The sequence below is a fragment of the Saccharopolyspora endophytica genome, assembly GCF_018070075.1.
In the GTDB taxonomy this organism is placed as follows: Bacteria; Actinomycetota; Actinomycetes; order Mycobacteriales; family Pseudonocardiaceae; genus Saccharopolyspora; species Saccharopolyspora endophytica.
In genome coordinates this window covers 684434-768022 of the sequence record NZ_JAGPXE010000002.1, presented here as the reverse complement: position 1 = coordinate 768022, position 83589 = coordinate 684434, and the positions used below count along the sequence as shown (strand labels likewise).

80 protein-coding genes (1 of these 80 running past the window's edge) are annotated in these 83589 nt (G+C 70.1%); 36 read left to right on the top strand and 44 right to left on the bottom strand.

All coding sequences use genetic code 11. The features are described from left to right. Positions 1-526 precede the first annotated feature (526 nt). The 9 genes from tyrS to argC form a co-directional block, all read right to left on the bottom strand. Positions 527-1801, bottom strand: coding sequence for a tyrosine--tRNA ligase (gene tyrS / locus KBO27_RS07610; RefSeq protein ID WP_210969196.1), 1275 nt, complete (start codon positions 1799-1801; stop codon positions 527-529). 33 nt (positions 1802-1834) lie between these two features. Continuing rightward, positions 1835-2458, bottom strand: coding sequence for a DNA-3-methyladenine glycosylase (locus tag KBO27_RS07605; protein WP_210969195.1), 624 nt, complete (start codon positions 2456-2458; stop codon positions 1835-1837). Between the two features lie 34 nt (positions 2459-2492). Beyond that, positions 2493-3914: an argininosuccinate lyase gene (gene argH / locus KBO27_RS07600; protein WP_307870279.1), complete on the bottom strand. Its 1422-nt coding sequence runs from the start codon at positions 3912-3914 to the stop codon at positions 2493-2495. A 103-nt stretch (positions 3915-4017) separates the two neighbouring features. Continuing rightward, positions 4018-4521 carry an arginine repressor gene (locus tag KBO27_RS07595; protein WP_132675190.1) on the bottom strand — a complete coding sequence of 168 codons (504 nt, stop codon included), beginning with the start codon at positions 4519-4521 and terminating at the stop codon, positions 4018-4020. After that, a complete protein-coding gene (gene argF / locus KBO27_RS07590) occupies positions 4518-5441 on the bottom strand; it encodes an ornithine carbamoyltransferase (protein ID WP_210969194.1) in 924 nt (307 codons plus the stop codon). Before argF ends, KBO27_RS07595 begins: the two co-directional genes overlap by 4 nt. Positions 5442-5513: 72 nt before the next feature. Then, positions 5514-6701, bottom strand: coding sequence for an acetylornithine transaminase (locus KBO27_RS07585; protein ID WP_210969193.1), 1188 nt, complete (start codon positions 6699-6701; stop codon positions 5514-5516). Positions 6702-6772: 71 nt separating this feature from the next. Continuing rightward, positions 6773-7681, bottom strand: a complete 909-nt coding sequence (gene argB, locus KBO27_RS07580; protein WP_210969192.1) for an acetylglutamate kinase — start codon at positions 7679-7681, stop codon at positions 6773-6775. Beyond that, positions 7678-8838, bottom strand: a complete 1161-nt coding sequence (argJ, locus tag KBO27_RS07575) for a bifunctional glutamate N-acetyltransferase/amino-acid acetyltransferase ArgJ (RefSeq protein WP_210969191.1) — start codon at positions 8836-8838, stop codon at positions 7678-7680. The genes argB and argJ overlap by 4 nt, the downstream gene beginning before the upstream one ends. 28 nt (positions 8839-8866) lie before the next feature. Then, positions 8867-9895, bottom strand: a complete 1029-nt coding sequence (gene argC / locus KBO27_RS07570; RefSeq protein WP_210969190.1) for an N-acetyl-gamma-glutamyl-phosphate reductase — start codon at positions 9893-9895, stop codon at positions 8867-8869. 243 nt (positions 9896-10138) lie between these two features. Between argC and KBO27_RS07565 the strand changes: the two genes are divergently transcribed. Both KBO27_RS07565 and KBO27_RS07560 read left to right on the top strand, forming a co-directional pair. Then, a complete protein-coding gene (locus KBO27_RS07565; RefSeq protein WP_307870278.1) occupies positions 10139-10828 on the top strand; it encodes a DNA alkylation repair protein in 690 nt (229 codons plus the stop codon). A 181-nt stretch (positions 10829-11009) separates the two neighbouring features. After that, complete coding sequence (locus tag KBO27_RS07560; RefSeq protein WP_246536377.1) at positions 11010-11606, top strand: GNAT family N-acetyltransferase; 597 nt, start codon at positions 11010-11012, stop codon at positions 11604-11606. 57 nt (positions 11607-11663) lie between these two features. Here the strand turns inward: KBO27_RS07560 and pheT are convergent, their stop codons facing one another. The 6 genes from pheT to infC all read right to left on the bottom strand — a co-directional run bounded on the left by pheT (position 11664) and on the right by infC (position 17643). After that, entirely contained in the window at positions 11664-14156 is a 2493-nt protein-coding gene (gene pheT / locus KBO27_RS07555) for a phenylalanine--tRNA ligase subunit beta (RefSeq protein ID WP_210969189.1), read from the bottom strand. Positions 14157-14214: 58 nt separating this feature from the next. After that, positions 14215-15276, bottom strand: a complete 1062-nt coding sequence (gene pheS / locus KBO27_RS07550; RefSeq protein WP_210969188.1) for a phenylalanine--tRNA ligase subunit alpha — start codon at positions 15274-15276, stop codon at positions 14215-14217. Positions 15277-15460: 184 nt separating this feature from the next. Then, a complete protein-coding gene (locus KBO27_RS07545; RefSeq protein WP_210969279.1) occupies positions 15461-16300 on the bottom strand; it encodes a TrmH family RNA methyltransferase in 840 nt (279 codons plus the stop codon). After that, positions 16300-16668, bottom strand: a complete 369-nt coding sequence (gene rplT, locus KBO27_RS07540; RefSeq protein ID WP_093415812.1) for a 50S ribosomal protein L20 — start codon at positions 16666-16668, stop codon at positions 16300-16302. The genes KBO27_RS07545 and rplT overlap by 1 nt, the downstream gene beginning before the upstream one ends. Before the next feature lie 113 nt (positions 16669-16781). Then, the gene (gene rpmI, locus KBO27_RS07535) at positions 16782-16976 is read right to left on the bottom strand and encodes a 50S ribosomal protein L35 (protein WP_093415814.1); all 195 of its coding nucleotides are present in this window, start codon (positions 16974-16976) and stop codon (positions 16782-16784) included. A gap of 91 nt (positions 16977-17067) precedes the next feature. Continuing rightward, a complete protein-coding gene (infC, locus tag KBO27_RS07530; protein ID WP_132625053.1) occupies positions 17068-17643 on the bottom strand; it encodes a translation initiation factor IF-3 in 576 nt (191 codons plus the stop codon). 321 nt (positions 17644-17964) lie between these two features. Here infC and KBO27_RS07525 point away from each other — a divergent pair, with 321 nt between their 5' ends. After that, positions 17965-18294: a DUF1844 domain-containing protein gene (locus tag KBO27_RS07525; protein WP_210969278.1), complete on the top strand. Its 330-nt coding sequence runs from the start codon at positions 17965-17967 to the stop codon at positions 18292-18294. On the opposite strand, the gene KBO27_RS07520 is transcribed toward KBO27_RS07525, so the two are convergent. Further along, entirely contained in the window at positions 18288-19031 is a 744-nt protein-coding gene (locus tag KBO27_RS07520; protein ID WP_210969187.1) for an IclR family transcriptional regulator, read from the bottom strand. The genes KBO27_RS07525 and KBO27_RS07520 overlap by 7 nt on opposite strands. A gap of 178 nt (positions 19032-19209) precedes the next feature. On the opposite strand from KBO27_RS07520, the gene KBO27_RS07515 reads away from it, so the two are divergent. Continuing rightward, a complete protein-coding gene (locus tag KBO27_RS07515) occupies positions 19210-20445 on the top strand; it encodes an amino acid deaminase (protein ID WP_246536550.1) in 1236 nt (411 codons plus the stop codon). 47 nt (positions 20446-20492) lie between these two features. Here KBO27_RS07515 and KBO27_RS07510 read toward each other — a convergent pair whose 3' ends face one another. Next, positions 20493-20879: a RidA family protein gene (locus tag KBO27_RS07510; protein WP_132625049.1), complete on the bottom strand. Its 387-nt coding sequence runs from the start codon at positions 20877-20879 to the stop codon at positions 20493-20495. Positions 20880-21026: 147 nt separating this feature from the next. Here KBO27_RS07510 and KBO27_RS07505 point away from each other — a divergent pair, with 147 nt between their 5' ends. From KBO27_RS07505 to KBO27_RS07475, 7 genes are all read left to right on the top strand, one after another. Further along, positions 21027-22613, top strand: coding sequence for an N-acyl-D-amino-acid deacylase family protein (locus KBO27_RS07505; RefSeq protein WP_210969185.1), 1587 nt, complete (start codon positions 21027-21029; stop codon positions 22611-22613). 58 nt (positions 22614-22671) lie between these two features. Further along, positions 22672-24075 carry a GntP family permease gene (locus tag KBO27_RS07500; RefSeq protein ID WP_210969184.1) on the top strand — a complete coding sequence of 468 codons (1404 nt, stop codon included), beginning with the start codon at positions 22672-22674 and terminating at the stop codon, positions 24073-24075. 207 nt (positions 24076-24282) lie between these two features. Next, positions 24283-25389 (top strand): lactonase family protein, encoded by a 1107-nt coding sequence (locus KBO27_RS07495; RefSeq protein WP_210969183.1) that lies wholly within the window; start codon positions 24283-24285, stop codon positions 25387-25389. Positions 25390-25619: 230 nt separating this feature from the next. After that, on the top strand, positions 25620-26903 hold the full coding sequence (locus KBO27_RS07490; RefSeq protein ID WP_210969182.1) for an extracellular solute-binding protein: 1284 nt from the start codon (positions 25620-25622) through the stop codon (positions 26901-26903). Beyond that, on the top strand, positions 26903-27781 hold the full coding sequence (locus KBO27_RS07485) for a carbohydrate ABC transporter permease (protein ID WP_246536376.1): 879 nt from the start codon (positions 26903-26905) through the stop codon (positions 27779-27781). The genes KBO27_RS07490 and KBO27_RS07485 overlap by 1 nt, the downstream gene beginning before the upstream one ends. Further along, positions 27778-28617 (top strand): carbohydrate ABC transporter permease, encoded by an 840-nt coding sequence (locus tag KBO27_RS07480; protein WP_210969180.1) that lies wholly within the window; start codon positions 27778-27780, stop codon positions 28615-28617. Before KBO27_RS07485 ends, KBO27_RS07480 begins: the two co-directional genes overlap by 4 nt. Then, positions 28614-30080, top strand: coding sequence for a beta-N-acetylhexosaminidase (locus KBO27_RS07475; protein WP_210969179.1), 1467 nt, complete (start codon positions 28614-28616; stop codon positions 30078-30080). The genes KBO27_RS07480 and KBO27_RS07475 overlap by 4 nt, the downstream gene beginning before the upstream one ends. Before the next feature lie 54 nt (positions 30081-30134). On the opposite strand, the gene KBO27_RS07470 is transcribed toward KBO27_RS07475, so the two are convergent. Beyond that, a complete protein-coding gene (locus KBO27_RS07470; protein WP_210969178.1) occupies positions 30135-31583 on the bottom strand; it encodes an alanine/glycine:cation symporter family protein in 1449 nt (482 codons plus the stop codon). Between the two features lie 180 nt (positions 31584-31763). Next, positions 31764-34616: an excinuclease ABC subunit UvrA gene (gene uvrA, locus KBO27_RS07465; protein ID WP_210969177.1), complete on the bottom strand. Its 2853-nt coding sequence runs from the start codon at positions 34614-34616 to the stop codon at positions 31764-31766. Positions 34617-34965: 349 nt separating this feature from the next. On the opposite strand from uvrA, the gene KBO27_RS07460 reads away from it, so the two are divergent. The 3 genes from KBO27_RS07460 to ligD all read left to right on the top strand — a co-directional run bounded on the left by KBO27_RS07460 (position 34966) and on the right by ligD (position 37575). Beyond that, positions 34966-35727 carry a maleylpyruvate isomerase family mycothiol-dependent enzyme gene (locus KBO27_RS07460; protein WP_210969176.1) on the top strand — a complete coding sequence of 254 codons (762 nt, stop codon included), beginning with the start codon at positions 34966-34968 and terminating at the stop codon, positions 35725-35727. A 48-nt stretch (positions 35728-35775) separates the two neighbouring features. Continuing rightward, positions 35776-36453, top strand: a complete 678-nt coding sequence (locus tag KBO27_RS07455; protein ID WP_210969175.1) for an MBL fold metallo-hydrolase — start codon at positions 35776-35778, stop codon at positions 36451-36453. A gap of 123 nt (positions 36454-36576) precedes the next feature. Next, positions 36577-37575 (top strand): non-homologous end-joining DNA ligase, encoded by a 999-nt coding sequence (ligD, locus tag KBO27_RS07450; protein WP_210969174.1) that lies wholly within the window; start codon positions 36577-36579, stop codon positions 37573-37575. A gap of 30 nt (positions 37576-37605) precedes the next feature. On the opposite strand, the gene KBO27_RS07445 is transcribed toward ligD, so the two are convergent. Beyond that, on the bottom strand, positions 37606-37836 hold the full coding sequence (locus KBO27_RS07445) for an HC3 family zinc finger protein (RefSeq protein WP_210969173.1): 231 nt from the start codon (positions 37834-37836) through the stop codon (positions 37606-37608). Between the two features lie 254 nt (positions 37837-38090). On the opposite strand from KBO27_RS07445, the gene KBO27_RS07440 reads away from it, so the two are divergent. Next, positions 38091-38948 (top strand): helix-turn-helix domain-containing protein, encoded by an 858-nt coding sequence (locus tag KBO27_RS07440; RefSeq protein ID WP_132675242.1) that lies wholly within the window; start codon positions 38091-38093, stop codon positions 38946-38948. Positions 38949-38950: 2 nt separating this feature from the next. Continuing rightward, on the top strand, positions 38951-39145 hold the full coding sequence (locus KBO27_RS07435) for a DUF397 domain-containing protein (protein ID WP_132675331.1): 195 nt from the start codon (positions 38951-38953) through the stop codon (positions 39143-39145). A gap of 84 nt (positions 39146-39229) precedes the next feature. Here the strand turns inward: KBO27_RS07435 and bla are convergent, their stop codons facing one another. The 14 genes from bla to KBO27_RS07365 all read right to left on the bottom strand — a co-directional run bounded on the left by bla (position 39230) and on the right by KBO27_RS07365 (position 54413). Beyond that, entirely contained in the window at positions 39230-40135 is a 906-nt protein-coding gene (bla, locus tag KBO27_RS07430; RefSeq protein WP_210969172.1) for a class A beta-lactamase, read from the bottom strand. Between the two features lie 280 nt (positions 40136-40415). Then, complete coding sequence (locus KBO27_RS07425) at positions 40416-41309, bottom strand: serine hydrolase (RefSeq protein ID WP_210969171.1); 894 nt, start codon at positions 41307-41309, stop codon at positions 40416-40418. Further along, positions 41306-42178: a LysR family transcriptional regulator gene (locus KBO27_RS07420; protein WP_210969170.1), complete on the bottom strand. Its 873-nt coding sequence runs from the start codon at positions 42176-42178 to the stop codon at positions 41306-41308. Before KBO27_RS07420 ends, KBO27_RS07425 begins: the two co-directional genes overlap by 4 nt. A gap of 93 nt (positions 42179-42271) precedes the next feature. Then, the gene (locus KBO27_RS07415; RefSeq protein ID WP_210969169.1) at positions 42272-43423 is read right to left on the bottom strand and encodes a L,D-transpeptidase; all 1152 of its coding nucleotides are present in this window, start codon (positions 43421-43423) and stop codon (positions 42272-42274) included. Between the two features lie 367 nt (positions 43424-43790). Beyond that, the gene (locus KBO27_RS07410; RefSeq protein ID WP_210969168.1) at positions 43791-44927 is read right to left on the bottom strand and encodes an MCE family protein; all 1137 of its coding nucleotides are present in this window, start codon (positions 44925-44927) and stop codon (positions 43791-43793) included. Beyond that, positions 44924-46096 carry an MCE family protein gene (locus KBO27_RS07405; protein ID WP_210969167.1) on the bottom strand — a complete coding sequence of 391 codons (1173 nt, stop codon included), beginning with the start codon at positions 46094-46096 and terminating at the stop codon, positions 44924-44926. The genes KBO27_RS07410 and KBO27_RS07405 overlap by 4 nt, the downstream gene beginning before the upstream one ends. Continuing rightward, positions 46093-47298 (bottom strand): MCE family protein, encoded by a 1206-nt coding sequence (locus KBO27_RS07400; RefSeq protein ID WP_210969166.1) that lies wholly within the window; start codon positions 47296-47298, stop codon positions 46093-46095. Before KBO27_RS07400 ends, KBO27_RS07405 begins: the two co-directional genes overlap by 4 nt. Continuing rightward, positions 47295-48308, bottom strand: a complete 1014-nt coding sequence (locus KBO27_RS07395) for an MCE family protein (protein WP_210969165.1) — start codon at positions 48306-48308, stop codon at positions 47295-47297. Before KBO27_RS07395 ends, KBO27_RS07400 begins: the two co-directional genes overlap by 4 nt. Continuing rightward, entirely contained in the window at positions 48305-49336 is a 1032-nt protein-coding gene (locus tag KBO27_RS07390; RefSeq protein ID WP_210969164.1) for an MCE family protein, read from the bottom strand. The genes KBO27_RS07395 and KBO27_RS07390 overlap by 4 nt, the downstream gene beginning before the upstream one ends. After that, positions 49333-50679, bottom strand: a complete 1347-nt coding sequence (locus KBO27_RS07385) for an MCE family protein (RefSeq protein ID WP_210969163.1) — start codon at positions 50677-50679, stop codon at positions 49333-49335. Before KBO27_RS07385 ends, KBO27_RS07390 begins: the two co-directional genes overlap by 4 nt. Continuing rightward, on the bottom strand, positions 50676-51548 hold the full coding sequence (locus tag KBO27_RS07380; protein ID WP_132675266.1) for an MlaE family ABC transporter permease: 873 nt from the start codon (positions 51546-51548) through the stop codon (positions 50676-50678). The genes KBO27_RS07385 and KBO27_RS07380 overlap by 4 nt, the downstream gene beginning before the upstream one ends. A gap of 1 nt (position 51549) precedes the next feature. After that, positions 51550-52332: an MlaE family ABC transporter permease gene (locus KBO27_RS07375; RefSeq protein WP_132684663.1), complete on the bottom strand. Its 783-nt coding sequence runs from the start codon at positions 52330-52332 to the stop codon at positions 51550-51552. A gap of 94 nt (positions 52333-52426) precedes the next feature. Then, positions 52427-53311 (bottom strand): 3-oxoacyl-ACP reductase, encoded by an 885-nt coding sequence (locus KBO27_RS07370; RefSeq protein ID WP_210969162.1) that lies wholly within the window; start codon positions 53309-53311, stop codon positions 52427-52429. Between the two features lie 7 nt (positions 53312-53318). Next, the gene (locus tag KBO27_RS07365) at positions 53319-54413 is read right to left on the bottom strand and encodes a Zn-dependent alcohol dehydrogenase (RefSeq protein WP_210969161.1); all 1095 of its coding nucleotides are present in this window, start codon (positions 54411-54413) and stop codon (positions 53319-53321) included. Between the two features lie 415 nt (positions 54414-54828). On the opposite strand from KBO27_RS07365, the gene KBO27_RS07360 reads away from it, so the two are divergent. The 7 genes from KBO27_RS07360 (at position 54829) to KBO27_RS07330 (ending at position 61830) form a co-directional block, all read left to right on the top strand. Next, positions 54829-56004 (top strand): acyl-CoA dehydrogenase family protein, encoded by a 1176-nt coding sequence (locus KBO27_RS07360; protein ID WP_210969160.1) that lies wholly within the window; start codon positions 54829-54831, stop codon positions 56002-56004. Between the two features lie 32 nt (positions 56005-56036). Further along, a complete protein-coding gene (locus KBO27_RS07355) occupies positions 56037-57125 on the top strand; it encodes an acyl-CoA dehydrogenase family protein (protein WP_210969159.1) in 1089 nt (362 codons plus the stop codon). Then, the gene (locus KBO27_RS07350; protein ID WP_246536375.1) at positions 57122-58711 is read left to right on the top strand and encodes a long-chain-fatty-acid--CoA ligase; all 1590 of its coding nucleotides are present in this window, start codon (positions 57122-57124) and stop codon (positions 58709-58711) included. The genes KBO27_RS07355 and KBO27_RS07350 overlap by 4 nt, the downstream gene beginning before the upstream one ends. A 104-nt stretch (positions 58712-58815) precedes the next feature. After that, complete coding sequence (locus KBO27_RS07345; protein WP_210969158.1) at positions 58816-59973, top strand: 3-ketosteroid-9-alpha-monooxygenase, oxygenase component; 1158 nt, start codon at positions 58816-58818, stop codon at positions 59971-59973. Then, entirely contained in the window at positions 59970-60269 is a 300-nt protein-coding gene (locus KBO27_RS07340; RefSeq protein WP_210969157.1) for a hypothetical protein, read from the top strand. Before KBO27_RS07345 ends, KBO27_RS07340 begins: the two co-directional genes overlap by 4 nt. 107 nt (positions 60270-60376) lie before the next feature. After that, entirely contained in the window at positions 60377-61003 is a 627-nt protein-coding gene (kstR, locus tag KBO27_RS07335) for a cholesterol catabolism transcriptional regulator KstR (RefSeq protein WP_210969156.1), read from the top strand. 257 nt (positions 61004-61260) lie between these two features. Continuing rightward, positions 61261-61830 (top strand): TetR/AcrR family transcriptional regulator, encoded by a 570-nt coding sequence (locus KBO27_RS07330; protein WP_210969155.1) that lies wholly within the window; start codon positions 61261-61263, stop codon positions 61828-61830. On the opposite strand, the gene KBO27_RS07325 is transcribed toward KBO27_RS07330, so the two are convergent. Next, complete coding sequence (locus KBO27_RS07325) at positions 61796-62794, bottom strand: ABC transporter ATP-binding protein (protein WP_210969154.1); 999 nt, start codon at positions 62792-62794, stop codon at positions 61796-61798. The genes KBO27_RS07330 and KBO27_RS07325 overlap by 35 nt on opposite strands. A gap of 70 nt (positions 62795-62864) precedes the next feature. Then, positions 62865-63626: a glucose 1-dehydrogenase gene (locus tag KBO27_RS07320; protein WP_210969153.1), complete on the bottom strand. Its 762-nt coding sequence runs from the start codon at positions 63624-63626 to the stop codon at positions 62865-62867. Between the two features lie 169 nt (positions 63627-63795). Here KBO27_RS07320 and KBO27_RS07315 point away from each other — a divergent pair, with 169 nt between their 5' ends. From KBO27_RS07315 to KBO27_RS07285, 7 genes are read left to right on the top strand one after another with little or no spacing between them, the layout of a single operon-like run. Next, positions 63796-64989: a cytochrome P450 gene (locus KBO27_RS07315; RefSeq protein ID WP_210969152.1), complete on the top strand. Its 1194-nt coding sequence runs from the start codon at positions 63796-63798 to the stop codon at positions 64987-64989. A gap of 2 nt (positions 64990-64991) precedes the next feature. Further along, the gene (locus KBO27_RS07310; protein ID WP_210969151.1) at positions 64992-65771 is read left to right on the top strand and encodes an SDR family oxidoreductase; all 780 of its coding nucleotides are present in this window, start codon (positions 64992-64994) and stop codon (positions 65769-65771) included. After that, positions 65768-67123, top strand: a complete 1356-nt coding sequence (cyp51, locus tag KBO27_RS07305) for a lanosterol 14-alpha demethylase (protein WP_210969150.1) — start codon at positions 65768-65770, stop codon at positions 67121-67123. The genes KBO27_RS07310 and cyp51 overlap by 4 nt, the downstream gene beginning before the upstream one ends. After that, positions 67123-67317: a ferredoxin gene (locus KBO27_RS07300; protein WP_210969149.1), complete on the top strand. Its 195-nt coding sequence runs from the start codon at positions 67123-67125 to the stop codon at positions 67315-67317. Before cyp51 ends, KBO27_RS07300 begins: the two co-directional genes overlap by 1 nt. A 1-nt stretch (position 67318) precedes the next feature. Beyond that, a complete protein-coding gene (locus tag KBO27_RS07295) occupies positions 67319-67870 on the top strand; it encodes a Cif family virulence factor (protein ID WP_210969148.1) in 552 nt (183 codons plus the stop codon). Positions 67871-67892: 22 nt separating this feature from the next. Then, positions 67893-68081, top strand: a complete 189-nt coding sequence (locus KBO27_RS07290) for a ferredoxin (protein WP_210969147.1) — start codon at positions 67893-67895, stop codon at positions 68079-68081. Positions 68082-68085: 4 nt separating this feature from the next. After that, complete coding sequence (locus tag KBO27_RS07285) at positions 68086-68562, top strand: nitroreductase family deazaflavin-dependent oxidoreductase (protein ID WP_210969146.1); 477 nt, start codon at positions 68086-68088, stop codon at positions 68560-68562. An 81-nt stretch (positions 68563-68643) separates the two neighbouring features. Here KBO27_RS07285 and KBO27_RS07280 read toward each other — a convergent pair whose 3' ends face one another. The 5 genes from KBO27_RS07280 to KBO27_RS07260 all read right to left on the bottom strand — a co-directional run bounded on the left by KBO27_RS07280 (position 68644) and on the right by KBO27_RS07260 (position 73001). Then, positions 68644-69495, bottom strand: a complete 852-nt coding sequence (locus tag KBO27_RS07280; protein WP_210969145.1) for an LLM class F420-dependent oxidoreductase — start codon at positions 69493-69495, stop codon at positions 68644-68646. After that, a complete protein-coding gene (locus KBO27_RS07275; protein ID WP_210969144.1) occupies positions 69492-69851 on the bottom strand; it encodes a carboxymuconolactone decarboxylase family protein in 360 nt (119 codons plus the stop codon). The genes KBO27_RS07280 and KBO27_RS07275 overlap by 4 nt, the downstream gene beginning before the upstream one ends. Further along, the gene (locus KBO27_RS07270) at positions 69848-70702 is read right to left on the bottom strand and encodes an NAD(P)-dependent oxidoreductase (RefSeq protein ID WP_210969143.1); all 855 of its coding nucleotides are present in this window, start codon (positions 70700-70702) and stop codon (positions 69848-69850) included. Before KBO27_RS07270 ends, KBO27_RS07275 begins: the two co-directional genes overlap by 4 nt. Next, positions 70699-71451 carry an SDR family oxidoreductase gene (locus KBO27_RS07265; RefSeq protein WP_210969142.1) on the bottom strand — a complete coding sequence of 251 codons (753 nt, stop codon included), beginning with the start codon at positions 71449-71451 and terminating at the stop codon, positions 70699-70701. The genes KBO27_RS07270 and KBO27_RS07265 overlap by 4 nt, the downstream gene beginning before the upstream one ends. Before the next feature lie 86 nt (positions 71452-71537). Next, on the bottom strand, positions 71538-73001 hold the full coding sequence (locus tag KBO27_RS07260; RefSeq protein ID WP_210969141.1) for an aldehyde dehydrogenase: 1464 nt from the start codon (positions 72999-73001) through the stop codon (positions 71538-71540). 173 nt (positions 73002-73174) lie between these two features. Here KBO27_RS07260 and KBO27_RS07255 point away from each other — a divergent pair, with 173 nt between their 5' ends. Both KBO27_RS07255 and KBO27_RS07250 read left to right on the top strand, forming a co-directional pair. Beyond that, complete coding sequence (locus tag KBO27_RS07255) at positions 73175-73804, top strand: PaaI family thioesterase (RefSeq protein ID WP_210969140.1); 630 nt, start codon at positions 73175-73177, stop codon at positions 73802-73804. Between the two features lie 18 nt (positions 73805-73822). Then, on the top strand, positions 73823-74851 hold the full coding sequence (locus KBO27_RS07250) for a ferredoxin--NADP reductase (RefSeq protein WP_210969139.1): 1029 nt from the start codon (positions 73823-73825) through the stop codon (positions 74849-74851). A 48-nt stretch (positions 74852-74899) separates the two neighbouring features. Here the strand turns inward: KBO27_RS07250 and KBO27_RS07245 are convergent, their stop codons facing one another. Further along, positions 74900-76489, bottom strand: coding sequence for an FAD-binding protein (locus tag KBO27_RS07245; RefSeq protein WP_210969138.1), 1590 nt, complete (start codon positions 76487-76489; stop codon positions 74900-74902). A 138-nt stretch (positions 76490-76627) separates the two neighbouring features. On the opposite strand from KBO27_RS07245, the gene kstD reads away from it, so the two are divergent. The 4 genes from kstD to KBO27_RS07225 all read left to right on the top strand — a co-directional run bounded on the left by kstD (position 76628) and on the right by KBO27_RS07225 (position 82154). Beyond that, a complete protein-coding gene (kstD, locus tag KBO27_RS07240; RefSeq protein ID WP_210969137.1) occupies positions 76628-78286 on the top strand; it encodes a 3-oxosteroid 1-dehydrogenase in 1659 nt (552 codons plus the stop codon). Between the two features lie 61 nt (positions 78287-78347). Beyond that, positions 78348-79151: a crotonase/enoyl-CoA hydratase family protein gene (locus KBO27_RS07235; protein WP_210969136.1), complete on the top strand. Its 804-nt coding sequence runs from the start codon at positions 78348-78350 to the stop codon at positions 79149-79151. 115 nt (positions 79152-79266) lie between these two features. Next, on the top strand, positions 79267-80484 hold the full coding sequence (locus tag KBO27_RS07230) for a hypothetical protein (protein ID WP_210969135.1): 1218 nt from the start codon (positions 79267-79269) through the stop codon (positions 80482-80484). A gap of 14 nt (positions 80485-80498) precedes the next feature. Next, entirely contained in the window at positions 80499-82154 is a 1656-nt protein-coding gene (locus KBO27_RS07225) for an acyl-CoA synthetase (RefSeq protein WP_210969134.1), read from the top strand. A 284-nt stretch (positions 82155-82438) separates the two neighbouring features. Here the strand turns inward: KBO27_RS07225 and KBO27_RS07220 are convergent, their stop codons facing one another. Together KBO27_RS07220 and KBO27_RS07215 are read right to left on the bottom strand one after the other, a co-directional pair. Beyond that, positions 82439-83542: an NAD(P)H-dependent flavin oxidoreductase gene (locus KBO27_RS07220; protein ID WP_210969133.1), complete on the bottom strand. Its 1104-nt coding sequence runs from the start codon at positions 83540-83542 to the stop codon at positions 82439-82441. An 11-nt stretch (positions 83543-83553) separates the two neighbouring features. Beyond that, positions 83554-83589: the final stretch of an acyl-CoA synthetase gene (locus KBO27_RS07215; protein ID WP_210969132.1), read on the bottom strand. 1605 nt of this gene lie beyond the right edge of the window; the window shows 36 of its 1641 coding nt (coding positions 1606-1641); its start codon lies beyond the right edge, outside the window; its stop codon occupies positions 83554-83556.

The window sequence follows — 83589 nt, the reverse complement described above, 5'->3', positions numbered from 1 at the left end:
ATCACTGGTCAGGGGCATAAAAGAACACTAACCAAAACAGTCCACTGTTGAGTTCTCAAAGAACACACCCACACCATCGCCACAACCCATTTCACAGGGCCGCAAACTCCGGGGAGTCATTTCCTCGTTCGCGCTTTCGCTGTAGTGAAGACTAGCAGGCCCTTTTTTCGGTCTCACCGGGGGGGTAACCCTTATCCGGTGCCGCCGAATGCGGCTCGCTATTCTGCCCGGCAGCTTACCAAGCGCTATTTTCAATCAAAGAACAGGGTGGAAAACCGCGTCCGCATCCCCAAGCCGATTGGCTTGCTTTTACTTTCTCGATTTCCCGGTCGGGGCGCCCACTCTACCATCCGGAGACAGGAGCTTGGTTCGCAACCCCGCATCAGGCCCGGCCCGGTTTTCCCGGCCCGTGTCGCTCTGACTTGGAATAAGTTACACGGTCCGTTTCGCGGGGGTCAAACCGGGGGGGTGTTGAAGCGAAACGGGGCGCGAACCCGCAGGTCAGCGCCCCGTTCCAGTGCTCGTGTCAGCTCAGGACCTTGGCCCCCGCGGTGTGGCGCTTGCCGCGACGGACGACCACCCAGCGACCGTGCAGCAGGTCCTCCTGGCTCGGAGCCCAGTCCTCGTCCGCGATCTTGACGTTGTTGACGTACGCGCCGCCCTCCTTGATGGTGCGTCGCGCAGCCCCCTTGCCGTTGACCAGACCGGTTTCGACGAGCAGGTCGACGATCGTCGGCCCGTCCGCCAGGCGCACCTCGGCCTGCGGGACGGCGGCCATGGCGGAGTCCAGGGTCGCCTCGTCGAGCTCGGCGATCTCCCCGCGCCCGAACAGCGCCTGGCTCGCGGCGATCACCTTGCGGGTCTGGTCCTCGCCGTGCACCAACGTGGTCAGCTCCTCGGCGAGCCGCTTCTGCCCGGCGCGCAGCTGCGGGCGCTCGGCCGTGGTCTTCTCCAGCTCCTCGATCTCCTCGCGGTCGAGGAAGGTGAACAGGCGCAAGTAGCTGGGCACATCGGCGTCGGCGGCGTTCACGAAGTACTGGTACCAGGCGTAGGGCGAGGTCAGCGACGGGTCGAGCCAGACGTTCCCGCCACCCGTGGACTTGCCGAACTTGCGGCCCTCGGAGTCGGTGACCAGCGGCAGCGTCAGCGCGTGGGCCGCCGCGCTCTCCTGCTTCCGGATCAGGTCCACCCCGGCGATGATGTTGCCCCACTGATCGGACCCGCCGAGCTGCAACGTGGTGCCGTGCTTGCGGTAGAGCTGCACGAAGTCGTTGGCCTGCAACAGCATGTAGCTGAACTCGGTGTAGGAGATGCCGTCGGTCTCCAGCCGGCGCTTGACCGTCTCGCGCGCCAGCATCGTGTTCACCGAGAAGTGCTTGCCGACGTCGCGCAGGAACGCGGTGACCGACAGGTCGGCGGTCCAGTCCGCGTTGTTGGCCATGACCGCGCCGGTCGGCGAGTCGTCGAAGTCGACGAACGTCGACAGCTGGCCGTGGATCTTCCCGGTCCACTCGGCGACCGTGCTCTCGTCGTGCAGGTTGCGCTCGCCGACGTCGCGCGGATCACCGATCAGACCGGTCGCCCCGCCCGCCAGCACCACGGGCCGGTGGCCCGCCTGCTGGAACCGGCGCAACGTCAGCATCGGGATCAGGTGGCCGGCGTGCAGGCTCGGCGCGGTCGGGTCGAAACCCGCATAGAGAGTGAGCGGCCCGGTGTCCAGGTCTCGGCGCAGCGCGTCGAGGTCGGTGGATTGCGCGATCAGTCCGCGCCAGGCCAGCTCGTCAAGGATGTGCTCACTCACGCAGTCCAGTTTCGCTCATCCCCGCAAACCGGTTTACGTCCGGGCTCGGGTCCGGCGTCGGCCGCCACGCCGGTAGGCGCTGACGGACTCCGAACCGTCGACCCACGACCGCCACGGCAGGTCCATGGCGGCGGCGACGCCGACGCGGGGGCCGCTGCGGATGTCGTCCTCGGCGACCTGCGCGCCGTCGTAGAGGCGCACCGGCGAATCCGGCGAGGTCAGGTCGACGCCGTTGTGCTCGCGGGTGATGCCGAGAACGCCCGCGAGCCGAGCCGGACCGCTGGCCAGCTGGGCGTCCTTGCGGGCGGCGGGCTTCCGGCTGCGAGCGAGCTCGCTGCCGGTGGTGATCTCCCCGGCGCGCAGCAGAACCGCGCCGGGGACACCGTCTGTCATGCACACCACGTTGATGCAGAAGTGCATCCCGTAGACGAAGTAGACGTAGAGGTGGCCGGCGGGGCCGAACATGACCGAGTTGCGCTCGGTCCGGCCCCGGTAGCAGTGCGACGCCGGATCATCGGTGCCCCGGTAGGCCTCCACCTCGACCAGGCGCACGCCGACCTCGCCCTCGGGGCTGCTGGACCGCAGTTCGCAGCCCAGCAGCCGACGCGCGACCCACAGCGGGTCGCGGGCCAGCTCGTCGCTCGTCACCTGGTCCACGCTCAGCACCCTACCGGGCGCGCGCTGCCGTTGATCACTCCGACAGCCACCCTCGGTGCTCGTCGACGGCCGCCACGACCTGCTTGCGCTGCTCGGCCACCCGGCTCGGCGCGGTCCCGCCGTGCGAATCGCGGGACTCGATGGAGCCCGAGACCGTCAGCACCTCGCGGACCTGCGGGGTCAGCGCCGGGTGAGCCGCGGTCAGCTCGGCGTCGGTGAGCTCGTCCAGGCCGACTCCGCGGGTCTCGGCGGTGCGCACGCACTCCCCCGACGCCTCGTGGGCGACGCGGAACGGGACTCCCTGGCGCACCAGCCACTCCGCGATGTCGGTGGCGAGGGTGAACCCGGCGGGCGCGAGCTCGGCCATCCGCTCGGTGTGGAAGGTCAGCGTGCCGAGCATGCCGCTCATCGCCGGCAGCAGCAGGTCCAGCTGCTCGACGGAGTCGAAGACCGGCTCCTTGTCCTCCTGCAGGTCCCGGTTGTACGCCAGCGGGAGGGCCTTGAGCGTGCTCAGCAGACCCGAGAGGTTGCCGATGAGCCGACCGGACTTGCCCCGGGCGAGCTCGGCGACGTCGGGGTTCTTCTTCTGCGGCATGATCGAGCTGCCGGTGGCCCAGGCGTCGTCGAGGGTGATGTAGCCGAACTCGGCGGTGTTCCAGATGATCACCTCTTCGGCGATCCGGGAGAGGTTGACCCCGAGCATGGCCAGGCAGAACGCGGCCTCGGCGGCGAAGTCGCGGGACGCGGTGCCGTCGATGGAGTTGTCCGTGGCGCCGCGGAAGCCCAGGTCGGCGGCGATGGCCTGCGGGTCCAGGCTCAGCGAGGACCCGGCCAGCGCACCCGAGCCGTAGGGCGAGTAGGCGGTGCGGGCGTCCCAGTCGCGGATGCGGGAGACGTCGCGCAGCAGCGCCTGGCAGTGCGCGAGCAGGTGGTGCCCGAGCAGCACAGGCTGGGCGTGCTGCAGGTGGGTGCGGCCCGGCAGCACCGCGTCCGGGTGCGCGGCGGCCTGCCCGGCGAGCGCGTCGACGACGTCGAGCACGCCTGCGGCGATGCGCCGGGCGGCGTCGCGCAGCCACATCCGGAACAGGGTGGCGACCTGGTCGTTGCGGGAGCGACCGGCGCGCAGCTTGCCGCCGAGGTCGGCGCCGACGCGTTCCAGCAGGCCGCGTTCGAGGGCGGTGTGCACGTCCTCGTCGTCGATGACCGGGGTGAAGGCTCCGGATTCGACGTCGGCGGCGAGGGTGTCGAGCCCGGCGAGCATCGCGTCGAGCTCGTCCTGGGTCAGCAGCCCGGCGCGGTGGAGGACGCGGGCGTGGGCGCGCGATCCGGCGATGTCGTAGGGCGCCAGTCGCCAGTCGAAGTGCGTCGACAGGCTCAGCGCGGCCATCGCCTCGGCCGGACCGGAGGCGAACCGGCCGCCCCAGAGCTTGGTGGGCTCACTGCCTTGCTGCGTCACGTTCGGTTCCTCGGTGCTTTCTCGGTTGGCTTCCGGGCAGTTCTGCTGTCGAACCGCCCGCGTTCAATGTCCCTCGTGCCCGGACAGCTCGGACCAGCCTGCCCTACGCCTCATCCTCGACGTGGAGGCCGCCCGCTGCCATCGCGGTGAAGCGCTCGGCGAGCTCGTGCCCGGTCAGCGGCTCGCGGGCGACGATCATGACCGTGTCGTCACCCGCTATCGAGCCCACGACCTCGGTGAGCGCCGCGCGATCGATGGCGCTGGCCAGGAACTGGGCAGCGCCCGGCGGGGTGCGCAGGACGGTGAGGTTGCCCGCTCCGTCTGCACCGGCCAGCAGCTCGCCGAGCAGCCGGCTCAGGCGCGAGGTGCCGCCCTGGACGCCTCGGACCGGGCTGCCGTCCTCCGGGATGACGTAGACCGCCGCCCCGCCGTCCGGGCCGCGCAGCTTGACGGCGCCGAGCTCGTCGAGGTCCCTCGACAGCGTGGCCTGGGTGACCTCGATGCCGGCGTCGCCGAGCAGCTTGGCCAGCTCGGTCTGGCTGCGGATGTCCATCGAGGACACGAGTTCGACGATGCGCGCCTGCCGCGCGACTCGGGTCGTGCTCACGATCGTCGCACCAGCCAGGACAGCAGGGCCTTCTGGGCGTGCAGCCGGTTCTCGGCCTCGTCGAACACCGCGCTGGCGGGTCCGTCGAGCACGTCGTCGGTGATCTCCAGCCCGCGGTGCGCGGGCAGGCAGTGCAACACGCTCGTGTCGGACTTGCCGGTGGCGCCCAGCAGCTCGGCGTTGACCTGGTACGGGCGGAACGGGCTCACCCGGTCCTTGCCGTCGTTCTCCTGGCCCATCGAGGTCCACGCGTCGGTGACCAGCACGTCGGCGCCCTCGACGGAGCCCTGCGGGGTGTTGTGCAGCTCGACGGAACCGCCGGTCTCGGCCGCGCGCTTGCGCGCCGCTTCCAGCACCCACTCGGCGGGCCGGAAGCCCTCGGGGGCGCCGATCCGCACGTGCATGCCCGCGGTGACACCACCGACCAGCAGCGAGTGCGCCATGTTGTTGGCGCCGTCGCCGAGGTAGGTCAGGGTCAGCCCGGCGAGCTTGCCGTGGCGTTCGCGGATGGTCTGCAGGTCGGCGAGCACCTGGCAGGGGTGGAACTCGTCGGTGAGCGCGTTGATCACCGGCCCGCGCGAGGCCGAGGCCATGGCGTCGATGCGCGCCTGGGCGAAGGTCCGCCACACGACGGCGTCGACGTAGCGGGACAGCACGCGCGAGGTGTCCTCGATGGTCTCCTCGCGACCGAGCTGCATCATCCGCCCGTCCACCACGATCGGCTGTCCGCCGAGCTGGTGGATGCCGACCTCGAAGGAGAGGCGGGTCCGGGTGGAGTTCTTCTCGAAGAGCACCGCGATCGACTTGCCCTTGAGCACGTCGGAGCCGAGCGGATCGGCCTTGAGCGCATCGGCGAGGTCGAGGACCTCGGCCTGCTCGTCGGGCGTGAGGTCGTCGTCGCGGAGGAAGTGCCGGGACATCTCAGTTCTCCTTCTCGTGCGGGACACCCGCACCCGGTCGGACGGATGAGCGCGAAAGTGCAGTGTTGCTCATCAGCCCTCCGAAGCAGCGTTGAGCAGTTCGGGGAGGTCGGTGAGCAGTCGCTGCACCTGCTCACCGCGCACCACCAGCGGCGGGCACAGCCGGATGGCGTCCGGCTGGATGGGGTTGACCAGGTATCCGCGTTCCTGCGCGGCGGCCGCGACCTTGGCGGCGACGGCTTCGGTGAGCCCGATGGCGACCAGCAGCCCGGCCCCGCGGACCTCGCGGACCAGCGGGTGGCCGAGCGCCTGCACACCGCTGACGAGGTCCTTGCCGACCTGCTCGACGTGGTCGAGCAGCCCTTCGGAGGCGATGGTGTCGAGCACCGCCAGAGCCGCCGCGCACACGATCGGGTTACCGCCGAAGGTGGTGCCGTGCTGACCGGGGTGCAGCAGGTCGGCGGCGCTTCCGATGCCGATGCAGGCGCCGATCGGCAGACCGCCGCCGAGGCCCTTCGCCAGGGTGATCACATCGGGCGTGACGCCCTCGCGCTGGAAGGCGAACCACGAGCCGGTGCGGCCGATGCCGGTCTGCACCTCGTCGAGGACCAGCAGCGCACCGTTGCGGGACGCGATCTCGCGGGCGGCGCGCAGGTATCCCTCGGGCGGGACGACGACGCCGTTCTCGCCCTGGATCGGCTCCAGGAACACCGCGGCCGTGTTGTCGTCCACTTCGGACTCCAGCGCGGCGACGTCGCCGTAGGGCACGTGCACGACACCGGCGGGCATCGGCGCGAACGGCTCCTGCTTGGCGGGCTGGCCGGTCAGTGCGAGCGCGCCCATGGTGCGGCCGTGGAAGCCGCCCTGGGTGGCGACGATCTTGGGACGTCCGGTGAGCCGGGCGATCTTGAACGCCGCCTCGTTGGCCTCCGCACCGGAGTTGCAGAACAGCACGCGCCCTTGGCCGGCCACCCCGGCGAGCTCCAGCAGCCGCTCGGCCAGCGTCAGGCCGAGCTCGTGCACGTAGAGGTTGGAGACGTGGCCCAGCTTGGCGACCTGCTCGGACACCGCCTGGACGATCGCGGGGTGGGCGTGGCCGAGGGCGTTGACGGCGATCCCGCTGACGAAGTCCAGGTAGGTCTTGCCGTCGGCGTCGGTCAGCTCGGCACCGGACCCGCTGACGAAGGTCAGCTTCGGGGTGCCGTAGTTGTCCATCATGGACGCCTGCCAGCGCTGCATCCCGGTCGCGTTGGTCGTCATGCGTCCTCCGTGTTCTTGCGGGACACCCGCACCCGGTCGGCCGACATGAGCGCGGGAAGCGGAATCGTCACTCATGCGTCCTCCGATTCGACGGGGAACACCATGGTTCCCACTCCGGCACTGGTGAAGACTTCGAGCAGGACCGAATGCGCCAGCCGCCCGTCGATGACGTGGGCGCGCGGCACTCCCCCGCGCACGGCGCGCAGGCAGGCCTCCATCTTGGGAACCATCCCGGAGGCCAGTCCCGGCAGCAGCTCCGCGAGCTGGTCCACGTCGAGCCTGCTGACCAGCGATGACTTGTCCGGCCAGTTGGTGTAGAGACCTTCGACGTCGGTGAGCACCACGAGCTTCTCGGCGCCGAGCGCGACCGCCAGCGCACCGGCGGCGGTGTCGGCGTTGACGTTGTGCACCACGCCGTCGGCGTCGGGGGCGACGGTGGACACCACCGGGATGCGGCCGGCGTTGATCAGGTCGAGCACGGCGTCGGGGTTGACGTCGACGACGTCGCCGACCAGGCCGACGTCGACCGCTTCGCCGTCGACGGTGGCGGTGCGGCGGGCCGCGGTGAACAGCCGCGCGTCCTCGCCGGACATGCCGACCGCGTACGGCCCGTGCTGGTTGATCAGGCCGACGAGCTCGCGCCCGACCTGCCCGAACAGCACCATCCGGACGACGTCCATCGTCTCCGGCGAGGTCACGCGCAACCCGCCGCGGAACTCGCCCTCCATGCCGAGACGGTCGAGCATCGAGGTGATCTGCGGACCGCCGCCGTGCACCACGACGGGGCGCAGGCCCGCGAGCCGCAGGAACACCATGTCCTGCGCGAACGCGGCCTTAAGCTCGTCGTCGATCATGGCGTTGCCGCCGTACTTGATCACCACGGTGGCGCCGTTGAAGCGCTGCAACCACGGGAGCGCTTCGACGAGGACGCTGGCCTTCTCGGCCGCGGTGGCCAGCCGATCGCTGGTGTCACTGGTCATGAGGAGTACGCGCTGTTCTCTTCGACGTAGTCGTGGGAGAGGTCGGTGGACAGGATCGTGGCGGCGTGCTCGCCGAGGTGCAGATCGATGACGATCTCGATCTGCCGCCCGGACAGGTCGGCCTCGCTGCGGTCGCGTGCGGTGGCGCCGTCGGCGTAGAGCGTGACGCCGTTGGTGGCGATCTCGACCTTGTCCACGTCGATCTCGGCCTGCGCGCGGCCCAGCGCCATGGCGACGCGGCCCCAGTTCGGGTCGGAGCCGAACATGGCGGTCTTGACCAGGTTGTCCTCGGCGACGATCCGGCCGATGGTCACCGCGTCGGCTTCGCTGACGGCACCGCGCACGGTGATGTCGATGGTCTTGGTGGCGCCTTCGGCGTCGTCCTGGAGCTGGCGCACCAGGTCCTGGCAGACGGTGGTGAGCAGCGCGGTGAACTCCTCCTGGGAGGCTTCGACGCCCGAGGCACCGGAGGCCATCACCAGCACGGTGTCGTTGGTGGAGGTGCCGCCGTCGACGTCGAGCCGGTCGAAGGTCACCCGGGTCGCCGCCCGCAGCGCTTCGTCGAGATCGGCGCCGCTGATCATCACGTCGGTGGTGATGACGCTGAGCATGGTGGCCATGTTCGGCGCGAGCATGCCCGCGCCCTTGGCGAACCCGCCGATCGACCAGCCGTTCTCGTGCGCGCGGTGGGCCTGCTTGGCCTTGCTGTCGGTGGTCAGCACGGCGGTCGCGGCGTCCAGACCGGACTGCTCACCCGCGTCGAGGGCCTTGGCGGCGGTGTCGACGCCGGGCAGCAGCGCGTCCATCGGCAGCCGCTCACCGATCAGGCCGGTCGAGCAGACCGCGACCTCGATCGCTCCGGCGCCGAGGACGTCGGCGACCTTCTCCGCGGTGGCGTGGGTGTCCTGGAAACCGCCCGGCCCGGTGCAGGCGTTGGCGCAACCGGAGTTGAGCACGATCGCGCGCAGCTTGCGCTCCTGCAGCACCTGCTGCGACCACAGCACCGGCGCGGCCTTGACCTTGTTGGTGGTGAACACGCCGGCCGCCGACTGCTGCGGACCGTCGTTGACCACGAGTGCGAGATCGCGCGCGCCCGCTGCCTTGATGCCTGCGGCGACCCCCGCCGCCCGGAAACCGGCGGGACCGGTCACGCTCATGTCTTCTCCTCGGTTCTGGTGGCGGGACTCACGGCGCGAGGCCGGCGGTGGGCAGTCCGGTGGTCTCGGGCAGGCCGAGGGCGAGGTTCATGCACTGCACGGCGCCGCCCGCGGTGCCCTTGGTGAGGTTGTCCTCGGCACCGACCACGACCAGCCGACCGGCGTCGGGATCGACGGTGACCTGCAGGTGCACGGTGTTGGCGCCGAGCGTCGCCGAAGTCTGCGGCCAGGCTGCCTCGGGCAGGACGTGGACGAACGGCTCGTCGCCGTAGGCGTCGAGGTAGACCTTGCGGGCGGCTGCGCTGTCGACGTCGCCGCGCAGCGGTGCCGAGCAGGTGGCGAGGATGCCGCGCGCCATCGGCGCCAGCACGGGCGTGAAGGAGACCTTGACCTTCTCCCCCGCCGCGGCGCTGAGGTTCTGGATCATCTCCGGGGTGTGCCGGTGGGCGCCACCGACGCCGTAGACGCTGGCCGAGCCCATGACCTCGGCCGAGAGCAGGTGCGGTTTGAGCGCGCGGCCCGCGCCGGAGGTGCCGGTCATCGCGGTGACCACGACGTCGGGTTCGACGATGCCCGCGGCCAGGGCGGGCACGACGGCCAGCGACGAGACGGTCGGGAAGCAACCGGCGACGGCGACCCGCTTGCTGCCGCGCAGCCGGTCGCGCGCGCCGGGGAGCTCGGGCACGCCGTAGGGCCAGGTGCCGGGGTGGTCGCCGCCGTACCAGCGGGTCCAGTCCTCGGCGTCGTTGAGGCGGTGATCGGCACCGCAGTCGACGACCACGACGTCCTCGCCGAGCTCGGCGGCGATCGCCGCGGAGTGGCCGTGGGGCAGCGCGAGGAACACGACGTCGTGGCCGCGCAGCTGCTCGGCGGTGGTCTCGGTGAGCTCGCGGTCGGCCAGGGGCAGCAGGTTGGGGTGGTGCTGACCGAGCTTGCTGCCCGCGTTGCCTCCCGCCGTCAGCGCGCCGATCTCGACCTCGGGGTGCGCCAGGAGCAGGCGGAGCAGTTCTCCGCCCGCGTAACCACTGGCACCCGCTACAGCAACCCTCACCGTCATACGGATGATTATGCACTGCTATGCAAAATCAATCAAACAGCTTTGCGGAACCGAGCCCAGTTTCCCACGTCACACCCCCGCCCGACCCGTGATGTCACGCCCGGACTCACACCCCTTCCCACCTGGGTTGACCGGCTTCCACTGAAGTCGGGGTCCCGATTTCAGTGGAAGCCGGGATGCCGATTTCCCACTGAAATCCGATCACGGGGTGCGGTGTCGGGGGCCGGTGGCAGGATCGGCGAGGTGGGTGAGGTCGCGGGGTTCCGGGAAGCGGCGTTGCGGCTGCTCGGCGAGCAGGCCGTGGCGGCGGACGCGCCCTCGATGCAGCGGTACATGAAGTCGGAGATGCCGTTCCTCGGCGTGCGCAAACCGGCGCGCGTGGGCATCGTCGACGAGCTGTGCCGGCGGTTCCCGTTCGCGACGCAGGAAGACCTCGTCGATTCCGCGCGAGCGCTCTGGCGGGAGGCCGGTTTCCGGGAGGAGCGCTACGTCGCCCTGTCGGTGACGGGACACCGGGCGCAGCGGGCTTTTCAGGACACCGGGATGCTCGGGCTCTACGAGGAGTTCGTGGTCACCGGGGCGTGGTGGGACTTCGTCGACGAGACCGCGAGCCGCCGCATCGGGCCGCTGCTGCTGAGCCACCCGGACGTCGTGCGCCCGATGCTGCTGCGCTGGTCGACCGACGAGGACCGCTGGCGCCGCCGCACGGCGATCATCGCCCAGCTGCGCGCCAAGGACCGCACCGACGTGGGGCTGCTGCGGCGGAGCATCGAGGCGAACCTCGCCGATCCGGACTTCTTCCTCCGCAAGGCGATCGGCTGGGCGCTGCGCGAGCACGCCAAGACCGACCCCGGCTGGGTCCGCGAGTTCGCCGAGAACCACGAGTTGTCCCCGCTCTCCCGACGCGAAGCCCTCCGCACCATCGACCGCTGACCGATCGCGATCATCTGCACGCGCCGACACCGCGGAATCACCCTGAACGGCGACATTTCCGGCTCGCGCGTTGACGCCGGGTAACTCCCGGGTCATCGAAGTTTCACAGCGCTTGCACAAGGTCACACGACGTGGACCCCCCTGTGGATTCGGTCGGTCCGGGAGGGCATCATCGAGTTCGATGACGATGATCCCGCCGCACCCGAACCTGGGGGCCCGCCACGGCCCGGCGCCGATCACGACGTCGTCCTGGGTCGGGCGGCAGGTGCTGTTACGTCGCGTCGCCGCTGCGGACAGGCGCATCCTGGCCGGTTTCGACCAGGACCCCACCCGCGCTCCGTACGTGCAGACCGACGGCTACCGCCACTGGGCCGCGCACCGCGCGAACCACCCGGACTCGCCGGACGACTTCCAGCTCGCCATCGAAACCCGCCGGGACCAGGTCCTCGTCGGCTCGATGTGCACCAGCCAGGCCGACGAACCGGGCGTGTTCAGCTACGGCGTCGGCATCGGCCCGATGCACCGGCGCCACGGCTACGCCGACGACGCGATCATCACGCTGCTCGCGGTCATGTTCGGCCGCCGCAAGTTCCGCAAGTGCCAGGTCGGCATCTACCAGGAGAACGTCGCCTCGCTGGCGCTGCACAGCAAGCTCGGCTTCCGCGAAGAAGGCCGCACGAGCGAACCGGACTCCCTCTCCGACGGGATGCTCCACCTCGTCATCATGGGCCTCACCGCCGAAGCCTTCACCGCCAAACACCTCCCCCGCAGCAACTGAGCACGCGAAAACGGCCCCGCTCGGAGATCTTCCGGGCGGGGCCGTTGTTCGGGTGTCTCAGGCGCGGAGGGTGGCTCCGAGGCGGTCTGCTGCGGACTTGACCGCTGCGTCCCTGGCCTCGGTGGCCTCCTCCTGCTTGAGGGTGCGGTCGGGGGCTCGGAAGCGCAGGGCCAGGGCCAGCGACTTCTTGCCCTCGTCGAGCTGCTCGCCCGCGTAGACGTCGAAGAGGCGGACGTCCTCCAGCAGCTCACCGCCGCCGGCGCGGACCGCCTCGACCACGTCGGAGGCCGCCGTCGAGGAGTCGACGACCAGCGCCACGTCCATCAGCACCGGCGGGTAGGCCGAGATGTTCGGGGCCGCGCGGCGCTCGACCAGCGGCAGCGCATCGAGGTCGAGCTCCATCGCGCTGGTGCGCTTGGGCAGGCCCAGGGTCTCGACGACCTTCGGGTGCAGCTCACCGGCGTGACCCACGACCGTCTCGCCGACCAGCAGCTCGGCGCAGCGACCCGGGTGCCACGGGGCGTGCTCGGCGTTGCGGACCGCCAGCTCGACACCGGCGGCCGACGCCACCACGCGAGCCGCCTGGATCGCGTCCGCCCAGTCGGCGGCGCGGCCCTTGCCCCACCAGCCGGCCAGCTCGCGCTGACCGGCCAGCACCGTCGCGACCCGCGTGGGCTGCGCGGGCAGGGCCGCCAGCAGCCCGGTGAGCTGCTCGTCGGTGGGACGACCGTCGACACCGACCTCCGGCACCGCCGGCTGGTCCGCCGACGGCTGGCTGATCTGTCCGATGTGGAACAGCGCGACGTCGCGGTGGCCTCGGGAGACGTTGCGCTGCAAGGTGTCCAGCAGGCCCGTCAGCAGCGTCGTGGTCAGCTGCGACTTGTCGCTCTCCAGCGCGTTGAGCACGCTCACCGTGCGGCGGCGCTCGTCGTCCTCGGCGAGGCCGAAGGCGTCGAGCATCTCGTCACCGGTGAACGGGAAGGGCAGCACCTCGACGTAACCGGCACCGGCCAGGGCACGCGACACCGCGCGCTTGCGGCGCTGCGCCGCCGACAGGCCGCGACCGGGCGGTGCGGAGGGCAGCACCGACGGGATCGTGTGGTAGCCCTCCAGCCGCAGCACCTCCTCGACCAGGTCGAACGGCTGCGTCAGGTCCGGACGCCAGGACGGCGGGGTCGCGGTGATCAGCCCGACGCCCTCGTCGGAGGTGCTCAGGTCGATCTTGCAGCCGATCTGGGTCAGCCGGCGCGCGGTCACGCCGCGCTCGTAGAGGACGCCGGCGACCTTGTCCGGCAGCGCCAGCGGCATCGTCACCGCAGCCGGGGCCTTCGGCTCGCCCACGTCGGTACGACCGGGTGCGATCGTGCCGTCGCCGTAGCGGACCAGCAGCTGCGCGGCGAGCTCGGCGGCCACCGGCGCCACCGCCGGGTCCACCGTGCGCTCGAAGCGCTTGCCCGCCTCGCTCGGCAGCTTGTGGCGGCGGATGGTGCGGGCGATGTTCGCCGGGTCCCAGTTCGCCGCCTCGATGAGCACGTCGTGCGTGCCGTCACCGATCTCGGTGCTCTCGCCACCCATGACACCCGCCAGCGACACCACGCCGGAGTCGTCGGCGATCACGATGTCGTCCGTGTCGAGCTCGCGGACCTGACCGTCCAGGGTGGTCAGCTTCTCGCCGCTCTCGGCGTGGCGGACGACCAGGTCACCGGTCACCTTCGAGGTGTCGAAGGCGTGCAGCGGCTGACCCAGCTCCAGCATCACGTAGTTGGTGACGTCCACCGACAGCGAGATCGAGCGGATGCCCGCCAGCGCCAGGCGACGGCGCATCCACCACGGGCTCGGTGCGGTCGGGTCCACGCCGGTGACCCGGCGCAGCACGAACCGCGAGCACGCCTGCGCGTCGCGCAGCTCCACGCCGCGCGAGGGCTTGTCGTCCTCCGGGACGGGGCGGGTGCCCGGGTCGCCGAACGGGACGTCGAGCGCGTTGGACAGCTCGCGGGCCAGCCCGCGCACCGAGAAGCAGTAGCCGCGGTCGGGCGTGATGGCCAGCTCGATGATCGAGTCGTCGAGACCGACCAGCTGCACCGCGTCGTCACCGGGGTCGGCCGAACCGGGCGGCAGCACCAGGATGCCGTCGTGGTCCTCGCCGAGCCCCAGCTCCTTGGCGGAGCAGATCATGCCCTCGCTGAGCTTGCCGTAGGTCTTGCGGGAGCTGATCTCGAAGTCGCCGGGCAGCACCGTGCCGGGCAGCGCGACGACGACCAGGTCGCCCTCGGAGAAGTTGCGGGCACCGCAGATGATGTTCTGCAGCTTCTGCTCGCCGTCTTCGGAGGCGCCGATCTCGACCTTGCAGTACCGGATCGGCTTCTTGAACTCGGTGAGTTCTTCGATCTCGGCGACTCGGCCGGCCACGAGCGGGCCGCGCACCTGCGTCAGGTGCTCGACCTCCTCGACCTCCAACCCGATCCGGATGAACGCCTCTGCCAGCGTCTCCGCGGTCGTCTCCTCGGGCAGCTCAAGGTGCTCGGCCAGCCAGGAAACCGGAATCCGCACTTGGTCAGGCCCTTCTCTCGTTCAGGTAAGTGATGTCGGGGACGGTCGTGATGGGTGGCTAGATGCCGAACGGCTCGGTGAAGCGGACGTCGCCTTCGACCATGTCGCGCATGTCCGGGATGCCGTTGCGGAACATCAGGGTCCGCTCGATCCCCATGCCGAAGGCGAAGCCGGTGTAGACCTCGGGGTCGACACCGCTGGCGCGCAGCACGTTGGGGTTGACCATGCCGCAGCCACCCCACTCGACCCAGCCGGCGCCGCCCTTCTTCTCCGGGAACCAGATGTCCATCTCGGCCGACGGCTCGGTGAAGGGGAAGTACGACGGCCGCAACCGGGTCGTGGACTCCGGGCCGAACATGGAGCGCGCGAAGGCGTCCAGGGTGCCCTTCAGGTGGGCCATGGTCAGGCCCTTGTCCACCGCCAGGCCCTCGACCTGGTTGAACACCGGGGTGTGGGTGGCGTCGAGCTCGTCGGTGCGGAACGTGCGCCCGGGGCAGACCACGTACACCGGCAGCTCGCGGTTGAGCAGCGCCCGGACCTGCGACGGCGAGGTGTGCGTGCGCAGCACCAGGCCGGAGTCCTCCGGAGCGACGTAGAACGTGTCCTGCATGGTTCGCGCCGGGTGGTCCTTGCCGAAGTTCAACGCGTCGAAGTTGAACCACTCGGCCTCCAGCTCGGGGCCTTCGGCGACCTCCCAGCCCATGGCCACGAAGGTGTCCTCGATCTGCTCGGCGAGCTGCGTGATCGGGTGCCGGGCGCCGGTGGCCACGCGGTCCCACGGCAGCGTCACGTCGACGGACTCCTCGCGGAGCACTCGCTCGTCGCGCTCGGCCTGCAGGACGGCGCGGCGCTCGTCGAAGGCGCCCTGGATGGCCTCGCGGGCCTGGTTGACGCGCTTGCCCGCCTCGGAACGCGCCTTCGGCGGCAGCGCTCCGATCTCGCGGCGCGCGGTCAGCAGCGGCGAGCGGTCACCGAGGTGAGCGGGCTTGACCGACGCCAGCTCGTCCAGATCGGCGGCGGCGACGAAGGCCTTCTTGGCCTCCTCGACCGCGGCGTCCAGCGTCTCCGGCGACAGCGCGGCGACCTCTTTCGGGTCGTACGAGTCGTTGGCTCCAGACATCGTTAGTGCGTGACTCCCGTTGATCCCACAGGCATCAACGCCCAGGTCCCTGTTCTGCCAGGTGGCTGGGCTTGCGAACCTGCTGAGGTTGCATACGACTCTTCGGTGCGAAGCCGCAAGCTGACATGGGCGATTCTATGCGACGGCGTCCACGGCGTTTCGCGGTGATCCGTCCCGCCCGAGCTCAGCGGTGCTGCGCACGCGCCGAGGAGTAGAGGCAGACGGCGGCGGCCGTGGCCAGGTTCAGGCTCTCCGCCTGACCGTAGAGCGGCACCCGCAGCGTCGTGTCCAGCTGGGCCTTGACCTCGTCGGACAGGCCGTGGGCCTCGCTGCCGAAGACCCACGCGGTCGGCTCGGCGAGCTCCCCCGCGCGGTCGGCGGTGTCGAGGTCACCGGCGGCGTAGCCGTCGGCGCCGACCAGCCGCAGCCCGGCGTCCCGGCATGCCGCCAGCACCGCGCTGACGTCGCGATCGCGAGCGATCGGCAGGTGGAACAGGCTGCCCGTCGAGGCGCGCACCGCCTTGCCGTTGTAGGCGTCGACGGTGTCACCGGCGAACAGCACCGCACCGGCCCCGGCCGCGTCGGACACGCGCACCACGGTTCCGGCGTTGCCCGGGTCGGCGATGCCGACCAGCACCGCCACCAGCTTCGGCCGCTGCGCCAGGGCGGCGACCGTCCCGGTGCGCGGCAGGTCGCAGACCGCCACGACGCCCTGCGGGGTGACCGTCTCGGACAGCGACGCGGCGGCCTTGTCGGTCACCTCGCGCACCGGTACGCCCGCCAGGACCGCCCGCTCGGCGAGCTCGGTGTGTCGCGGCTGCTCGGTGACGAACAGCTCTCGCACCCGCAGCCGGTCGTCGGCGTGCGCGGTCAGCGCCTCGCCCACGGCCTGCGCGCCCTCGGCGAGGAACGCACCGGCCTTCTCCCGGCCTGCGCGGCGGGTGAGCTTACGAGCGACCGCGACCCGGGACGATCGCTCGGTGAGCGGGGTCCCGGGTCGCGAATCGGAAGTGCTTTCGGCGATCAGGCCGCACTCTCCGGCAGGTTCTTGCGCGCCACGTCGACCAGCGCCTCGAAGGCCTGCGGGTCGTTGACGGCGAGCTCCGCCAGGATCTTGCGGTCGACCTCGACCTCAGCGGCCTTCAGGCCCTGCACGAACTTGTTGTAGCTCAGGCCGTGCTGCCGGGTCGCGGCGTTGATGCGGGTGATCCACAGCTTCCGGAACTCGCCCTTGCGGGCGCGGCGGTCCCGGTAGGAGTAGGTCATCGAGTGGAGCATCTGCTCCTTGGCCTTGCGGTACAGCCGGGAGCGCTGACCGCGGTAACCACGGGCCGACTCGAGAACTGTGCGGCGCTTCTTCTGGGCGTTGACCGCCCGCTTGACGCGTGCCACGGGGTCCGTCCTGTTATCTCATCAGGGGCGGCGGAATGACCGCCCAATGCGGGTGGCTGGATGGCGTGATGCCGGACTGCTGCTCCCTCACGGGCGCAACGGGGAAGTCGGCGTCAGCGACCCAGCAGCTTGTTGATGCGCTTGACGTCGGCCTTGGCGACCGCTTCGGTGCCTTCGAGGCGACGGGTGACACGGCTGGACTTCTTCTCCAGGATGTGCCGGCGACCGGCCTGCTCGCGCCGCAGCTTGCCCGAACCGGTCACCTTGAAGCGCTTCGAGGTGCCCTTGTGGGTCTTGTTCTTCGGCATCTTCCGTCCTCGTTTCGTACTGGAGCCGGGAGGGGGCGCGGCCAGCGTCCCGACCCGGCCTCACATCACGAGCCCTGGCGGCGGCGTAGAACTACGCGTTGGCCTTGGGCTTGGTCTTGTTGGTCTTGTGCGGCGCCAGAACCATGATCATGTTCCGACCGTCCTGCTTCGGGGTCGCTTCGATGAACCCGAGCTCGGAAACATCATCGGCCAGTCGCTGCAACAGGCGGAAGCCCAACTCGGGCCGCGACTGCTCGCGACCGCGGAACATGATCGTCACCTTGACCTTGTGACCCTGACCGAGGAAGCGGGACACGTGGCCCTTCTTCGTCTCGTAGTCGTGCGGGTCGATCTTCGGCCGGAGCTTCTGCTCCTTGATGACGGTCTGCTGCTGGTTGCGACGCGATTCGCGAGCCTTCTGCGCGCTCTCGTACTTGAACTTGCCGTAGTCCATGAGCTTGCAGACCGGCGGGCGCGCCTGCGGGGCGACCTCGACAAGGTCCAGATCCGCTTCCTGGGCCAGGCGCAGAGCGTCCTCGATGCGGACGATCCCGACCTGCTCACCGTTGGGTCCGACGAGTCGGACTTCCGGAACCCGGATGCGGTCATTGATGCGCGTCTCGGAGCTGATGGGGCCTCCTCGGTTCGATGGCTGTGTGTACTGCACACCACGGCGTGTAGAGCTCACCCCGGAATGCAAAGGTCCCGCCGGCTTCCGCTCATGCGGATACCGCGGGACCCTGACTCCAAACCGATCGAACCGGTATCAGCCGATACCGTTCGCACCACCGACGCCACACGGGACATCGACAGGACCGGAACCCGGCGGCCTCGGCGGCTGCTCGGGTGGGAGCGGGGCTCCACTTTGCCGCCCCCGCCGCAGCGGGGGCTGGTCGTGCGTGTCAGGGTAGCAGGCGTGAGCGAACCGCAGCCAACCACACCCCCGAACGACACGACCGGTGCCGGTGAACCGGCACACGACGCGGATATGGAGCTCAACGTACGCGAGCTCTCCGATGTTCCCAGCGTCGAGGTCATCAGCCGCGCTGCGGTGATGCTCATGTCCGCCGCCGCGGAGAAGCTCGGGCTCGCCGACGAGGAGCCCGACGCCACCCCGGTGCGCGACCTGGACGAGGCCCGCAGGCTGATCACCGGGCTCGCCGGCCTGATCACCGCCTCGGTCGAGTACCTCGGGCCGCACGCCGGTCCGCTGCGCGAGGGACTGCAGTCCCTGCAGCGCGCCTTCCGCGAGTACTCCAGCCACCCGGACGCCCCGGGTCAGGGACCGGGCGAGAAGTACACCGGCCCCGTCTACTGACGGTTGCCCAGCTCCCGGGAGACCTCCGCCGCCGTTCGGCGGAGATCCGGGAGCCAGCCGAGCAGGTCCTCCCAGGAGAGCAGGACCTTCGGCACCGAGATCGACATCGCCGCCACGGCATCCCCCCGGTGATTGCGCACGGGAGCGGCGATGCAGTGGGTGAACTCCTCGTGCTCGCTGCGGTCCACCGAGTACCCCTGCGCGCGCACGCGCTCCAGCTCCGCCAGGTAGCGCTCGGCCGAGTCGAGGGTGTTCGCGGTGAGCTTCGGGTAGGCGATCCGCTGCGCCAGGCGCTCGCGGCGCTGCTGCGAGAGGTCGGCGACGAGGACCTTGCCCACCGCCGTGCAGTGCAGCGGGGCGCGCCGGCCGATGCGGGAGTACATCCGGACCGGGTGGACGCTGTCGACCTTGTCGACGTAGACGACCTGGTCCTCGTCGAGGGTCGCCAGGTGGATCGTGTGCCCGGTGCGCTCCCCCAGCGCGTCGAGGAACGGCCGGGCGACGTCGCGCGCGTCCAGGTCGTCCAGCGCCTGGTGGGCGAGCGCGAACACGGCGCTGCCCAGCCGGTAGCGGTGGAGGTCCTCGCGGCGGACGAAGCGACCGCTCTCCAGCGTGCGCAGCAGGCGCATCGCGGTCGTCTTGTGCACGCCGAGCCGCTGGGCGAGACCGTCGAGCGTCTGCGGCCCTTCGGCCAGCGCGGTGAGCGCGGCCAGTCCGCGTTCCAGGCTCTGACTCACCGGCGTCTCCGATCATCGTTGACTCGACGAAGCGGGCAATGCTACACACCGGAGTCGTTCTTCGCGCAACATTCGTTGCAACATGCGCAATAGGAGGCCGGCAGTGCCCGCAGCAGGGATCAACACCGAAGCGATCCGCGCGTTGCGCGACGAGACCATCGACTGGCGGTTCAAGGGCATGCCGCCGACCGCGTCCGGCAAGACCGCCGGGGAGTTCCTGGCCGAGCGGCCGACGCTGTGGGAGGCCGGTTTCACCGGGCCGCTGCTGACCCTCGACGACGCCGCGATGGAGCACAACCTGCGCACCATGGCCGCCTGGTGCAACGAGCACGGCCTGCGGATCGCGCCGCACGGCAAGACCACGATGGCGCCCCGGCTCTTCGAGCGGCAGCTGGAGCACGGCGCGTGGGGCATCACCGCGGCCACCATCGGTCAGCTTCGCGTGTACCGGGCGTTCGGGGTCCAGCGGATCCTGCTCGCCAACGAGCTCGTCGACCCGCAGGGCCTGGCCTGGCTGTCCGCCGAGCTCGACGCCGACCCGGACTTCTCGTTCTGCTGCTACGCGGATTCGCTGCGCGGGGTCGAGCAGATGGCCTCCGCGCTGGCCGCGCACGGCGGGACCCGGCCGGTGGACGTCCTGGTGGAGTTCGGCGTCTCGGGCGGCCGGACCGGCGCGCGGACGGTGTCGCAGGCGCGCGCGGTCGCCGCGGCGGTGGCCGCCGAGCACCGGCTGCGCCTGGTCGGCGTGTCGGGCTACGAGGGCGAGGTGGCGCACGACATCGAGGAGTCCTCGCTGTCGGCCATCGACGACTACCTGGGCGAATTCCGGTCGCTGGTGGTGGAATTCGCCGAGGCCGGCTACTTCGACGGGCTGGACGAGGTCATCGTCAGCGCGGGCGGCAGCGCCTACTTCGACCAGGTCGCCGAGGCGCTGACCCAGCCGTGGCCGGAAGGGCTGCCGGTGGTGCCCGTGCTGCGCAGCGGCGGATACCTGCTGCACGACGACGGCTTCTACCGGGTGCGCTCGCCGTTCGGCCGCCCGCACCGGCTGGCCGGTGCGGAGTCGCCGTTCCGGCCGGCGATGCGGATCTGGGCGCAGGTCGTGTCGCAGCCGGAGGCCGACCTGGCGCTGCTCACGATGGGGCGCCGCGACGTCTCGTTCGACCAGGGACTGCCGGAACCGCAGGTGATCCGGGGCGCGGACGGCGAGATCCGCGAGCTCGCCGACGGCTCCTGCCACGTGTCAGGCCTGGCGGACCAGCACGCGTTCCTCGGGCTCACCGAGGCGGAGGTGCGCGTCGGCGACTGGATCGGCTTCGGCCTGTCGCACCCCTGCACGGTCTTCGACAAGTGGGCGCTGATCCCGGTGGTCGACGGCGAGCAGGTCACCGACCTCGTGCGCACCTACTTCTGACGCGTCCGCGGGTGGCGGTTCCGGTGGGAACCGCCACCCGCTCCAGGTCAGTCCAGGACTGCCAGGGCGTCGATCTCGCACAGCAGGCCGGCCGGGAGGCCGACGTAGACGGTCGTGCGAGCCGGGAAGGGCTCGCCGACGACGCGGGCGTAGACCTCGTTCATCTCGGCGAACTGCGAGGTGTCGGTGAGGTAGACGCGCAGCATCAGCACGTCCTGCAGCGATCCGCCCTCGGCCTCGATGATCGCGATGACGTTGCGCAGGCACTGCTCGGTCTGCTCGGCGACACCGCCCTCGACGACCTTGCCGGTCGCCGGGTCGACCGCGGTCTGGCCGGAGACCTGCAGGATGTTGCCCTTGCGCACGCCCTGCGACAGCGGGATGTTCGCCGGCGGCTTCGGTGCGGCGTCGGTGCTCACCACGGTCCTGCTCATGTCGGTGTCCTTCCACGGTTTTCGGCTTCGTGAAGCGGAATTTCGGCCGGAGCCGATCTTCATTGCTTTCACCGGGAATGGTACTTACCATTCGACCACCCGGTGCAGACCAAGTGCCCGGCGTGTGACCGGAGGAACGACTCCACCATGGACATCGTCTATCGCGGCGCGCGAGTCGTCGACGGCGACGGCGGCCCGGGGTTCGTCGCCGACGTCGGAGTCGACGAAGGACGCATCGCCGAGATCGCCGACGCGGGAACGCTGAGCGGACGCCGGCGCATCGACGCCGACGGGCTCGTGCTGGCACCCGGATTCGTCGACATGCACGCGCATTCGGACCTGCAGCTGCTGGCCGAACCGGACCACACCGCGAAGGTCTCCCAAGGCGTGACGCTGGAGGTCATCGGGCAGGACGGGCTGTCCTACGCCCCGGTCGACGACGGCACGCTGGAGACCCTGCGCGCGCAGCTGGCCGGCTGGAACGACGATCCACCGGGTTTCGACTGGAACTGGCGCAGCGTGGCCGAGTACCTCGACCGGCTCGACACCGGCATCGCCACCAACGCCGCCTACCTCGTCCCGCAGGGCACGCTGCGGCTGCTGTGCGCGGGCTACGACGACCGGCCGGTCACCGAGGACGAGCTGAACCGGATGCGGGAGGTCCTCGCCGATTCCCTCGCCGAAGGCGCTTTCGGCATGTCGTCCGGGCTGACCTACACGCCCGGGATGTACGCCGACACGGCGGAACTGGCCGCGTTGTGCGAGGTCGTGGCCTCCAGCGGCGGCTACTACAGCCCGCACCACCGCAGCTACGGCGCCGGTGCGCTCGCGGCCTACGAAGAGATGATCGAGGTCAGCCGGACCTCGGGGTGCCCGTTGCACCTGGCGCACGCGACGATGAACTTCGGCGTCAACGCCGGGAAGGCCGGCGAACTGCTGGCGATGCTCGACGCGGCGCTCGACACCGGCTGCGCCATCACCCTCGACACCTACCCGTACCTGCCGGGCAGCACCTCGCTGCACGCGCTGCTGCCGAGCTGGGCGATGGCGGGCGGCGTCACCGCGACCCTGGAGCGGTTGCGGGATCCCGCCCAGCGGCAGCGGATTCGCCAGGTGCTGGAGATCGAGGGCTCCGACGGCTGCCACGGCGTTGCGGTCGAGTGGGACGCCATCGAGATCAACGGTGTCCGCGAACCGGGCAACGCCCACCTCGTGGGTCGCAGCGTCGCCGAATCGGCGCAGGCCGCCGGGGCGCAGCCGACCGAGTTCTACTTCGACGTGCTCATCAGCGAGCAGCTGGGCGCGTCCTGCCTGATGCACGTCGGCCACGAGGACAACGTGCGGGCCATCATGCGCCACCGGACCCACACCGCGGGCAGCGACGGGCTGCTGGTCGGCGCGCGCCCGCACCCGCGCGCGTGGGGCACCTTCCCCCGCTACCTCGGCCACTACGTGCGCGAACTCGGCGTGCTGGGTTTGGAGGAGTGCGTGCGGAACATGACCTCGCGCCCCGCCGACCGGCTCGGGCTCACCGACCGGGGACGCGTCCGGGAAGGCCACGTCGCGGACCTGGTGCTGTTCGATCCCGGCACGGTCCGCGACACGGCGACCTTCGACGAGCCCCGGCAGCAGGCCGTCGGCATCCCGCACGTGCTGGTCAACGGCGTTCCGGTGATCGACGACGGCAATCGCACCGACGCCCTCCCCGGGCAGGCGCTGCGCAAGACCCGCTAGGAGCCGCCGAGAGAGGCGGCGTGAGCAGAGCAGTTCCTGAAAGCCCCCAGGAGGCACGGTGTTCTTGAACTGGTTGCAGCACGAGACGTCGGGGTTGCTCACGTTGTGCGCCGTGGGGATCGCGGTGCTGCTGGTGATGATCATCCGCTTCCGGATCGAGCCGTTCATCGCGCTGCTGGTGACAGGGCTGCTCATCGCGCTGGCCGCCGGGCTGCCCGTGGAGGACATCGTCGGCACCGCGCAGAAGAGCAGCGATTCCCTGCTCGAAGGCGGTTTCGCCAGCATCCTCGGCCACATCACCGCCATCATCGGACTCGGCACGATCCTCGGGTCCATGCTGGAGGCATCGGGTGGCGCGCAGCTGCTGACCCGCAAGCTCCTCGGGGCGTTCGGGGAGAACCGGGCTCCGCTGGCGATGGGGTTGTCCGGGCTGATCTTCGGGATCCCGGTGTTCTTCGACATCGGCATCTTCGTGCTCACGCCACTGGTCTACGTGGTGGCGCGGCAGGGCAAGCGCTCGATCCTGCTGTACTGCCTTCCGCTGGTGGCCGGGCTGTCGATGACCCACGCGTTCCTGCCGCCGCACCCCGGTCCCGTCGTGGCCGCGGGACTGCTGGGCGTGGACCTCGGGTGGATCATCCTGATGGGACTGGCCTGCGGGCTCCCGGCGTTCGTCGTGGCCGGCCTGCTCTACCCCGTGTGGATCGGCAAGCGGATCATCCTCCCGGTGCCCGCCGACATGCTCGCCGCCGCCGACGAGCTCGCCGCCAAGCGCGAGGGCCGGCGCGATCCGTCGCTCGGCGTGGTCGCGCTGATCATCGGCTTACCGATGGTGCTGATCCTCGGCGCCACCTTCGGCAGCATCACGTTGCCCGAGGGCAGCGGTGCGCTGTCGGTGCTGACGTTCCTCGGGAACCCGACCGTGGCGCTGACGATCGCCGTCCTGCTGTCGTTCTGGCTGCTGGGGACCCGGCGCGGGATGACCGGGCGGGACCTGTCCGAGCTGACCAGCGGTGCGCTGCGCCCGCTGGGAATGCTGCTGCTGGTGGTCGGCGCGGGTGGCTTCTTCGGCAAGGTGCTCGCCGAGACGGGCGTCGGGGACGCGCTGGCCGGGTCGTTGCAGGGCGTGGGGTTGCCGGTGATCGTGTCGGCCTACGTGATCAGCAGCGGGCTGCGGATCGCGCAGGGTTCGGCGACCGTGGCGATCGTGACCACCGGTGGGATCGTGGCCCCGCTGGTCGGTTCGGCCGGGCTGTCGCAGGCCCAGCTCGCGCTGATCGCGGTGGCGATCGCCGCCGGGTCGATCATCGCCTCGCACGTCAACGACGGCGGGTTCTGGATCATCTCGCGGTACTTCGGGATTCCCGTGAGCGACATGCTCAAGACCTGGACCGTCCTGGAGACCCTGCTGTCGCTGGTGGCCTTCGGCATGGCGGCCGGGATCTCGCTCCTGGTTCCGTGAGAGCACCACGTTCCCGTTCCCCGGGAGGCGATTTCGCGAAATCGCCACGGATGGTGAACCGTTTCGGGCCTAAGCGCCTATGGCGGCGGTCCGGTTAGGCCATTTTGGTCTGGTCCACCTGTGGTCACTGCGACAGACTTCGCTTCTGCCGTGTCGTCTAGCTGGGAGAACGTCGTGGGTGACAGCTCGTTTTCGCGTCGTGGGTTCTTGAGCGCGGTCGGAGCTCTGGGCATTGCCGGAGCGACCGTCGGCTGCGCCACCGCCGCCGGGAGGCAGGGCGCGGCCGCGCCGCACCAGGTGCACCAGGCGCACGCGGGCCTGATGACCTTCATCGGCAGCTACACCAGCTCGCAGCCCGCCGGCCGAGGCGTGGACATCGCGATGCGCGACATGAACGGGGTGCTCACGCCCTCCGGCACCCTCGACGGGATCGCCGACGCCTCGTTCTTCGCCTGGTCCCCCGACCACGAGTTCCTGTACGTGACCAACGAGCAGGAGCAGGGCTCGATCACCGCGATCGACGTGAGCACCCACGAACCCAAGGTGATCAACACCGCGCCCAGCGGTGGGAGCGCGCCGACCCACCTGTCGGTGCACCCGAGCGGGGAATTCCTGTTCACCGCGCACTACGGGGACGGCACGGTGGCGGTGCACCGGCGCAACCCCGACGGCAGCATCGGCGAGAACACCGCCCTGGTGAAGCACCCCGGGGCCGAGCCGCACGCGCACCAGGTCGTCGTCGACCCCAGCGGGAAGTGGGTCGTGACCGTCGACCTCGGCGCCGACTCGGTGTTCGTCCACGCCTTCGACGCCGGGAAGCTCACCCAGCACCAGCAGCTCCCGCTGCCCGCGGGCACCGGACCGCGGCACCTGGTGTTCAAGGGCACCACCGCCTACCTGCTGGCCGAGCTGAACTCCACGATCACCGTGCTCGCCTGGGATCCCGAGGCAGGCGCGCTCACCGCCGGGCAGGTCATCAGCAGCCGCGCGCCCGAGGCGACCGGGGAGAACTTCCCCGCCGAGATCGCGATCTCCCGGGACGGCCAGTTCGTCTACGCCTCCAACCGCGGCGACGACACCATCGCCACCTTCGGCGTGGAGAACGGGTCGCTGGTGTTCCAGGCCGTCACGCCCACCGGCGGGAACTGGCCCCGGCACTTCGCCCTGGACCCCGAGGAGACCTCGCTGTTCGTGGCCAACCAGCGCGCGGGCACGATCACCCGCCTGGCCCGCGACACCGAGACCGGCGCGCTGACCCCGACACCGGACAGCTACGCGTGCCCCTCGGTCGCGGTCATCACCTTCCACGGCTGATCCGTCCACACCGGACCGGCCCCCGCTCCTCCCGCCGAAACCGGCAGTTCCACAACGCTCCCCACAGCCTCGGTTCGGCAAGGTGCCTCGTTCCGGCGAGACCCCACCATCCCGTCCCCTCGGGCCCACAAGAGAACAGCACCGATTTCCACTGAAATCCGGCTACCGAGTTCCGCTGAGATCCGGTTCCTGATTTCCACTGAGATCGTTCAGCACATCGGAGACCCGCCATGCGCGCAGGAAAAGCCGTCATCGTCGCCGCCGTCGCTGCGCTGCTCACGGCCTGCGGACCACCGCAGGTGCAGCAGACCGGACCCGCGGTCGACGAGCGCACCGGAACGCTGCGGGTCTGGCTGTTCGACGAGGCCAACCGCGCGCCCAAGCAGGCCACCGTGGACGAAGCGGTGGCGCGGTTCGAGCGCGAGCGCCCCGGCGTCGAGGTCGACGTGCAGTACATCGCGGTGGAGACGAGGTCCGAGCGCTTCACCGGAGCCTTCAACGATCCCGCCAGCGCACCCGACGTCGCCGAGGTCGGCAACACCGACCTCGCGGGCTACGTCGCCGCGGGCGGGCTGGCCGACGTGACCGAGAAGCTGCCGCAGTGGCCGGAATCCGCTGACCTGTCCCCCTCGGCGCTGGACACCGCGCGAGTCGAGGGCGAGGTCTTCGGCGTGCCCTGGTACACCGGGGTGCGCGCGTTGTACTACCGCACCGACGTGTTCGACGAGCTCGGCCTGCAGCCACCGCGCACCACCGCCGAGCTGCTGGCCACCGCGCAGCGCATCCGCTCCGAACGTCCGGACCTCTACGGCATCGCCACCGGCGGCAAGTACCACTACGCGCTGATGCCGTTCATCTGGGCGGCGGGCGGCGACCTGGCTCGTCAGGAGGGCCGGCGCTGGGTGTCCACCATCGACAGTCCCGAAGCGCAGCGCGGCATCGAGACCTACGCCGAGATGATCACCAGCGGCGCGTGCCCGCCCGAGCAGTGCTCCGACATGACCGGCAGCCAGAGCGTGCAGGCGTTCGCCTCCGGCAAGGCCGCGATGACCATCGGCGGCGACTTCAACCGCAAGGCCGTCGACGCGGGTGTGGGAGGCAAGTACGGCGTCGTGCCGCTGCCCGGCGACGCGATCGGCTCCACCGCCCCGGCCTTCGCGGGCGGGAACCTGCTGTCGGTGCTCAAGTCCTCGCAGCGGGCGAGCCTGGCGCGCGAGTTCGTGCAGCTGCTCGCGGGCAAGGAGTACCAGCGCAAGATGTACGGCGCGATGGGCAACCTGCCGACGTTCATCGACGTCCAGGGCGAGGTGGCCGAGAACGACCCGGCCGCGGCCCCGTTCGTGATGACGCTGCGCGGCGGAACGCACTTCGTGCCCGCCACCGAGGCGTGGTCGAAGATCGACGCGCAGGGCGTGCTCCCGACGATGGTGCAGCAGATCGTGCGCGGCACCCCCGTCGCCGAGGCATCGGCGCAGGCGGCGGCGCAGATGAACGCGGCCTTCGAAGGCCGATGATGGCGCTGCTCTACCTGGCACCGGCGGCACTGCTGCTCGTCGGCATGATGGGCTACCCGCTGTACCAGCTGGTGCAGATCTCGCTGTACGAGTACGGCCAGGCGCAGGCCTCCGGCGGTGCCCCGCTGGAGTTCCTGGGCGCGGGCAACTACCTGGCGCTGCTCGGCGACGCGCAGTTCTGGACGATCCTGCTGCAGACCTGCGCTTTCGCCGCGATCTGCGTGCTCGGCAGCCTCGTGGTCGGCATCGGTCTGGCGGTGCTGGCCACGAAGGTCTCGCCGCTGTCCCGGATCCTGCTGTTCCTGGCGGCCATCGGCGCCTGGGCCACGCCCGCGGTGGCCGGGTCGACGGTGTGGCTGTTCCTGTTCGACCAGGACTTCGGGTTGATCAACGAGGCGCTGACCGGCATCGGCATCAGCGGCGCCGAGGGCATGTCGTGGACCTACGACAAGTACCTCGCCTTCGGCCTGGTGGCCGCCGAGGTGATCTGGTGCTCGTTCCCGTTCGTGCTGGTCACCACCTACGCGGGCCTCATCGGGATTCCGGGCGAGGTGGTGGAGGCGGCCGCGCTGGACGGGGCGTCAACGTGGCGGACCACGCGCAGCGTGCTGCTGCCGATGCTGCGCCCGGTGCTGGTCATCGCCACCATCCAGTCGATCATCTGGGACTTCAAGGTGTTCACGCAGATCTACGTGATGACCAACGGCGGCGGCGTCGCCGGGCAGAACATGGTGCTCAACGTCTACGCCTACCAAGAGGCGTTCGCTGCCTCGAACTACGGGCTGGGCTCGGCGATCGGCGTGGTGATGACCGCGCTGCTGCTGGTGATCACGCTGCTGTACCTGCGGGCGCAGCGCGGGAACGGGGTTCTGGCATGAGACGTTCCCGCGCCGTCGCCAACACCGCCGCGGTCGTGATCGCGGTGCTGGTCGCGTTCCCGCTGTACTGGATGGTGCTCTCGGCGTTCAAGCCGGAAGCCGAGCTCCAGTCCGCCGATCCGCGCCCCTGGACCACCGCGCCGACCCTGGACGGGTTCCGGAGGGTCCTCACCGTCGACGGGCTGGGCGGCTACTTCCTCAACAGCCTCCTCGTCGCGGGCGCTGTGGTGCTGCTGTCGCTGCTGATGTCGTTCCTGGCCGCCGTGGCGCTGACCCGCTTCCGGATCAGGGGCCGCGCCGTGCTGCTGCTCATGCTGCTGGTGGCGCAGATGGTCCCGGTGGAAGCCCTGACCATCCCGCTGTTCTTCCTGATGCGCCAAGTCGGTTCGGCCGCACCGGCTTTCGGCCTCAACCACCTGGGATCGCTCGTGCTGGTGCACCTGGCGTTCAGCCTTCCCCTGGCGATCTGGATGCTGCGCGGGTTCGTCGCCGCCGTCCCCGTCGAGCTGGAGGAGGCCGCCACGCTCGACGGGGCGAGCCGCACGCGGTTCGTCTGGCAGGTGCTGTTCCCGCTCGTGGCTCCGGGACTCGTTGCCACCAGCGTGTTGTCGTTCATCCACGCGTGGAACGACTTCCTGTTCGCCAAGACCTTCATCATCTCGGCGACGGAGAACCAGACGCTGCCGATGGCGATCCTGGTATTCTTCAGCCCGCAGGGAAACGACTGGGGCGCGATCATGGCAGGCTCCACGCTGATGACCATTCCGGTTCTGATCTTCTTCGTGCTCGTCCAGCGGAATCTGGTGTCGGGGCTCTCCGGCGCGGTGAAGGGATGAGCTTCCACTCGCTGCTGCCGCGTCCGCGGCGTGTCGAGTACGCCGGTGGCCAGCTGCCGCTGGACATCCGCACCAGCGTCGGCGGTGAACCGAGCGTGGCGCGGTGGTTCCGCAGGCACGTCGGTGCCGCGACGGGACTGCCGCTGCCGCTGGCCGCCAAGCCCACCATCGAGTTCCGCATCGACCCCCACATCAACGGCCACCGCCTGGAGATCAGCCCCGACCAGGCGCTGGTGACCGCGCAGCACACCGCCGCCGCGCACCACGCGGCGCAGACGCTGCGGCAGCTCCTCCCGCCGGACGCGTTCCGCCGCGCACCCATCCACGACGAGCCGATCTCGTTGCCGTGCGGGGTGATCGAGGACCACCCCCGGTTCGGCTGGCGCGGCTGCCACCTCGACGTCGCCCGGCACTTCGTGGCCAAGCGGGAGGTCCTGCGGTTCGTCGACCTGCTGGCGATGCACAAGCTCAACGTCCTGCACCTGCACCTCACCGACGACCAGGGCTGGCGCATCGAGGTCCCGCAGTACCCGGAGCTGACCCGCATCGGTTCGTGGCGCGAGCGCTCCATGATCGGCCGCGGCGAGGTCCCGGAGTTCGACCGGCAGCCGCACGGCGGCTACTACACCACCGAAGACCTGCTGGAGATCGTCTCCTACGCCTCCGAGCACCACATCACGGTGGTGCCCGAGATCGACGTCCCCGGGCACAGCCAAGCCGCCATCGCCGCCTACCCCGAACTGGGAACCGGTGGGCCCGTGGGCGTGTGGGACTCGTGGGGCGTCAGCGACCGGATCCTGGCGCCTCGGCGGGCCACGGTCGACTTCTTCCGCGACGTGCTGGACCACGTGATGTCTCTCTTCCCGTCGCCGGTGATCTGCCTGGGCGGCGACGAGGTCCCGGGTGCCACGCCGGCGCACGGCGCGCTGCTGCGGCGGTTGATGGAGCACGTGCACAACCACGGCCGCCGCACCTCGGCGTGGGACGACGCCATGCACCTGGTCTCGCTGCCGGCGGAGACCATCGTGCTGAGCTGGCAGGACGCGCAGGCGGTCACCCGCGCGGCCGAAGCGGGCAACGACGTGCTGCTGTGCCCGGAAACGCACTTCTACCTGGACCACCGGCAATCCGACGAGCCCGACGAGCCCGTCCCGGTCGGGTTCCTCAACACGCTGGAGAACGTCTACGCCTACGAGCCGCCGACCGAGCGCGTTCTCGGCCTGCAGGCGCAGGTGTGGACCGAGCAGCTCGACTCCCCGGCCCGCATCGACTACGCCGCGTTCCCCCGGCTGTGCGCGTTCGCCGAGGTGGCCTGGAGCAGCGAGCGAGACCCGGCTGAGTTCCACCACCGCCTGGCCCACCACCACCTGCCGCGCCTGGACGCCTTCGGCGTCGAGTACCGGCCGCTCGACGGGCCTTACCCCTGGCAGCTACGTCCCGGTGTCGAGGGTCGACCCCGCTGACACGACGCGGGTGGGGTCCGGACCGTTCCGAACCCCACCCGCCGTGGTCTTTCCCTAGGCTTCGGCCTTGGCCGTCTCCCGGGGCTCCCAGCACTCCACGCCGGTCAGCTCCGGCAGGCGGTCCCGGGTGAAGACCGGGTCGAGGCCCTGCTTGCGCTGATCGTTGTAGTCGCGCAGGAGCTTCAGCGCGACCGCGCTCAGCGGAGCGATGGCGGCGAGGTTGACCAGGGCCATGACGCCCATCGTGGTGTCGGCGAGGTTCCAGATCAGGTCCGAGGACCCGATCGCGCCCAGGAACACCACGACCAGCACGCCCCACTTGTAGCCGGTCTGCATCGCCTTGCTGCGGGTCAGGAAGCCCACGTTGGACTCGCCGTAGTAGTAGTTGCCCAGCACCGAGGTGAACGCGACCAGCAGGATGATCAGCGTCATCAGGTGCAGCGACCAGTCGCCGAGGTTGGTCTGCAGCGCCGTCTGCGTCATCGACGCGCCGCGGTCCTCGTCACCGAAGGTCGGGTTGGACAGCAGCACGATGAACGCCGTGGTCGAGCACACCAGCAGCGTGTCCACGTAGACGCCGAGGGTCTGCACGAGGCCCTGCTTGACCGGGTGGCTCACCGAGGCGGTGGCGCCGGCGTTCGGGGCCGAGCCCAGACCGGCCTCGTTGGAGAACATGCCGCGTCGCACGCCCTGCACGATCGCCGCACCGATGCCGCCGCCCGCGACCGCCTCGAAACCGAAGGCGTGCGAGAAGATCTGCGCGATGACGCCCGGCAGCGCGTCGATGTTGAGCACCACGATGATCAGGCCGAGCAGCATGTAGAGACCGGCCATGAACGGCACCAGCAGCTCGGCGGTCTGCGCGATCCGGCGCACGCCGCCGAAGATGATCAGCGCGGTCAGCGCGACCAGAGCCACGCCCAGGACCGGCTGCATCCAGCCGTTCGAGCTCATGCCGGTGGCCTCGGCCGAGGTGACGACGGCGTCGACGATGGTGTTGGCCTGCACGGCGGTGAACACGAAGCCGAACGTCACCGTGATGACCACGGCGAAGAGCACGCCCATCCAGCGCGCCCGCAGGCCGTGCAGCATGTAGTAGGCCGGGCCGCCGCGGAAACCGGACTTGTCCCGCACCTTGTAGAGCTGCGCCAGGGTGGATTCCACGAAGCTGGCCGCGCCCACGACCAGACCCATCGTCCACATCCAGAACACCGCGCCCGGGCCGCCCAGCGCGATGGCGGTGGCCACGCCGGCGATGTTGCCGGTCCCGATGCGGGCGGCGGCGGAGATCGCGAACGCCTGGAACGACGAGATCGCTTTCCCGCCGTCCTCGGCGATCTCGGCCTTGCCGCCCATCGCGCGGACCATCTCCGGGATCATCCGGATCTGCACGGCTTTCGAGCGCACGGTGAAGTACAGGCTCAGCACCGCGAGCACGGGGATGATGATGTAAAGCCAGAACGTGTCGTTCAGCGCGACGATCGCGTCGTTGAGCGCTTCCACGGGCACTCCCTTTCCGCTTGTGGCGCGGGAATCGCATCAGCGGGCGCCAGGAGTGCGGCGCCCGCTGACGTTCACCGCGGGCAGTCCAAGCGCGGGTCGCCATGTGGTGGCGACCCGCGCGTTGGCGGAAAGGTTACAAAGACGCTGAATTCGGGCCCCTGGTGGGTGCCCGACTGGCATTCAGCCCAGCACTTCGGCGAGGAACCGCCCGGTGTGGCTGTCCTCGATCTCCGCGATGTCCTCGGGCATGCCCTCGGCCAGCAGCAGACCGCCGCCGTTGCCGCCCTCGGGACCCATGTCCAGGATCCAGTCGGCGGTCTTGACGACGTCGAGGTTGTGCTCGATGACGATCACCGTGTTGCCCTTGTCGACGAGGCCGTTGATCACGCCGAGCAGCTTGCGGATGTCCTCGAAGTGCAGACCCGTGGTCGGCTCGTCGAGGATGTAGACCGTCTTGCCGGTGGAGCGCTTCTGCAGCTCGCTGGCGAGCTTGACGCGCTGCGCCTCACCGCCCGACAGCGTCGGGGCCGGCTGCCCCAGCCGCACGTAGCCCAAGCCGACGTCCACCAGGGTCTTGAGGTGCCGGTGGATGGCGTTGATCGGCTCGAAGAACTCGGCGGCCTGCTCGATCGGCATGTCGAGGACTTCGGCGATCGTCTTGCCCTTGTAGTGCACCTCCAGGGTCTCCCGGTTGTACCGGGCCCCCTTGCACACCTCGCACGGGACGTAGACGTCGGGCAGGAAGTTCATCTCGATCTTCAACGTGCCGTCGCCCGCGCACGACTCGCAGCGGCCGCCCTTGATGTTGAACGAGAACCGGCCCGGCTGGTAGCCGCGCACCTTCGCCTCGGTGGTGGCCGCGAACAGCTTGCGGATGTGGTCGAACACGCCGGTGTAGGTGGCCGCGTTGGACCGCGGCGTGCGACCGATCGGCGACTGGTCGACCTGCACCAGCTTGTCGACGTGCTCCAGGCCCTTGACCCGGGTGTGCCTGCCCGGGACCTGCCGCGCGCCGTTGAGCTTGTTCGCCAGCACCGACGCGAGGATGTCGTTGACCAGGGTCGACTTCCCCGAACCGGACACGCCGGTGACCGCGGTCAGCAGTCCCAGCGGGAAGGAGACGTCGATCTTGCGCAGGTTGTGCTCGCGCGCGCCGACCACGGTCAGCTGCCGCTTGCGGTCCGGGACCCGGCGCTCGGTCGGCACCGGGATCTCCTTGCGCCGCGCCAGGTACGCGCCGGTCAGCGACTCCTTGTTCTTCAGCAGCTCCTTGTAGGGACCGCTGTGCACGACCTTGCCGCCGTGCTCACCCGCGCCGGGGCCGATGTCGACCACCCAGTCGGCGCTGCGCACGGTGTCCTCGTCGTGCTCGACGACGATGAGCGTGTTGCCGAGGTCGCGCAGCCGGCTCAGCGTCTCCAGCAGGCGGTGGTTGTCGCGCTGGTGCAGCCCGATCGAGGGCTCGTCGAGCACGTAGAGCACTCCGACCAGGCCGGAACCGATCTGCGTGGCCAGCCGGATGCGCTGCGCCTCGCCGCCGGAGAGGGTGCCCGCCGCGCGGTCCAGCGACAGGTAGTCCAGGCCGACGTCGAGCAGGAAGCCCAGCCGGGCCTGGATCTCCTTGAGCACGGCACCGGCGATCATCTGCTCGCGCGGACCCAGGACCAGCGCGTTGAGGAACTCCGCGCAATCGGCCACGCTCAGCGCGCTGACGTCGGCGATGGAGAGCTCGTCGTTCTCGTTCTCCATGGTCACGGCCAGGATCTCGGGCTTGAGGCGGGTGCCCTCGCAGGCCGGGCACGGCACGTCGCGCATGTAGCCCTCGTACTTCTCGCGCGCGTAGTCCGACTCGGTCTGCTCCAGCCGCCGCTCCAGGAACGGGATGACGCCCTCGTAGCTCGCGTAGTAGGAGCGGGTGCGGCCGTAGCGGTTGCGGTAACGGACGTGCACCTGGTCGTCGGTGCCGTGCAGCACCGCCTTCTTGACCTTGGTGGGCAGCTGCCGCCACGGGGTGTCCATCCGGAACCCGATGGACTCCGACAGGGAGGTCAGCAACCGGGAGAAGTACTCGGCGGTGTGCCCGCCGGCCCACGGCGCGATCGCCCCGTCGCCCAGCGAGAGGTCCTCGTCGGGCACGACCAGCTCGGGGTCGACCTCCTTGCGGATGCCCAGGCCCGCGCACTCGGGGCAGGCGCCGTAGGGCGAGTTGAACGAGAAGGAGCGGGGTTCGAGCTCGTCGACGCCCAGCGCATGCCCGTTCGGGCAGGCCAGGTTCTCGGAGAACTTGCGCTCGCGGGCGGGGTCGGACTCGTCGAGGTCGATGAACTCGACCAGCACCAGCCCGTCGGCCAGCCGCAGCGCGGTCTCGACCGAGTCGGTGAGCCGCTGCTTGGCGCCGGCCTTGACGGTGAGCCGGTCGATGACGACCGCGATGTCGTGCTTCTCCTGCTTCTTGAGCTTCGGCGGCTCGTCGAGCGGGTGCACGACGCCGTCCACGCGGGCGCGGGCGTAGCCGGAGGAGCGCAGCTGCTCGAACAGGTCGACGTACTCGCCCTTGCGCCCGCGCACCACCGGCGCCAGCACCTGGAACTTGGCCCGCTCGGGCATCTCCAGGACCTGGTCGACGATCTGCTGCGGTGTCTGCTTGCTGATCGCCTCACCGCAGGTCGGGCAGTGCGCCTTGCCCGCGCGGGCGTAGAGCAGCCGCAGGTAGTCGTAGACCTCGGTGATGGTGCCCACCGTGGACCGCGGGTTGCGGCTGGTGGACTTCTGGTCGATCGACACCGCCGGGGACAGGCCCTCGATGAAGTCCACGTCGGGCTTGTCCATCTGACCGAGGAACTGCCGGGCGTAGGCGGACAGCGACTCCACGTAGCGGCGCTGCCCCTCCGCGAAGATGGTGTCGAAGGCCAAGCTCGACTTGCCCGAGCCGGAAAGCCCGGTGAACACGATCAGGCTGTCCCGGGGCAGGTCGATGTCGATCCCGCGCAGGTTGTGCTCACGGGCGCCGCGAACGACGAGGCGGTCAGCCACGGTGATCCCTTCAAGAAAGTTCTGGTGTTGCGCGAGCGCGCCGACTGCGAGCGGCCGCCTGCTTCAGGCAGCGGGACCGCCGGCGCGGCATCGGGTCGCGACGTTGCGACGTCCATGCTATTCGGGGCCACCGACAGTCTCGGACCGACGGCTTCCGGTACCGAGCACCTTCCCCGGTCGTCACCCCAACGTGTGAGATGTTGCGTGATCCGGCGGTGGCTGCCCCCTCACGACGATACGCAAAGTCGCCCGCATTGGGCACTGTCCCCGATGTGTCCTGCGCCTTTACGCTCGAGTCTTCACGTTCTCCGCAAATTCGACTCCCCTCTCCCCCACGTGAGGTAGAGCCATGGCTGACATCGTTCTCGGTACCGGCCGATGGTCCGCTGCCGGTCTGGCAGACGAGGTCGCGAACCGGCGTGCCGCCGTCCGGCACGCCACCGAGGTCCTGGTGCGCTCCGCGTCCGGCCTCGACGAGATCTCGGTCCGACAACCCAGCCTGCTGCCGGGCTGGAGCCGCTCGCACGTGCTCACCCACCTGGCCCGCAACGCCGACGCCTGCTGCAACCTCCTGCTGTGGGCTCGGACCGGCATCGAGCACCCGATGTACGCCAGCCGCGACGACCGCGACGCGGCCATCGAGGAAGGCGCCTCGCGCAGCCACCAGCTGCTGATGGAGGACCTGATCGCCTCCAGCGACCGGTTCGCCGTGGCGGCGGGGAGCATGCCCGACTCCGACTGGACGGCCGAGGTCTCCCTCTCGGGCGGCGACGTCATCCCCGCGGTGCACGTGCTGCGGCTGCGGCTGCTGGAGGTCTGGGTCCACCTGGTCGACCTCGACCACGACGTCGACTTCACCGACATCCCCACCGGCGATGCCGAGATGGTGCTGGAGGACGTGGTCCAGTTCTTCGGCGGGCGACCGGACGTGCCCGCGCTGACGCTGGAGGTCGACTTCGGCGACCACCGCCGCGGCTGGGACCTGCGCGGCACCACGTCGCGACCGGCGGCCGTCTCCGGCGAACCGGGTCCGATGCTGGGCTGGCTGCTCGGCCGCACGGGCCCCGGTGAGCTGCGCGGCGACGCGCCCGAACTGCCCGAGTGGCTGTGAGCCCGATCTTGCGGCCGATGCCGGGGCGCGGGCGATAGGCTCACGGGCGTGGAGCTTCAAGCTGAGTACACCGGACACGTGGAGCCCGGCGGCGCGGCCGCGCGCCGGGACCTGGACGCGCTGACCATCACCAAGATCTCGGTCGGCCCGATGGACAACAACGCCTACCTGCTGGTGTGCAAGAGCACCGGGGACGCGTTGCTGGTGGACGCGGCCAACGACCCCGAACGGCTGAGCGACCTGCTCGGTCACGACGAGCGGCGTCCCCGGCTGCGCACCATCGTCACCACCCACCAGCACGGCGACCACTGGCAGGCACTGGGCGCGGTGGCCGGCGCGACCGGCTGCTTCACCGTGGCGCACCCCGCCGACGCCGACGAGCTGCCGGTGCCGCCGGACCGCCTGGTCGAGCATGGCGACACCATCGCGGTCGGCGACGCGGAGCTGTCGGTGATCCACCTGCGCGGGCACACCCCGGGCTCGATCGCCCTGGTCTACCGGGACCCGGCGGGCCACCCGCACCTGTTCACCGGCGACTCGCTGTTCCCGGGCGGAGTGGGCCGCACCACCTCGCCGGAGGACTTCAAGTCGCTGGTCGACGACGTGGAGACCCGGGTGTTCGGCGAACTGCCGGACGACACCTGGTTCTACCCGGGCCACGGCGACGACTCGACCCTCGGCGCGGAGCGTCCCAAGCTCGCCGAGTGGCGCGAACGCGGCTGGTGATCGGCAGCGGGGGAAGTTCCCGGCCGGGACTTCCCCCGAGCCCGGCGTCCGCGCCGATGTGGCTGCGGTCCTCGGAGCCCCCGCCTACTCTGGCTCCCGGGAGCGCGAGCACCGGAGGTCGCCGTGAGCGAGGCCGTGAAGCTGGACGTCGGGGGCACCGAGGTGTCGGTGTCGCATCCGGACAAGGTGTTCTTCAAGACCCGCGGTGAGACCAAGCTGGACCTCGTGGACTACTACCGGGCGGTCGCCGGTCCGCTCCTGAGCACCCTGGGCGGTCGCCCGCTGCTGATGGAGCGCCACCCCGACGGGGCGAGCGGCAAGTCGTTCTTCCAGAAGCGGGTGCCCGCGTCGGCGCCGGAGTGGCTGCGCACGACGGTGGTCGAAACTCCGAACGGGACGACCAGCCACGCCCTCGTGGCCGCCGACCTGGCGCACGTCGTCTGGGCGGTCAACATGGGCTGCCTGGGCTTCCACGTGTGGCCCTACCAGGCCGGGCAGCCGGAGATCATCGACGAGCTGCGCATCGATCTCGACCCCTCGCCCGGAGTCGGCTTCGCCGAGGTGTGCGAGACCGCCGCGCTCACCCGCGACTTCCTCCGCGAGGACGGCATCGACGTGCGGCTGAAGACCTCCGGCTCACGCGGCCTGCACCTCTACGTCCCGCTGCGCCCGGAGTGGGACAGCTACCGGGTCCGGGCCGCGGCCGTGGCGCTGGCGCGCGAGCTCGAACGCCGCCACCCCGACCTGATCACCGCGAAGTGGTGGAAGGAGGAGCGGGGCCGGCGGGTTTTCGTCGACTTCAACCAGAACGCCCCGCACAAAACGGTTTTCGGCGCTTGGTGCGCCCGGCCCCGGGTGGGCGGGCAGGTGTCGACACCGATCGCGTGGGACGAGCTGGAGGGCGTCGACCCGGACCAGCTGACCATCGCCACGGTGCCCGGCCGGCTCGCCGAGCGCGGTGACCCGTGGGCCGACACCCGGCCACAGTCGATCCAGCCGCTGCTGGAACGCTACGACCGGGACATCGCCGCCGGAGCGCAGGACGCGCCCTGGCCGCCGGTGTACCCGAAGCAGCCCAACGAGCCGCCCCGGGTGGCACCGAGCCGAGCCAAGCGCGACTGACCGAGAACCGTTTCCTTGCACGAGATTTCGCTAGACGGACATGCGCGGGACCTCGCGGACCGCTTCAGCCACCCGGTGGGCCTCGGAATGGCAGTCACCGCAGGTCTGCCACAACCACGCCTCCTTGGTGGCGTCGGCCACGACCTCCTGGCTGCACAAGGTGCTGACGAGCATGCCGCTCGGGTAGGCGTTGCCCCACGGGCGCTTGTCCAGGCTCGCGTGCCGTCTGCCGTCCGCCGGCACCCAGTGAAACGGATACATCGTTGCGCACTTCCCCCTCTTGTCTGTTCCGGTCGGCGATTCCGCGTCGCGGAACGAAAATCGCGACGGAACCCCTCCCGGCTCCGAAGCGACCTCGATCAAGACGAGACCAATGCTCATGGTCTCGGGACCACTGCGGCAATTCCCCGAACGGATGACGCCATTCAGCGCACACGCCTGTGCGTGATCGGCTGGTCACGCGAACGCCGACCCAGGGTGCCGTGCCATTCCGCACCTGAAATAAGCTGTGGTGCATGAGCGAGACCACTCCGGCGCCGCGGGCATACGTTCTCGGTGCGGAAATCCGGGACGCGAGGTCGCGTTCCGGTCTCGGGCTGCGCCAATTAGCAGGACGTCTCGACGTTTCGCACTCCGTCGTGGTCCGCTGGGAGCGCGGTGAACGAGTGCCGTCGACCGAATCCGTGTCCGCCGTGTGCGCGGTGCTGGGCCTGTCGAGCCCGGCTCGCGATCGGCTGCTGCGGCTCACCCGCGAGGCGCAGGCCGAACCGCCCAACTCGGTGTCGGTCGGATCAGTCGGTGAGGCCGATCAGCTCACCGCGCTGCTGGAGTTCGAGCGGATCGCCACGGCGATCACCGACGTCTCCCCGATCCTCATCCCCGGTCTGCTGCAGACCACCGACTACGCGCGCGCGATCATGGGCACCGGCATCCCGGAGCACGAGGTCTCCACCCGCGTGGCGGTCCGGCTCGGCCGGCGCGAGGTCATCACCCGCCACCAAGAACCCGTGCGGTACACGGCGTTCCTGCTCGAATCGGTGCTGCACCAGCCCATCGGCGGCCGGGCCGTGCTGATCGACCAGCTGCGGCACGTCCGCGACATGAGCGCCCGCGACAACATCGACATCCGGATCATCCCGCTGTCCGCGGGATGGACCCCCGCGCACGCCGGACCCTTCGTGCTCCTCGAGTTCGCCAAGGCCTCTCCCGTCGTGCACCTCGAACACCACAGGTCCAGCGCGTTCCTGCGCGATCCCGGCGACGTGACGGCTTTCGTCAAGGCCGGAAAGGACCTGGGGCAATTCGCGATGAGCAGCGACGACTCGGTTCGCCTCGTCGACGAGATCATCCACCGAGAGGAGACAACACCGTGACGTTGCTGCAGTCGCCGGTCGGTTGGCGCAAGTCCAGCCGAAGCAGCCAGGAGACCAATTGCGTCGAGGTCGGCCGCGTCATCGGCGGGGCCGCCGTGCGCGACACCAAGGACCGCGCCGGGGGACTCTTAACCGCCAATTCCGCTCAGTGGCGCTATTTCGTCAGAGCGATCAAAACGGGCCGCTTCGACAGATAGACCACCACCTCGATTCGCCCTCTGGGGGACGAAAACCGGGAGCGTTCCGCCGCGGGCGGAGCGCTCCCGATGCGTGCTCGCCGGTCAGACCAGCCGCTCGGCCACCAGGCGGGCGGCGTCGGCCAGCAGCGCGCTGTTCGCGGTGTCGTGCTCGCGGGGACGTCCGGTGAGCAGCGAGATGACGATCGGCGTTCCGGTGTCGGTCCAGGTCACGGCGATGTCGTTGGCCACTCCGTAGGCGATGCCGCCGCCGGTCTTGTCCGCCGTGCGCCAGCTGCTCGGAACCCCGGCGCGGATCCGGGCGGCGCCGGTGGCGCTGCCGAGCATCCAGCCGGTGAGCCGGTCGCGTTCGGCCGGGCCGAGCGCGTCGCCGAGCAGCAGGCGTTGCAGGCCGTCGCCCAGCGCCCTGGGCGTGGAGGTGTCGCGCTCGTCACCGGGGATGGCGGTGTTGAGCTCGATCTCCCAGCGGTCCAGGCGGGTCATCGGGTCGCCGATGCCGCGGGCGAACTCCGTGATGGCCTGCGGGCCACCGAGTTCGCGCAGCATCAGGTTGGCGGCGGTGTTGTCGGAGTGCTGCACCGCGGCCGCGCACAGCTCCCCGACGGTCATGCCCGTGTCCACCCGGGTCTCGGTGATCGGCGAGTTCGCCACGAGCTGACCGGCGTCGTAGCGGATGACGCGGTCGAAGTAGCCGCCGGCGAGCCCGTGGGCGCGCAGCAGCGCCGCCGACGCGTAGACCTTGAAGGTCGAGCACAGCGCGACGCGCTCGTCGGCGCGGTGGGCCACGGTCCGGCCGGTGGCGACGTTGCGCGCGAACAACCCCAGGCGCGCGTCGTAACGACGTTCCAGCTCGGCCCACACCGGGTCGGGCCGAGGAGCCGGTGCGGCCGGGGTGGCGGACGGCGTGCTCGGCGCGCACGCGGCCACAGGCGCGGCCAGCAACGCCGCTAGAACCGCTCGGCGACCCACGCGGATGTCATTGTGCTGCAACTGATTTCCCTCCAGTAGTGCTGATGCACCCAATGAATCAGTCGACCGCTGATAGCGCCAATAAGAACTCGAACGGCTCCCGATAGCGCTTCGATATCGCCCCAGCGCGAACCGCCGCCGAAGCCGGGAGAACACCCGAAAAATTCTTCCGACGCCCCCGTCCGGATGGCTGCTCAGAGCAGGTCCGACTCGACCGGACGAAGGGGACCTCCACAGCCACACCGGCCAGGTGGGACGGATTTCAGTGGAAATCGGGCACGGATCTCCACTGAAATCCGGGTCACCGGAGGCGGCCGGAGCGCAGGTCCGTCACCGCGATCCGAGCGCACTCGGCGATCGCGGCGTCCACCCTCGGCAGCGACGGGTCCGCGCGCGCCGCGAGGGTGAAGACCGCCACCGCCACCGGCGCCTCGCCGTCGAACTCCACCACCGACACCTCGTTGCGGACGGCACCGATCGTGCCCGTCTTCCCCGAGACCCGAACCCCCTGGAACGGGAAACCGGCCCGGACCCGGTGCATCCACGCCTGCTGCCCGAGCAGCCTGCGGACGAACGCGCACTGCTGCGGCGAAGCGACCTCGTCGGCCCAGATCAACTCCATCAGCCGGGTCATCTCGCGCGGCGTGGTGGCGCTGGCGTAGGACGGGTCGTAGGCGCGGAGGGTGCGCGCCTCGTCGTTGTCGGCCAGCAGGGCGAACGCCTCGGAGGCGCTGGTGGTACCCATCTCGCGGGCCAGCGCGGCGTGCGCGTCGGCGGTGCCGCCGACGACGCGGGTGCGCTCCAGGCCGAGGTCGTCCAGCGCGGCGGCCAGGGCGTCGAGGCCGATCGCGCCCAGGATCACGTCCGCGGCGGCGTTGTCCGAGACCGCGATCATCGAGGCCGCGAGATCGCGCCAGGACATCCGCACCGGGTCCTGGAAGGTCGACACGCCGGTGGGGCCGGGCGTGCAGGAACCGGGGTCGAGCCGGATGGCCTCGCGCGGGTCGAGGGTTCCCGCGTCGAAGGCGCGGGCCAGCGCGACCAGCAGCGGGAGCTTGTAGACCGAGGCGGTGACCACGAGCTCGTCGGCGCCGAAGCCGAGTTCGTGACCACCTCCGCCGAGCCGGACCGCGTGCACCCAGCCCTGCGCGCCCGCGTCGGCGAGCACGTCCCGGATGCGCTGCTCGGCGTTCACGCCAGATCCCGGAGCGCGGCTTCGAGCGCCTCGCACACGTCGGGCTGCGGGGCCGGGTCGGGCCAGACCACCCGGACCCGCAACGCGAGCTCGTCACCTGCGGCGACGACGGCCACGCCGGGTGCGCGCACCTCGGGGTCGGTGCTGAGCGCGAACGCGCGCCCGGCGGCGACGGCGCTGAGCGCGTCGCGATCACCGGGCGCCGGCAGGAACTCGGGGTCGAGACCGCGTTCCCGGAGGGTGTCCACGAGCAGGTCGAAGGCCGCGGTGCCGTGGGCGCGCGGCGCGGTGGCGCAGACCAGCCCGCGCAGCGCGCGGATCGAGGACTTCTTGGCCGCCGGGTGGTCGGCGGGCACGAGCAGTCGGCGCGGGATCTTGACCACCGGGGAGGTCTGCAGGTCGCCGAGCAGCGCCGGGTGGTGCACGACCGCGCAGTCCAACCGGCCCCCGGCCACGGCGTCGACCAGGTCGATGGTCGGGGCGGTGCTGACGATGACGGTGCGCGCCGACGGCTCCGGTGCCGCCTCGCGCAGGGCGGCGACCAGACCGGCGACCTGGCGATCTCCGAGGGCGGCGATGACGCCGATGCGCACCGCTCCCCTGTTCTCCCGCTGCCTGCGGGCCGCTTCGGCGAACTCGTCGGCCCCGGCGAGCAGCGTCCGCGCCCGCGGCAGCAGGTCGGCGCCGGCGGTGGTCAGCCGCACGCCCCGGGACCCCCTGGTCAGCAGGGTGACGCCGAGCCGGTTCTCCAGCCGCTGCACTCCTTGGGACAGCGGCGGCTGGGTCATGCCGAGGCGGTCGGCGGCGTGCCCGAAGTGGCCTTCCTCGGCGACCGCGACGAAGAACCGGAGATGACGCAGGAGGTCCACACCACCGATCCAAGCACAGGGCCCGGAACGCGATGTGCGCTCCGGGCCCTGCTGCGTCTTCTCGTTTCTCCTAACCCGACCTGCACCCGCAGCTCAGGGTGAGTGGAACAGGGCGCTGCCCTTGACGTACTCCTCCCACGGGACGGTCCAGTCCCAGATGTCGCCGTCGGCCGGGGTGAGCGGTTTGGTCGACCCGACGATCTCCACCGGGTCTCCGATCTGCGTGAACTCCAGGAACCACCTGCCGTCGGTGCTGGAGAGGTTGACGCAGCCGTGGGTGACGTTGCTCGACCCCTGCGCGCCCGTGCTCGCCGTGTTGGTGTGCACGTACTCGCCGTTGTTGGAGATGCGGACGGCGTTGGGCAGGACTTCGTCGTAGGCGCCCGCGGTTCCCCGGGCGGGTCCGCCCCAGCTCCAGGAGTTCATCCGGACCGAGTCGTGCCGCTCGGTGGCGACGTGGATGCCGTGCTGGGTCGGGTACGCCGGCTGCCCGTAGGAGGCGTCCATCTTCCTGATCTCCTTGCCGTCCTGGTAGACGGTGAAGGTGTGGGCGTTGACGTCGCCGACGGAGCGCTGGTCGCGGCCGACGGTGAAGTTCGATTCGAAGTTCTTGTCGCCCATCACCCCGGCACCGGTGTCGATGCCGTAGAGGTCGGCGCGCACCTTCACCTGGGTGCCGGCCTTCCAGTAGTCCTTGGGCCGCCAGTTGACCTGGTTGTCGGCGTACCAGTTGAACGACCCCTCGGTGGGCACGGAGGTTTCGATCTTCAAGCGGCGTTCGACGGCGGCGCGGTCCTTGACGGGCTTGTCGAAGTAGATCGAGACCGGCATCGCGATGCCGACGGTGTCCCCGTCGGTGGGCCGGGTGCGCTCGACGTTGACGATGTCGGTGGGGGTGGCGGTGGTGAACGACGAGTTCAGCGGGATCGACGGAACGCCGTCCTGATCGTGGGCGACGGCGTGCACCTGGTAGGTGGTGCCGAACGCCAGTGGTGAGTCGATCGTCCACTTGTGACCGCTGCGGTCGATCTTGCCCGGAACCGGTGCGCCGTTGGCCGTCACGTTGACCGAGGTCAGCACGCCGCGCTGCGCGGTGAGCTCCAGCGGTTCACTCGGTGACAGCGATGGCGTCCTGTCTGGAACCGAGGTCGTCACCGACGCCTCGGAAACGTCTGGCCCGCACGCCGTCAACGCGCACGCGACCAGGCTCGCGATGACTAGTTGGCACGCAACTGCCCCCCGCATACCGGCCTCCCCAAGAACCCTGCACCGTCTCGTTGGTAATCAGTAACTGTCCGTGCGGTCAGCGGGGTTCTCAACACGATCAAGCAGCGCGGAGTGGGCGATTCACGGTTCGCCGAGGGGTCTTGTTGACCAGCGAAGGCTCATTCCACACCGATGAACGCTCCATCGAGTGGATTGAATGCAGCGGCCACCCTTTATCGGCTACCCGCAGTCGATTGCAAGCATGACACACCAAGATCATGTAATTCGATCGGTGGACATCATGTCGCGTCGTCAGAACCGGTGGCACGCATTGGGGTGAGACCGTCGGTCTGTTTTGCCCGATATCGGCAGCTCAGAACGGTCTTCGCCCACGGCCCGCCGGTGGTCACGGGCCCGGCGGCGACACGGGCGCCGGGACCGGGTAGCGGATCGCGTGCTGCGAGCCGCGCACCCCGGTGGGACTGCCCTTGGGCTCGGTGCACGCGATGTCGTAGTTGGTGGGTCCGTCGGTGGTGTCGGACCCGTGCTTGCGCGGCGTGCCCTCGTACCCCGCGGTGCACGCCGGCGGGTTGAACATGTTGAGCACCAGACCGAGATGACCGGTGCCGTCCGGCGAGAGGGTGTGGGTGAAGGCCGAGATCATCGGCAGCGCGACCAGCGTCTGCTCCAGCGCGGGACCGCGCACGCTGGTCAGCTGCATGGTGGTGAGCAGGTTCGCGGCCACGATGCCGAAGTCGGTGCCCATCGAGCGCGTGAGCTCCTGCACCTCGGTGGCCGCGCCCGGCGCCTCCTGGATGGTCTTGCGCAGATCGGGGTCGGACTGCTTGAGCTGCCCGGAGATCTGCCGCAGCCCGGTGCTGAACTCGGTGAGGTTCTGCGCCTGCTCCTGCTGGGTGCGCAGCACGACGTCGCTGTTGTCCAGCAACCCCGCGGTCTGCGGCAGGTTCTGCTGCGCGGCGGTGGTGAAGGAGCTGGTGGTGTCGAGCAGCTTCTGCAGGTGGGAGCCGGTGCCGTCGAAGGCGGTCCCGACCTCGGTGACCACCGTCCGCAGCTTGTCGGTCGGCACTCCCGCGACCAGCCGGTCCACGTTGACCAGCAGCGATTCGGGCGCGGGCGGGATGGAGGTGCGCTCGATCGGGATGACCGAGCCCTCCTCCAAGTAGGGACCTCCGCGGTGCTGCGGCTGCAGGTCGATGTACTGCTCGCCGACCGCCGAGCGGTTGGCCACCACGGCGCGGGCGTCGGCGGGGATCTGCGGTGCGCCGTCGTTGATGTGCAGGTCGGCGGCGATGCCCTCGTGGGTCAGCCGCAGCGCGGTGACCCGGCCGACGGCCACGCCGCGGTAGCTGACCTCGGAGTTGGTGAACAACCCGCCGGATTCGGGCAGCTGCACCGACACCGGGTAGCCGTTGGAGCCGAACAGCCGGTCCAGCCCGGCGTAGCGACCGCCGACGAAACCCACGCCGACCACCGCGATGACCAGGAACAGCGCCAGCTGCACCTTCACCTTGCGCGCCATCATCGGGAACCTCCTCCGGACAGTCCCGGCAGCAACCCGCCGTCCGGCTGCGTCCCGGGGATCGGCAGCGGCGGCAGCGCTGGTGCGCCGGGCGGCAGCGGGATGTTGGCACCGGACTGGCCGGAATCGGAGAGGCCCGGGATCGGGATCGGCGGCCCGGAGGACCGCGCGAAGTTCTCGTAGAGCGCGGACAGGTCCAGGTCGATGAGCACGTCGGTGTTCACGAAGTCGCCCTTGAGCGGGACCATCGCGTACTCCGGGAACGGGTAGGTCGACAGGAACGCCATCGCCTTGGGCAGATCGGTGCCGGTCTTGGCGAGCTGCTGGAGCGTCGGCGCGAGCGCGTGCAGGTCGGCCACCAGGTCCTCGCGGCTGGCCTCGACGGTGCGGGTCGCCGTGCCGGAGAGCTTGTCCAGCGATTGCAGCATCCCGACCAGCTGACCCCGCTGGGCCTCGATCTCGCGCAGCCCCGGGGAGAGCCCGTCGAGGGCGGTGTTGATGTTGCCGGTCTGCTCGCGCAGGTTCGCCGAGAGCCGGTTGAGCCCGTCGAGGGCCTTGGTGATCTCGCCGCGCTGGCCGTCGAGCCGGGTGACCACGTCGTTGACGTTGCCCAGCAGCGAGCGGATCTCCTCCTCGTTGCCGGTGAACGCCTTGTTGAGCTCCTGCACGATCGTCTGCAGCTGCTCGATGCCACCACCGTTGAGCAGCAGCGACACCGCGCCGAGCACCTCTTCGATCTGCGGGTTGCGGTTGGTGCGGTCCAGCGGGATCACCGCGCCGTCGGCGAGCTTGCCGGCGGCGTTGTCGGGCGGTGGTGCGAGTTCGACGAACTTCTCCCCCAGCAGGCTCGACTGGCGCAGCCGCGCGTAGGCGTTGGCGGGCAACCGCACGTCGCCGTTGACCCGCAGGGTCACCATCGCGGTCGTGTTGTCGGCGCTGAGGTCGATGCGGTCGATGCGCCCGACCGCCACGTCGTTGACCTTCACGCTGGCCTGCGGCACCAGGTCCAGCACGTCGTGGAAGTGCACCGTCACCGCGTAGGGGCGGTCGCCGAGCTCGGCGCCACCGGGCAGCGGCGTGTTGTAGAGACCCGTGAAACCGGCTGGACCGCAACCGGACACCAGCAGCAGCGACAGGGAGCCTGCCAGCAGCGCGCACCGTCTGGCCGTCATGGCGTCCCCGCCCCTCGCTTCATCGCGTCGACCAACGGCAGCGGCACCGGGTTCTCGCCCTTGCCGAGCTGGTCCGGGACGTCGCCCGCACCGGTCTGGAGCTTGCCGAGCACGTCGGCGACCGACGGCAGCGGCGCCAGGCCCTCGACGACGGGGTTGAGCTTCTCGCAGGTGTCGCGCAGCGACTGCGGGATGGGCTCGGGAAGCGGCGTGACGTTGGCGATCAGCCTGCACACCAGCAGGATCGGCGGCTGCGCGAGCTCCTGCGGGTTCCAGCGGGAGGCCACGCTGCCCGAGGCGGAGTCGTAGGCGTTGATGAAGTTGGTCGTGGCCAGCGGCATCAGGTCCAGCACCTCGGCCAGCGCTTCCCGCTGGTCGACCAGTGCCTGGGTGACGCCGGTGAGGTTGCGGACGTTGGAGGACATGTGGTCGCGGTTGTCGTGGACGAACCGCTGGACGTCGTCGAGCGCGATCGCCAGCGAGTGCAGCGAGGTGCCCAGCTGCTCGCGCTCGGAGGCGAGGTAGCCGGTGGTGTCGGCCATCCGGCCGTAGAGCTCGCGGATCTGCTGGTCGCTCTGGGCCAGCGTGCCGGTGAACTGGTTGAGGTTGTCCACCGTGGCGAACAGGTCGTCCTGGTTCTCCGACAAGGTCGTGGAGAGCTCGCCGAGCCGCTTGATCGTGGTGTTGAGGTCCTGGCCGTTGCCCTCCACCGTCGCCGCCGTGGTGTTGAGGACGTCGTTGAGCGCGCCTTCGCGGTTGGCCCCGTCCGGGCCGAGCGCGGTGGACAGGGCGTTGACGCTCTTGTAGAGCTCGTCGAGCTCGGCGGGGGTGGCGGTGCGCTTGCGGTCGAGGACCGCGCCGGAGGCCATCACCTCGCCCTGCGTGTACGCGGGGGTGAGCTGCACGTAGCGGTCGCTGACCAGGCTCGGCGCGACGACCACGGCGTTGGCGTCAGCGGGGATCCGCACCCCGTCGTCGACGTGCATGTCGACCCGCACCACCGGCCCTTCGGGCGTCACGGTCTCGATCTGGCCGACCTTGACGCCGAGCACCCGCACGCTGGAACCCGCGTAGAGGCCGACGGCCTTGTCGAAGTAGGCGGTGATGGTGGTGCCGCCGGCGGACAGCGTCCACCACAGCGCTCCGGCGGTGACCAGCGCCAGCGCGCACAGCACGGCGATCATGCGGGTGAGCCTGCTCATCGGCCGCCTCCCTCGGGAACCGGGAGCTCGCACTCGGGGGTGTTGGTCTGGATCGGGCCGGCGTGGATCGGCGGCGGCAGCAGACCGCAGAAGTAGCCCTCGAACCAGCGGCCGTTGCTGATGGTGTTGTTGAAACCGCGCACGTAGGGCTGGAGCGCTCCGATGGCCCTGTCCAGGTTGTCCTGGTTGCGCTTGAGCATCGCGGTGAGCTGGTCGAGCTGGGCGAGCGCGGGCTTCATCTGCTCCTGGTTGTCGGCCACCAGGCCGCGCAGCTGGTTCGAGAGGTTCTCGGTGCCCACCAGCAGTCCGCTGATCGCCTGCTTGCGGGCCTGCACCTCCGACAGCAGCAGGTTCCCGTCGGAGACGAGCTTGCTGACCTGCTGGTCGCGGTCGGCGACGATGCCGGAGACGTTGCTGGCGTTGCGCATCAGGTCGGCGAGCTGCTGGTCCCGGGAGGCGATGGTCTGCGAGAGCTGGGACAGGCCGTTGACGGCCTGGTCCATGTGCTGCGGCGCGCCGCGCATGGTGTCGGACATGACCCGGAAGCTCTCGGCGAGCTTGCCGCTGTCGAGCTGCCCGGTGGTCTGCGTCAGCTGGTCGATGGCGTCGGGGATGTCGAACGGAGAACTGGTGTTGCGCACCGGGATCGGCTCGGACAGCTCATCTTCACCGGCCGGTCGCAGGCTGACGAACTTCTCGCCGAGCAGCGTCTTGATCTGGATGTCGGCGCTGGTGCGGTCGCCGACCTCGCGTCCGTCCACTGTGAACGACACCAGAACCCGGTCGCCCTCCAGCGACACGTCGTCGACCTCGCCGACCTTCACCCCGGCGATCTGCACCTCGTTCCCCGGCTCCAGCCCGGCGGATTCGGCGAGGTACGCCGAGTAGGAGTTGCCGGAGCCGATCAGCGGCAGGTCCTTGGTGGAGAACGCCGTCAGCGTCCCGAGCACCATCAGCGCGATCGTGACGAGGCCGACGGTGACCTGGTTGCGGGCCCGTAGTGGTTTCATCGGCATCTCTCCGGCAACTGGGTCGTCGGCACGGGCAGGAGCGGGACGTTGATGTTGAGCTGGTCGATGCGGATGTTGCCGGTGACCTGGCACGAGTAGTAGTTGAACCAGCCGCCGTAGCTGACGGTCCGGGTGAGCCGGTCCAGCCGTCCCGGCATGGTCTGCAGCGTGTGGTCCAGCAGCGGCAGGTCCTTGTTGAGCAGCCCGGTGACGTCGCGCAGCGCCGCGATGTCCTGCTGCAGCGGCGGTCTGGCCTGCTCGACGAGCCCGGTGGTGGTGTTGGTCAGCTCGTCGAGGGCGCCGATGGCCTCGCCGACCGGCTCGCGCTGCTCGGCCAGCCCGGTGGTGAGCCGTTGCAGCGCGTCGATGAGCTCGGCCAGTTGCGGGCCGCGTTCGTTGACGTTGCCCAGCACGGCGTTGAGGTTGTCGATGACCTGACCGATGACCTCGTCCTTCTTCGCCAGCGTCCCGGTCAGCGACGCGGTGTGCGCCAGCAGGCTGTCGACGGTGCCGCCCTCGCCCTGCAGCACCTTCACCAGCTCGCCGGAGAGCTGGTTGACGTCCTCCGGGTTGAGCGCCTGGAACAGCGGTTTGAAGCCGTTGAACAGGGCGGTGAGGTTCAGCGCCGGGTGGGTGCGCTCCAGCGGGATCTCGTCGCCGGGCCGCAGCACGTCGGCCGGATCGCGCAGCGGCGCGTCCAGCGCGAGGTAGCGCTGGCCCGCGATGTTGCGGAACTTCACGGTGGCCTGGGCGTCGCGCGGCAGCTTCCGGGCGCTGTCGACGTCGAAGCGCACCAGGGCGTGGTCGTCGGCGTCGACTTCGAGCTCGGTGACCCTGCCGACCTTGACCCCGGCGATGCGCACGTCATCGCCCTCGCCGAGCCCGGAGGCGTCGGCGAAGCGGGCGGTGTACTCGTGGGCGTCGCCGGAGGAGTTGGCGGCGATGGTGGACACCAGGATCCCGGTCAGGGTCAGCGTGACCGCCACGAAGACGATCAGCTTGATCAGCGGTGCGGTGATCGACCTCATCGCACGGTCACCTCCGCGTTCCGGAACAGCGGCCCGACCAGCAGGCTCGTCCAGTCGGGGACGGCCTTGGGCTGGACCTGCAGGCGCGGGGCCATCAGGGCGGCGAGCAGGTCGCGCTCGGGCTGGGAGTTGGCCACCGACGAGCTCGCCGACTGCGGCGAGGTCGACGCCGGCGCCCCGCCGGACTTCTTCCACGGGAACACCGCGTCGCGGTCCAGCGGCGGCTCGGGCTTGAACGAGCCGTCGTTGAGCGGGCCGCCCGGCGGGTACTGGGGGAACGTCTCCGGTGCCTCGACGAACGGGTAGCAGCGGGGACCGCGGTGCTCCAGGTTCTTCGGATCATCCCGGCCCGGCAGGTACTTGCCGCGGCTGCCGGTGATCTCCAGGGTCATCCGCGCCATGTTGGGGGTGTCGGTCCCCTTGCCGAAGGTGAGATCGGCGTTCTTGGTGCCTGCCTGGAACTGCTGGAGCATGCAGGGGTACTGCGGCGAGTACTTCGCCAGCAGCTCCAAAGTGGACCGCGAGGTGCCCGCCAGCCGGATGAAGTTGTTGCCGTTGGCCGACAGGAACCGGTCCATCTCACCGCTGGCGCTGGTCAGCGCGCCGGTCATCTGCTGGAGCTGACCGCGCTGCTCGACGACGGTGCGGCTGGTGGTGGTGAGGTCGTTGACCGCCTGCATCAGGTCGGGTGCCGCGTCGGCGTAGTTCTCGGCGACGTCGTCGACCCGGCTGATCACCGATTCCATCTTCGGCAGCGACGGGTCGAAGTCCTGCAGGTAGCGGTCGAGCTGAACCAGCGTGTCGCCGAGCTGCTCGCCGCGCCCTTCCAGCGCCTGGGAGACGGCGTTGAGGGTGGTGGAGACCTGCTGCGGCTGCACCGCCTGCAGCACCGGCATCAGGTCGCCGAGCACCTTCTCGATCTCCATCGCCGAGGCGCTGCGGTCCTGCGGGATGACGTCCCCCGCGCTCAACGTCGCCGAGGCCGCCTCCTCCGGGATGTCCAGGGCCACGTAGCGCTCGCCGAAGAGGGTTTTCGGCAGCAGCCGCGCGGAGGCGTTGGCCGGGATCATGCCCGCCTTCTCCGGTTGCAGCGCCAGCCTCAGGTCGGCGTGGCCGTTGCCCGCGTCGATGGCCCGCACCTCGCCGACCACGACACCGCGCACCTTGACGTCGGCGCCCGGCATCATCTGGTTGCCCGCGGTGTCGGCGCGCACGGTCACCGCGACGAAGCGGGTGAAGGCCTTGTTGTACATCCCGATCGTGCCCGCCAGGAACAACCCGGCGACGACCAGGAACGCGATGCCCATCGCCTGGTAGCGGCGTCTGCTGCGCGCCTCGATCATCCGGCGATCCGAACCGTCGTGGTCGATCCCCAGATCGCCAGGCTGCAGAAGAAGTCGAGCACGGTCACCAGCACGATGGAGGTCCGCACCGCGCGGCCGACGGCGATGCCCACCCCGGCCGGACCGCCGCTGGCGGTGTAGCCGTAGTAGCAGTGGGTCAGGATCACCGCGACGCTGAAGACCATGACCTTGCCGAAGGACCACAAGACGTCCTCCGGGGGTAGGAACAGGTGGAAGTAGTGGTCGTAGGTGCCCGCCGACTGCCCGTAGACCCACACCGTGATCTGCCGCGACGCCAGGTAGGAGCCCAGCAGCCCCACCACGTAGAGCGGGATGACAGCGGCGACACCCGCCAGCACCCGGCTGGTGACCAGGTACGGAACGCTGCGCACACCCATGACTTCCAGCGCGTCGATCTCGTCGGAGATGCGCATCGCGCCCAGCTGCGCGGTGAACCCGCAGCCGACGGTGGCCGACAGCGCGAGTCCGGCCGACAGCGGCGCCACCTCGCGGGTGTCGAAGTAGGCGGCGATGAACCCGGTGAGCGCGGCGGTTCCGAGCTGGTTCAGCGAGGAGTAGCCCTGGAGGCCGACGACCGCGCCGGTGGCCATGGTCATGCCGACCATCACGCCGAGCGTGCCGCCGATGATGGCCAGCGCACCGCTGCCGAAGACGACCTCGGTGAGCAGCCGCATCGTCTCCTTGCGGTACTTGGTCAGCGTGACCGGCACCAGCGCCAGGGCGCGCACGTAGAACGAGAGCTGCCAGCCGAGGTTGGCCAGCACGTCACCGGGCCGGGAGGCGGCCTTGGCGATGCGGCGCTGCACCGGGGCCGGTGTCGGCGGGGGTGTCGTTTCCAGGACTGCCATCTCACAAGCCCTTCGGCGGCACGAGTTGCAGGTAGATGCCCGTGACCAGCAGGTTGATCATGAACAGCAGCAGGAACGTGATGACCACCGCCTGGTTGACCGCGTCCCCGACGCCCTTGGGCCCGCCGGTGGGGTTGAGCCCCCGGTAGGCGGCGACGACCCCGGCGACGAACCCGTAGATGGCGGCCTTGATCTCGCTGACCCAGATGTCGGGCAGCGAGGCCAGCGCGTTGAAGCTGGCCAGGTAGGCGCCCGGCGTGCCGCCCTGCAGGATCACGTTGAAGAAGTAGCCGCCGAGCACGCCGACGACGCTGACCAGGCCGTTGAGCAGCAGCGACACCAGCACCGCGCCGAGCACCCTGGGCACGATCAGCCGGTGGATCGGCGAGATCCCCAGCACCTCCATGGCGTCGATCTCCTCGCGGATGGACCGGGCGCCGATGTCGGCGCACACCGCCGAACCGCCCGCACCGGCCACCAGCAGCGCGGTGATCAGCGGGCTGGCCTGCTGCAGGATCGCCAGCGCGCTGGCGGCGCCGGTGAACGACTGGGCACCGATCTGCTGGGTCAGCGAACCCAGCTGCATGGCGATCACCGCGCCGAACGGGATGGCCACCATGGCGGTCGGCAGGATCGTCACGCTGGCGAAGAACCACGCCTGCTGGATCCACTCGCGCACCGCGAACGGCCGACGTGGCGTGAGGCGCACGACTTCCCAGGCCAGCGTGGCGATCTTGCCCACGTGGCCGAGGGCCGTCGAGATTCCGGCGACCGGCGCGCTCATGACCGCCGCTCCTGGATACCCATGCTTCCTCCCGGCCTCGTTGACGGAATGGTTCTGCGTGCCGCCTGGGAGCCCGGCGGGTGGGCGACGCTCGCTACGGGATCGAGAGGACGTCGTTGGCGGAGAAGGACTTCTCGGGATCGCGGCCGGCGAAGTAGGCGCCGAGGCCGGATTCCAGGTCCTCCTGCGTCCAGAGCTCGCCGGGTGCGGCGAACTTCTGCTCGATGGTGGGCGGCGCGAGCAGGGCGACGGTGCCGCTGTGCACCACGAAGACCTGCCCGCTGATGTCCTTCGCGGACGGTCCGGCGAGGTAGGCCACCAGCGGGGCGACGTGCTCGACCGACATCGGGTCCACGCCCTGGTCGGGGGCGTCGCCGAAGGTCTGCTCGGTCATCGCGGTGCGGGCGCGCGGGCAGATCGCGTTGGCGCGCACGCCCATTCGCGACATCGCGCGGGCGGTGGAGACGGTCAGCGCGGCGATGCCGCCCTTGGCCGCGGCGTAGTTGGGCTGCCCCGCGGAGCCGAGCAAGAACGCCTCGGATGCGGTGTTGATGACGCTGCCGCAGGTGGCCCCGGTGTCCTTGTACTCCTGGCGCCAGTGCGCGGTCGCGTTGCGGGAGAGCAGGAAGTGGCCGCGCAGGTGCACCCGCAGCACGTCGTCCCACTCCTGGTCGCTCATCTTGAACAGCATCCGGTCGCGGAGCAGTCCGGCGTTGTTGACCACCACGTGCAGCCCGCCGAGGCGTTCGGTGGCGGCGGCCATCATCTGGGCGGAGACGTCGGAGTCGGAGACGTCGCCGACGACGGCGACCGCCTTGGTGCCGATCTCCTCGATCTCGGAGACCACGGCGTGCGCCGCGTCGGTGACGTCGTTGACCACGACGTTCGCCCCGGCTCGAGCGAGCGCGAGCGCTTCGGCCCGCCCCAGTCCCGCACCGGCTCCGGTGACGATCGCTACCTTTCCGTCCACACTCGACACGTGCGCCTCACCTCGGGTCGAAAGTGACGATCTGGCGCACCACCGCGTTGTCCCCGCTGCGCAGTGCGGCCAGCCCGTCGTTGATGTCCGCCAGCGGCAGCCGCCGGCTGATCATGCCTTCCAGGTCCAGCAATCCCGCCCGCCACAGCTCGACCATCCGGCCGGTGTCCCGGCGCGGATCGGCCGAACCGTAGAAGGAGGGGACGATGTTCTTCTCGTTGATGAACAGCTCCTGGGCGGAGAACTCGACCTTCTGCTCCTCGCCGCCCGCTCCGACGATCACCGCGGTGCCGCCGCGGCGAGCGGCGTCGTAGGCCGCGCGGATGGTCGCGGCCAGGCCCACGACCTCGAAGGCGTAGTCGAAACCGCGTCCGCCGGTGACCTCGTCGCGGACCTCGGCGAGCCCGTCCGGCGTGGTGGCGTGCGTGGCGCCGAAGCGCAGCGCCGCCTCGTGCTTGGCCACCGCGGGGTCGACCGCGACGATGCGCGAGGCACCGGCGATCCGAGCTCCCTGGATGACCGAGATCCCCACGCCCCCGCAGCCGATGACGACCACGGTGGACCCGGGCTCGACCTGCGCGGTGTTGAGCACCGCGCCGACGCCGGTCAGCACGCCGCAGCCGATCAGCGCGGCGGCCTCGTAGGGCACGTCGTCGTCGACCTTGACCGCGGCGTCGGCCGGGATCACGAGCTCTTCGGCGAAGGTCCCGCACCCGGCGAAGCCGAAGGCGGACTCGCCGCCGACCTCGAAGCGGGGCGAGACGAAGGCGTTGACGGTGTGCACCTCGCACAGGTGCGGCTGCCCGTTCAGGCAGACCGCGCAGCGGCTGCACGGCGGCACGAAGGAGAGCACCACGCGGTCGCCCTCGCGGAGGTGCGAGACCCTCTCACCTGCCGCGATCACGTCACCGGCGCCCTCATGCCCCATGATCCCGGGGGCCAGCGCGGGCAGTCCGCCGCTCATGGCCGACAGGTCGCTGTGGCAGATGCCCGACGCCCGGACCCGCACGCGCACCTCGTCGGGGCCCACCTCGGCGGTGGCCACGTCCGAGCGCACGTCGAGCTCGGGGTCGCCGATCTGCTTCAGCACGGCTGCCCTCATCGGCACGCTCCTCACCGGATCGACCCCCGCCACGGCGCGGGGAGGTGTTAGCCAACACACACTAGAATGTGTTCTCGCTCAGTATCAAGTGCCGCGTTCAGATGCGCGTATTACGCAGAACATTCAGTCTCGAAGCCAGTCGCCACAAATGAAAACGCGTTCTAGCGAATGGGACCTTTCGGTCACATTCGGGTCACGGGATCGCGAGCGCGCCAACCCTCGGGCCTTCAACGAGCGAAGCCGGAGCCCGGTCACTGCTCCATTCGGACGCGACCTCGAGTTGCGACCCTTGCTTTTAGAACACGTTACACCTTTGATGGCGAGACGGTGACCGCCTGGTCTCGACCAGATCGTGACCGCCGGTCTATGATTTTAGAAACGTGTTTCACAAGCGCGTACCACCCCGGGAGGATGCATGCGCATCGCCTACACGCCCGAGCACGAGAAGCTGCGGGAGGAGTTGCGCGCCTACTTCGCCGATCTGATGACGCCCGAGCTCCGCCAGGAGCTGTCGCAGGGCGATTACGGCGACGGCGGCGCCTACAAGCAGCTGGTGCGGCAGATGGGGGCCGACGGCTGGCTGGCACTGGGCTGGCCCGAGGAGTACGGCGGGCAGAACCGCAGCATGCTGGAGCAGCTGATCTTCACCGACGAGGCGGCCATCGCCGGCGCCCCGGTCCCGTTCCTGACGCTCAACAGCATCGCGCCGACCATCATGCGGTTCGGCACCGACGAGCAGAAGTCCCACTTCCTGCCCAAGATCGCCGCCGGTGAGATCCACTTCGCCATCGGCTACTCCGAGCCCGAAGCGGGCACCGACCTGGCCTCGCTGCGCACCACCGCCGTCCGCGACGGCGAGGACTACGTGATCAACGGCCAGAAGATGTGGACCAGCCTCATCCAGTACGCCGACTACGTCTGGCTGGCCTGCCGCACCGACCCCGAGGCGCGCAAGCACCGCGGGCTCAGCGTGCTCGTCGTGCCCACCTCCTCCCCCGGCTTCTCCTGGACCCCGGTGCACACCGTGTCCGGACCGACGACCAGCGCCACCTACTACTCCGACGTGCGGGTTCCGACGTCGTCGCTGGTGGGGACCGAGAACGAGGGCTGGCCGCTGGTGACCAACCAGCTCAACCACGAGCGCGTCGCGCTCACCTCCGCCGCCCCGCTGCAGCTGGCGCTCTCGGAGGTGCGGGACTGGGCGGCGCAGACCCGGTTGTCCGACGGGCGGCGGGTGATCGACCAGGAGTGGGTGCAGCAGCACCTCGCGCGGGTGCACGCCGGCGCGGAGTTCCTGAAGCTGATGAACTGGAAGATCGCCACCACCGCCGAGAAGCACCCCGCCCCGGCCGCGGCGTCGGCGACGAAGGTCTTCGGCACCGAGTTCGCCACCGAGGCCTACCGGCTGCTCATGGAGGTGCTGGGCACCTCGGGCTACGTCCGCTCCGGATCGAAGGGCGCGGTGCTGGCCGGGCGGATCGAGCGGATGCACCGCTCGGCGCTGATCCTCACCTTCGGCGGCGGCACGAACGAGGTGCAGCGCGACATCATCGCCGCCGTCGGCCTCGGCCTTCCCCCCGCGAAGCGTTGACCGCACCCGCACACCACCTCCCAGGAGGCGACATGGATTTCACCTTGACCGAGGCCCAGGAGGACCTGGCCGGGCTGGTCGGGCGCATCCTCGGTGACAAGGTCACCAACGAGCGGCTGCGCGAGATCGACGCGCAGGACGACCGCTTCGACCTCGCGCTGTGGACCGAGCTGGCCAAGGCCGACGTGCTCACCGCGGCGCTGCCCGACGGCGGTTTCGGGTTGCTGGAGCAGTGCAGCGTGCTGATCGAGATCGGCCGCGCGGTGGCCCCCGTGCCCTACTTGCCGTCGATCACCATGGGTGCCACGACGCTGGCCGAGTTCGGCACCGACGAGCACCGGCAGCGCTGGGTCGAACCCGCCGCTCGCGGCGAGGTCGTGCTCACCGCCGCGCTGACCGAGGACGGCGGCGCCGCACCGGACTCCCCCGCCACCCGCGCCGAGCGCGACGGCGACCAGTGGGTGCTCACCGGCACCAAGGTCACCGTGCCCTCCGGCCCCATCGCCGACCTCGTGCTCGTCCCGGCCGCCACCGCCGACGGACCGCGCCTCTTCCTGGTCCGCCCCGGCGACCCGGGTGCGCGGATGCAGCGCCAGGAGATCGTCGACGGCGACAGCGAGGGCTGGTTGGAGCTCTCCGGCGTCCGCATCAGCAACGCCGACGTGCTCGGTTCCGAAGCGCTGCACCAGCTCATCGTCCGAGCGACGATCGGCGTGTGCGCGGTGCAGGTCGGCGTGCTCTCCGGCGCGTTGGAGCGCACCAGCGCCTACGCCGGGGAGCGGGTGCAGTTCGGCCGTCCGATCGGCACCTTCCAGGCCGTGGCGCAGCGGCTGGCCGACGGCTTCATCGACGTGGAGGCCGCGCGGCTGACCCTCTGGCAGGCCGCCTGGATGGCCTCCGAGGGCATGCCGTGCGCGGAAGAGGCCGCCACCGCGAAGTTCTGGGCCGCCGAAGCCGGGCACCGGTTGGCGCACACGGCGGTTCACGTGCACGGCGGCGTCGGCATCGACGTCGACCACGAGCTGCACCGCTACTTCGTGGCCGCCAAGCGCGGCGAGTTCGCGCTGGGCGGGGCGACCGCGCAGCTGCGCCGGATCGGCGCGGGCCTGGCGGCGCGATGAGCTCGGCGCTGTCGCGGCCGGAGGTGATGCCGACGGTCACCGAACTGCTGCTGGCCAGGGCCGACGACCACCGGCCGGGACTGCGCACCGAGGACGGCGAGTGGACGTGGGCCGAGCACGTCCGGCACAGCGCGGAACGCGCCGCGCTGCTGCGGGAGCTGCTGCCCTCCGGCGAGCCGCCGCACATCGGCGTGCTGCTGGACAACGTCCCGGAGTTCTCGTTCCTGCTCGGCGGTGCCGCGCTGTCGGGTTCGGTGGTGGTCGGCCTCAACCCGACCCGCAGGGGCGCGGCGCTGGAACGCGACATCCGCCTGGCCGACTGCCGGATCGTGCTCGCCGACGCCGCCTACGCGCCGCTGCTGGAGGACCTGGACCTCGACGGGATCGAGGTCTTCGCGCTGGAATCCTGGCACCGCGAGCTCGACAGGCACGCCGGTGCGCCCCTGAACCCGGTGCCCGCCCGCGGCGACGACCTGCTGGTCCTGGTGTTCACCTCGGGCACCGGGGGCGATCCGAAGGCGGTGCGCTGCACCCACGCCAAGATCGCCTTCCCGGGCCGGATGCTGGCCGAGCGCTTCGGGCTCGGCGACGAGGACGTCGCCTACGTCTCGATGCCGCTGTTCCACTCCAACGCCCTGATGGCGGGCTGGTCGGTCGGGCTGGCGGCGGGCGCGGCGCTGGCCCTGCGGCCGAAGTTCTCGGCCTCCGGCTTCCTGCCGGACGTGCGGCGCTACGGCGCGACCTACGCCAACTACGTCGGCACGCCGCTGTCCTACGTGCTGGCCACCCCGGCGAGATCGGACGACGCCGACAACCCGCTGCGCGTCGTCTACGGCAACGAGGGCAACCAGCGCGACATCGCGCGTTTCGCGGAGCGCTTCGGCTGCCACGTCGTCGACGGCTTCGGCTCCTCGGAGGGCGGTATCGCGGTCACCCGCACCGCGGACACCCCTCCGGGCGCGCTGGGCAAGGCCACCGACGGTGTCGCGGTCTTCGACCCGGACACCGGAAAGCCCTGCCCGGCGGCGGAGTTCGACGACTCCGGCCTGCTGCTCAACGGCGAGGCGGCGATCGGCGAGCTGGTCAACACCACCGGGCCCGGCTGGTTCGCCGGCTACTACGGGGCGCCGGAGGCCGACGCGGAGCGGATGCGCGACGGCATGTACTGGAGCGGCGACCTCGGCTACCTCGACGCGGACGGCTTCTGCTACTTCGCGGGGCGTTCGAGCGACTGGCTCCGGGTGGACGGCGAGAACCTGGGCGCAGCACCGATCGAGCGAATCCTGCTGCGCCACCCCCAGATCCAGGAGGTCGCTGTCTACGCGGGACCGGCGGAGGTGGGTGATTCGGTGATGGCGGCGATCACCACCACCGACGGGTTCGACCCGGCGTCGCTGGACGACTTCCTGACGGCGCAGGCGGATCTGGGGCCCAAGCAGTGGCCGAGCTACGTCCGGCTGGTGTCCGAGCTGCCCCGGACCTCCACGCACAAGGTGCTCAAGCGCGAGCTCGCCGCGGAGGGCGTCCGGACTCGCGATCCGGTGTGGCGCCGCGTCGAGGACACCTACCGACCTCAAAATCTATAACTTGTTCTAATTTCCTCCAATCGAGCAACGTCAACAGATGGCGTGGCCGACCCCTATTCCTATAACCTGTTTCACATACAACACATGACTGATGGAGGGACGCGATGAGCGGGACGGAGCGTGAGCACGGGGTGCGCACGATCGATGCCGGTGCCCCGCCACAACGGTTCGCTCGGGGGTGGCACTGCCTGGGCCCCGTCGAGGAGTTCCAGGACGGCAAGCCGCACGCGGTGCACGCGTTCGGCACCAAGCTCGTGGTCTTCGCCGACAGCCGGGGCGAGCTGCACGTGCTCGACGGCTACTGCAGGCACATGGGCGGCGACCTCACCCAGGGCGAGATCAAGGGCGACTCGGTTGCCTGCCCCTTCCACGACTGGCGCTGGGGTGGCAACGGCCGCTGCACCTCCATCCCCTACGCCAAGCGGGTTCCCGGCCGCGCACGCACGCGCTCGTGGCTGACGCTGCAGGAGAACAAGCAGCTGTTCGTCTACCACGACCCGCAGGGCAACCCGCCGCCCGCGGAGGTCACGATCCCGCGGATCGACGAGGTCTTCACCGACGAGTGGTCGAACTGGACCTGGGACCGCGTGCAGATCGACAACTCCAACTGCCGCGAGATCATCGACAACGTCGTGGACATGGCGCACTTCTTCTACGTGCACTTCGCCTTCCCGACGTACTTCAAGAACATCTTCGAGGGCCACGTCGCCACCCAGCACCTGCACTCGCGCGGACGTCCCGACGTGGGCGCCTCGCAGGGCAACTACGCCGGCGACGACACCACGCTGCGCTCGGAAGCCAGCTACTACGGGCCCTCGTACATGATCAACCGGCTGTGGACCGAGTTCAAGGGCACGCCGATCGACGCCTACCTCATCAACTGCCACTACCCGATCTCGCCGACGAGCTTCGTCCTCCAGTGGGGCGTTTCGGTCAAGAAGTTGCCCGGTCTCGACGACGAGCAGGCCGACATGGTGGCGGGCAAGTTCGCCAAGTCCTTCGGCGTCGGGTTCCTCCAGGACGTGGAGATCTGGCGGAACAAGTCCCGGATCGACAACCCGCTGCTGGTCGAGGAGGACGGGCCGGTCTACCAGCTCCGCCGCTGGTACGACCAGTTCTACGTGGACGTCGAGGACGTCAGCGAGGAGATGACCTCCCGCTTCGAGTTCGAGGTGGACACCACGCGCGCCGTGCAGGCGTGGGAGGCCGAGGTCGCCGAGAACCTGGCCCGGCGCGAGTCGGAGGGAGCCGGCACGTCATGACGGCCGCCCGCACCGACGTCCCCGCCAGCACGACCGCCGATCAGCGGCTCTACCTGGAGGGCGGACTGCGCCCGCTGCCCTGCGCCACGTGCGGGGTGCGGGTGCTGGTCAAGAAGCTCAGCCCGGAGCAGACCAGCATCCAGTGGACCACCTCGACCGGCGACTGCCCGGAGATCGCCGCCCGCATCGCCGAGGGCGAGCACCCGGCGCTCGTGGACACCTGCCCCCGGTTGCGCGCCACCATCGAGCACGCGCTCCGCGAAGGAATCCTGGAAGTTCCCGAAATCAAGGAGTGATTTCCGAGAACACCGGTGGAACGGGTTACCGATCACACCGTGTTAACGTGATCTTGCGGTTGGCGCGCCAACGCCTTTCCGCCGATGCGCTAGGGGGCGTTGCGTCGATGAGTTCTGCCGCCAACCGGAACGGCCAGGGCGGACACGCGCTCAACGCGATGGCCGACGACGAGCTCACCGCCACCGCCCAGCGCGACCGCCGCAAGCGGATCCTCGACGCGACCGTCGCCCTGGCCGACAAGGGCGGTTTCGACGCGGTGCAGATGCGCGCCGTCGCCGAGCGCGCCGACGTCGCGCTGGGCACGCTGTACCGCTACTTCCCGTCCAAGATCCACCTGCTGGTGGCGAGCCTGGTCCGCGAGCTGGAGCGCATCCAGGAACGCCTGGACCGCGCGCCGATCCGCGGCGATTCGCCCTACGAGCGGCTGCTGTTCGTGCTGAGCCGGCTCACCCGCGCGTTCCAGCGCAACCCGAACCTCTCCGAGGCGGTCACCCGCGCGCTGATGTCGGCGGACGCCTCGGCAGCCACCGAGGTCGACCTGGCCAACCGCATGATGGAGGCCATGTTCATCGCGGTGATGAGCGACGGCGAGCCCAGCGAGGAGCAGGTGGCCGTGGCCCGCGTGATCGGCGACGTCTGGCTGTCGAACCTCGTCGCCTGGGTGACCCGCAGAGCCTCCGCCACAGACGTCTCCAACCGCCTCGAACTCACAGTCCGCCTCCTCCTCCGCTGAAATTCCCCAAGACGTAGAACACGTTATCGTTCCGAATTGAGCCAAACACACCAAGCGACGAAGTCGCTTTCTCTTTGCCCCACCTGAGCAACCGGCACCGCCGCGGGTTCTGACACGTCTTCTGGGGAGGACAGCCGCAGCGCCGCGTATATCGACATACTCAAGTCGCGGATCCCGGAGCCAGAAGGCGTGCCAGGTTCCGCCACCCGCACCGCCACGCAAAGAGACCACGAACCCCGAGCGTTAGGCTCATCGTCATGACCGAGCCCGTCCGTCAGTTCTTGGAAGGCAAACGCGCCGAGACCGTTCGCCGGTTGCTGGACGCCACGGTCGACGAGCTGGAGGAACGCGGTTTCGGAGCTTTGACCGTGCGGTCGGTGGCCGAGCGCGCCGAGGTCTCCCGAGCCACCGCCTACTCCTACTTCTCCTCCAAGGAACACCTGGTCACGGCCGTGTTCTGGAAGCGCGTCCAGGCGTTGCCGCCCAGCGGCGAGGACCGCACCGGCAAGCCGGGCGCGGACGTCGCGCAGGTGGTGGACACGATCGCTCAGATGCTGGCCTCCGAACCGGCGCTGGTGCGGGCGTGCACCACGGCGCTGCTGGCCGATCAGCAGGAGGTCAAGCGGCTGCGCGACGAGATCGGCCAGGAGGTCTACCGGCGGCTGAACGACGCCGTCGGCGAGGCCGACCCGTCGGCGCTGGATGCCGTGATGACGGCGTTCGTGGGTTCGCTGGTGCTGGTGGGCAGCGGGTACCTGCCGATGGAGGACATGGCCTCGCACCTGGCGGGCATCACCGACCGGGTGCTGCGGCCGGCTGATCGTTGATGCTGCGCAGCACGCTGTCCCGCGCGGCGGGCGGAAGCTGGTCGAGCATGCCCATGACGCGGTTCTTCCGCCGCTGCACGGCCTGACGTTCCGGCAGCCCGGCGCTGACGGGCAGCTGCGGTGGCACGCCGACCACGCGCTGCTCGGCGGCGATCTGCCCGCTGGCCAGCCACTGGCGCTCGCGGTCGATGCTCGCCTGGTCCTTCTCCTCGCTCATGCCGATCGGGCCGGTCTTGTCGCCGCTGAGGAACTGCGCCACCACCGGGTCTTCGCTGGTGAGCAGGACTTCGCGCGGTCCGAACAGGACGAGTTCGCGGCGGAAGAGCATGCCCAGGTTGTCGGGCACGGTCCGGGCCAGGTTGATGTTGTGGGTGACGATCAGGATCGTGGCGTCCAGGTGCGCGTTGATGTCGATGAGCAGCTGCGAGAGGTAGGCGGTGCGCACCGGGTCCAGCCCGGAGTCCGGTTCGTCGCAGAGGATGATCTGCGGGTCGAGCACGAGGGCGCGGGCGAGTCCCGCACGCTTGCGCATCCCGCCGGAGATCTCCCCCGGCAGCTTGTCCTCGGCCCCGGACAGGCCGACCATCTCCATGCGTTCGAGCACGATGCGGCGGATCTCGGCCTCGGTCTTGCGGGTGTGCTCGCGCAGCGGGAACGCGACGTTGTCGAACAGGTCCATGGACCCGAACAGCGCCCCGTCCTGGAACAGCACGCCGAAGAGCTTGCGGATCTCGTAGAGCTCGTGCTCGCTGCACGAGCAGATGTCCACGCCGTTGACCAGGCAGCGCCCGTTCTCCGGCTTGAGCAGTCCGATCATGGACTTGAGGAACACCGACTTGCCGGTCCCGGACGGGCCGAGCAACGCCGAGACCTCGCCCTGCGGCAGCGTGAAGCCCACGTCCCGCCAGATCGTCTGCGGTCCGAAGGACTTGCTCAACCCCTCGATGACGACTTCAGCGCCCACACCCACTCCTCACGTCGACGTCGCAGGACTCGTCAGGCGATCACCGGAACCGCGCTCGCGGCACCGCGTTTCAGCGCCGGTAGTAGGCGTGGGTGGCGGTGGCCCCGCCGTCCGCCACGAATTCAGCGCCCGTGCAGTAGGTGCTCTCCTCGCTGGCGAGGAACACCACGAGTCCGACGATGTCCTCGGGTTGGCCGATGCGGCCGAGCGGGACCATCTCGCCGATGGGGCTGAGGTCGGTTCCCTCGCCGGTGAACTCCCGGGTCATGCCGGTGTCGAACATACCGGGGTGCACGGAGTTGACGCGGATGTTGCGCGGCCCGAGCTCCATGGCCGCGGCCTTGGTCATGCCCCGGATGGCGAACTTGCTCGCGGTGTAGGCGACCAGGTGCGGCATGCCGCCGAGGCCTTCGACGGAGGAGAAGTTCACGATCGAACCGCCACCGGCCTCGGTGAGCGCGGGGGCTGCGGCGCGCATGCCGAGGAAGGTGCCGAACTGGTTGACCCGCACGATGCGCTCGTAGTCGGCCAGCGAGGTGTCCTCCAGCGCGGAGAACATGAGCACGCCTGCGTTGTTGACCAGGACGTCGAGCCGGCCGAAGCCGTCGGTGGCCTGGGCGACGGCGTCGCTCCAGTCGTCCTCCTCGGAGACGTCGAGGTGCGCGTAGCCGGCGGATTCGCCGAGCTCGTCGGCGAGTTCCTTGCCCGGAGCGTCGAGGATGTCGGCGATGACCACCGAGGCGCCTTCGGCGACGAAGCCACGCGCGATGGCCGCGCCCTGCCCCCGCGCCGCGCCCGTGACCAGTGCGACCTTTCCCGCGAGCCGTCCCATGCGCCGCCCTCCCTGCCGAGCCGAAGCCGTCCGCATCCGAGACTAGAACACGTTCTCGACAAAAGGGAACCCACCTTGCAGCACGCCTTGAAAAGCGGATGAACTTGTTCTCGATTCAGCCCTCGGCGGGGTTGCCGGAGCGCGCCGAGCCGTACTAGCGTCTGGACACATGTCCAGTGGTGTCGTGTTCAGCCCGTACGACTACGCCGTGCACGCCGACCCCTACCCGACCTACGCGCGGCTGCGCGACGAAGCGCCGGTCTACCACAACGCCGAGCTCGATTTCTGGGCGCTGTCACGGCATTCCGACGTCGCCGCGCTGTTCCGCGACAACACCCGGCTGTCCAACGCCAACGGAGTCACGCTGGATCCGGCGGCGTGGGGCCCCCACGCGCACAAGACGATGTCGTTCCTCGCGCTCGACGATCCGCGGCACAACCGGCTTCGCTCGCTGGTCTCCCGCGGCTTCACCCCGCGCCGGGTGCGCGACCTGCAACCCCGCATCCTCGAACTCGCCCGCCGCCACCTGCATCCCGCGCTGGAGTCCGGCGAGTTCGACTTCGTGGCGGACTTCGCGGGCAAGTTCCCGATGGACGTGATCTCCGAGCTGATCGGCGTCCCGGACGCCGACCGGGACCGCTTGCGGGAACTCGCCGACACGCTGGTGCACCGCGAGGAAGGCGTTTTCGACGTCCCGCAGACGGCGATGGACGCCGCGCTGCACCTGGTCGCCTACTACTCCGACCTGCTCGCCGAGCGCCGCCGGGAACGCGCCGACGACCTCACCTCGGCACTGCTGGACGCGGAGATCGACGGCGACCGGCTCAGCGAGGACGAGATCATCGCGTTCCTGGTGCTGATGGTCGTCGCGGGCAACGAGACGACCACCAAGCTGCTGGCCAACGCCGTCTACTGGGCTCATCGCACTCCCGAGGAGCAGGCCAAGCCCTTGACCGACCCCGGTCGGGTGACCGACTGGATCGAGGAGACGCTGCGCTACGACACCTCGACCCAGGTCATCGCGCGCACCGCCACCGAAGACATCCGGCTGCACGAGACCACGATCCCCACCGGCGCTCGGGTGCTGCTGATGCCCGGATCGGCCAACCGCGACCCGCGCGCCTTCGACGACGCCGACCGCTACGACCTCGACCGCAACGCGGACAGCAAGATCGTCAGTTTCGGCGGCGGAACCCACTTCTGCCTCGGCGCGCACCTCGCGCGGCTGGAGGCGCGGATCGCGCTGACCGAGTTCGTCGAGCTGGTGAAGTCCTACGACGTCGACACCGACCGCGCGCAGCGGGTGCACTCCAGCAACGTGCGCGGCTTCGCGACCCTGCCCATCCGCGTGGAAAGCAGGTAGCCATGCCCAGATTCGAACCGAACCCGCAACGCCGCCCCACCGCGATCGCCGGCGCGTCGGCCGGGATCGGCGCGGCGACCGCCCAGGCCCTGGCCGCCGCCGGTCACCCGGTGGCGCTCGGCGCGCGCCGCGTCGACAAGTGCGAGGAGCTGGCGGAGAAGATCCGCGCCGACGGCGGTCAGGCCGTCGCCGTGCCGCTGGACGTCACCGACGAGGACTCGGTGACGGCGTTCGTGACCAGGACGACCGAGGAGCTCGGCGACATCGAGGTCCTGGTCTACGGCGCGGGCGACCTCGACGCCGACCTGGTGCACGAGATGGAGGGGTCGCGCTTCCAGGGCCAGCTCGACGTGCACCTCGGCGGAGCTCACCGCCTCACCTCGCGGGTCGTGCCCGGCATGGTCGAGCGCCAGCGCGGTGACGTGGTGTTCATCGGCTCCGACGTGGTCCCCAAACCCCGGCCCCGGATGGGCGCCTACGTGCCCGCGAAGGCCGGGCTGGAGGCCATGGCCCGGACGATGCGCATGGAGCTGGAGGGCACCGGGGTGCGCGCCAGCATCGTGCGGCCCGGACCCACCTTCACCTCGATGGGCATGCAGTGGGACGAGGAGACCACCGAAGCCGTGCTCAACGACTGGGTGAAGTGGGGCTTGGCGCGGCACCCGTACTTCCTGCGCGCCTCCGACATCGCCGACGCCGTGCACCACGTGATCTCCGCACCGCGCGGCGTGCATCTGAGCTTGATCGAGGTCGAACCCGAGGCACCGCTGGAGGAGAGATGACGCTGCTCGCGCCGAAACAGGTCTCCGGTGGCCGGCACGAGCACGGCCACCTCGAAGAGCTGCGCACCGATCCGATCGCGCTGATGCGCCGGGTGCGCGAGGAGTGCGGCGACGTCGGCGCCTTCGACCTGGCCGGGCGGCGGGTGGTGCTGCTGTCGGGAGCCGAGGCCAACGAGTTCTTCTTCCGCGCCTCCGACGACGACCTGGACCAGGCCGCCGCGTACCCGTTCATGACGCCGATCTTCGGGCAGGGCGTGGTCTTCGACGCCCCGCCCGAGCGGCGCAAGGAGATGCTGCACAACCAGGCGCTGCGCGGCGAGCAGATGCGCGGCCACGCCCAGACCATTGACGCCGAGATCGCCCGCGTGGTGGCCGGGTGGGGCGATGAGGGCGAGATCGACCTGCTGGACTTCTTCGCCGAGCTGACGATCTACACGTCCTCGGCGTGCCTGATCGGCAAGCGGTTCCGCGACCAGCTCGACCACCGCTTCGCCGAGCTCTACCACGAGCTGGAGCGCGGAACCGACGCGCTGGCCTACGTCGACCCCTACGCGCCGATCGAGAGCTTCCGGCGTCGGGACGAGGCGCGGTCCGGTCTGGTGCGGCTGGTGCAGGAGATCATGGACGGCCGGGCCGCGGCGGGGAAACCGCCGCGCGACGAGCGGGACATGCTCGACGTGCTGATGTCGGTCAAGGACGAGGCCGGTGAGCTGCGGTTCAGCGCCGACGAGATCACCGGGATGTTCATCTCGATGATGTTCGCCGGGCACCACACCAGCTCCGGCACGGCCGCGTGGACGCTCATCGAGCTGCTGCGCAACCCCGGCGTGATGGACGGGGTCGTCTCCGAGCTCGACGAGCTCTACTCCGACGGTTCGGAGGTGAGCTTCCGCTCGTTGCGGGCGATCCCGCGGCTGGAGGGCGCGATCAAGGAGGCGCTGCGGCTGCACCCGCCGCTGATCCTGCTGCTGCGCGTCGCTCAGGACGACTTCGAGGTGCGCGGGCAGCGGATCGAGCGCGGTGACTTCGTGGCCGCCACTCCCGCGATCTCCAACCGGATCCCGGAGGACTTCCCCGATCCCGAGTCGTTCCACCCGGAGCGCTACGCCGAGCCGCGCCAGGAGGACCTGGTCAACCGCTGGACCTGGATCCCCTTCGGAGCCGGACGGCACCGGTGCGTGGGGGCGGCGTTCGCGATGATGCAGCTCAAGGCGATCTTCTCGGTCCTGCTGCGGGACTTCAGCTTCGAGCTCGCGCAGCCTCCGGAGTCCTATCGCAACGATCACTCGAAGATGGTCGTCCAGCTCGCCCAGCCGTGCCGGGTGACCTACCGCCGCCGGAAGGAGTCCTGATGCGAGTCGTGTGCGATCTCGACCTGTGCCAGGGGCACGCGATGTGCGAGGTCGAGGCGCCGGAGGTGTTCTCGGTCCCCAAGCGCGGCAAGGTCGACGTGCTGATCAGCGAGCCGCCGGCGGATCTGCGCGCCGAGGTCGAACGCGCCGTGCAGGAGTGTCCCACGCAGGCCCTGAGCGTCGAGGAGGCTTGACATGCCCGCATACCCTCGGGAAGAACTGGAACGCATGGTCCAGCACTGGCTGGACGAGAACGAGCGCTGCGAAGGGCTCGGCGACTGGAAGCCGCTCGCGCAGCTCTACACCGAAGACGCCACCTACGGCTGGAACACCGGGCCCAACGAGGACTTCATGACGGTGGGGCGCGACGAGATCCGCGACATCGCCCTCGGCGTGGAGATGGAGGGCCTGCACGGCTGGAGCTACCCGTACCAGCGGGTGCTCATCGACGACGTCAAGGGCGAGGTGATCGGGTTGTGGAAGCAGATCGCCGACGCGAAGCGGCCCGACGGCAGTCCGTACCAGGTCGCCGGCATCGGCGGCAGCTGGTTCCGCTACGGCGGGAACATGCGGTGGTCGTGGCAGCGGGACTTCTTCGACTTCGGCAACGCCGCGCACCTCTTCCTGGAGATGATCAAGGCGGACGCGCTCTCGCCCGGGATGAAGCAGCGCATGGAGGTCGCCGCCTCCGGCATGCCGCAGCCCGGCCACTACCGCAAGGGCACGGCGCCGGTCGAGCTGTGGTGACCTGCGAGCAACGGGAGGAACCATGAAGATCGTGGTCGACTTCGACCTGTGCGAGGCCAACGGCATGTGCGAGGCCATCGCACCGGACGTCTTCGAGATCGACGATGACGACAACCTCAACATCATCGCCGAGCCCACGCCCGAGCTGCGGGATTCGATCGAGCAGGCGGTGCACTCCTGCCCGAAGGCCGCCCTGTCGCTGGAAGACTGAGATCATGCCGAAAGCACGTCCCGCGCAGCTGGATTCGCCGATCGTGGGCAAGGTCATCAAGGTGGCCTCGCGGGCCAACACCCGGTTGTACCGCGCCACCGGCGGCCGGCTGGGAGGCAACTGGCGCATCGGCGCCGGCTTCCGCAAGAGCGTCCCGATCTGCCTGCTGACCACCACCGGCCGTCGCAGCGGCCGGCCCCGCACCGCTCCCCTGCTGCACATGCCCGACGGCGACCGGGTCGTCCTGGTCGCCTCGCAGGGCGGCCTGCCCCGGCACCCGGCCTGGTACCACAACATCCGGGCGAACCCGGAGGTCACGGTCCAGGTCAAGCGGGACGTCCGCCGCATGCGCGCCCGCACGGCGAGCCCGGACGAGCGGGCCGAGCTCTGGCCCCGCCTGCTGGAGGTCTACGCGGACTTCGACGACTACCAGTCCTGGACCGAACGCGAGATCCCAGTGGTCATCTGCGACCCCGCCTGACCAGCCACAGTCGAATTTCGCGCGAAATTCGAGTCCAGAACTTTCGACTCGAATTTCGCGCGAAATTCGAACAACCTGGTCCTATCGGGTGATGTTGAGCTTGCCTGCGAGGCGGTGGAAGTACTCCGCGACCCACTGCTCGCCCTTCTCCGGGAACCCGAAGAGGACTTCGGTGACGCCCAGCGCTTCCCAGCGGGACAGCGCGTCGAAGTCGGGTTTGCCCGACAGCGCCATGATCTGGGGTTGGCCCTCGCGGCCCGCTTCCTTCCAGGTGCGCTGGAGGACGGCGACCTTGTCGTCGATCTCGCCCTCGGTGGGGGTGGTGATCCAGCCGTCGGCGGAGCGGGCGATCCAGCCGAACGTCTTCTCGGTCCCGCCCGCACCGATGAGGACCGGAGGCCGCGGCTGCTGGACCGGCTTCGGCCAGGCCCAGCTGGGGCCGAAATCGACGTGCTCACCGTGGTACTCGGCTTCCTGCTGGGACCACAGCTGCTCCATGGCCTCCAGGTACTCGCGCAGCACGGTGCGGCGCCGGGCCTTGGGCACGCCGTGGTGGGTCAGCTCGTCGATGTTCCAGCCGAACCCGGCTCCCAGGCTCACCCGGCCGCCGGAGAGGTGGTCCAGCGTGGCGATGGTCTTGGCGAGGGTGATCGGGTCGTGCTCCACCGGCAGCGCCACGGCGGTGGCGAGCCGGATCCGCGAGGTCACCGCCGCGACCGTCGACAGCGCCACCCACGGGTCCAGGGTCCGCAGGTAGCGGTCGTCGGGGAGTTCCCCGGTGCCGGTGCCCGGGTGCGCGGCCTCGCGCTTGACCGGGATGTGGGTGTGCTCGGGCACCCAGAAGGAGTCGAAACCCGCCTCTTCAGCGGCTTTCGCGGCGACCGCGGGTGCCAGACCGCGGTCGCTGGTGAACTGCACGATGCCGTACTTCATGAGCGGTCCTTTTCGCCGAGGATCTTCTCGATGCGCATGGTGAACTTCGTGCCCAGCGGCCAGCCGACGTAGTGCGTCAGGAACAACCCGATCTCGCGCAGCTGCTCGGCGTCCAGCTCCTCGTTGCCCAGCGCCGCCCGCACCTGGATGTCGGCGACGTCGTCGAGCCCCTGAGCGGCCAGCGCCCCCAGCAGCAGCAACCGCCGATCGCGCAGGCTCAGCCCGGGCCGGGACCAGATCTCGGCGAAGAGGTGGTCGACGGTGACGGCGAAGAAGTCGCCCGGCCCGTCGGAGACCTCCCAGCCGTAGACCTCGCCCATCTTGGCCAGGCCCCGTTGTCGCTGCTCATCGCTCATGCGTCCTCCTTCGCCACGCCGAGCCCGGCAGCCAGGTCGCGCAGCGCCCTCGCCCCCAGCGGCAGCTCGACGCCGAGCCGTTCACCGAGCCGCAGGGCCAGCGCGAGGTCCTTCTCGCCGAGTTCGCTGACGTTGCGCAAGATCGGGTACCAGTTGTCCGTGGGGTCCAGCTGCGCGGTGTCGCCGCGCAGCATGATCGCTCCGGGCCCACCGGTGATGGCGTCGGTGTGCCGCACGATCTGGCCGAGCTCACGCAGGTCGATGCCGGCGGCTTCGGCGAGCCGCTGGGCCTCGGCGGCGGCGGTGAAGGCCACGAAGTGCAGCAGGTTGCGGGCCAGCTTGCAGCGGGTTCCGGCGCCGACCTCGCCGGCGTGCACGACGAGTCCGGCCCAATGCCCGAAAACGGCTTCGCAGCGCTGGAACGCGTCCGCCGAGCCGCCGACCATGACGGCCAGGTCCGCCCGGTCGGCACCGACGGCACCGCCGCTGACCGGCGCGTCCACCACCGACACCCGGTGCAGCGCGGCCAGTTCCGCGAGCCGGGGCGCGGTGGTCTCGCCGATCGTGGAGTGGATGGCCAGGACCGTCCCCTCGGCGGCCCCGGCGAGCAGCCCGTCCGGACCGCACACCACCTCCTCGACCTGCGCGTCGTCGCGCACCATCACCGAGATGACGTCGGCCTGGCGGGCGACCTCCTTCGGGGAGGTGGCCGCCCGGGCACCGCCTTCGACGAACGTCGCGACGACCTCCGGGCGGACGTCGTGGACGACGAGCCCGTCCGGCCAGGTCAGCAGATTGCGGGCCATCGGAGCACCGATCTGCCCGAGCCCGACGAATCCGACCGCGCTCACGAGCGGATCACCTGCCCGCCGTCGACGTTGAAGATCTGCCCGGTGACCCAGCCCGCTTCCTCCGACAGCAGGAACAGGCACATCCCCACCAGGTCCTCGGGCTGCCCCACGCGCTTGAGCGCCATGCCCTTGACGATCGCCTTGACCATCTCCGGCGGGGTGGTCTCACGGGTGGCCTCGGTGTCGATCGGGCCGGGCGCGATGGCGTTGATCCGCACGCCCATGCCGCCGATCTCGTGCGCGAGCTGCTGGGTGAGCCCGTTGACCGCGACCTTGGCCAGCCCGTAGAAGCCGGAGTAGACCCAGGCCGCCGTGGAGGACTGGTTGACGATGGAACCGCCGCCGCGTTCCTGCATGTGCGGCAGGCAGGCCCTGGTGCACAGCAGCGCGCCATCCACGTTCACGCCCAGGAACTTCTTGTAGTAGTCCCAGTCCACCGTGCACAGCAGGTCCAGCTTCATGCCGCCGTAGATGGCGGCGTTGTTCACCAGGTGGTCGATGCCGCCGAACCGCTCGACGGCGAAAGCCGCCATCGCGGCGGTGGATTCGGGTGAGGAGACGTCGACCTCCACGAACGCGGCGGTGCCGCCCTCGGCGTTGATCTCCTTCGCGACCTTCTCACCGGAGGTCGTGTTGAGGTCGGCGACCACGACGCTCGCTCCCTCGGCCGCCAGCGCTCGCGCGTAGGCCTCACCGATGCCCTGCGCGGCCCCGGTGACCACCGCGACCTTGCCTTCGAAACGCCCCATTGCGTCCTCCTGGGAATTGTTGAGGAATCGCTCTGCTCGGCGGTGCCGGTGGCCGAGACCCCGAAGGGGAACGACTCCTGGCCTGCCTAGGCCGGTTCGGCGATCAGCTTCGTCTCCAGGTACTCCTCGAACCCGGCCACGCCCATCTCGCGGCCGATGCCCGACTGCTTGTAGCCGCCGAACGGGGCGTCGGCGCCGTACCAGACACCGCCGTTGATGCCGACCGTCCCGGTGCGGATGCGCGCGGCCACTCCGCGAGCCCGCTCCAGGTCCTGGCCGTGCACCGCGCCGGAGAGCCCGTAGGGCGAGTCGTTGGCGATGCGCACGGCGTCGTCGTCGCCGTCGTGCGGCAGGATCACCAGCACCGGGCCGAAGATCTCCTCGCGCGCCACCCGGGAGTCGTTGCTCAACCCGGTGATCAACGTGGGTTCGACGAAGAAGCCGCGGTCGCGCTCGGCCCGGCCACCGCCGCAGGCGAACTCGCCGCCCTCTTCCGCGGCGAGGGTCAGGTAGCTCTCCACCCGGTCGCGCTGGCGGGCCGAGATCAGCGGCCCGCACACGGTTCCGGGATCGTCGGGGTTCCCGACCCCGATGCCGCGCAGCGCCTCGGCCGTCAGCGCCACCGCCTCGTCGTAGTGGGCGCGGGGCACGAGCAGTCGCGTGGTCAGCGCGCAGCCCTGCCCGGCGTGGGTGCAGACGGTGAAGGCCGCGAGTCCGCAGGCCGCGCCCAGGTCGGCGTCGTCGAGCACGACGAACGCCGATTTCCCGCCCAGTTCGAGGAACGTCCGCTTGATCCCGGGAGCACCGGCGGCCATCACGGCACGTCCGGTGGCGGTCGATCCGGTGAACGACACCAGGTCCACCCGGTCGTCGGAGGACAGCTGCGCGCCCAGGGCGTGGTCGTCGGAGGTGACGATGTTGACCACGCCGGGCGGGATGTCGGTCTCGTTCAGGAGGATCTCGCCGACCGCGGCCGCGCACCACGGGGTGTCCGGCGCGGGTTTGAGGACCACGGTGTTGCCCGCGGCCAGCGCCGGTCCGAGCTTGGCGAGGTTGATCTGGTGCGGGAAGTTCCACGGCGTGATCGCCCCGACGACGCCGACGGCTTCGCGCCGGGTCCAGCGCCTGCTGGGCATCCCCATCGGTTCGGCGACGCCGAGGTCGCGGGTCCACTCGTACCCGGCGGCGACACCGGCGAAGTGGGCGACGTCGGCGATCGGTGCGTCGAGCTGGGCGCCGTGGGTGAGGAAGCGCGGTGCTCCGACCTCGGCGATGGTGAGTTCGCGCAGCTCGTCGGCGTGCTCGCGCAGGGACCGGCTGAGCTGTTCGAGGCAGTGGACGCGCAGGTCGAGGTCGCGCGACCACTCGGTTTCGTCGAAGGCCCGGCGGGCCGCGCCGATCGCGCGGTCCATGTCGGCGGCGGTGGCGTTGGCCGCGGTGCCGAGCACCTCTTCGGTGGCGGGGTTGGCGGTGTCGAACCGCCCCCCTGATCCGGAGGCGGGTTCGCCGTCGACCAGCAGGGTCGACGCCTTGTCGGTCCAGACGCTCATCGGCACCACATCCGGTTTCTAGACACGTGTCAAGACTAAAGTCCACGTTTCCGGCCCACAAGGCCCTCCCTCAATAGAACCGGTTTCCTCGACCCTGCGAACCTCCCGTTTGACACAGCATAATCGAGCCATAGAACATGTTCTAGATATTCGGCGCACGAGGGGACCACCGGATGACCGACAAGAGACCAGGCACGACCTCCCCACCGGCGGCGGGACACGCCCCGGTCCTCCCGGCGATCCCGGCCGAGACGACCCTGCTGGCAGCGCGGATCCGCGAGCTCGTCGAGGCCGGCGTGCACACCGACGTCGCAGCCGAGGACCTGCGCGCCGCCGCCGAGCACGTCACCGCGGCCACCGAGCTGCTGCGCGAACGCACCCGCGAGGAGCCGCTGCTGCTGTCCTACCTGGACGGCAACCAGGTCAGCGTGCACAACCCGGTCGAGGGCCCCGGCAACCCGCTCGCGCCGCCCATGGTGGGCTTGGAGATCGACGAATCCGGGGCGACCTCCTCGACCGCGTTGCTCGGCGCGGCCTACGAGGGTCCGCCCGGGCGCGTGCACGGCGGCTGGGTGGCCTCGCTGCTCGACCACGCCGTAGGCCGGGCGGTGGCGGTGGCAGGCCATCCGGCGATGACGGTGTCGCTGACCGTGGACTACCGGCGCGGCACCCCGCACGGCGTGCCGCTGACCATCAACGCGCGGTTCACCGGCAAGGAGGGCCGCAAGGTCTTCGCCACCGGCGAGATCGTCGCCGACGGCGAGACCACGGCCGAGGCCAGCGCGATCCTGGTGACCTACTGACCAGCGAGGAGACTTGCGATGCCTGAGTTCCACCGGCTGCGGGTGGCCGAGGTCGTCGAGGAGACGGCCGACGCCCGCTCAGTGGTCTTCGACGTCGACACCACCCGCCTGCCCTACCGGCCGGGTCAGTTCCTGACGCTGCGGATCCCCAGCGACCGCTGCGGTTCGGTGGCCCGCGCCTACTCCTTGTCGAGCTCACCGGTCACCGACGGACGGCTGGCCGTCACGGTCAAGCGCACCGCAGACGGCTACGCCTCGAACTGGATCTGCGACCACGTCGCCGCGGGCACCGAGCTCGACGTGCTGGAACCGGCCGGGGTGTTCACCCCGAAGTCGCTGGAGGACGACCTGCTGCTGTTCGCGGCGGGCAGCGGTATCACGCCGATCATGTCGATCCTGAAATCGGCGCTGGCCACCGGGACCGGCCGGGTCGTGCTCGTCTACGCCAACCGCGACGAGAACTCGGTGATCTTCGCCCGGGAGCTCACCGAGCTCACCGCCGCGCACCCCGGACGCCTGCTGGTGCTGCACTGGCTGGAATCCGTGCAAGGGCTGCCGAACCAGGACGCGTTGCAGTCGCTGGCCGGCGCGTTCCCGGAGCACGACGCGTTCCTCTGCGGTCCGAAGCCGTTCATGGACGCCACGCGGAAGGCGCTGCGCGAAGCGGGGTTCCCGAAGTCGGCCATCCACCTGGAGCGCTTCGCCTCGCTGGCCGGGAACCCCTTCGACGCCGCGACCCCGGCCGAACCCGCGAACGAGCAGTCCCGGCCGGAGGACTCGGTGGTCGAGGTGACGATCGACGGCGAGGACCACACGTTCACCTGGCCCGCCGACAAGCGGCTGCTCGACCTCCTCAAGGACAACGGCGTCCCGGCCCCCTCGTCCTGCTCCGAGGGCATCTGCGCTGCCTGCGAGTGCCGGGTGACCGAGGGCGAGGTCACGATGGTCAACAACCAGGTCCTCGAGCAGGAGGACCTCGACGAGGGCTACGTCCTGGCCTGCCAGTCCCTGCCCAAGACCGCCAAGGTCAAGGTCGACTACGACTGACGGCCCGGGTGGGGCGACCACGGCGGTGGTCACCCCACCCGGGCCGGGTCAGGACGCCGTGGCGGCGGAGTGGCCCGCGCGGCGGCCGGAGTACACGCAGTCGGCGATGGACAGGCCGCTGACGTAGGACTCCGAGCAGATGCCGGAGGCGTTGCGCCCGGCCGCGTACAGGCCGGGGACCGTCGTCCCGTCCTCGCGGGTGACCAGGCCCGACACCTCGTCGACCGTGAGGCCGCCGAGGGTGATCATCGGGCACGGGTAGCCCATCTGCGAGCGCAGCGAGCAGTCGAAGGCGTAGTACGGCCCGCTGTCGATCGCCTGCACGTACTCGGCGGCCTTGCCCCACTCGTCTTCGCCACCCGCGCGGGCCACCTCGTTGTAGGCGGAAACGGTGCGCCGCAGCGCGTCCTCGGCGATGCCGACCTTGCCCGCGAGCTCGGCGATGCTGTCGGCCCTGTGGTGGGCGGAGCGGAACAGGATCTCCATCTGCAGGCGCTGGAACCACAGCGTCTGGCTGGGCAGCTGCTTCTTCGCCTCGTCGAGGATGCGCTGGTCGAGGACCAGGTACGCGTGGCCGTCGTGCTCGTTGACCATGCGGTCGCCGACCTTGGCGCCGTACATCAGCTCGTTGACGAACCGCTCCCCCGCCCGGTCCACCAGCACGCCCTTGACCATCTCCAGCGGCGGGTTGATGAACCGCCACGCCGAGACCCGGTGCATGCGCGCGGTCGCGCCGCCGACGCTCTCGCCGAGCCGGATGCCGCTGCCGTCGTCGCCGATGGTGCCGATCGCCGAGCCCTTGCGGTAGTTCGGGGCGTGCTCGGCGAGCATCTCGCGGTTGAACGCGAATCCCCCGGCGGCCAGCACGACTCCGCTCCTCGCCCGCACCCGCTTGACGGTGCTGTGGCGCTGCTCGATCCGCCGGATCGGCTTGTCCAGCTGCTTGCCCAGCGGCCGGTAGTAGATGTTGAGCTTGCGGTTCCACGTCGACAGCAGCCGGTGCGCGGTGCGCGCCAGACCCGGCTTGACCTGCCTGCACTCGGCGCCGACGACGCGGCCGGAGTCGTCGGTGAGCAGTTCGGTGACCGAGGTCTGGGTCCACACCCGCACACCGCGCATGCGCGCCGAGGCGTCGAGGTTGTCGGTCATGCCCTTGCCCGAGGTCCCCTTGCCGTGGACCCGATGCCCGCGCGGCGCGGGCTTGGCCTTGTCGCGGTAGGGCGGGGTGATCTCGTTGCCGGAGTAGTACAGGTAGTGGTCGTTGGTCGGGTACGACGTCTTGTAGGGGCAGAAGCTGGAGTTGAACGGAACCCCGTGCGACTCCAGCCATTCCAGGTTGGCCACGCTGTTCTCGCAGAACCTGCGCAGGGTTTCGTCGGACACCGCGCCCTCGGTCTCCAGGCGCAAGTACTCCAGCATGTCCTCGACGGAGTCCTCGAACCCGGCCGCCTTCTGGTGCGAGGTGCCGCCGCCGGCGTAGACGATGCCGCCGCTGATCGAGGTGGCCCCGCCACCGGTGAAGCGGTCCAGCGCGAGCACCGACGCGCCGTTGTCGACGGCCTCGATCGCCGCGCAGGCACCCGCTCCGCCGAAGCCGACGACGAGGACGTCGACCTCCTCGTCCCACTGCCCAGACATCCGCACCCCTCCAGACACATGCAACAAGTTCTCACTGTCGCGCCGCCGTTGTGACAACGGAAATCGCGTCGAACCGTAGCATCGGAGCCATCAAAACTATAACCTGTTTCAGTATCGCGAGGCCCACATGGAGGTGCCATGACAGAAGCGACCTTCGATGTCGTCGTGGTCGGCTCCGGCGCCGCCGGGATGACCGCCGCGCTCACCGCGGCGGACCGGGGGTTGTCGGTGCTGGTCGTGGAGAAGGACCGCTACTTCGGCGGCTCCACCGCGCGTTCCGGCGGCGCCGTCTGGGCCCCGCACAACGAGGTGCTGCGGCGCGCGAACTCCGGGGACAGCCCGGAGAAGGCCGCGACCTACCTGCGGCACCTGATCGGCGACGAGATCGCCGCCGACCGGCGCGAAGCGCTGCTGTCGCACGGTCCCGACATGGTCTCGCTGGTGCTGCGCCGGACCCCGCTGAAGCTGAAGTGGATCCCCGGCTACTCCGACTACTACCCGGAGACCCCCGGCGGCCTCCCCGAGGGCCGCACGCTGGAACCCAAGCCGTTCAACGGCAAGCTGCTCGGCGACGAGCTGGCCAACCTGCAACCCCCGTACCTGCCCGCACCGGCCGGGATCACGGTCACCGCGGCCGAGTACAAGTGGATGAACCTCATCGCCCGCCACCCGCGCGGCATGTTCACCTCCGCCAAGGTCGGTTTGCGCCGGGTGGTCTCGCTGGCCACCAAGCGCCCGCTGCTCGCGCTGGGCCAAGCCCTGGCCGCCGGCCTGCGCGCCGGGCTGCTGCGCGCGGACGTGCCGGTGTGGCTCAACAGCCCGCTGACCGAGCTGCACGTCGAGGAGGGCGCGGTCACCGGTGTGCGCGTGCAGCGCGGCGACGAGGAGGTGCTCGTCCGCGCCCGGCTCGGCGTGATCATGGCGGCGGGCGGTTTCGAGAAGAACGAGCGGATGCGCAAGCAGTTCCAGCGAGAGCCGATCGGCACCGACTGGACCGTGGGCGCCGAGTCCAACACAGGCGACGGCATCGAGGCCGGTCAACGGCTCGGCGCGGACGTGGACCTGATGGACGACGCGTGGTGGGGCCCGTCGATCCCGCTCCCCCGCGGCCCGTACTTCTGCCTGTCCGAGCGCAACCTGCCCGGCTGCGTCCTGGTCAACGCCGCGGGTCAGCGGTACGTCAACGAGGCGACGCCGTACGTCGACGCGGTGCACGCGATGTACCGCGGGCACGAGACCGGGGTGTCGCACATCCCGTCGTGGCTGGTCGCCGACCAGCGCTACCGCAACAACTACACCTTCGCCGGACTGCCACCGCGCCAGCGCTTCCCCGGTCGCTGGTACAAGGCCGGGATCGTGCACACCGCGCGGACCCTCGACGAGCTGGCGGCCAAGATCGAGGTGCCCGCCGACCAGCTGCGCGCGACCGTGCAGCGGTTCAACGGCTTCGCCGAGAAGGGTACCGACGAGGACTTCCGCCGCGGCGAGAGCGCCTACGACCGGTACTACGGCGACCCGCGGCTGCCCAACCCGAGCCTGGCTCCGCTGGAGGTCGCGCCGTTCCACGCGATCAAGATCGTGCCCGGCGACCTGGGCACGAAGGGCGGATTGCGCACCGACGCCCGCGCCCGGGTGCTGCGGGAGGACGGCTCGACCATCCCCGGCCTCTACGCCGCGGGCAACGCGAGCGCGGCGGTGATGGGCTCCACCTACGCGGGAGCCGGAGCGACGATCGGCCCGGCCATGACCTTCGGCTACGTGGCCGCCCTGGACCTCGCGGCCGAGGCCGAGAACTGACCGGACGCAAGGGTTGTCGAACACGGGCGGTCCAGGCAGGACCGCCCAGTGAGGAGGCGGGATGACCGCGACGGAGACCGAGCAGCCGCATTGCCTCGTGGAGCAGCGCGGCGGCGTGCTGGTGGTGACCATGAACCGCCCGAGCGCCAAGAACGCGCTGTCCGGCGAGATGATCAAGATCATGATCGAGGCGTGGGACCGGGTCGACGACGACCCCTCGATCCGGGCCTGCGTGCTCACGGGTGCGGGCGGCGCCTTCTGCGCCGGTGCGGACCTCAAGAGCATGAGCAACAACCACCCCGGTGACCAGCACGCGCAGGGCTCGTTCAACCCCGCCAAGATCGAGGGCCTGCTCAAGGGCCGCCGGCTGACCAAGCCGCTCATCGCCGCGGTGGAGGGGCCCGCCATCGCGGGCGGCACCGAGATCCTGCAGGCCACCGACATCCGCGTGGCCGGCGAGAGCGCGCGCTTCGGCGTCTCCGAACCGCGCTGGGGCCTGTTCCCGCTGGGCGGCTCGGCCGTGCGGCTGACCCGGCAGATCCCCTACACGGTGGCCGCCGACCTGCTGCTGACCGGACGCCACATCAAGGCGCCCGAGGCCAAGGAGCTCGGGCTGATCGGTCACGTCGTGCCGGACGGGACGGCTTTGGACAAGGCGCTGGAACTGGGCGAGATGATCGCCGCCAACGGCCCGCTGGCCGTGCAGGCGATCCTGCGCACCATCCGGGAGACCGAGGCGATCCCCGAAGAGGAGGCCTTCGCCATCGAGGCCCAGCACGGCATCGGCGTCTTCATGAGCGAGGACGCCAAGGAAGGCCCGAAGGCCTTCGCGGAGAAGCGCAAGCCCGACTTCCAGGGCAAGTGAGCCGGCGAGGGGCGCCTGAAATCCAGGACGCCCCTCGTGATCGGTTCAGCAGCACCGGTTCGCGACATCCGTCGTTGCAGAGTCAAACGTCCCCGCACTGGCGCGAGGTGCACGTATGCAGAGTCGCTACGCAACGCTGACCCGACCACGTCTGGCAGCGCTGCTGCCGGAACTGCTGCTGGCCGGGCAGTTGATCGACCGATCGGCCATGGCCTGGTGCATCTCGTCGTTCGGCCGCGAGGAGATGACGCGCATCGCCATCGAGGAGTGGATGGCGGCCAGCCCGATCTACACCCGCCGGATGCAGCGGGCGCTGGACTACTCCGGCGACGACGTCGTCACCATCTTCAAGGGGCTGCAGCTCGACATCGGTGCCCCGCCGCAGTTCATGGACTTCCGCTACACCGTGCACGACCCGTGGTACGGCGAGTTCCAGCTCGACCACTGCGGTGCGCTGATGGACGTCGAGCCGATGGGCGAGCGCTACGTGCGCGCGATGTGCCACGACATCGAGAACCCCACCTTCGACGCCACGGCCGTGGCCACCAACCCGAAGGCGCAGGTCCGGCCGCTGCACCGGCCACCCCGCACCCCGGCCGACCGGCAACCGCACTGCGCGTGGACGGTGATCATCGACGACGCCCACCCGCCGGTCTCCCCCAGCCAGGACTGCCTGGCGCTGCGGGAATCCCGGGCCGCGAACCTGGAGCTGTCGGCCATCGACCCGGCCGAGGACGGGCGCGGTGACTACACGGGTCCGCTGCTCAGCGACCTGGACTTCGCGGATTTCAGCACCTCGGCGCTGGTGCGCATGGCCGACGAGGTGTGCCTGCAGATGCACCTGCTCAACCTCGGCTTCGTCCGCGCGGTGGCGAGGAGGACCGATGATCCGCGGGAGATCTGCACCAAGCAGCTGGTGGGCATCGCCGGGCTGGCCGCCGAGCGGATCCACCGGGTCCTGGACCTGCCCGGCGGCGTCGAGGGCGCGCTGCGGGTGCTGGAGCTGCACCCGCTGCTCAACCCGGCGAACTACGTGGTGGCGTCCCAGGACTCCGGGTCGATCACCGTGCGGCCCGGCCCGGCGCACGCCGACGGCGCGTGGATCTCGTTGTGCGGTCCCGGTTCCACCGCCCCGCTGCAGGCCGTGGTCCGCGCGGTCGACCCGCGGCTGGACGTGGTTGTCGAGGGCACCGAGGACTCCTGGACCGCGCGCATCATCCGCGGCGAGGAACCCGCCGACGAGTTCGACGAGGTGGCCGTGACCCGGATCAGCACCGGGTCGAACTTCACCTTCCAGCCCCGAAAGTCCATTCCGATCATGCCAGTTCGGTGAGGAGCGGCTCTGAGATGACGGGAACGAGCTTCAACCTGTCCGCGGTGTTCCAGACGGTCGCCGAGGCGGTCCCGGACCAGGAAGTGCTGGTCTGGGGCGAGAAGCGATACAGCTACGCCGATCTCAACGCGCGCGTCGACGGGGTCGCGCACTACCTGGCCCGGCAGGGCTTCGGCTGCCACACCCCGCGCGAACGGCTCCCCGGGCACGAGTCCGGGCAGCACCACGTCGGCCTCTACCTGCACAACGGCAACGAGTACCTGGAGGCGCTGATCGGCGCGCTGCGCGCCCGGGCGGTGCCGTTCAACGTCAACTACCGGTACGTGGCCGAAGAACTCCTGTACCTGTTCCAGGACGCCCGGGCCGAGGCGCTGGTGTTCCACTCCGCGTTCGCACCGCAGGTCGCCGAGATCCGGGACCGGTTACCGGGTGTGCGCCTGCTGATCCAGGTCGACGACGACAGCGGGCACCCGCTGCTGCCGGGCGCCGTGCCGTACGAGTCCATCGTGGACACACCGGTTCCCGAGGTGCTGCCGGAACCCTGCGGCGACGACCTGTACCTGCTCTACACCGGTGGCACCACCGGGATGCCCAAGGGCGTGATGTGGCGGCAGCACGACGCCTACGTCGGCGCCATGGGCGGCACGCCGTTCGGCAGTTCCGAGCCCTACCGCTCCTACGAGCAGATCGCCGAGGCCGCCGGGCAGGGCGGCGGCGGGATGCGGCTGATCATGACCGCGCCGTTCATGCACGGCGCCGCGCAGTGGTCGACCTTCCACATGATCACCCAGGGCGGAGCGATCGTGCTTCCCACCGACGCGAGAACCCTGGACTGGCCGGACGTCCTGCGGACCGTGCAGCGGGAGCGGGTGGTCAGCGTCCCGGTCGTCGGCGATGCTATGGCCCGGCCGATGGTCGCCGAGCTGGAACGCGGCGACTACGACCTCTCCGGCGTGTTCGCGGTGCAGAACGGCGGGGCTCCGCTGACCCCGACGGTGCGCGCGCGGTTGCGGGCGCAGCTGCCGAACGTGCTGTTCGTCGACACGGTCGGATCGTCGGAGACCGGCATCCAGATGAGCCAGGTCGCCGACGGCAACGGCGCCGAGACCGGCGTTTTCACCCCGGACGGCGACACCACGGTCCTCGACGACGACCTCACCCGCGAGCTCTCCCCCGGCGAGGGCCAGGGCTGGCTCGCCCGCCACGGCCTGGTGCCGCTGGGCTACCTCGGCGACGCCGACAAGACCGCCCGCACGTTCCCGGTCATCGACGGCCGGCGCTTCAGCGTCCCCGGGGACCGGGCGATCCGCCTGGACGACGGCCGGATCCAGCTGCTCGGGCGGCAGAGCATCACCATCAACTCCGGCGGGGAGAAGATCTTCGTCGAGGAGGTCGAACGCGCCATCGCCGCGCACCCGGCCATCGCCGACGTCGTCGTCACCGGACGTCCCTCGGAGCGCTGGGGCAGCGAGGTGGTGGCCATCGTGGAGCTCCTGGAGGACCACGAGGCCTCGGACGAGGCCCTCCTCGCCGAAGCCGCCCACCACGTGGCCCGCTACAAGCTCCCCAAGGCCATCATCAGGGTCCCCCAGATCCAACGCTCCCCCAGCGGCAAAGCCGACTACCGCTGGGCCCGCCACCAAGCCACCACCGCGGCTCCCACTCCCTGACCACCCGACCAGGCGACCCATTCGAATTTCGCGCGAAATTCGAACGCGAACTTCGCGACTCCAATTTCGCGCGAAATTCGAATCCCCACCACGCGCGGGCGTGTATGCCCTGTTCAGGGCGTCGCGTTCGAATTTCGCGCGAAATTTGAATCGGGGGTTTGGGCTCGGATTTCGGGTGAAGTTGGGATCATCGGGTTTCGGGGTCATCCGGGTGGGGGGTGGACGTGCGGCGAGGCCCTCTCCTCTGGGGAGAGGGCCTCGGCGTGGTGCTTCAGGGGTTGGGGTCAGCGGAGCTTGTCGAGGCGGGTGAAGGTTTCCTCCACTTCGCGGAGGAGGTCGTTGAAGACCTCGGCGACCGGGCGGATCTCGTTCATGCGGCCCACGATCTGGCCGACCGGCATGGAGACGGCCTGCGGGTCGCTGGCTCGCATCATGCGCTGGTGGGCGTCGCTGACGAGGATGTTCTGCAGCGGCATCGGCAGCGGCTGCGGGGCGTCCGGGGCCGCCCACGCCTCGGTCCACTTGGTCTTGAGCAGCCGGGCGGGCTTACCGGTGTAGATGCGGGAGCGGACGGTGTCGCTGGAGTTGGCCGCCAGCAGCGCCTCCTGGGTCACCGAGTCGCCCATGGTCACGCCGTACTCGGCCGTGGTGAGCCAGTAGGACCCCATCCACGCGCCCGAGGCTCCCAGCGCGAGCGCCGCGGCGACCTGACGTCCGGTGCCGATGCCGCCCGCGGCCAGCACCGGAGCCCGGCCGCCGATCGCGTCGACGATCTCCGGCACCAGCACCATCGTGGCGATCTCACCGGTGTGCCCGCCGGCCTCGTGGCCCTGAGCGACGACGATGTCCACGCCGTTGTCGACGTGCCGCCGGGCGTGCTCGGCCTTGCCCGCCAGCGCCGCCACCAAGACGTCGTGGGAGTGGGCCTGCTCGATGATGTCCACCGGTGGCGAGCCCAGCGCGTTGGCGATCAGCGAGATCGGGTGCCGCAGCGCGACGTCGACGTGCGAGCGGGCCACCGAGTGCAGCCAGCCCAGCACGCCGCCGCGTTCCTTCTCGTCCTCGGGCAGTTCCGGGACGCCGAGCTCGTCGAGGGTTCGGTTGACGAACTCGCGGTGCTCGGGCGGGATCAGCGAGTCCAGGTCGACCTGGGTGCCCTCGGTGGGCACCTTGGCCGGCATGACGACGTCGACGCCGTAGGGCTTGCCGCCGGTGTTCTGGTCCATCCAGTCCAGGACGCGGTCGAGCTCGTCGGGGTCGTTGAACCGCACGCACCCCAGCACGCCGAGCCCACCGGCCTTGCTGACGGCGGCCGCGACGTGCTCGGACGGGGTGAACGCGACGATGGGATGTTCGATCCCGAGCGTGTCGCAAAGCGATGTGCGCATCTACGTTCCTCTCAGCGCGCGGCGGACTTCCGCGAGGGCTGGTTGAC

Excerpts from the sequence above, each read along its gene's own strand:
- argF (WP_210969194.1), bottom strand. The coding sequence starts at position 5,441 with ATGTCCCGGCACTTCCTCCGCGACGACGACCTCACGCCCGACGAGCAG.
- KBO27_RS07585 (WP_210969193.1), bottom strand. The coding sequence starts at position 6,701 with ATGACGACCAACGCGACCGGGATGCAGCGCTGGCAGGCGTCCATGATG.
- argB (WP_210969192.1), bottom strand. The coding sequence starts at position 7,681 with ATGACCAGTGACACCAGCGATCGGCTGGCCACCGCGGCCGAGAAGGCC.
- argJ (WP_210969191.1), bottom strand. The coding sequence starts at position 8,838 with ATGAGCGTGACCGGTCCCGCCGGTTTCCGGGCGGCGGGGGTCGCCGCA.
- argC (WP_210969190.1), bottom strand. The coding sequence starts at position 9,895 with ATGACGGTGAGGGTTGCTGTAGCGGGTGCCAGTGGTTACGCGGGCGGA.
- KBO27_RS07560 (WP_246536377.1), top strand. The coding sequence starts at position 11,010 with ATGACGATGATCCCGCCGCACCCGAACCTGGGGGCCCGCCACGGCCCG.
- pheS (WP_210969188.1), bottom strand. The coding sequence starts at position 15,276 with ATGTCTGGAGCCAACGACTCGTACGACCCGAAAGAGGTCGCCGCGCTG.
- rpmI (WP_093415814.1), bottom strand. The coding sequence starts at position 16,976 with ATGCCGAAGAACAAGACCCACAAGGGCACCTCGAAGCGCTTCAAGGTG.
- KBO27_RS07525 (WP_210969278.1), top strand. The coding sequence starts at position 17,965 with ATGGAGCTCAACGTACGCGAGCTCTCCGATGTTCCCAGCGTCGAGGTC.
- KBO27_RS07515 (WP_246536550.1), top strand. The coding sequence starts at position 19,210 with ATGCCGCCGACCGCGTCCGGCAAGACCGCCGGGGAGTTCCTGGCCGAG.
- KBO27_RS07510 (WP_132625049.1), bottom strand. The coding sequence starts at position 20,879 with ATGAGCAGGACCGTGGTGAGCACCGACGCCGCACCGAAGCCGCCGGCG.
- KBO27_RS07505 (WP_210969185.1), top strand. The coding sequence starts at position 21,027 with ATGGACATCGTCTATCGCGGCGCGCGAGTCGTCGACGGCGACGGCGGC.
- KBO27_RS07490 (WP_210969182.1), top strand. The coding sequence starts at position 25,620 with ATGCGCGCAGGAAAAGCCGTCATCGTCGCCGCCGTCGCTGCGCTGCTC.
- KBO27_RS07485 (WP_246536376.1), top strand. The coding sequence starts at position 26,903 with ATGGCGCTGCTCTACCTGGCACCGGCGGCACTGCTGCTCGTCGGCATG.
- KBO27_RS07480 (WP_210969180.1), top strand. The coding sequence starts at position 27,778 with ATGAGACGTTCCCGCGCCGTCGCCAACACCGCCGCGGTCGTGATCGCG.
- KBO27_RS07475 (WP_210969179.1), top strand. The coding sequence starts at position 28,614 with ATGAGCTTCCACTCGCTGCTGCCGCGTCCGCGGCGTGTCGAGTACGCC.
- KBO27_RS07460 (WP_210969176.1), top strand. The coding sequence starts at position 34,966 with ATGGCTGACATCGTTCTCGGTACCGGCCGATGGTCCGCTGCCGGTCTG.
- KBO27_RS07445 (WP_210969173.1), bottom strand. The coding sequence starts at position 37,836 with ATGTATCCGTTTCACTGGGTGCCGGCGGACGGCAGACGGCACGCGAGC.
- KBO27_RS07440 (WP_132675242.1), top strand. The coding sequence starts at position 38,091 with ATGAGCGAGACCACTCCGGCGCCGCGGGCATACGTTCTCGGTGCGGAA.
- KBO27_RS07415 (WP_210969169.1), bottom strand. The coding sequence starts at position 43,423 with ATGCGGGGGGCAGTTGCGTGCCAACTAGTCATCGCGAGCCTGGTCGCG.
- KBO27_RS07410 (WP_210969168.1), bottom strand. The coding sequence starts at position 44,927 with ATGATGGCGCGCAAGGTGAAGGTGCAGCTGGCGCTGTTCCTGGTCATC.
- KBO27_RS07405 (WP_210969167.1), bottom strand. The coding sequence starts at position 46,096 with ATGACGGCCAGACGGTGCGCGCTGCTGGCAGGCTCCCTGTCGCTGCTG.
- KBO27_RS07400 (WP_210969166.1), bottom strand. The coding sequence starts at position 47,298 with ATGAGCAGGCTCACCCGCATGATCGCCGTGCTGTGCGCGCTGGCGCTG.
- KBO27_RS07395 (WP_210969165.1), bottom strand. The coding sequence starts at position 48,308 with ATGAAACCACTACGGGCCCGCAACCAGGTCACCGTCGGCCTCGTCACG.
- KBO27_RS07390 (WP_210969164.1), bottom strand. The coding sequence starts at position 49,336 with ATGAGGTCGATCACCGCACCGCTGATCAAGCTGATCGTCTTCGTGGCG.
- KBO27_RS07385 (WP_210969163.1), bottom strand. The coding sequence starts at position 50,679 with ATGATCGAGGCGCGCAGCAGACGCCGCTACCAGGCGATGGGCATCGCG.
- KBO27_RS07380 (WP_132675266.1), bottom strand. The coding sequence starts at position 51,548 with ATGGCAGTCCTGGAAACGACACCCCCGCCGACACCGGCCCCGGTGCAG.
- KBO27_RS07375 (WP_132684663.1), bottom strand. The coding sequence starts at position 52,332 with ATGAGCGCGCCGGTCGCCGGAATCTCGACGGCCCTCGGCCACGTGGGC.
- KBO27_RS07365 (WP_210969161.1), bottom strand. The coding sequence starts at position 54,413 with ATGAGGGCAGCCGTGCTGAAGCAGATCGGCGACCCCGAGCTCGACGTG.
- KBO27_RS07360 (WP_210969160.1), top strand. The coding sequence starts at position 54,829 with ATGCGCATCGCCTACACGCCCGAGCACGAGAAGCTGCGGGAGGAGTTG.
- KBO27_RS07355 (WP_210969159.1), top strand. The coding sequence starts at position 56,037 with ATGGATTTCACCTTGACCGAGGCCCAGGAGGACCTGGCCGGGCTGGTC.
- KBO27_RS07350 (WP_246536375.1), top strand. The coding sequence starts at position 57,122 with ATGAGCTCGGCGCTGTCGCGGCCGGAGGTGATGCCGACGGTCACCGAA.
- KBO27_RS07345 (WP_210969158.1), top strand. The coding sequence starts at position 58,816 with ATGAGCGGGACGGAGCGTGAGCACGGGGTGCGCACGATCGATGCCGGT.
- KBO27_RS07340 (WP_210969157.1), top strand. The coding sequence starts at position 59,970 with ATGACGGCCGCCCGCACCGACGTCCCCGCCAGCACGACCGCCGATCAG.
- kstR (WP_210969156.1), top strand. The coding sequence starts at position 60,377 with ATGAGTTCTGCCGCCAACCGGAACGGCCAGGGCGGACACGCGCTCAAC.
- KBO27_RS07330 (WP_210969155.1), top strand. The coding sequence starts at position 61,261 with ATGACCGAGCCCGTCCGTCAGTTCTTGGAAGGCAAACGCGCCGAGACC.
- KBO27_RS07320 (WP_210969153.1), bottom strand. The coding sequence starts at position 63,626 with ATGGGACGGCTCGCGGGAAAGGTCGCACTGGTCACGGGCGCGGCGCGG.
- KBO27_RS07315 (WP_210969152.1), top strand. The coding sequence starts at position 63,796 with ATGTCCAGTGGTGTCGTGTTCAGCCCGTACGACTACGCCGTGCACGCC.
- KBO27_RS07310 (WP_210969151.1), top strand. The coding sequence starts at position 64,992 with ATGCCCAGATTCGAACCGAACCCGCAACGCCGCCCCACCGCGATCGCC.
- cyp51 (WP_210969150.1), top strand. The coding sequence starts at position 65,768 with ATGACGCTGCTCGCGCCGAAACAGGTCTCCGGTGGCCGGCACGAGCAC.
- KBO27_RS07300 (WP_210969149.1), top strand. The coding sequence starts at position 67,123 with ATGCGAGTCGTGTGCGATCTCGACCTGTGCCAGGGGCACGCGATGTGC.
- KBO27_RS07295 (WP_210969148.1), top strand. The coding sequence starts at position 67,319 with ATGCCCGCATACCCTCGGGAAGAACTGGAACGCATGGTCCAGCACTGG.
- KBO27_RS07290 (WP_210969147.1), top strand. The coding sequence starts at position 67,893 with ATGAAGATCGTGGTCGACTTCGACCTGTGCGAGGCCAACGGCATGTGC.
- KBO27_RS07285 (WP_210969146.1), top strand. The coding sequence starts at position 68,086 with ATGCCGAAAGCACGTCCCGCGCAGCTGGATTCGCCGATCGTGGGCAAG.
- KBO27_RS07280 (WP_210969145.1), bottom strand. The coding sequence starts at position 69,495 with ATGAAGTACGGCATCGTGCAGTTCACCAGCGACCGCGGTCTGGCACCC.
- KBO27_RS07275 (WP_210969144.1), bottom strand. The coding sequence starts at position 69,851 with ATGAGCGATGAGCAGCGACAACGGGGCCTGGCCAAGATGGGCGAGGTC.
- KBO27_RS07265 (WP_210969142.1), bottom strand. The coding sequence starts at position 71,451 with ATGGGGCGTTTCGAAGGCAAGGTCGCGGTGGTCACCGGGGCCGCGCAG.
- KBO27_RS07260 (WP_210969141.1), bottom strand. The coding sequence starts at position 73,001 with ATGAGCGTCTGGACCGACAAGGCGTCGACCCTGCTGGTCGACGGCGAA.
- KBO27_RS07255 (WP_210969140.1), top strand. The coding sequence starts at position 73,175 with ATGACCGACAAGAGACCAGGCACGACCTCCCCACCGGCGGCGGGACAC.
- KBO27_RS07250 (WP_210969139.1), top strand. The coding sequence starts at position 73,823 with ATGCCTGAGTTCCACCGGCTGCGGGTGGCCGAGGTCGTCGAGGAGACG.
- KBO27_RS07245 (WP_210969138.1), bottom strand. The coding sequence starts at position 76,489 with ATGTCTGGGCAGTGGGACGAGGAGGTCGACGTCCTCGTCGTCGGCTTC.
- kstD (WP_210969137.1), top strand. The coding sequence starts at position 76,628 with ATGACAGAAGCGACCTTCGATGTCGTCGTGGTCGGCTCCGGCGCCGCC.
- KBO27_RS07235 (WP_210969136.1), top strand. The coding sequence starts at position 78,348 with ATGACCGCGACGGAGACCGAGCAGCCGCATTGCCTCGTGGAGCAGCGC.
- KBO27_RS07230 (WP_210969135.1), top strand. The coding sequence starts at position 79,267 with ATGCAGAGTCGCTACGCAACGCTGACCCGACCACGTCTGGCAGCGCTG.
- KBO27_RS07225 (WP_210969134.1), top strand. The coding sequence starts at position 80,499 with ATGACGGGAACGAGCTTCAACCTGTCCGCGGTGTTCCAGACGGTCGCC.
- KBO27_RS07220 (WP_210969133.1), bottom strand. The coding sequence starts at position 83,542 with ATGCGCACATCGCTTTGCGACACGCTCGGGATCGAACATCCCATCGTC.